At 57.5% G+C, this 114464-nt stretch carries 108 protein-coding genes, 4 tRNA genes, 3 rRNA genes, 1 other RNA gene and 1 pseudogene (1 of these 117 running past the window's edge); 50 read left to right on the top strand and 67 right to left on the bottom strand.

Going from position 1 to position 114464, the window contains the following annotated elements; translation table 11 throughout:
- Together FJW00_RS15880 and uxaC are read right to left on the bottom strand one after the other, a co-directional pair.
- Positions 1-792: the 5' portion of a tagaturonate reductase gene (locus FJW00_RS15880; RefSeq protein ID WP_140925021.1), read on the bottom strand. It extends 678 nt beyond the left edge of the window; 792 of the gene's 1470 nt are visible here — the first part of the coding sequence; its start codon is at positions 790-792; its stop codon lies off the left edge, out of view.
- Between the two features lie 2 nt (positions 793-794).
- Positions 795-2210: a glucuronate isomerase gene (gene uxaC, locus FJW00_RS15875; protein ID WP_009087351.1), complete on the bottom strand. Its 1416-nt coding sequence runs from the start codon at positions 2208-2210 to the stop codon at positions 795-797.
- A gap of 398 nt (positions 2211-2608) precedes the next feature.
- Between uxaC and FJW00_RS15870 the strand changes: the two genes are divergently transcribed.
- The 10 genes from FJW00_RS15870 (at position 2609) to FJW00_RS15825 (ending at position 9373) form a co-directional block, all read left to right on the top strand.
- Entirely contained in the window at positions 2609-3913 is a 1305-nt protein-coding gene (locus FJW00_RS15870) for an MFS transporter (protein WP_111208115.1), read from the top strand.
- 87 nt (positions 3914-4000) lie between these two features.
- Positions 4001-4777: a transcriptional regulator ExuR gene (exuR, locus tag FJW00_RS15865; protein WP_009087356.1), complete on the top strand. Its 777-nt coding sequence runs from the start codon at positions 4001-4003 to the stop codon at positions 4775-4777.
- 321 nt (positions 4778-5098) lie between these two features.
- Entirely contained in the window at positions 5099-5773 is a 675-nt protein-coding gene (locus FJW00_RS15860) for a DedA family protein (protein ID WP_009087358.1), read from the top strand.
- Positions 5773-6120 (top strand): EnvZ/OmpR regulon moderator MzrA, encoded by a 348-nt coding sequence (mzrA, locus tag FJW00_RS15855; protein ID WP_009087359.1) that lies wholly within the window; start codon positions 5773-5775, stop codon positions 6118-6120. Before FJW00_RS15860 ends, mzrA begins: the two co-directional genes overlap by 1 nt.
- 191 nt (positions 6121-6311) lie before the next feature.
- Entirely contained in the window at positions 6312-6686 is a 375-nt protein-coding gene (locus FJW00_RS15850) for a DUF1090 domain-containing protein (RefSeq protein WP_009087362.1), read from the top strand.
- Positions 6687-6721: 35 nt separating this feature from the next.
- Positions 6722-7027 (top strand): ElaB/YgaM/YqjD family protein, encoded by a 306-nt coding sequence (locus tag FJW00_RS15845; RefSeq protein WP_009087364.1) that lies wholly within the window; start codon positions 6722-6724, stop codon positions 7025-7027.
- A 2-nt stretch (positions 7028-7029) separates the two neighbouring features.
- A complete protein-coding gene (locus FJW00_RS15840; protein WP_009087366.1) occupies positions 7030-7425 on the top strand; it encodes a phage holin family protein in 396 nt (131 codons plus the stop codon).
- Positions 7425-7709: a YqjK-like family protein gene (locus FJW00_RS15835; protein WP_009087368.1), complete on the top strand. Its 285-nt coding sequence runs from the start codon at positions 7425-7427 to the stop codon at positions 7707-7709. Before FJW00_RS15840 ends, FJW00_RS15835 begins: the two co-directional genes overlap by 1 nt.
- 202 nt (positions 7710-7911) lie before the next feature.
- Entirely contained in the window at positions 7912-8322 is a 411-nt protein-coding gene (locus FJW00_RS15830) for a DoxX family protein (RefSeq protein ID WP_009087370.1), read from the top strand.
- Between the two features lie 76 nt (positions 8323-8398).
- Positions 8399-9373, top strand: a complete 975-nt coding sequence (locus FJW00_RS15825; protein ID WP_140924887.1) for a glutathione S-transferase family protein — start codon at positions 8399-8401, stop codon at positions 9371-9373.
- Positions 9374-9434: 61 nt separating this feature from the next.
- Here the strand turns inward: FJW00_RS15825 and FJW00_RS15820 are convergent, their stop codons facing one another.
- The 3 genes from FJW00_RS15820 to rsmI all read right to left on the bottom strand — a co-directional run bounded on the left by FJW00_RS15820 (position 9435) and on the right by rsmI (position 11247).
- Positions 9435-9662 (bottom strand): flagellar biosynthetic protein FliR, encoded by a 228-nt coding sequence (locus FJW00_RS15820; RefSeq protein WP_050544646.1) that lies wholly within the window; start codon positions 9660-9662, stop codon positions 9435-9437.
- Between the two features lie 306 nt (positions 9663-9968).
- Positions 9969-10347, bottom strand: an RNA gene (gene rnpB / locus FJW00_RS15815) — RNase P RNA component class A.
- A gap of 33 nt (positions 10348-10380) precedes the next feature.
- Positions 10381-11247 (bottom strand): 16S rRNA (cytidine(1402)-2'-O)-methyltransferase, encoded by an 867-nt coding sequence (gene rsmI, locus FJW00_RS15810; protein ID WP_009087377.1) that lies wholly within the window; start codon positions 11245-11247, stop codon positions 10381-10383.
- A 62-nt stretch (positions 11248-11309) separates the two neighbouring features.
- On the opposite strand from rsmI, the gene FJW00_RS15805 reads away from it, so the two are divergent.
- The 4 genes from FJW00_RS15805 to dolP are packed head-to-tail and all read left to right on the top strand — an operon-like array spanning position 11310 to position 14885.
- A complete protein-coding gene (locus FJW00_RS15805; RefSeq protein ID WP_058956502.1) occupies positions 11310-13343 on the top strand; it encodes a penicillin-binding protein activator in 2034 nt (677 codons plus the stop codon).
- Positions 13301-13696 carry a YraN family protein gene (locus FJW00_RS15800; protein WP_009087381.1) on the top strand — a complete coding sequence of 132 codons (396 nt, stop codon included), beginning with the start codon at positions 13301-13303 and terminating at the stop codon, positions 13694-13696. The genes FJW00_RS15805 and FJW00_RS15800 overlap by 43 nt, the downstream gene beginning before the upstream one ends.
- 14 nt (positions 13697-13710) lie before the next feature.
- Entirely contained in the window at positions 13711-14298 is a 588-nt protein-coding gene (gene diaA / locus FJW00_RS15795; RefSeq protein WP_140924885.1) for a DnaA initiator-associating protein DiaA, read from the top strand.
- Between the two features lie 14 nt (positions 14299-14312).
- Positions 14313-14885: a division/outer membrane stress-associated lipid-binding lipoprotein gene (dolP, locus tag FJW00_RS15790; RefSeq protein WP_009087383.1), complete on the top strand. Its 573-nt coding sequence runs from the start codon at positions 14313-14315 to the stop codon at positions 14883-14885.
- A 52-nt stretch (positions 14886-14937) separates the two neighbouring features.
- On the opposite strand, the gene FJW00_RS15785 is transcribed toward dolP, so the two are convergent.
- Positions 14938-15642: a pirin family protein gene (locus FJW00_RS15785; protein WP_140029557.1), complete on the bottom strand. Its 705-nt coding sequence runs from the start codon at positions 15640-15642 to the stop codon at positions 14938-14940.
- A 129-nt stretch (positions 15643-15771) separates the two neighbouring features.
- Between FJW00_RS15785 and FJW00_RS15780 the strand changes: the two genes are divergently transcribed.
- A complete protein-coding gene (locus FJW00_RS15780) occupies positions 15772-16671 on the top strand; it encodes a LysR family transcriptional regulator (protein WP_009087386.1) in 900 nt (299 codons plus the stop codon).
- A gap of 18 nt (positions 16672-16689) precedes the next feature.
- Here the strand turns inward: FJW00_RS15780 and FJW00_RS15775 are convergent, their stop codons facing one another.
- The 11 genes from FJW00_RS15775 to pmbA form a co-directional block, all read right to left on the bottom strand.
- Positions 16690-18600: a BglG family transcription antiterminator gene (locus FJW00_RS15775; RefSeq protein ID WP_009087389.1), complete on the bottom strand. Its 1911-nt coding sequence runs from the start codon at positions 18598-18600 to the stop codon at positions 16690-16692.
- Between the two features lie 122 nt (positions 18601-18722).
- Positions 18723-19463: a 2-dehydro-3-deoxy-phosphogluconate aldolase gene (gene dagF / locus FJW00_RS15770; RefSeq protein ID WP_009087391.1), complete on the bottom strand. Its 741-nt coding sequence runs from the start codon at positions 19461-19463 to the stop codon at positions 18723-18725.
- Positions 19460-20581 carry a DgaE family pyridoxal phosphate-dependent ammonia lyase gene (locus FJW00_RS15765; RefSeq protein ID WP_140924883.1) on the bottom strand — a complete coding sequence of 374 codons (1122 nt, stop codon included), beginning with the start codon at positions 20579-20581 and terminating at the stop codon, positions 19460-19462. The genes dagF and FJW00_RS15765 overlap by 4 nt, the downstream gene beginning before the upstream one ends.
- Positions 20565-21695 (bottom strand): amidohydrolase/deacetylase family metallohydrolase, encoded by a 1131-nt coding sequence (locus tag FJW00_RS15760; RefSeq protein ID WP_140924881.1) that lies wholly within the window; start codon positions 21693-21695, stop codon positions 20565-20567. The genes FJW00_RS15765 and FJW00_RS15760 overlap by 17 nt, the downstream gene beginning before the upstream one ends.
- 43 nt (positions 21696-21738) lie before the next feature.
- Entirely contained in the window at positions 21739-22380 is a 642-nt protein-coding gene (locus FJW00_RS15755; RefSeq protein WP_009087397.1) for a DUF4310 family protein, read from the bottom strand.
- Between the two features lie 11 nt (positions 22381-22391).
- The gene (locus tag FJW00_RS15750) at positions 22392-23168 is read right to left on the bottom strand and encodes a DUF4311 domain-containing protein (RefSeq protein ID WP_009087399.1); all 777 of its coding nucleotides are present in this window, start codon (positions 23166-23168) and stop codon (positions 22392-22394) included.
- A gap of 134 nt (positions 23169-23302) precedes the next feature.
- Complete coding sequence (locus FJW00_RS15745; RefSeq protein ID WP_009087401.1) at positions 23303-23602, bottom strand: DUF4312 family protein; 300 nt, start codon at positions 23600-23602, stop codon at positions 23303-23305.
- Positions 23603-23604: 2 nt separating this feature from the next.
- Positions 23605-23961 (bottom strand): SFCGS family glycine-rich protein, encoded by a 357-nt coding sequence (locus FJW00_RS15740; protein ID WP_009087404.1) that lies wholly within the window; start codon positions 23959-23961, stop codon positions 23605-23607.
- A 13-nt stretch (positions 23962-23974) separates the two neighbouring features.
- Positions 23975-24310, bottom strand: coding sequence for a glycine dehydrogenase (locus FJW00_RS15735; protein ID WP_009087405.1), 336 nt, complete (start codon positions 24308-24310; stop codon positions 23975-23977).
- A gap of 294 nt (positions 24311-24604) precedes the next feature.
- Positions 24605-24991, bottom strand: coding sequence for a cytochrome b562 (gene cybC / locus FJW00_RS15730; protein ID WP_009087408.1), 387 nt, complete (start codon positions 24989-24991; stop codon positions 24605-24607).
- Between the two features lie 63 nt (positions 24992-25054).
- Positions 25055-26395 carry a metalloprotease PmbA gene (gene pmbA, locus FJW00_RS15725; RefSeq protein ID WP_140924879.1) on the bottom strand — a complete coding sequence of 447 codons (1341 nt, stop codon included), beginning with the start codon at positions 26393-26395 and terminating at the stop codon, positions 25055-25057.
- Positions 26396-26510: 115 nt separating this feature from the next.
- On the opposite strand from pmbA, the gene yjgA reads away from it, so the two are divergent.
- Positions 26511-27053, top strand: a complete 543-nt coding sequence (yjgA, locus tag FJW00_RS15720; protein WP_009087413.1) for a ribosome biogenesis factor YjgA — start codon at positions 26511-26513, stop codon at positions 27051-27053.
- 91 nt (positions 27054-27144) lie between these two features.
- Here the strand turns inward: yjgA and mpl are convergent, their stop codons facing one another.
- On the bottom strand, positions 27145-28497 hold the full coding sequence (gene mpl, locus FJW00_RS15715) for a UDP-N-acetylmuramate:L-alanyl-gamma-D-glutamyl-meso-diaminopimelate ligase (protein WP_009087414.1): 1353 nt from the start codon (positions 28495-28497) through the stop codon (positions 27145-27147).
- 168 nt (positions 28498-28665) lie between these two features.
- Here mpl and fbp point away from each other — a divergent pair, with 168 nt between their 5' ends.
- The gene (gene fbp / locus FJW00_RS15710; RefSeq protein ID WP_009087416.1) at positions 28666-29673 is read left to right on the top strand and encodes a class 1 fructose-bisphosphatase; all 1008 of its coding nucleotides are present in this window, start codon (positions 28666-28668) and stop codon (positions 29671-29673) included.
- Positions 29674-29719: 46 nt separating this feature from the next.
- Here fbp and FJW00_RS15705 read toward each other — a convergent pair whose 3' ends face one another.
- Positions 29720-31279: a methyl-accepting chemotaxis protein gene (locus tag FJW00_RS15705; protein ID WP_140924876.1), complete on the bottom strand. Its 1560-nt coding sequence runs from the start codon at positions 31277-31279 to the stop codon at positions 29720-29722.
- 171 nt (positions 31280-31450) lie between these two features.
- Here FJW00_RS15705 and FJW00_RS15700 point away from each other — a divergent pair, with 171 nt between their 5' ends.
- The 3 genes from FJW00_RS15700 to ppa all read left to right on the top strand — a co-directional run bounded on the left by FJW00_RS15700 (position 31451) and on the right by ppa (position 33001).
- Entirely contained in the window at positions 31451-31861 is a 411-nt protein-coding gene (locus tag FJW00_RS15700; RefSeq protein WP_140924874.1) for a lysozyme inhibitor LprI family protein, read from the top strand.
- A 59-nt stretch (positions 31862-31920) separates the two neighbouring features.
- Positions 31921-32370: a DUF441 domain-containing protein gene (locus FJW00_RS15695; protein WP_009087425.1), complete on the top strand. Its 450-nt coding sequence runs from the start codon at positions 31921-31923 to the stop codon at positions 32368-32370.
- Positions 32371-32470: 100 nt separating this feature from the next.
- Positions 32471-33001 (top strand): inorganic diphosphatase, encoded by a 531-nt coding sequence (ppa, locus tag FJW00_RS15690; RefSeq protein WP_009087427.1) that lies wholly within the window; start codon positions 32471-32473, stop codon positions 32999-33001.
- A gap of 60 nt (positions 33002-33061) precedes the next feature.
- Here the strand turns inward: ppa and FJW00_RS15685 are convergent, their stop codons facing one another.
- Genes FJW00_RS15685 through tamA form a run of 3 tightly spaced genes read right to left on the bottom strand, consistent with a single transcriptional unit; the run spans position 33062 to position 38921 of the window.
- Positions 33062-33415 (bottom strand): gamma-glutamylcyclotransferase family protein, encoded by a 354-nt coding sequence (locus FJW00_RS15685; protein WP_009087429.1) that lies wholly within the window; start codon positions 33413-33415, stop codon positions 33062-33064.
- Between the two features lie 2 nt (positions 33416-33417).
- Positions 33418-37185 (bottom strand): autotransporter assembly complex protein TamB, encoded by a 3768-nt coding sequence (tamB, locus tag FJW00_RS15680; protein WP_140924872.1) that lies wholly within the window; start codon positions 37183-37185, stop codon positions 33418-33420.
- Complete coding sequence (gene tamA / locus FJW00_RS15675; protein ID WP_046102599.1) at positions 37182-38921, bottom strand: autotransporter assembly complex protein TamA; 1740 nt, start codon at positions 38919-38921, stop codon at positions 37182-37184. Before tamA ends, tamB begins: the two co-directional genes overlap by 4 nt.
- Before the next feature lie 492 nt (positions 38922-39413).
- On the opposite strand from tamA, the gene paeA reads away from it, so the two are divergent.
- Positions 39414-40742, top strand: a complete 1329-nt coding sequence (gene paeA / locus FJW00_RS15670; RefSeq protein ID WP_009087434.1) for a polyamine export protein PaeA — start codon at positions 39414-39416, stop codon at positions 40740-40742.
- Between the two features lie 50 nt (positions 40743-40792).
- Here paeA and FJW00_RS15665 read toward each other — a convergent pair whose 3' ends face one another.
- On the bottom strand, positions 40793-40999 hold the full coding sequence (locus tag FJW00_RS15665) for a DUF1107 domain-containing protein (protein WP_003855513.1): 207 nt from the start codon (positions 40997-40999) through the stop codon (positions 40793-40795).
- Positions 41000-41314: 315 nt separating this feature from the next.
- Between FJW00_RS15665 and FJW00_RS15660 the strand changes: the two genes are divergently transcribed.
- Positions 41315-41875 carry a YtfJ family protein gene (locus tag FJW00_RS15660; RefSeq protein ID WP_046102600.1) on the top strand — a complete coding sequence of 187 codons (561 nt, stop codon included), beginning with the start codon at positions 41315-41317 and terminating at the stop codon, positions 41873-41875.
- Positions 41876-41935: 60 nt separating this feature from the next.
- On the opposite strand, the gene cysQ is transcribed toward FJW00_RS15660, so the two are convergent.
- On the bottom strand, positions 41936-42679 hold the full coding sequence (gene cysQ / locus FJW00_RS15655; RefSeq protein WP_009087438.1) for a 3'(2'),5'-bisphosphate nucleotidase CysQ: 744 nt from the start codon (positions 42677-42679) through the stop codon (positions 41936-41938).
- Positions 42680-42971: 292 nt separating this feature from the next.
- On the opposite strand from cysQ, the gene FJW00_RS15650 reads away from it, so the two are divergent.
- Positions 42972-44915 (top strand): bifunctional 2',3'-cyclic-nucleotide 2'-phosphodiesterase/3'-nucleotidase, encoded by a 1944-nt coding sequence (locus FJW00_RS15650; RefSeq protein ID WP_140924870.1) that lies wholly within the window; start codon positions 42972-42974, stop codon positions 44913-44915.
- A 44-nt stretch (positions 44916-44959) separates the two neighbouring features.
- Here the strand turns inward: FJW00_RS15650 and bamJ are convergent, their stop codons facing one another.
- Positions 44960-45580, bottom strand: a complete 621-nt coding sequence (gene bamJ, locus FJW00_RS15645) for a BamJ family beta-barrel-assembly machinery protein (RefSeq protein WP_009087442.1) — start codon at positions 45578-45580, stop codon at positions 44960-44962.
- Positions 45581-45800: 220 nt separating this feature from the next.
- On the opposite strand from bamJ, the gene FJW00_RS15640 reads away from it, so the two are divergent.
- On the top strand, positions 45801-46472 hold the full coding sequence (locus FJW00_RS15640; protein WP_158526768.1) for a LysM-like peptidoglycan-binding domain-containing protein: 672 nt from the start codon (positions 45801-45803) through the stop codon (positions 46470-46472).
- Between the two features lie 68 nt (positions 46473-46540).
- Here the strand turns inward: FJW00_RS15640 and rplI are convergent, their stop codons facing one another.
- The 4 genes from rplI to rpsF are packed head-to-tail and all read right to left on the bottom strand — an operon-like array spanning position 46541 to position 47981.
- Positions 46541-46990, bottom strand: a complete 450-nt coding sequence (gene rplI / locus FJW00_RS15635; RefSeq protein ID WP_058956512.1) for a 50S ribosomal protein L9 — start codon at positions 46988-46990, stop codon at positions 46541-46543.
- 39 nt (positions 46991-47029) lie between these two features.
- Positions 47030-47257, bottom strand: coding sequence for a 30S ribosomal protein S18 (gene rpsR / locus FJW00_RS15630; RefSeq protein ID WP_002210155.1), 228 nt, complete (start codon positions 47255-47257; stop codon positions 47030-47032).
- A 4-nt stretch (positions 47258-47261) separates the two neighbouring features.
- Positions 47262-47579 (bottom strand): primosomal replication protein N, encoded by a 318-nt coding sequence (priB, locus tag FJW00_RS15625; protein ID WP_140924868.1) that lies wholly within the window; start codon positions 47577-47579, stop codon positions 47262-47264.
- Between the two features lie 6 nt (positions 47580-47585).
- Positions 47586-47981 (bottom strand): 30S ribosomal protein S6, encoded by a 396-nt coding sequence (gene rpsF / locus FJW00_RS15620; protein ID WP_009087450.1) that lies wholly within the window; start codon positions 47979-47981, stop codon positions 47586-47588.
- Positions 47982-48385: 404 nt separating this feature from the next.
- Here rpsF and FJW00_RS15615 point away from each other — a divergent pair, with 404 nt between their 5' ends.
- Complete coding sequence (locus FJW00_RS15615; RefSeq protein ID WP_009087452.1) at positions 48386-48592, top strand: hypothetical protein; 207 nt, start codon at positions 48386-48388, stop codon at positions 48590-48592.
- A 49-nt stretch (positions 48593-48641) separates the two neighbouring features.
- Here the strand turns inward: FJW00_RS15615 and yjfP are convergent, their stop codons facing one another.
- On the bottom strand, positions 48642-49391 hold the full coding sequence (gene yjfP, locus FJW00_RS15610) for an esterase (RefSeq protein WP_140924866.1): 750 nt from the start codon (positions 49389-49391) through the stop codon (positions 48642-48644).
- 158 nt (positions 49392-49549) lie between these two features.
- Between yjfP and FJW00_RS15605 the strand changes: the two genes are divergently transcribed.
- Together FJW00_RS15605 and bsmA are read left to right on the top strand one after the other, a co-directional pair.
- Positions 49550-51481, top strand: coding sequence for a methyl-accepting chemotaxis protein (locus tag FJW00_RS15605; RefSeq protein WP_140924863.1), 1932 nt, complete (start codon positions 49550-49552; stop codon positions 51479-51481).
- 56 nt (positions 51482-51537) lie between these two features.
- On the top strand, positions 51538-51864 hold the full coding sequence (gene bsmA / locus FJW00_RS15600) for a biofilm peroxide resistance protein BsmA (RefSeq protein ID WP_009087458.1): 327 nt from the start codon (positions 51538-51540) through the stop codon (positions 51862-51864).
- Here the strand turns inward: bsmA and FJW00_RS15595 are convergent.
- From FJW00_RS15595 to nnr, 15 genes are all read right to left on the bottom strand, one after another.
- Positions 51838-53466, bottom strand: coding sequence for an isovaleryl-CoA dehydrogenase (locus FJW00_RS15595; protein WP_140924861.1), 1629 nt, complete (start codon positions 53464-53466; stop codon positions 51838-51840). The genes bsmA and FJW00_RS15595 overlap by 27 nt on opposite strands.
- Positions 53467-53561: 95 nt before the next feature.
- Positions 53562-54296 (bottom strand): 23S rRNA (guanosine(2251)-2'-O)-methyltransferase RlmB, encoded by a 735-nt coding sequence (rlmB, locus tag FJW00_RS15590; protein WP_009087460.1) that lies wholly within the window; start codon positions 54294-54296, stop codon positions 53562-53564.
- 71 nt (positions 54297-54367) lie between these two features.
- Positions 54368-56860 (bottom strand): ribonuclease R, encoded by a 2493-nt coding sequence (rnr, locus tag FJW00_RS15585; RefSeq protein ID WP_046102608.1) that lies wholly within the window; start codon positions 56858-56860, stop codon positions 54368-54370.
- A 16-nt stretch (positions 56861-56876) separates the two neighbouring features.
- On the bottom strand, positions 56877-57320 hold the full coding sequence (gene nsrR / locus FJW00_RS15580; protein ID WP_046102609.1) for a nitric oxide-sensing transcriptional repressor NsrR: 444 nt from the start codon (positions 57318-57320) through the stop codon (positions 56877-56879).
- Between the two features lie 218 nt (positions 57321-57538).
- The gene (locus tag FJW00_RS15575; protein WP_009087463.1) at positions 57539-58837 is read right to left on the bottom strand and encodes an adenylosuccinate synthase; all 1299 of its coding nucleotides are present in this window, start codon (positions 58835-58837) and stop codon (positions 57539-57541) included.
- A gap of 166 nt (positions 58838-59003) precedes the next feature.
- On the bottom strand, positions 59004-59204 hold the full coding sequence (locus tag FJW00_RS15570; RefSeq protein ID WP_009087464.1) for a DUF2065 domain-containing protein: 201 nt from the start codon (positions 59202-59204) through the stop codon (positions 59004-59006).
- A 56-nt stretch (positions 59205-59260) separates the two neighbouring features.
- Entirely contained in the window at positions 59261-60265 is a 1005-nt protein-coding gene (gene hflC, locus FJW00_RS15565; RefSeq protein WP_009087465.1) for a protease modulator HflC, read from the bottom strand.
- A gap of 3 nt (positions 60266-60268) precedes the next feature.
- On the bottom strand, positions 60269-61507 hold the full coding sequence (gene hflK, locus FJW00_RS15560; RefSeq protein ID WP_009087466.1) for an FtsH protease activity modulator HflK: 1239 nt from the start codon (positions 61505-61507) through the stop codon (positions 60269-60271).
- A gap of 92 nt (positions 61508-61599) precedes the next feature.
- Positions 61600-62880: a ribosome rescue GTPase HflX gene (gene hflX, locus FJW00_RS15555; protein WP_009087467.1), complete on the bottom strand. Its 1281-nt coding sequence runs from the start codon at positions 62878-62880 to the stop codon at positions 61600-61602.
- A 73-nt stretch (positions 62881-62953) separates the two neighbouring features.
- Positions 62954-63265, bottom strand: coding sequence for an RNA chaperone Hfq (gene hfq / locus FJW00_RS15550; protein ID WP_009087468.1), 312 nt, complete (start codon positions 63263-63265; stop codon positions 62954-62956).
- A gap of 104 nt (positions 63266-63369) precedes the next feature.
- Positions 63370-64320, bottom strand: a complete 951-nt coding sequence (gene miaA / locus FJW00_RS15545; protein WP_046102612.1) for a tRNA (adenosine(37)-N6)-dimethylallyltransferase MiaA — start codon at positions 64318-64320, stop codon at positions 63370-63372.
- Complete coding sequence (gene mutL, locus FJW00_RS15540; protein ID WP_140924859.1) at positions 64313-66169, bottom strand: DNA mismatch repair endonuclease MutL; 1857 nt, start codon at positions 66167-66169, stop codon at positions 64313-64315. Before mutL ends, miaA begins: the two co-directional genes overlap by 8 nt.
- 48 nt (positions 66170-66217) lie before the next feature.
- Positions 66218-67879 (bottom strand): N-acetylmuramoyl-L-alanine amidase AmiB, encoded by a 1662-nt coding sequence (amiB, locus tag FJW00_RS15535; protein WP_046102614.1) that lies wholly within the window; start codon positions 67877-67879, stop codon positions 66218-66220.
- Positions 67876-68352: a tRNA (adenosine(37)-N6)-threonylcarbamoyltransferase complex ATPase subunit type 1 TsaE gene (tsaE, locus tag FJW00_RS15530; RefSeq protein ID WP_009087471.1), complete on the bottom strand. Its 477-nt coding sequence runs from the start codon at positions 68350-68352 to the stop codon at positions 67876-67878. The genes amiB and tsaE overlap by 4 nt, the downstream gene beginning before the upstream one ends.
- Positions 68349-69869: a bifunctional ADP-dependent NAD(P)H-hydrate dehydratase/NAD(P)H-hydrate epimerase gene (gene nnr, locus FJW00_RS15525; protein ID WP_140924857.1), complete on the bottom strand. Its 1521-nt coding sequence runs from the start codon at positions 69867-69869 to the stop codon at positions 68349-68351. The genes tsaE and nnr overlap by 4 nt, the downstream gene beginning before the upstream one ends.
- Between nnr and queG the strand changes: the two are divergent.
- A pseudogene (gene queG / locus FJW00_RS15520) lies at positions 69868-71006 on the top strand (tRNA epoxyqueuosine(34) reductase QueG). The gene nnr and the pseudogene queG sit on opposite strands and share 2 nt — an antisense overlap.
- Before the next feature lie 350 nt (positions 71007-71356).
- On the opposite strand, the gene FJW00_RS15515 reads toward queG, so the two are convergent.
- From FJW00_RS15515 to orn, 4 genes are all read right to left on the bottom strand, one after another.
- Positions 71357-71432, bottom strand: a tRNA-Gly gene (locus tag FJW00_RS15515).
- Positions 71433-71457: 25 nt separating this feature from the next.
- Positions 71458-71533, bottom strand: a tRNA-Gly gene (locus tag FJW00_RS15510).
- Positions 71534-71557: 24 nt separating this feature from the next.
- Positions 71558-71633 (bottom strand) — tRNA-Gly (locus FJW00_RS15505).
- Positions 71634-71787: 154 nt separating this feature from the next.
- A complete protein-coding gene (gene orn / locus FJW00_RS15500) occupies positions 71788-72336 on the bottom strand; it encodes an oligoribonuclease (protein WP_009087476.1) in 549 nt (182 codons plus the stop codon).
- Between the two features lie 101 nt (positions 72337-72437).
- On the opposite strand from orn, the gene rsgA reads away from it, so the two are divergent.
- The 3 genes from rsgA (at position 72438) to mscM (ending at position 77904) form a co-directional block, all read left to right on the top strand.
- Positions 72438-73487, top strand: a complete 1050-nt coding sequence (gene rsgA, locus FJW00_RS15495; protein WP_009087478.1) for a small ribosomal subunit biogenesis GTPase RsgA — start codon at positions 72438-72440, stop codon at positions 73485-73487.
- A 170-nt stretch (positions 73488-73657) separates the two neighbouring features.
- Complete coding sequence (gene asd, locus FJW00_RS15490) at positions 73658-74557, top strand: archaetidylserine decarboxylase (protein ID WP_009087480.1); 900 nt, start codon at positions 73658-73660, stop codon at positions 74555-74557.
- Positions 74558-74571: 14 nt separating this feature from the next.
- Positions 74572-77904 carry a miniconductance mechanosensitive channel MscM gene (gene mscM / locus FJW00_RS15485; protein WP_046102617.1) on the top strand — a complete coding sequence of 1111 codons (3333 nt, stop codon included), beginning with the start codon at positions 74572-74574 and terminating at the stop codon, positions 77902-77904.
- Between the two features lie 271 nt (positions 77905-78175).
- On the opposite strand, the gene mdh is transcribed toward mscM, so the two are convergent.
- On the bottom strand, positions 78176-79114 hold the full coding sequence (gene mdh, locus FJW00_RS15480) for a malate dehydrogenase (RefSeq protein ID WP_009087483.1): 939 nt from the start codon (positions 79112-79114) through the stop codon (positions 78176-78178).
- A 428-nt stretch (positions 79115-79542) separates the two neighbouring features.
- On the opposite strand from mdh, the gene argR reads away from it, so the two are divergent.
- From argR to yhcN (FJW00_RS15460), 4 genes are all read left to right on the top strand, one after another.
- Positions 79543-80013, top strand: a complete 471-nt coding sequence (gene argR, locus FJW00_RS15475; RefSeq protein ID WP_009087485.1) for a transcriptional regulator ArgR — start codon at positions 79543-79545, stop codon at positions 80011-80013.
- A 508-nt stretch (positions 80014-80521) separates the two neighbouring features.
- Entirely contained in the window at positions 80522-80785 is a 264-nt protein-coding gene (yhcN, locus tag FJW00_RS15470; RefSeq protein ID WP_009087487.1) for a peroxide/acid stress response protein YhcN, read from the top strand.
- Positions 80786-80859: 74 nt separating this feature from the next.
- Entirely contained in the window at positions 80860-81123 is a 264-nt protein-coding gene (locus FJW00_RS15465; RefSeq protein ID WP_009087488.1) for a YdgH/BhsA/McbA-like domain containing protein, read from the top strand.
- A gap of 91 nt (positions 81124-81214) precedes the next feature.
- Positions 81215-81478: a peroxide/acid stress response protein YhcN gene (gene yhcN / locus FJW00_RS15460; RefSeq protein ID WP_009087490.1), complete on the top strand. Its 264-nt coding sequence runs from the start codon at positions 81215-81217 to the stop codon at positions 81476-81478.
- 53 nt (positions 81479-81531) lie between these two features.
- Here the strand turns inward: yhcN (FJW00_RS15460) and FJW00_RS15455 are convergent, their stop codons facing one another.
- The 5 genes from FJW00_RS15455 to aaeX form a co-directional block, all read right to left on the bottom strand.
- A complete protein-coding gene (locus FJW00_RS15455) occupies positions 81532-81801 on the bottom strand; it encodes a barstar family protein (protein WP_009087492.1) in 270 nt (89 codons plus the stop codon).
- A gap of 55 nt (positions 81802-81856) precedes the next feature.
- Entirely contained in the window at positions 81857-83308 is a 1452-nt protein-coding gene (locus FJW00_RS15450) for an NAD-dependent succinate-semialdehyde dehydrogenase (RefSeq protein ID WP_140924854.1), read from the bottom strand.
- A gap of 113 nt (positions 83309-83421) precedes the next feature.
- The gene (gene aaeB, locus FJW00_RS15445; protein WP_140924852.1) at positions 83422-85374 is read right to left on the bottom strand and encodes a p-hydroxybenzoic acid efflux pump subunit AaeB; all 1953 of its coding nucleotides are present in this window, start codon (positions 85372-85374) and stop codon (positions 83422-83424) included.
- Positions 85375-85383: 9 nt separating this feature from the next.
- The gene (aaeA, locus tag FJW00_RS15440) at positions 85384-86316 is read right to left on the bottom strand and encodes a p-hydroxybenzoic acid efflux pump subunit AaeA (protein ID WP_009087499.1); all 933 of its coding nucleotides are present in this window, start codon (positions 86314-86316) and stop codon (positions 85384-85386) included.
- A gap of 7 nt (positions 86317-86323) precedes the next feature.
- Positions 86324-86527: a p-hydroxybenzoic acid efflux pump operon protein AaeX gene (gene aaeX / locus FJW00_RS15435; protein WP_009087501.1), complete on the bottom strand. Its 204-nt coding sequence runs from the start codon at positions 86525-86527 to the stop codon at positions 86324-86326.
- 232 nt (positions 86528-86759) lie between these two features.
- Between aaeX and aaeR the strand changes: the two genes are divergently transcribed.
- Positions 86760-87677: an HTH-type transcriptional activator AaeR gene (aaeR, locus tag FJW00_RS15430; RefSeq protein ID WP_009087503.1), complete on the top strand. Its 918-nt coding sequence runs from the start codon at positions 86760-86762 to the stop codon at positions 87675-87677.
- Positions 87678-87710: 33 nt separating this feature from the next.
- Here the strand turns inward: aaeR and tldD are convergent, their stop codons facing one another.
- From tldD to csrD, 8 genes are all read right to left on the bottom strand, one after another.
- Complete coding sequence (tldD, locus tag FJW00_RS15425) at positions 87711-89156, bottom strand: metalloprotease TldD (RefSeq protein ID WP_009087505.1); 1446 nt, start codon at positions 89154-89156, stop codon at positions 87711-87713.
- A 64-nt stretch (positions 89157-89220) separates the two neighbouring features.
- Complete coding sequence (yhdP, locus tag FJW00_RS15420) at positions 89221-93051, bottom strand: AsmA2 domain-containing protein YhdP (protein ID WP_140924849.1); 3831 nt, start codon at positions 93049-93051, stop codon at positions 89221-89223.
- A gap of 148 nt (positions 93052-93199) precedes the next feature.
- Entirely contained in the window at positions 93200-94669 is a 1470-nt protein-coding gene (gene rng / locus FJW00_RS15415; RefSeq protein WP_009087509.1) for a ribonuclease G, read from the bottom strand.
- Positions 94659-95252 (bottom strand): Maf family protein, encoded by a 594-nt coding sequence (locus FJW00_RS15410; RefSeq protein WP_140924847.1) that lies wholly within the window; start codon positions 95250-95252, stop codon positions 94659-94661. The genes rng and FJW00_RS15410 overlap by 11 nt, the downstream gene beginning before the upstream one ends.
- Positions 95253-95260: 8 nt before the next feature.
- The gene (gene mreD, locus FJW00_RS15405) at positions 95261-95749 is read right to left on the bottom strand and encodes a rod shape-determining protein MreD (protein WP_009087513.1); all 489 of its coding nucleotides are present in this window, start codon (positions 95747-95749) and stop codon (positions 95261-95263) included.
- Positions 95746-96768, bottom strand: coding sequence for a rod shape-determining protein MreC (gene mreC / locus FJW00_RS15400; protein WP_009087515.1), 1023 nt, complete (start codon positions 96766-96768; stop codon positions 95746-95748). The genes mreD and mreC overlap by 4 nt, the downstream gene beginning before the upstream one ends.
- Positions 96769-96915: 147 nt before the next feature.
- Positions 96916-97959, bottom strand: coding sequence for a rod shape-determining protein MreB (gene mreB / locus FJW00_RS15395; RefSeq protein WP_003855260.1), 1044 nt, complete (start codon positions 97957-97959; stop codon positions 96916-96918).
- A gap of 311 nt (positions 97960-98270) precedes the next feature.
- A complete protein-coding gene (gene csrD / locus FJW00_RS15390) occupies positions 98271-100220 on the bottom strand; it encodes an RNase E specificity factor CsrD (RefSeq protein WP_058956523.1) in 1950 nt (649 codons plus the stop codon).
- Positions 100221-100504: 284 nt separating this feature from the next.
- On the opposite strand from csrD, the gene msrP reads away from it, so the two are divergent.
- The 14 genes from msrP to FJW00_RS15320 all read left to right on the top strand — a co-directional run bounded on the left by msrP (position 100505) and on the right by FJW00_RS15320 (position 113653).
- The gene (gene msrP, locus FJW00_RS15385; RefSeq protein ID WP_140029577.1) at positions 100505-101509 is read left to right on the top strand and encodes a protein-methionine-sulfoxide reductase catalytic subunit MsrP; all 1005 of its coding nucleotides are present in this window, start codon (positions 100505-100507) and stop codon (positions 101507-101509) included.
- Positions 101510-101512: 3 nt separating this feature from the next.
- Positions 101513-102115 carry a protein-methionine-sulfoxide reductase heme-binding subunit MsrQ gene (msrQ, locus tag FJW00_RS15380; RefSeq protein ID WP_140924845.1) on the top strand — a complete coding sequence of 201 codons (603 nt, stop codon included), beginning with the start codon at positions 101513-101515 and terminating at the stop codon, positions 102113-102115.
- A gap of 232 nt (positions 102116-102347) precedes the next feature.
- Positions 102348-102800, top strand: a complete 453-nt coding sequence (aroQ, locus tag FJW00_RS15375) for a type II 3-dehydroquinate dehydratase (protein WP_009087521.1) — start codon at positions 102348-102350, stop codon at positions 102798-102800.
- A gap of 25 nt (positions 102801-102825) precedes the next feature.
- On the top strand, positions 102826-103287 hold the full coding sequence (gene accB / locus FJW00_RS15370) for an acetyl-CoA carboxylase biotin carboxyl carrier protein (RefSeq protein WP_009087523.1): 462 nt from the start codon (positions 102826-102828) through the stop codon (positions 103285-103287).
- An 11-nt stretch (positions 103288-103298) separates the two neighbouring features.
- Positions 103299-104648, top strand: a complete 1350-nt coding sequence (gene accC, locus FJW00_RS15365) for an acetyl-CoA carboxylase biotin carboxylase subunit (protein WP_009087525.1) — start codon at positions 103299-103301, stop codon at positions 104646-104648.
- A 73-nt stretch (positions 104649-104721) separates the two neighbouring features.
- The gene (locus FJW00_RS15360) at positions 104722-104964 is read left to right on the top strand and encodes a YhdT family protein (protein ID WP_009087527.1); all 243 of its coding nucleotides are present in this window, start codon (positions 104722-104724) and stop codon (positions 104962-104964) included.
- Complete coding sequence (panF, locus tag FJW00_RS15355) at positions 104954-106399, top strand: sodium/pantothenate symporter (RefSeq protein ID WP_046102624.1); 1446 nt, start codon at positions 104954-104956, stop codon at positions 106397-106399. Before FJW00_RS15360 ends, panF begins: the two co-directional genes overlap by 11 nt.
- A 16-nt stretch (positions 106400-106415) precedes the next feature.
- A complete protein-coding gene (prmA, locus tag FJW00_RS15350; protein ID WP_111209016.1) occupies positions 106416-107297 on the top strand; it encodes a 50S ribosomal protein L11 methyltransferase in 882 nt (293 codons plus the stop codon).
- A gap of 367 nt (positions 107298-107664) precedes the next feature.
- The gene (gene dusB, locus FJW00_RS15345; RefSeq protein ID WP_009087532.1) at positions 107665-108630 is read left to right on the top strand and encodes a tRNA dihydrouridine synthase DusB; all 966 of its coding nucleotides are present in this window, start codon (positions 107665-107667) and stop codon (positions 108628-108630) included.
- A gap of 23 nt (positions 108631-108653) precedes the next feature.
- The gene (gene fis, locus FJW00_RS15340) at positions 108654-108950 is read left to right on the top strand and encodes a DNA-binding transcriptional regulator Fis (protein WP_003855228.1); all 297 of its coding nucleotides are present in this window, start codon (positions 108654-108656) and stop codon (positions 108948-108950) included.
- Positions 108951-109494: 544 nt separating this feature from the next.
- Positions 109495-110520: an amino acid ABC transporter substrate-binding protein gene (locus FJW00_RS15335; protein WP_140924842.1), complete on the top strand. Its 1026-nt coding sequence runs from the start codon at positions 109495-109497 to the stop codon at positions 110518-110520.
- 68 nt (positions 110521-110588) lie between these two features.
- Positions 110589-111767, top strand: a complete 1179-nt coding sequence (locus FJW00_RS15330) for an amino acid ABC transporter permease (RefSeq protein ID WP_140924840.1) — start codon at positions 110589-110591, stop codon at positions 111765-111767.
- A gap of 15 nt (positions 111768-111782) precedes the next feature.
- Positions 111783-112883, top strand: coding sequence for an amino acid ABC transporter permease (locus FJW00_RS15325; RefSeq protein WP_009087540.1), 1101 nt, complete (start codon positions 111783-111785; stop codon positions 112881-112883).
- A gap of 8 nt (positions 112884-112891) precedes the next feature.
- Positions 112892-113653 (top strand): amino acid ABC transporter ATP-binding protein, encoded by a 762-nt coding sequence (locus FJW00_RS15320; RefSeq protein ID WP_009087542.1) that lies wholly within the window; start codon positions 112892-112894, stop codon positions 113651-113653.
- 266 nt (positions 113654-113919) lie between these two features.
- Here FJW00_RS15320 and rrf (FJW00_RS15315) read toward each other — a convergent pair.
- The 4 genes from rrf (FJW00_RS15315) to FJW00_RS15300 form a co-directional block, all read right to left on the bottom strand.
- A 5S ribosomal RNA gene (gene rrf / locus FJW00_RS15315) occupies positions 113920-114035 on the bottom strand.
- 34 nt (positions 114036-114069) lie between these two features.
- A tRNA-Thr gene (locus FJW00_RS15310) sits at positions 114070-114145 on the bottom strand.
- Positions 114146-114159: 14 nt separating this feature from the next.
- Positions 114160-114275, bottom strand: a 5S ribosomal RNA gene (gene rrf / locus FJW00_RS15305).
- A gap of 92 nt (positions 114276-114367) precedes the next feature.
- A 23S ribosomal RNA gene (locus tag FJW00_RS15300) occupies positions 114368-114464 on the bottom strand; the annotation flags it as partial.

Below are 114464 nucleotides of genomic sequence, written 5' to 3'. Positions count from 1 at the left end.
CGACAGCGCCTCCAGCTTCAGTTCACTGAACAGCGCCGACGGCCCCTGAATCACAAACTGGTAGTAGACTTCGCCCGCCACCAGATAGCGATCTTCATAGCCCAGCTCGCTTTGCAGCTGCTCACTCTCCGCCGGGAACCCGGTGACGATGCGGTCGACGAGGGTGTTATAGAAAGCGCAGTGCTGATGCACCCAGCTTTTAAATTCGGTCGGCAGATGCCAGTGATCGGCGTAGCGCAGCACCTGCTCACGCAGCGTGTCGCCGTTGTGGTCAATCAGCTCGCACGGCACCACCAGCCAGCCACGGTCGCTGGCCCCATTAAAGTGGGAGTAGCGCGCCCACAGCAGCTGCGTCAGTTTTCCCGGGAAGCTGCTGGCGGGCTGGTCGGTGAGCTGGTCCGCCTCCGCAAAGGCGATACCCGCCTCGGTGGTGTTCGAGAAAACCATGCGCAGGTCAGGATTTTGCGCCAGCGCCATAAAGTCGCCGAACTGCTGATAAGGGTGGATCTCACGGTTCAGACTGCGGATGAGGCGGGTTTCGCTGACCGGCTCACCCTGCGCGTTCAGCCCGCGAATCAGCGTGGTGTAGAGTCCCTCCTGCTGATTCAGCGTATCGCTGACGTCCCGGTTGCGAGGCCGCACCACCACGATCCCGGCATCAGTGCCCTGATGCTCGTTCAGCCAGTCGATCTGCCAGTCGATAAAGGCGCGCAGGAAATTGCCTTCGCCAAACTGGATCACCCGGTCACGATAGCGCGCGCCCGGAAAGTCGCGGCGGTTCAGCCTCTGCATCATCAGGCTCCCAGCTCAATGCCGAAGTAATCGCGGGCGTTGTTAAAGCAGATGTTCTGCACCATCTGCCCTAACAGGGCTTCATCGCCCGGCGCCTCACCCTGCTCTACCCAGCGACCGATCATCTGACACAGCAGGCGGCGGAAATATTCGTGGCGGGTGTAGGAGAGGAAGCTGCGGCTGTCGGTCAGCATTCCGACAAAGCGACTCAGCAGTCCGATCTGCGACAGCTGGGTCAGCTGGCGCTGCATGCCATCCAGCTGGTCGTTGAACCACCAGGCGGAGCCGAACTGCATTTTGCCCGCCTCTCCTTCGCCCTGGAAGTTGCCCGCCATCGTAGCCAGCACTTCGTTGTCGCGCGGGTTCAGGCAGTAAAGAATGGTTTTCGGCAGCGCGTTATTGAGGTTCTGTGCGCCCAGCAGGCGTGCCAGCGGTTCGGCCAGCGGCTGATCGTTGATCGAGTCAAAACCGACGTCCGGCCCCAGCAGCTGATACTGACGCGGGTTCGTGTTGCGCAGCGCGCCAATGTGATACTGCTGCACCCAGCCGCGACGGGCATATTCGCTGCCCAGCCAGACCAGCACTGCGGTTTTGAACTGAGCCGTCTCGTGTGGCGTAGGCGTGGTGCCGCTGCGGCGGCGCGCCAGAATGTTATCCAGCGTGACGTCATCGGCGTCGGCATAACAGACTACATCCAGTGCGTGATCGGACACCTTACAGCCGTGCGCCGCAAAGTGATCCAGCCGCTGATGCAGCGCCCGGCGCAGGTCATCAAAACGCTGCACGCTGATGTCGGTCAGCTGCTCCAGCGCACCGATCCACGGCAGGAAGGTTTCGGCTTCAATGTTAAAGGCTTTATCCGGCCGCCAGCTCGGCAGCACCTTCACGCTGAAGCTGGCATCTTCTGCCAGGGCGCGATGATGGCGCAGGTCATCCAGGGGATCGTCCGTAGTGCCGACCATTTTCACCTTCATCTGCTGCATGATGCCACGCGCGGTAAAGGCGTCCTGCGCCAGCAGCTCGTTGCAGCGATGCCAGATGCTGTCGGCGGTTTTTTCAGACAGCAGGGTATCGGTGATGCCGAAAGGACGACGTAGCTCCAGGTGCGTCCAGTGATAGAGCGGATTGCCGATGGTGTGCGGTACGGTCCGTGCCCACGCATCAAACTTCTCGCGATCGCTGGCGTTCCCGGTACAGAACGCCTCAGCCACACCGTTGGCGCGCATCGCCCGCCACTTGTAGTGATCGCCCTTCAGCCAGATGTCATAAAGGTTGGCAAAGCGATAATTTTCGGCAATCTGCTGCGGCGGTAAGTGGCAGTGATAGTCGAAAATCGGCTGATCCTTCGCATAGTCGTGGTAGAGACGACGGGCGAATTCACTATCCAGTAAAAAATCCTCGGTCATAAAACGCGACATAGAGACATCCTCATCAGCTGAACCACGTATGGCTCAAAGTTATCATACCAATTCTGGTCCGTGACGGAATTATTTGCGATCCTGCTCACATAAACCGCGGCCACTCACCACCTTCATGGACATTTCTGTCGCCCACAGCGCGCTAAATGGCTGTCATCTGTCAGGTTTCCAGTATCCCACAGCGCAGAAAGGGTTTTTGTGATGGCTCTCAACTTTTAAAGTTGTATAACAAGTTAGGCTCTGGCCCCATCGTGAGGTCGCAGGCGACCCACACATGGCAGGGTAAAACGGGGTTGCTGACACAGAACCTGCGGGCGTGAGCCGAGCAGTATCACGTGCTGTCCCGCTCCAGATAACAACAGCGGCATGACCGCATACAGAACTGGAAGAGGTAGAGGATGCGTAAGATCAAAGGGTTACGCTGGTACATGATTGGGCTGGTGACGCTCGGCACGGTACTGGGCTATCTGACCCGCAACACGATTGCGGTGGCGGCACCGACACTACAGACCGAGCTGCATATCACCACGCAACAGTACTCCTATATCGTGGCGGCCTATTCAGCCTGCTACACACTGATGCAGCCGGTGGCAGGCTATGTGCTCGATCTGCTCGGCACCAAAATTGGCTATGCGGTGTTTGCCGTATTGTGGGCGATCTTCTGCGCGGCCACGGCGATGGCGGGCAGCTGGGGCGGCTTTGCTCTGGCGCGCGGTGCCGTCGGGGCGGCTGAGGCCGCGATGATCCCGGCGGGCCTGAAGGCGAGCAGCGAATGGTTTCCGGCCAAAGAGCGTTCGGTGGCGGTCGGCTACTTCAACGTCGGCTCCTCCATCGGCGCGATGCTGGCTCCGCCGCTGGTGGTCTGGGCCATCATGGCGCACAGCTGGCAGATGGCCTTTATCATCACCGGCGTGCTGAGCATGGTCTGGGCGCTGTGCTGGCTGCTGTTTTATAAACACCCGAAACAGCAGAAGAAACTGAGTGAGGAGGAGCGCCATTACATTATCTCCGGTCAGGAGGCGCAGCATCAGACCGGCAACACCCGCAAAATGTCGGCGCTGGAGATTATCCGCAACCGCCAGTTCTGGGGGATTGCTCTGCCACGTTTTCTGGCCGAACCGGCGTGGGGCACCTTTAACGCCTGGATCCCGCTGTTTATGTTCAAGGTTTACGGTTTTAACCTCAAAGAGATTGCGATGTTTGCCTGGATGCCGATGCTGTTTGCGGACTTCGGCTGCATTCTGGGTGGCTACCTGCCGCCGCTGTTCCAGCGCTGGTTTGGCGTCAACCTGATCGTCTCCCGCAAGCTGGTGGTGACGATGGGCGCGGTCCTGATGATTGCGCCTGGCACCATCGGCCTGTTCACCAGCCCCTATGTCGCCATCGCGCTGCTCTGTGTGGGCGGGTTTGCTCATCAGGCGCTTTCCGGTGCGCTGATCACCCTCTCCTCTGACGTTTTTGGCCGCAATGAGGTTGCCACGGCCAATGGCCTGACCGGCATGGCAGCCTGGACCGCCAGTACGATGTTTGCGCTGGTGGTCGGCGCACTGGCTGATACGCTGGGCTTCAGCCCGCTGTTTGCCGCGCTGGCGGTGTTCGACCTGCTGGGTGCGGTGGTGATCTGGACCGTACTGAAAAACAAACCGGTTGCCGAACTGAGCGCTGAGGCCGCCCTGCCGCCTGCGAATGCCGTTCGCAGCTAACCCACCGGGCTGGCATACGCCAGCCCATTTCCTCCCGCCGCCTGAAGTGGTATAACAACTTATCTGTTTTGCTATCAGGACTGTGCCATGGACCTCACCGAATCCCGTCGACTCTACCAGAAGCTGGCCAGCGAGCTGAAAAGCCGTATTGAAACCGGGATCTACCCGGTCGGTGACAAGCTGCCCGCTGAACGTCTGATTGCCGAAGAGATGGAAGTGAGCCGCACCGTGGTGCGCGAAGCGATCATCATGCTGGAAGTGGAAGGCTATGTGGAGGTCCGTAAAGGGTCGGGCATCCACGTCATTGCCAGCCAGCAGCAGAATCGCATCGCGCCGACCAGCAGCCAGCTGGAGTTCGCGACGTTCGGTCCGTTTGAACTGCTGCAGGCACGTCAGCTGATTGAGAGTAACGTGGCGGAGTTTGCCGCCACGCAGGTGACGCGACAGGACATCATCGACCTGATGGCGATTCAGGAGAATGCCCGTAAGGAAGATCACTTCCGCGATTCAGAGTGGGATATGCAGTTTCATGTCCGCATCGCCCAGTCCACGCAGAACAGCGCGTTAGCCGCCATCGTTGAAAAAATGTGGCTGCATCGTCAGCACAATCCCTACTGGCTGAAACTTCACGAACACATCGACCAGCGCAGCATTCTCAGCTGGTGCGACGACCACGATCAGATCCTCAAAGCCCTGATGCGTAAAGATCCCGCCGCCAGCAAACTGGCGATGTGGCAACATCTGGAAAATACTAAACAGATGCTGTTTAACGCGACGGCGGATGATTTTGAATTTAATGTCGACCGATACATGTTCGGTGAGAATCCGGTCATCCTTCCTGACGGCTCCAGCCACGCCCGCTAAACAGCCTGAACGCGCCGGTGAGGGTCAGTTAATCTGCAATAGTGTCAGGTCATGTAAAGCTCCTTTTTACACGCCGTTTCACAAGGTAAAACTCCTGTTCGTCAGCGAGTTTTCCTGTCTCAGACAGGTGATTTTTGTTACAGTTATCGCCCTTTTATTACCCTTTGAGACAGGGGGTTATAAAATCGCTGATTTAACAATCAATTCTGGAAGGATCCGGAAAATCCCGCCCAGGCTGCGCTCCTAAAATTTATAACGACATGCCGGTCTGCGTTTAAGTCCCTGTGGGACATGTTTAACAATGATGTTCAGGAATGATTGATGGATATTCTGCAAGCGTTGCTGCATGCCCTGTGGCAACAGGATTACGAGACCCTTTCCGACCCCACGCTGGTATGGGCCATTTACGGCGTGCTGTTCATGATTCTGTTTCTGGAAAATGGCCTGCTTCCTGCCGCGTTTCTGCCGGGTGACAGTCTGCTGATTCTGGTCGGCGTGCTGATTGCCAAAGGCACCATGAGTTTCCCCTTAACGATTCTGGTTTTAACCACCGGGGCCAGTCTGGGCTGCTGGGTGAGCTATATCCAGGGTCGCTGGCTCGGCAATACCCCCACGGTACAGAAATGGCTCTCCCATCTGCCCGCCCAGTACCACCTGCGCGCGCACAGCCTGTTTCACCGCCACGGCCTCTCTGCCCTGCTGATTGGCCGCTTTATCGCCTTTGTGCGCACCCTGCTGCCTACCATCGCCGGCCTGTCCGGTCTGAGCAACGCCCGCTTTCAGTTTTTCAACTGGGTCAGCGCGCTGCTCTGGGTGGTGATTCTGACCGTTATCGGCTTTGCTCTGGGTAAAACACCGATTTTCCGGCGCTATGAAGATGAGATGATGTTCTTCCTGATGATGCTGCCGCTGGCGCTGCTGGTCTTCGGGCTGGTAGGTTCGCTGGTCGTTTTATGGCGTAAACGTCAGGCGAATCAGAACGGGAAAGCCGAGTGATGAAAGCGTTGCAGGCGATTCCAAAACGGTGGATGCCGTGGTTGATGGCGGGCGCGCTGGCGCTGATCGCGCTTTGCGTGGTTCCCGCCCTGATGCAGCACGAGACGGTGGTGCAGATCCGGGTTTCCCATGCGGGCGCGACTCTGCCCGATGGCTTTTATCTCTATCAGCAGCTCAGCGCGCAGGGTATCCGTATTAAAAGCATTACCCCGGCGGGCGATGCACTGATTATTCACTTTGACAGCGAAGAACAGAGTCTGGCGGCACAAAAGGTGTTACGCCGCCTGCTGCCACAGGGCTTTATCGTGGCGCAGCACGATCACGCTCAGCATCTTTCCCTGGCCTGATACGCCCCGTCCCTGCTTTTCAGGCCGTCGCGGCATCGCGTGGCGGCCTGACAGCCTCTCTATCTCCCGGTCTTCTTTGAACTTTTTACGTTGCGTGTCTATGCTTAACGGAGAGTCGATTCTCAGCATCCGCGATCCACATCTGATCCCGCTGCTGAACAATCAGGTCGCAAAGGAAGGTACCCAAACGGATGAAATATCACCTATTACTGGGCGTCGCCCTCTTTTCGCTGTCTGGCTCACTGCTGGCCGCCGAATCGCTGTGCGAGCAGAAAGAGCAGGACATTAAGCACGAAATTGAGATGGCGCAGAAGCATAACAATCTGCGCCGGGTCAACGGCCTTGAGCGGGCGCTGACCGAAGTCCAGGCGGACTGCAGCGACAAAAAGCTGGAAGCCGCCCATCTGGAAAGAATTAACGCGCAGAAGCAGAAAGTGGCTGAGCGCGAGCACGAACTCAGGGAAGAGCGTGATGAGGGCCACGACAGGGAGAAGATTGCGAAGCGACAACAAAAACTGGATGAAGCGCGCCGGGAGCTGAAAAAGTTACAGGCGGAGCCCTATTAATCGGAATTAATCTACTGATGTTAAAGGAGTATTTTATGTCTAAAGACACATCATCGGAACATCTGCGTGCTGAACTGAAAAATCTGGCTGATACCCTGGAAGAGGTGCTGAGCAGCAGCACTGAAAAATCGAAAGGGGAGCTGGATAAGCTTCGCAATAAAGCGCGTGTGGCGCTGGACAGCTCACGTGAGCGCCTGGGTGAATCAGGCGAACGCCTTGCGGCGACAACCCGTGAAGCGGCGCAGAAGGCGGAAGGCTACGTGCGTGAAAATCCCTGGCATGGTGTGGGTATCGGTGCAGCGATTGGCGTCGCACTGGGCATGCTCATTTCGCGTCGCTGATTATGGCTGATTCACAGCAGAACCACGGCCCGGCTAAAGGGGTCATTAACATCGGCCAGCGTATTGTCACCACGCTGGTTGGCATGGTCGAGACGCGCGTTCGTCTGGCAGTGGTGGAACTGGAGCATGAGAAAGCCAACCTGATACAGCTGCTGTTGATGGTGGGCCTGACGATGCTGTTCACGGCCTTTGGTCTGATGAGCCTGATGGTGCTGATTATCTGGGCAGTGGATGCGCAGTATCGCCTGATGGCCATCGGGATCACCACCGGCACTCTGTTCCTGCTGGCGGTTATCTTCGGACTCTGGACCCTTCACAAATCCCGTCAGTCCACGCTGTTACGCCACACGCGTAAAGAGCTGGAGACTGACCGTAATTTGCTTGAGGAGCAGCGCTGATGAGCCGCCGCGAGCGTGAAGAACGCATCCATGAACTGCTTAAGCACGTGCAGCAGCAGCGGCTGGATTTAAGCGCGGCGCGGCGCGACTGGCTGGAAAGTACCGCCCAGTACGATCGTGGCTGGTTCACGTTCCTGAGCTTACGTCGCTATCTGGCGATTGGCAGCAGTGCGCTGGCCGTCTACTCGATTCGCAGTCCCAACCGGCTGCTGCGCTGGGCCAAGCGAGGATTTGGTGCCTGGAGTACCTGGCGCATGATTAAGTCCGCCCTGCCCCCGCGTTAACTCTCTGAAAAGCCGGTCCTGAAAAGACCGGCTTTCTTCATCAGTTTTTCTGAAAAACACTGACAGTTTTTCCTGCTTACAACCTTTTCACGCCGCGATTATCATCTCCAGCTATCAACCCAATGAAAAGCATCACTGCTTTCAGCGGGCACAAACCCTGCGGGCAGCCTGCCCTGCACTACTGATAACGCTGGAGTAAATGATGAAAAAATTCGAAGATACTGGTCTGTTGCTGGCTCGCATCCTGATGCCAATCCTGTTCATTACCGCGGGCTGGGGCAAAATCACCGGTTATGCAGGCACCCAGCAATATATGGAAGCGATGGGCGTGCCCGGCTTTATGCTGCCGCTGGTTATCCTGCTGGAGTTTGGCGGCGGTCTGGCTATCCTGTTTGGTTTCCTGACCCGTTTTACCGCGCTGTTCACTGCCGGCTTCACCATCCTGACCGCGTTCCTGTTTCACAGTAACTTTGCCGAAGGCGTGAACCAGCTGATGTTCATGAAGAATCTCTCTATCGCCGGGGGTTTCCTGGTGCTGGGTCTGGTGGGTCCGGGCGCATACAGCATTGATCGCCTGATCAGCAAAAGAAAACCGCAGGCGATTGCGCACTAATCTCACATAACGTGTAATGCCACATATACTTAGCAGGGCGGGGACATTTCCCCGCCCTGTTTGCTTTGGAGCCATTATGGGACAGTTAATTGACGGTGTCTGGCATGACACCTGGTACGACACCAAATCGACCGGCGGACGCTTTAAGCGCTCAGAGTCCGCCTTCCGTAACTGGGTGACCGCCGATGGCAGCGCAGGCCCGACAGGCAAGACGGGGTTTACCGCCGAACGCGACCGCTATCATCTCTATGTCTCGCTGGCCTGCCCCTGGGCGCACCGCACGCTGCTGATGCGTCAGCTGAAGGGACTGGATAACCTGATCGACGTCTCGGTGGTGCATCCACTGATGCTGGAGAATGGCTGGACGTTTGACGATACGTTTCCGGAGGCAACCGGCGACAAACTCTATCAGAATGACTTCCTCTATCAGCTCTATCTGCACGCCGATCCGCACTACAGCGGTCGCGTCACAGTGCCGGTGCTGTGGGACAAGCAGCAGAACACCATCGTCAGCAACGAGTCTGCCGATATCATTCGCATGTTCAACAGTGCGTTTGATGCGGTGGGTGCGCGCGCCGGGGATTACTACCCGGTTGCCCTGCGTGAGAAGATTGATGAGCTGAACGGCTGGATCTACGATACGGTGAACAACGGCGTCTACAAAGCGGGGTTTGCGACCTCACAGAGCGCCTATGACGAGGCCGTCACCGCCCTGTTCCACTCGCTGTCGCGCCTGGAGCAGATTCTGGGCCAGCACCGCTATCTGACCGGCGATCAGCTGACCGAAGCGGATCTGCGGTTGTGGACCACGCTGGTGCGTTTTGATCCGGTTTACGTCACGCATTTCAAATGCGATCGTCACCGGATTGGTGATTTCCGGAATCTCAGCGGTTTCCTGCGCGACATCTATCAGATGCCGGGCATCGCGGAGACGGTCAGTCTGCCGCATATTCGTCATCACTACTACTGCAGCCATAAAACCATTAACCCGCACGGCGTTATCTCTCTCGGCCCGGCGTTTGACTGGAATGAGCCGCACGGTCGCGATTAAGCGGCATCAGCCCCACGCCGTGGCGCGGGGCTGAGTCTCACCCCGGCGGCGTCCCGCGCCCTCAGCGAAACCCCACCAGAATGTTGTTCACCGCGCTGAAGATCTCATTCATCTGATCCTGAAACAGGGTCGGAAGGTTATACATCAGCAGCAGCGCCCCCAATCCCAGGGTGATGGAGATGGGGAAGCCAATAACAAAGATAGAGAGTTGCGGTGTCAGGCGGTTAAGTAAGCCCAGCGTCAGGTTCAGCGCCAGCAGCAACGTCACCACCGGCATCCCAATCTGCAATCCACTGCTGAAGATCAGGCCCGCAGCCTCGGGTAACCGATAAATCGCGCTGGTCTATCGCCCGCTGACTGAACAGGCCCCGCTCAGTCAGTCCGGTGAAGCGGGTATGGAGGGCGAGCGCTAGCCGGGGCTGACCGACAGCGCCAGAAAGCAAAAACCCCGCCGGAGCGGGGTTTTGTAGTAAGACGTCGAAGCTGACCGTTAAGCCGCGCTCCTTTCATGAAAAGCGTCGTGGACAGTCATTCATCACCGAATGCACGTCGCCAGAAAGCAAAAACCCCGCCGGAGCGGGGTTTTTTAGTAAGAAGTCGAAGCTGACCGTTAAGCCGGGTTCTGTCGTGGACAGTCATTCATCTAGGCCAGCAATCGCTCACTGGCTCAAGCAGCCTACCCGGGTTCAGTACGGGCCGTACCTTGTGAACCCCTATTTGGCCTTGCTCCGGGTGGAGTTTACCGTGCCACGAACTGTTGCCAGTCGCGCGGTGCGCTCTTACCGCACCCTTTCACCCTTACCTGATCCCATTTCTGGGCCATCGGCGGTTTGCTCTCTGTTGCACTGGTCGTAGGCTTGCGCCTCCCAGGCGTTACCTGGCACCCTGCCCTATGGAGCCCGGACTTTCCTCCCCTCTGCCCGTCTCCCCACAAGTGAGGACGACGACAAAGCGGCGACTGTCTGGTCAGCTTCGGCGCGGGATAATAGGGCATTCGCCCGCGTTTGTCACGCCTCTTGCTGCTCCAGCGCATACTTATAAAGCGCATTTTTCTTTACGCCGTGGATCTCAGCCGCCAGCGCAGCCGCCCGCTTTAACGGCAGCTCTTTCTGCAGCAGCGCCAGCGTTCGCAGCGCATCCGCCGGAAGCGCGTCCTCGTCATCGGCCTTATGGCCTTCAACGATCAGCACCATCTCGCCTTTGCGACGATTCTCATCTTCTTTTACCCACGCCAGCAGGTCGGCCACCGGCGCGCCGTGGATCGACTCCCAGGTTTTGGTCAGCTCACGCGCCAGCACCACATAGCGATCCCCGCCCAGCTCACTCACCATATCCTGCAGGCTGTCGATCAGGCGGTGGGTGGACTCATAGAAAATCAGCGTGCGCGGCTCCTGCACCAGCGCGCGCAGAGCGTCACAACGCCCCTTGGTTTTGGCTGGCAGAAACCCTTCGTAACAGAAACGATCGGACGGCAGCCCGGCGGCACTCAACGCCGCAATGGCGGCACAGGCGCCTGGCAGCGGCACCACCCGGATGCCCGCTTCGCGGCAGCGGCGCACCAGATGGTAGCCCGGATCGTTGATCAGCGGCGTGCCAGCATCCGAAACTAAGGCTATGCTTTGACCCTCCTCCAGCTTCGCAATCAGCAGTTCAGCCTTGTGCTGTTCGTTGTGATCGTGAAGTGCGAAGAGTCGCGCATTGATGGCGAAATGTTGTAGCAACAGCCCGGTATGACGTGTATCTTCCGCAGCGACCAGATCGACGCTCGAAAGCACCGTCAGCGCCCGCTGGGTGATATCACCCAAATTACCAATCGGGGTTGGAACGATGTAGAGCGTGCTGGCAGAAATCTCTGCCCGATCGAGTTGTTTCATTGTTTCATCCGAATTGCCGATTTAATATTGAGCATCTTGAAAAAAACATCACTGGATACAGTATGCTTCCTTCAAAAGTCGTTCGTCATAAAGCAGGACGCTTTCTGCCTGTCATTCTTGCTGGGCTGATTTTAGCCGCGTGTAGCGGTCAGGGGCCGCAAACCTCAACCGTCAATATTCAGGGGCCTGCCACAGCCAGCTCCGCTTACTATCTGCAGCAGGCGCAGCAAAGCAGCGATGATAGCAAGACCGACTGGCAATTACTCGCAATCCGCGCCCTGTTGAAGGAAGGAAAGTATCCTGAAGCGACCCAGCAACTGAGTCAGCTGCCGCAGCAGCTCTCTGAGACGCAGCAGCAGGAATCGCTGCTGCTGAAAGCGCAGCTGCTGATTGCCCAGCAGAAGATCAAAGAGGCTGAGCCCCTGCTGGCTGACGTGAAAACCGGTGCACTGTCGAAGGATCAGCTGGCGCGTTTTTACAGCCTGCAGATCGCCAGTGCACAGGGGCGCCCTTCTCTCTCCCTGTTGCGCACCTACATTGCGCAGGAGCCGCTGCTGACCGGCAGCGACCATCAGGCCAACATCGATGCTACCTGGCAGGCGCTGACGCAGATGTCGCCGCAGGAGGCCAGCAACCTGGTCATTAACGCCGATGAAAACGTGCTGCAGGGCTGGCTCGACCTGCTTGCCGTCTGGCGGGCTAACACCCAGGATGCCGGGATGCTCAAGTCGGGCATCAAAGACTGGCAGACCCGCTATCCGCAGAATCCGGCGGCCAAAACGCTGCCGACGCAGCTGAGCCAGATGCAGAACTACACCAAAGCCTCAACCAGCATTATCGCGCTGCTGCTGCCCATGAATGGTCAGGCGCAGGTCTTCGCGAATGCGATTCAGAAAGGCTTTACTGACGCGAAGAATGGCGTCTCCGCCCCTGCCGCCCAACCGGCGGCCGCACAGCCCGCCGCGACGGATGGCACGGCCAGCACGCAACCGGCAGCTGTCGCCGGCTCGGCTTCCGACCCGATCAGCGCGCCGCAACAGCAGGCGGCAGAGGCTACCCCGCAGGCGCAGCCTCAGTCTCAGCCTGCCGCCACCGCCGAACCGGCCAGCAACGCTCAGATTAAGGTCTATGACACCAGCAGCCAGCCGATTGAGCAGGTGATGCAGCAGGCCCAGCAGGATGGCGCCACCCTCGTGGTGGGGCCACTGCTGAAGAGCAACGTGGAGAAAGTGGCTAACAGTCAGACGCCACTCAATGTTCTGGCGCTTAACGAGCCGGAAACGATCCAGAACCATCCGAATATTTGCTACTTTGCGCTTTCTCCTGAAGACGAAGCGCGCGATGCCGCGCACCATATCTGGGATCAGGGCAAACGCGAGCCGCTGTTGCTGGTTCCGCGCAGCGGTCTGGGCGATCGCGTCACCAATGCTTTCGCGCAAGAGTGGCAGACGCTGGGTGGCGGTACCGTGATGCAGCAGCGCTTTGGCTCGACCGCTGAGCTGAAGCAGGGCATCAACAGTGGCGCGGGCATCAGCCTGTCAGGCACGCCGGTGAATGCGGCCCCTGCCCAGCAGCAGCAGGGTGTGTCCATTGCCGGCCTGACCATTCCGGCACCGCAGCAGAGCACGCCAGAGGCCGTCAGCACCAGCAGCGGCGGAGGCGTCGATGCGGTCTATATCGTTTCCACCCAGGATGAGCTGCAGCTGATTAAGCCGATGATCGCCATGCGCACCGGCAGCCGCAGCAACATTTCGCTTTATGCCAGCTCGCGCAGCGCGCAGGCGGGTGCCGGTCCCGATTTCCGTCTGGAGATGGATGGCCTGCAGTTCAGCGATATTCCTCTGCTCTCCGGCAGCAATCCGGGCCTGATGCAGCAGACCTCGAAGTCATTCAACAATGACTACTCGCTGGTGCGCCTCTATGCCATGGGGATGGATGCCTGGACGCTGGCCAATCACTTTAACCAGATGCGTCAGTCACCGGGTTATACGCTGGATGGCAACACCGGTAAGCTCAGCGCCAACACGGATTGTGTGATCAACAGGAAGTTGACATGGAACCAGTATCGTCGGGGCGAAATCGCACCGGCCAACTGACCCGCCGTCAGACTGGCGCCCGGTATGAAGAAGATGCCCGGCGCTATCTGGAGCAGGCGGGCCTGAAATGGGTCGCCAGCAATGTTCACTTTCGCGGGGGTGAACTTGACCTGATAATGCGTGACGGGCACTGTTGGGTGTTTGTCGAAGTTCGCTACCGCCGCGATGCGCGCTACGGTGGCGCACTCGCCAGCATCACCCGCAGCAAACAGCAGAAGCTGCTGCGCGCTGCCGCTCTCTGGCTGGCGCAACGCGGCGGCAGTTTTGCAACGGTGAATTGCCGTTTCGACATCATCGCCATTACCGGCACGGCGCTCGAGTGGCTGCCGGATGCCTTTAATGCAGACGTTTAGAACCAGGTGGTTGTGTGCAGGAAAGAATTAAAGCGTGTTTTACTGAAAGTATTCAGACCCAGATTGCTGCCGCTGAGGCGCTGCCCGATGCCATCTCCCGTGCGGCCCTGACGCTGGTGCAATCTCTGCTGAACGGCAATAAGATCCTGAGCTGCGGCAACGGCGCCTCATCCGCCAATGCCCAGCACTTCGCCGCCAGCATGATCAACCGTTTCGAAACCGAGCGCCCCAGCCTGCCGGCGCTGGCGTTAAGTGCAGACAACGTGATGCTGACCGCGATTGGTAACGATCGCCTGCACGATGAAATTTATGCCAAGCAGGTGCGCGCGCTGGGCCATGCAGGTGATGTGCTGCTGGCCATCTCAACCCGTGGCAACACCCGCGACATTGTGAAGGCCGTTGAAGCCGCGGTAACACGCGATATGACGATCGTTGCGCTTACCGGGTATGATGGCGGTGAGCTTGCCGGACTGCTGGGCCCGCAGGATGTGGAAATCCGCATTCCCTCACACCGCAGTGCCCGGATTCAGGAGATGCATATGCTCACCGTTAACTGCTTATGCGATCTGATCGATAACACCCTCTTTCCCCATCAGGAATGACCGAAGGAGCACGAATGAAAGCATTGAACGCTATCGCTATTCTGTTAACCGCCATGCTGCTGCAGGGCTGTGTCGCCGTGGTTGCCGGTGGCGCAGCGGTTGCCACTAAAACCGCCACCGACCCCCGTACGGTCGGCACGCAGGTGGATGACGGCACGCTGGAGCTGCGCGTCACCAATGCGCTGGCGAAAGATCAGCAGATCAAAACCGATGCCCGCGTCATCGCCACCGCCTATCAGGGCAAAGTGCTGCTGACCGGTCAGGCGCCGTCGCAGGAGATCGCCAATCGTGCCAAACAGATCACCATGGGCGTGGATGGCGCCACCGAAGTCTATAACGAGATCCGCATTGGTCAGAAAGTGACGCTCGGCACCACCTCGTCAGACACCTGGATCACCACCAAGATCCGCTCGCAGCTGCTGGGCAGCGATCAGGTGAAATCCTCCAACGTGAAGGTGACCACCGAGAATGGCGAAGTGTTCCTGCTGGGTCTGGTGACGCAACAGGAAGGGCAGGCGGCGGCCGATATCGCCAGCCGCGTCAGTGGCGTGAAGCACGTCACCACCGCCTTTACCCTGCTGAAGTAACGCGTAAGACGCAAAAAAGGCGGCCATGGCCGCCTTTTTTATTGCCTGAGGATCAGACCGGGATGTCGATGACCAGTGCCCGGGTCGCCGTTTTCGCCGTCAGCGTCAGCAGCGACTCTTCCTGCAGAAAGGCACCGTCGCCGCACCCGAGCGCTTCCCGATGCGCCGCACCCGATCGGGCTTCCAGCGAACCGTGAATCGACTGCAGATAGGCGCGCGGCCCCTGCAGATGCAGCGCATGCTGCTCGCCAGGCGCCAGTTCGACCTGATGGATCCACACCTGCTGACGCAGTTGCAGGCTCTCATCCACGCCATCCGGCGAGGCGATCAGCTGAGAGGTAAGGCCCGCCGTCAGGGCCAGTTTCTGCATCCGCGGATTCTCACGCTCCGGGCAGGCGGCCAGCCACAGCTGCATACGGGTCAGCGGGCGCTCTTTGCTCAGGTTGATTTCGGTGTAACTGACCCCCGGCTGGGCTGAGAGCAGCAGCGCCTCCCCTTCCTGCACGCTGATCGTGTTGCCTTCGCTGTCGCGATACTCCGCTTCGCCCTGCAGCACGATGTTAAGCACATCGACCTGCGGATAGGTGCGCGGCTGAAAGGCGGCCCCTGGTGCCAGCACTTCCTGATTCAGTACGCGCAGTGACGCGTAGCCCATCAGTTTTGGATCAAAATAGTGGCCAAAAGAGAAACTGTAGCGGGCCTGCAACCAGCCAAAGTCGGCCTGGCCACATGCGGACGCACTGCGTGTCGTTATCATTATTTACCTCCGGCATCCGGTGACGAGGATCGGTCACGGACTCTATGCACACATGGTAAAAGTCTGGACGCCGGATTGTTAGCCAGTTAATCTGCCGGGCATGTTCAAATTTCCTGACAGAGAAACGGGATGGCTAAAGAGCGTGCGTTAACCCTTGAATCGTTACGCGTAATGGATGCGATTGATCGACGTGGTAGTTTTGCGGCGGCGGCCGATGAGCTGGGCCGCGTGCCCTCTGCACTCAGCTATACCATGCAGAAGCTGGAAGAGGAGCTGGATGTGGTGCTGTTTGACCGCTCCGGCCACCGCACCAAATTTACCAACGTGGGACGCATGCTGCTGGAGCGTGGCCGGGTGCTGCTGGAAGCGGCCGACAAGCTCACCACCGATGCCGAAGCGCTGGCGCGTGGCTGGGAAACCCATCTGACCATCGTGACCGAAGCGCTGGTGCCCATCGACGCCCTCTTTCCGCTGGTGACGCGCCTGGCCGACAAAGCCAATACCCAGTTTTCGCTGGTCACCGAAGTGCTGGCGGGGGCATGGGAGCGGCTGGAACAGGGACGGGCCGATATCGTCATCGCCCCCGATATGCACTTCCGCGCCTCAACCGAGATCAACACCCGCAAGCTCTACACCATGATGAGCGTCTATGTCGCCAGTGCCGACCATCCGATCCATAACGAGCCGGAACCGCAGTCTGAAGTAACGCGGGTGAAATACCGCGGCATTGCGGTGGCGGATACCGCGCGTGAGCGCCCGGTGCTGACCGTACAGCTGCTGGATAAGCAGCAGCGCCTGACCGTCAGCAGCATGGACGACAAGCGCCGTGCGCTGCTGGCGGGTCTGGGCGTGGGAACCATGCCCTATCCGCTGGTGGAGCAGGATATTGCGGAAGGCCGCCTGCGGGTCGTGAGTCCGGAATATACCCGCGAGGTCGACATTATTATGGCGTGGCGGCGGGACAGCATGGGCGAGGCCAAAGCCTGGTGCCTGCGTGAGATCCCGCGCCTGCTGGCGAAGAAAAACTGACGGCGGCAGAGCCTCGTGTTAAGAGCGGCTCAGGCAATCCATCGCCACCGCTCTGAAACTGCTGAAGTCAGTGCTCTCCCGCAGGCGGATCATCGCCCTTTCCCGCAGAAATGTGACAAACAGATCGTAGATCGCCATCGCCTCTTCATATTCGCTTTTGCTGATCGCCAGCAGGAAAATCACATAGGCGGTGTCGTCGCCCCAGGCGATGCCCTGCGGGGCCAGCACGGTGTAGACCACGGTTTTCTTCGCCAGCAGCCCCAGCGAGTGCGGCAGCGCAATGCCTTCGCCGAGCATGGTGCTGACAATCGCTTCGCGCTCCTCCACCGACGGATAGAAAGCAGCGTCCACAAACCCCTCCGCCTCCAGCTGATCGCACAACTGCCGGAACAGTTCAGACTGGGTCATTGGCCTGTCGACGATATGAAAGTGCTGAGCATCAAAATATTTCGTCAGCATATAGGGACGGGTACGATCCACCAGCACCAGCTTGCCGATCTGCTCCAGCTGAAACCCGGTGGGAAACGGTGACATCACCACCACCGGTTTCTCTTTTTCGCTGAGCCGGATGGTCGAGATCACAAAGTCCTCATCGATGCGGCTGCGCGCCTCATATTCACGCTGAGAGAGGCGTGCCGTCACCTTCAGCTGCGGGTATTTGCGCAGCAGCATCGCCTCAATCATCCGCAGCGTCGAGTTACCGCTGTCGCAGACCAGCAGCACCTGGGGATGACGCTGATAGCCCACGTCATAGTGGCGCTCCAGCCCGACACCGATGTGCAGCACCAGAAAGCCAATCTCATTCTCGCTGATGACGTAAGGGGTATATTTCCCCCAACTGGTCACCGCCGCTAAGGTGACATCATAGGCCATGGGGTAGTGCTGCTTGATATTGCTGAGCAGCGGGTTAGGAATATGGATCTGGTAGCGCACCCGGGTGATCATGGTCTTGATATGGGTAAGCAGATCGGCACGCAGTTGCTGATCGTTCTGCAGATTAAAGTTGTAGTAGGTGTTGATGAAGCTGAGCAGGTAATCCACCAGCGCATCGGCGTCATCCGCATTGATGGCGCTGGGGGCGATAGCCTGAATACGCCGTGCCGCAATGTTGACCCGCAGCCAGTTCTCTTCAGCCGGTGAGATCGGTTTACTGACCAGCGGGCGCATCAGCGTAATCAGCTGGTGCGCCGCTTCGCGCACGTCATCCCCAATCTCCTCAGCGCCCGGATCGTTAAGCGGATAGCCTTCGCTGATACGGCGCACCGCCACCGCACAGTAGATCCGCAGATAACGTTCTCCCTCATCGCTGAGGCGGATATTGTGTTCAGCAAAGCAGCGTTGCAGCAGCGGCTGGAGGGTTTCCAGCATACCGCTGTTGAGCGCTTCAATGGTCAGCAGCGGACTCTCCGGCTGTGACTGATCGATTTGCCACAGCAGATCGGTCAGGCAGGTTCGGATCGCCACTTCGCTGCCGAACAGCTTCATGCCGTAGTGGGGCTTGCTTTCAATCGTCAGGTGATAGCGTCCCAGCCACTCGCGCACTTCCGCCATATCGTTCTGCAGGGTGGCGCGGCTGACAAACCACTCCTCGGCCAGCTCTTCAAGTTTCAGCGAATAGGCCGCGGTGAGAAACCGGGTCAGCAGATAACGGATGCGGTCAGGCGACGTGCGCGGGATGCGCAGCGGTGAGGCGCTGTGTTGCTGCAGATGCTGAAAGCGCTGAGCATCCTCAATCTTCAGCTGATAGCCCGCGCCACGGCTCAGGACGAACTGCGCACCATGTTCAGCCAGCAGCGCATTCAGCGCCGTAATGTCGGTGCGTACGGTGCGGGTCGAGACGGCAAAACGCCGCGCCAGTTCATCCTGAGGCAGCGTTTCGTTTTGCAGGGCATCAAACAGTTGCGCAAGGCGCTGATTGGGAAATCTCACGACAGTTACCTGTTTACAGAGAAAATCAGGGAAACGGAAACTCAGCCTACGGGGATCGTGACGCAACGTCCATGTTGCGTGCGCGGCCTGCCACCCGATCGGCCTGCCGCGCGGCGCGATCCTCAGGGCAGCAGCGTTTTACAGATCGCCAGCAACCGCTGCACATCCTCGATCCGGGTTTCACCACTCGCTTTGTCGATGATCGAACTGTAGACGTGCGGGATCACTTTGCTGACGCCCGCTTCCAGCGCAATGCGCACGATCTCGCCGACGTTCTCCAGATCGATGCCGCCGGTGGGCTCCAGCCAGAAATCCATTTTTGCGCAGGCGTCTGCCACGGCGCGATACTCATCCACCGCCTGCAAACCGCCCATCGGAAAATATTTCACCGAGCTGCCGCCCATATCCTGCAGCATGGCAATCGCGGTTTCGATCGGAACGATCCCGTCAGGCTGTGTTGCGCTGCGCGGGCCGGTCGAGATTTTTACCTTACCCGGCGTGCCGGTGGGTGAGATCAGACCGTTGACGACGGTCTGCGACTGGCCCAGCAGCGCCCGGCTGGTGGCCACGCCGGTGAAGACCTGATTGACATGCTGGGGTTGCAGCACCTCCGCCAGCTCACTCACCATCTGTGACTGCCGGGGATCGCCCGCGCCCAGACCAATTGAGAGTGCGTTGTCGATCAGCGCAGCGTACTCGCTCATGTCGGCGATAGCAGCGTCATTGCTGGCGTAGTTTTTTGACAGCACGCCGACCAGCACATGCCCTTCGGCCGCCTGCCAGATGGCGCGCGCATTCTCTTTTGATCCCGCCAGTACGTTAAGGCAGAGACGATCCTGATAAAAGTTGGGGGTCAGCGTCATGCGGTTTTCTCTCCGGTTAACAGCGTCTGAATACGGGTGAAAATGGTGTGCAGTTGATCGGCGCTGACGCTGCGTACGTCCGCCTCAATGATCCCTTCATTGGCTTTGTAGCCACGGAAATAGATCGCGATGTCGCCGTTTTTCAGTGCCTGCACCAGATCGCCGGTGCGCTGCCCGATCGCCGCTTCGTCAAATTTGATCTCTGCACGGGCGATGTCACGTCCGGCGGCATCCCACACCACGCGGGCCGTGACGCCATTCAGATGGTTCAGCTGTTCGATGAACGGTGTCATTTTTTCCACCATCTGCGCGCCGCTGATTTTTGGCTGAGTCAGATAGTTTTCAATCGCGTGGGTCAGGCCGAGAATGCCCTCTTTGCCGACTTTCATCGCACGGCCAATCCCGTTGGTCTGGCGTTTGACCCACTCAACGTAGTGGTGGCGGCCAATTACCAGGCCGCTGGTCGGGCCTTCCAGCGCTTTTGCACCGCTGTAGATCACCAGGTCGGCGCCCGCCTCGTAGTAGCACTGCAGATCCTCTTCCGCGGCCGCATCGACAATCAGCGGAACGCCATGCTGGCGCGCAACGGCGGCAGCCTGCGCCACATCAAGGTGACTCTTCTGCACGCAGTGATGCGATTTCACATAGAGGATCGCCGCGGTCTGTGGGGTGATCGCCGCCGCCAGCTGCGCGGGCGAGCACTCATTGCTGTAACCCGCCTCCACCAGCTGGCCGCCTCCCAGCGCCACCATGCTGCCGACCGGTGCGCCGTAGTTCACGTTATGCCCTTTCGGCACCACAATCTGATGCGGGACGCTGAGCGGCGCGGCATGCAGGTTATCCAGCAGCCAGTCGTCATCTTTTACGATGACCGCCGCCACGCTCTGGGCGATGCCTGCCGAGGCACAGGAGACCACCACCGCGTTCTCCACCTTCAGCAGACCGGCGATGTAAGCCCCGGTTTTATCGACCAGGTCTTTCATTTCGAAGTAGTGATCGAGGCCATATTTCACCGTGTCGATCACGTCGCTCGACGGCGTGGAGACGCCGAGAATCGTCATACGGCCAGAGGCGTTAATCACCGGCTTCAGGCCATACTTTTCATAAACCGAGGTCATGTGCTGCTCCTTCTTCTGTCGCGATCCACTGACCCGCGACGACTGCCGCCAGCGGGACCAGATGCTTCTCACCGGTTACCGTTTCACCTTCTGAATCGATGAAGGGCCGGTTTTCCTCTTTGACGCTAAAAATGGTCAGGTCGGCGTCATAGCCGACTTTCAGCTGCCCCTTGCGCGGCAGCCGCAGCCCTGCCGCCGCGTTGACCGTCACGCAGTCAATCACCTGCGGCAGCGTCATGCCGACGCTGAAGAATTTCGACATGACATGGGCCAGGCTGTGAACCGGGCCAGCCAGACGGTTGCGGCAGTAAATGTCAGAGCTGATGGTATCGGGCAGAATGCCCTGCGCTATCGCCACCCGGGCGACCTCAAAACTGAAACTGGCACCGCCGTGGCCGACATCGAGCTTCACGCCGCGCGCGATAGCCTGTTTAACAGCGGCCTTGAGTTCGCCCTGCGGCGTCAGAATGCGGTTGGGTTTGCCGTTAAAGCAGTGGGTGATGATGTCGCCCGTGGTGAGCAGATCCGCAATCTGGTCAAGATTGGGCGGATTGTTGCCAATGTGGACCATCAGCGGCAGCCCGCCGCTCTGCTGCTGAATCGCCTTCGCGCGGATCAGCGGCTCGATACCGTTTTCACCCACCACGCTGCTGCTGATGCGCGCCTTCAGGCCCACGATAAAATCGGGCAGCCGGGCCACCGCCTGCTGCACCGCCTCGCCATCGATCTGCCTCATGTCGGCCAGTTCGTTCTGAGTGACGATACCGGTGCGGGCGATGTTGATCAGGGCATACACCTGGGTCTGCGCCACGCGGGTCAGCTGGTAAAAGTCATCAATATGATCGGCACCGGTGCTGCCCGCATCGACCACCGTCGTCACGCCGTGGGCCACGCCTATCGCATCGGCTTCATCATGGTAGATGGGGGATTTGGGATAGCAGTGAACGTGGGAGTCGATCCAGCCTGCGCTGAGGTAGTAGCGACCCGCCAGATCGCGTTCCTGGCGTGCGCTGCCCTGCACCCGGCCAACGGCGGCGATGCGGCCATCCTTCACCGCGATGTCGACCACCTGCTCATCGCTGAGTCGTGCAGCGCGGATAATCAAGTCGTACATGGTTTCTCCTTAACGGCAGCCCGCTACCGGGCTGCCGGTGAGATCAGAGCGCGATCGGGAAAATCGCACCGAGGATCATGGCGCCGAGGATCGCGCCACCGGTGATCGGCTTGTTCCAGAGATAGAACAGCAGCGCCCCCAGCAGTGAACCCAGACCAATCGGAATCGACGCCGTCATGGCTGACAGGATAATCAGCGGGCCGAGGAAGCGTCCGGAGGCATTACCCGCGCCCATCATGACGTCTGCGCCGTAGGTGGAGTCGCTCTGATTGATGGTGAATTTACGCGCCAGGATAATGACGTAGCCAATCGCCACCCCAATCACCAGACCCGTCGCCAGCGAGGCGGCAAAGTTCGCCACCGGGAAGACGATACCCGCGCCCAGCAGCAGGGCCGGAACGCCCAGGCCGACACCGGTCTGAATCGCGCCGCCGATATCCAGAATCCCCACCAGCGACCCTTCTATAATGCGGGCGAACAGGAAGCTGGCGCCAAAGGCGGCGACCGCGCCGTAGACGCCGGTCTCCATGCCAGAGCGCAGCATCGACACAAACGCCACTTCGTTGAACGCGCCGATGCCATAGAGGTAGTACATGTGGGTTCCGGCAAACACGCCGGCGGAGAGCAGGCCAACAAAGATCGGGAAAGACCAGTCGGCGTACCAGAAGCCTTTATTTTCGTTCATTGCATCGCCTCCTATTTGCCGCTGACGGAGTTATGGATCATGTCGAGCCAGCCGGGAATGCCGAGCTGGAAGGACTGCAGCAGTTTCATATCGAAACCGCGGAAGAAGCCGCTCAGCACAAACAGCAGGACGATGGCGGTCATCATCACTTTGGTGACCCGGTTCCAGCCGCTCTCTTCGACCCCTTTGCCGATCAGAATACCCAGCACCAGGCCCGGCACGGCATTGCCCATGATCAGCTGTGCCAGACCGCCGAAAATGGTGGCCCAGAAGCCTGACTTTTTGCCCGCGTCAATGGCCGCCAGCCAGAAGATGACCGGCATGACGGTGTTAACCAGCAGGTTAGCCGCCGGCACCAGCACTTTAACGGCCGTGACCTGAAGCGCCGCCGGAACGGCCGAGGCGGTGGAGTTGAGGAAGGCGACCACGACCATGCCGATAATGCCGCAGGCGATGGCCATTTTTTTCGGATTGTGCAGCGTTTCCGCCACGTTGCGGTTTTTGACCATCAGTGCCGCCGCACCCCAGTTTGGAATGATGCGGTGATCCACATCCTGGGTGAATGAACCGGCTGCAACAGAGGATGCCCAGGCGTTGAAAAAGAAGCCGAGACCAAAGGAGAAGTGGGAAGCGGGATCGCCTTCGCATGAGTTCAGCTCGCCCAGCGTACGAAAGGCGCCCATCCCCTGGGTGGTTGGCGCATGAAACATGCGTGCGGCACCCGCACCGACGCCGACGCCCACCAGCCCGCCAATGATCAACGACTTAAACAAAATGATTAAAAACATGTTGTTGTACCTTGTTGTCGTTTTTTTAATCCCGTCAGACTTCAGCCGCCGCCGCCTCACTCCGGCCTGCCCGCCGCGCGTGCGCGACAGCAGAGGAGCGGGCTACAGACAGGCTGACGTTAACAGGCGCTGTTTTATGATGCCGCCGTAAACGTCACCTGTTCGGTGTCGAAAACGGTGACGCTGACGGTGATCTCCAGCGTGACGCTGTAGTTCCGCCGCTGGCGCGCCAGAAAGAAGAAGAGAAACTTCTCGGTCCTGACGCTCTCCTGCGCGCGCAGCACCCGGACATCCTGAGGTTCAATGCGCAGCAGAATTTTTTGCGTCGCGCGCAGAACCTGGTTCTGCACACGACTCAGGGCATCGGCGAAGGCTTTCGCTTTGGTGTCGCCTTTGCCCTCGACCGTCACCTGGGTAACGTAGTGTTCTTTCATAATCAGCTGCCGTGCTTCTTGTTCCAGGCCTGCACCAGCCGCTCACCCAGCTCTTCTTTGTCCATAAAGCCGAAGCCCAGTACGGTAGCCCCTTCGTTGATGGCGGTCACCCCTTCATCAATAGAGCGCATGCCATGCTTCGCTTTGTAGCCATATTTGTTCTGCGCGGTGATGGCGCCTGCGCCGCCGCTGCCGCAGAACGAGATGCCGAAGTCGGCGTTTTCTGCCTTCATGACGTCACCCAGTTTCATGTCCGCCGCCACACCCGGCACCACCACCGCACGGCCACCCGCTTTTTCGATACCTGCGGCCACTTTCTGCCCTTTCCCTAAACGATCGCCAATCACGACTGTCACCATGTTCTTTTCCTCTTCAGTTGTTGGATCGTGCGACTTCAATGTGAACCGACAGCAGCCAGGCCTCTTCACGCGGCAGATTGCCAAACAGATCCACCACCTGCTGCGCCAGCGCGACGGTTTCCGGCGGAATATCCTCAAACAGCTCCGCTTCCACTTCCGGCAGCGGCTCGCCACTCAGAGAGCGTGATGCCATGGCCCGGACGTGGGATTCCAGCATCTGCTGCTGAACCGCGTTGGGCTGGATACCATGCTGCTGATAGATCGCCGCAATTTGCGTCATGACACGTTCTGCCAGTTGCTGCACTTTCTCCGGTGGCGCTTCATACACCGGGATGCCGTTATTGCTCACCTTGTTACTCCTGTTGAACCGGATAATTCGCGTTGAAAATAAATTAACCGTCCCGGCTCCCGCTGTGGAGAGGCAACATTTCCAGCAGCAAGCGGAAATTGAGGTGAAGGCTGTGCGTCAGATCGCAGAGTGCACACTTCGTGCGAAAAATGACTCTTTGTGCGCAAAATAATGAATTTAACCGTGCCGGATCTTGATGTTGTGCAACATCACGGCAGGTCCGATACGTTTTAAGGCGCGGTGATAAGCAGAAGTGATGGAAAAAACCGCCGGTCGGGCTGACCGGCGGTCTGATTAGCGGAATTTCTTATGGTTGGTATTGCGGATCTCATCAAACTTCGCGGCTTCGCGCTTTGCGCCCTCCACGTTGTTCGCTTTCGCCAGCGTGCTGACCACGTCGATCTGCGCAATCAGCGAGTCGAGACCGGCGTGATAATCTTTGATCTGCGTGCTGTCAGCAGGCTGACCTTCCAGCTTTTCGGGCGTGGACTGCTTCGCATCCTGCGCTGCCGCACGCATCCGGGTTAATGCCTGCTGCATCTCCCGGGCATCGTCCGTTTTTTTGACGATTTTCAGGTTCGCATTCAGCGTGTCCATATCCTGCTCCAGATCCGCCGCACAGAGGCTGACGCTGGAGAACATCAGAGAAGCCGACAACATTGCAATTAGCTGCTTACGCATCATTACTTCCTTTTTATTGTGACGAAAAAAAAGCAGCCAACAGGCTGCTTCAGGAATGCGTCGTTATTGTCCCGCTATCTTCATTTCAGGCAGTAAGACTGAACCGCACTGAATATTGCTGCGGGTTTCGATATCGTCGCCGATGGTCACCATATTGCGCCACATCTCTTTGAGATTTCCGGCGATGGTGATTTCACTGACCGGATACTGAATCACGCCATTTTCGACCCAGAAACCGGCCGCACCGCGCGAGTAGTCACCGGTGATGGCGCTGACACCCTGTCCCATCAGTTCGGTGACCACCAGACCGGTGCCCATCTGCTTCAGCAGATCGTCAAAGCTGTGGCCCTGACCGGCAATGCGCCAGTTGTGAATGCCACCCGCGTGACCGGTGCTGGTCAGGCCCAGTTTACGGGCGGAGTAGCTGGTTAGCAGCCAGGTCTGCAGGACGCCCGCCTGGATAATGTCGCGCGCCTGGGTGCGCACCCCTTCGCTGTCAAATGGCGTCGAGGCGAGACCTTTCAGCAGGTGCGGCTGCTCACTGATGGTGAGCCACTCCGGCAGGATCTGCTGACCCATCGCATCCAGCAGGAAGGTTGATTTCCGGTAAACGCTGCTGCCGCTGATCGCCCCGACCAGATGACCAAACAGGCCGGTCGCCACTTCAGAGGCGAAAATCACCGGCGCTTTCATGGTCGGAAGTTTGCGTGGGGCAAGACGGGAGAGCGTGCGACGCGCGCACTCTGCGCCGACCCACTCCGGGCTTTTCAGATCCTCAAACGCGCGGCCGATGGTGTAGGCGTAGTCGCGCTCCATGTTGCCATCCTGCTCGGCGATCACGCAGCTGGAGAGCGAATGACGGCTTGAGCAGTAGCTCTGCAGCATGCCATGGCTGTTACCGAACACCTTAATGCCGACATGACTGTTAAAGCTGCCGCCTTCGGTGTTGGTGATACGCTTGTCTGCGCGCAGTGAAGCCTCTTCAGCCTGCGCGGCCAGCTCAATGGCGCGGTCAGCATCGATCTCCCACGGGTGGTAGAGATCCAGGTCTGGCGCATCATAGGCCAGCAGCGCCGCATCCGCCGGGCCGGCAAAGGGATCGGGCGAGGTGTAGCGCGCAATATCGATCGCCGCCTGCACGGTACGTTTGATCGCGTCCGGGCTGAGGTCGGTCGATGAGGCGCTGCCTTTACGGTTCTGATGATAGATGGTGATGCCCAGCGCACCGTCGCTGTTGAATTCGACGTTTTCCACTTCGCCATAGCGGGTGCTGACCCCGATGCCGGTGGTTTTACTGACCGCTACTTCCGCGCTGTCAGTGCTTGCTTTAGCCAGTTCAAGTGCCTGCGCAATCGCCTGCTCCAGTACTTTTCGCTGTTCTGCAACCTGAGTAGATACGTTCATCGACCTGCCGTCTAATCTTATGTGTGAATGATTTGAGTCTATCAGAGTCAGAGAACAATTTCGCAGTCACCCGATAAACTGGTAGGATTAGCCTCTTTTTTTTGGGAGCCCGGAAATGACCAGACAGCCCGATGAGTGGCTCGACGATGTGCCAGATAATGACGAACAGGAAGATGAAGAGATTATCTGGGTCAGTAAGAGTGAAATTAAACGCGATGCCGAAGAGTTAAAACGCCTGGGCGCCGAACTGGTAGAACTGGGTAAAAACTCGCTGGATAAGATCCCGCTGGATGAGCGCCTGCGCACCGAGATCGAACTGGCGCAGCGTATTAAGAAAGAGGGCCGTCGCCGTCAGCTGCAGCTGATCGGTAAACTGCTGCGCAGTATTGATGTCGAGCCGATCCGCGTTGCGCTGGACAAGCTCAAGAACCGCCACAACCAGCAGGTTGCGCTGTTCCATAAACTGGAAATGCTGCGCGATCGTCTGATTGAACAGGGCGATGAGGCGATCAGCGACGTGATTGCACTCTATCCTGACGCCGACCGTCAGCAGCTGCGCAGTATGATCCGCAACGCGCAGAAAGAGAAAGCGGGCAACAAGCCGCCGAAGTCAGCCCGTCAGATTTTCCAGTACCTGCGCGAACTGGCCGAAGCCTGATAGCCCGGATAGCCGGTCTGTCGTGGCCGGTAGCAGGAAGCACGTCAGAACGTCACCGGAAAATGAGCGCCCGTTACGGGCGCCCGTCATCTCAGGCCAGTCTGTCCAGCAGCTTCTGGTGAATGCCGCCAAACCCGCCGTTGCTCATCACCAGAATCGAGTCGCCTGGCTGTGCGGCTTTCGCCACCATCTCGACCAGCGTATCGATATCTGCGCTCCAGTGCGCAGGCGGAATGCACGCTTCGGCGACGTCAGAAACCTGCCACGGAATGTGGTGCGGCTGGAACAGAAAGACCTCATCCGCCCGCGCCAGTGACGGCGCCAGATCGTTTTTGCTGACGCCCATCTTCATGGTATTCGAGCGCGGCTCCAGAACGGCCAGAATGCGCGCTCTGCCGCCAACCTTGCTGCGCAGGGCCGCCAGCGTTGCCAGAATCGCGGTCGGATGGTGCGCAAAGTCATCATACACTTTGATGCTGTTCACTTCGCCACGCAACTCCAGCCGGCGACGCGCATTGATAAAGCTGTTCAGCGCCTGGCCTGCATCTTCCGGTTTCACACCCACATGACGCGCGGCGGCGATCGCCATCAACCCGTTATGCATATTGTGTTCGCCGACCAGCGCCCAGTTCACCTCGCCGACCTTCTCGCCGTCGAGCCAGATTTCCCAGTGCGAGGCATCGGGCGTCAGCTTCTTCGCCTGCCAGCGCCCGTGGTCGCCCACGCTCTCCTGCTCGCTCCAGCAGCCCATCGCCATCACCTGCCTGATGTTGGCGTCATGCTCCGGCAGCAGGATCTTGCCCTGGCCCGGCACGATCCGGACCAGATGGTGGAACTGCTTCTGGATCGCCCGCAGGTCGTCAAAGATATCGGCGTGATCGAACTCAAGGTTGTTGAGGATCAGGGTTCGCGGGCAGTAATGGACAAACTTGGAACGCTTGTCGAAAAAGGCGCAGTCATACTCATCCGCCTCAATGACGAAGAATGGACTTTTTCCTAATTTTGCCGAGACATCGAAGTTTCCTGGCACCCCACCAATAATGAAGCCGGGTTCCAGGCCGCAGGCCTCGAGAATCCACGCTGCCATGCCGGCTGTGGTGGTTTTCCCGTGGGTTCCCGCCACCGCCAGCACCCAGCGGTCGCGTAACACGAAATCGTGCAGCCACTGCGGGCCGGAGAGGTAAGGAATGTTGCGTTCCAGCACCGCTTCCACACAGGGATTACCGCGCGTCATCGCATTACCGATAATCACCAGGTCAGGGGCCGGGTCGAGCTGACTCGCATCGTAACCTTCTGTTAATTCAATGCCTTGCTGTTCGAGCAATGTGCTCATTGGCGGGTAAACGTTGGCGTCTGAACCGGTCACCTGATGACCAAGTGAACGGGCCAGCACGGCCAGACCGCCCATAAAAGTGCCACAAATCCCGAGGATGTGAATGCGCATAACGTGATCCATTACTCTAAAGTTCGGCGCACAGTGTAACCCTGCTCGCAGACGGAAGAAACGGATTAGGACTATGGTTTTTGAAGTTCAATCGGCTAAACTGCGTACGCATCCGTTGGCAGACTGTTACGCGTGCTGCCACTCCATCGCAGATTCAGGGAATGTGTTATGAAAACGTTGGGCGAATTTATCGTCGAGAAGCAGCACGACTTTCCGCACGCCACAGGGGAACTGACGGCGCTGATCTCAGCTATCAAGCTGGGTGCCAAAATTATCCACCGCGACATCAATAAAGCCGGTCTGGTGGATATCCTCGGTGCCAGTGGTGTGGAAAATGTTCAGGGTGAACAGCAGATGAAGCTCGATCTGTTTGCCAACGAAAAACTGAAGGCCGCACTGAAAGCGCGTGGCATCGTCGCCGGTATCGCGTCTGAGGAAGAAGACGAGTTCGTCATCTTCGAAGGTGAGGAGAACGGCAAGTATGTGGTGTTAATGGACCCGCTGGATGGGTCATCTAACATCGACGTTAACGTCTCTGTCGGCACCATTTTCTCTATCTATCATCGCGTCAGCGAACCGGGCACCCCGGTGGTTGAAGCGGATTTCATGCAGCCCGGCAACAAACAGGTCGCGGCCGGTTACGTGGTTTACGGCTCCTCCACCATGATGGTTTACACCACCGGTGCAGGCGTGCATGCCTTTACCTACGATCCGTCGCTGGGTGTCTTCTGCCTCAGCCATGAACGTATGACCTACCCGGAGACCGGTTACACCTACTCCATCAACGAAGGTAACTACATTCGTTTCCCGCAGGGCGTGAAGAAATATCTGAAGTTCTGTCAGGAAGAGGATCTGCCTACGCACCGTCCTTACACCTCACGTTACATCGGATCGCTGGTCGCGGATTTCCATCGCAACCTGCTGAAAGGTGGCATCTACCTCTATCCAAGCACCGCCAGCCATCCTCAGGGCAAGCTGCGTCTGCTCTATGAGTGCAACCCGATGGCGTTCCTGGCGGAGCAGGCAGGCGGTAAAGCCAGCGACGGTCAGAGACGTATTCTGGACATTCCACCGGTCACGCTGCATCAGCGCTGCCCGTTCTACTGCGGCAACGAGGCGATGGTCAACGATGTTGAGCGTTTCCTGGCTGAGTTCCCGGATTGCCGTCAGGGCTAATGCGGCAGAGATAAAAAAGGGCGCGATCATCGCGCCCTTTTTTTTATCACGCTGGCTGCAATCTGAACTGCGCCATGGTCGCCTGAAGCTGATCGGACTGCGCTTCCAGCGACTCGGTCGCGGCCTTCGCCTGCTCCACCAGCGCCGCGTTCTGCTGCGCCGCCACATCCATCTGCGTGACCGCCAGATTCACCTGCTCAATGCCACGACTCTGCTCGTCAGACGCCATGGAGATCTCCTTCATCAGTGAGGTCACGCGCATCACCTCACCGGAAATCTCATCCATGGTTTCCCCGGCGCGCGTCGCCATCTCACTGCCCTCTTTGACCCGCGACTGTGAATCGCTGATCAGCGTGCGGATCTCTTTGGCTGCATTAGCACTGCGCTGCGCCAGCGTACGCACTTCATTCGCCACCACCGCAAAGCCACGGCCCTGCTCGCCCGCACGTGCCGCTTCAACGGCAGCGTTGAGTGCCAGGATGTTGGTCTGGAACGCGATGCCGTCGATCACGCTGAGAATATCGCCGATGCGATTGGCGCTGTCGGTAATCTCATGCATTTTTTCCATCACATAGCAGACCACCTCCGCGCCGCGGTCGGCGGTATCGGAGACCGCATTTGCCAGCTGATGGGCCTGCTGAGCGTTGCTGGCGTTAAGCCGCACCGTTGCCGTCAGCTGCTCCATGCTGGCCGCCGTCTGCTCAAGCGAAGCGGCAGACTCTTCCGTACGCTGTGACAGGTTGACGTTGCCGGCGGCCAGTTCACGGCTGCCGAGGTCAATCTGCATACTCGCCTCACGCACCTGACTGACGGAGTGACGCAGCGACTGCTGCATCCCGGTCAGTGCATGGTTAAGGCGTCCCAGCTCGTTGTTGCTGGACGGCGGCAGCACCTGAGAGAGATCGCCCGATGCGATCTGCTCAAGATGCACAATCGCGCTATCCAGCGGCTGCAGCAGCATCCGGCGCAGCAGTTGCCAGGCGAGCACCAGCAGCAGCAGGGTTAAGGCCACCGCCACGGCGATCAGGATTTTCATTTTGGTTTCGTTATGGGCCGCCTGCACCAGCTGCGCCGCCGTGACCTGATCGGCGAACTGACTGAAGTCCGTGACCGCCTTGTTGTAGCTGGCCGCCAGCGTCGCCAGGTTGCCTTCCAGCAGCTGGTAATACTCGTCGGTGTATTGCTTGTCCAGGGCGCTCATCATCGGCTTGATGCCCTGGTCGAGATAGGCCTTGTAGCTGGCTGAAATCGCATCCGCCAGCATTTTACCGTGTGCCGTCACCGTTCCGGCATCGATAAAGCGCTTGAGCTGTTGCTGGGAGGAGTCGACATCCGCCTGCGACAGTCGGGTGACGGCGGCGCCCTCTTCCAGCATGCCGATTTCAATTTTTCGTACCGCCAGCGCCGCGTTAGCGCGGGCCCGCATTAAATCTGCATTGCTCTGATAAAGACTGTTCAGCTCGATCCCCTGAATGCGGTTGATCACATCCAGCGAGCGGTTCCCTTTGTTAATTGCCACAATACCCATAAAACTCACCGCCAACAGCAGCAGTGTCATAAATGCCAGCAGTGCCAGCAACCCCGTGCGAAGTGATAACTGTTTCATCTTGATCGTTTCCGTTTATGAGAATAGGCGAAATGTCCAGCGGCCCTAAAACGGAACAGATATCGGCAGTAACGGACCGAAACTTTAACCCTGATTGAGTGTTAACAGCTTGATCATCACGGAAACATCAATCAAGCTAATCGCCGCTTATCCCCGACCCGGAGAAACACGATGAAAGCAGGCCTGTTTCTGATGCTGCTGCTGACCAGCACGATAACGATAGCGGGGGATCTGCTGTCAGATGCCTCGCTCGACCGCTGCCTGAATAACGCCCGGACCACGCTGGACATGAACCAGTGTTACGCTGCCGCCACTCAGGCCTGGGATCAGGCGATGAATAAGGAGTACGGCAGGTTGATGAAAACCCTCAACGGCGACCCCCGGGATAAACTGCGTGCCGCTCAGCGCGCCTGGCTGAGCTATCGGGACAGCTGGCTTGAGGCGGGCTACAGCCAGCTCAGTTCACAGGGCTCTCTGGGCAGCGTGGCGCTGAGCGCCCAGCGTCTGAGCCTGGTGCGCAATCAGGCGCAGATGCTGCAGGCGATGGCAAGGGGCAGCTGCGCTAACCCCGACGACTGCTGATCTGACCCGATTTTGCGCTGGCTGAGGCTGGCGCGTTTACTGACCTTCAGGGAGAAACCATGGCCGCTTACGCTTCAACGCTTATTCTGATTGGCCTCGCCGTGCTGAGTTATTTCGTGCACAACAACGCGGTCACCCTGTCGATTCTGGTGCTGCTGGCAATCAAAGTAACCCCGCTGGCACAGTTCTTTCCCTACGTGGAAAAACAGGGCATTACCTTAGGCATCATTATCCTGACGGTGGCCGTGATGGCCCCGCTGGCCAGCGGCTCTCTGCCGGCCGCTGCGCTGATCAAATCCTTTGCCAGCTGGAAGTCGATTGTGGCTATCCTGGTGGGCATTTTTGTGGCCTGGCTCGGCGGTCGTGGCGTCAGTTTTATGAGCGTTCAGCCGTCGGTTATCGGGGGCCTGCTGATTGGTACGGTGATTGGCGTGGCGTTCTTCCGTGGCGTGCCGGTAGGGCCACTGATAGCCGCAGGAATCGTTTCGCTGTTGGTGTCGGCGAAGTAGCCTTAGGGCGCATTCCGAAACGCCAAAAAGAGGGCATACTTTCAGAGTCAGTTGGCTATAATAGCCGACACTCAACATACGACTACTGAAGGAATACCCGATGAGTTTGAACCAGGTGCCAGCAGGTAAAGACCTGCCAGAAGATATCTACGTTGTCATTGAGATCCCAGCGAATGCTGATCCGATCAAATATGAAGTTGATAAAGAGTCTGGTGCCCTGTTTGTAGACCGTTTCATGTCTACCGCGATGTTCTATCCGTGCAACTACGGCTATATCAACCACACCCTCTCTCTGGATGGTGACCCGGTTGACGTACTGGTTCCGACCCCGTACCCACTGGTACCGGGCTCCGTGATCCGCTGCCGTCCGGTTGGCGTACTGAAAATGACCGACGAGTCTGGCGAAGATGCCAAACTGGTTGCCGTGCCGCACACCAAACTCTCTAAAGAGTACGATCACATCAAAGATGTGAACGACCTGCCAGAGCTGCTGCGTGCGCAGATCACCCACTTCTTTGAGCACTACAAAGATCTGGAAAAAGGCAAATGGGTGAAAGTGGATGGCTGGGACAACGCCGAAGCCGCGAAAGCCGAAATCATCTCCTCTTTCGAGCGCGCACAGAAGAAATAAGCCTGCTGCCCGTTTGTGAGTCGAAAAAAAAAACACCGTCCATCAGGACGGTGTTTTTGTTCAGGCCTCTGGCTCCGCATCGCGCTTCAGCCAGTCGCCGCTCGTAATGCGCTGGCGTCCTGCCACTGAGCGTTGATAGACATAAAGCCATGCACTGCCAAACGGCGTCTGAGTCAGAAAACGTTTGTACTCTCCCCCTTTGGTGCGAAGCGCATCCAGCTCCGCAAGGGTTGAGGCATCAATGCGGTACACTTCACACTGTACCGCGCCGTTGCCCTCAATAACGCCGGGATAATGGCCCAGACTGTAAAGCTCAAAGCCTTCAATCTGGTGATCACCCAGCCACTGCGCATTCGTCATCCAGTGACTGTTTCCCTGTTTGCGCCGTAAACTGCCGTAGACAATTATTCGCATTGCTAAAACTCAAACTGATAGAGCAAATCGAGAGCCTGATCCACACCGGACACGGCTTCCAGATAGAGTTTGGGCATCAGGCGGTAACGCAAGGTTAACGTCGCCAGTGAATCAAATATGCCAACACCGTATTTTACCTGCAGACCCGGCAGTACATAGCCGCTGACCTGCACCTGCTGGCTGTCGCCAACACCCGCAGTATCAAGAGCCAGATTACTGACACCGAAAGTCTCCCCGATTTTACCCACAACCTGCCCACTTTGTGCAACCCCTAAGCCCACAAGCGCAGAAGTGAGGGCATTACTGTCGCCATCTTTGCCGAGTCCCTGACCGCGCAGCAGGTAAGAAAGCGCCTCCTGCTGCGACATCGCCGGATCGGAGAAGACCTCCGCTTTCGGCTCATCCGCCAGGCCGGTGACGCGCAGACCCGCGGTGACGCCATCTTCGGTGGCATCCGGGTTACGGATCGCCTCCAGGTTGATGTAGGGCTGATCCGGCGGGCCGGCGAACTGCAGTTCACCTTTACGCACGATCAGATCCTGACCGTAAGCGTGGAAGCGGCCGGACGGGATGTTGATCTGACCGTTCAAGCCGAGGCCCGACCGATCCTGCACCAGCTTCAGGTCGCCATTCAGTCGCGCTTTCAGACCAAAGGCGGAGAGGCGCACATCGTTGCCGACATGGATCACCAGATTACTGTTGATCGGAATCGCCGCGGTCTGTGGCGCAATCGGCTTCAGCTGTTTATCCAGCATCACCTCATCCGACGAAACGCCCGTGGCGCTCTCCGGTACTTCCTGCACCGTGATGCGCGCCCACGGAATATCGACCCGTCCATCGAGGTTAAAGGCGGCAGGCGTCGCTTCAAAGACCAGATCCGGCGAGACATCCATGCGCACCATCGGCGGCACCGTGACGCGAACCCGGCTGCCCTGCGCGGCGACGCGGGCGCGCCAGTTGTCGAGCTGGCTCCAGTCCGCATTACCGCTGAGGTTGATGTTGCCCTGGCTGGTCTGCACCAGCCCGTTCAGGGTGGAGCTCATGCCATTGAACACCAGGTTGAGGCTGGCGGCCGTGAGGTCAACCGGCATAAAGTTGCCATCCACATCCACCCCGGTCAGGCCAAGCTGGCCATAGACCTGCGGCTGCTGCACGCTGCCGCCAAGACGCAGGCTGCTGTTGAGGCTGCCTTTGATCTTCTCGCCCTGCATCAGCGCCGGGTTGAGCATCGCCAGTGAGACGTTGCGGATGTTGACGTTACCGCCCAGCGTGCGGCGGCTTTGCGGATCGTCGATCTGCACGTTGCCATCCAGCTGCCCGTTACCGGCAATGCGGATCAGCCAGTCGAGCTGCGCGCGACCGTTTCGCAGTGCGGCATTGAGGTTCAGCGTATCAAAGGCGACTGGCAGGTTATTGCCCTGCACATCCTGCACCACCTTGACGCCGTTACCCTTCAGCGCGACCGTTCCGGTCGGCAGCGCCCCGTCAGCCGTCCAGTTGACGCGCACGTCGCCGCTGAACAGGCCGCTGAGCTGGGTGGCATCCGGCATAAAGGGTTTCACCATCGCCAGGTCAAAGCGGTTCAGCACCACATGGGCATGCCCCTCCGGGCCCGCTTCAACCGGTTCCGGTACGCAGAGGCGGGCATTGGGGTTCTGCCAGCAGTGCGGTCCGATGGTCGCCGTCTGACGGCTGTTGAGATAGTCGATGGCCATCGCACGGGTCAGTCGCCATTCGCCCACCGGCGTATCGAAGTGGGTGTCGTTCAGCGACCCTCGCCAGCGCTGCGTCTGGCGATCAAAGCTGCCGTTGAGCGCCAGCTGGCCGGAGACCGGTTTGCCCTGCACGTTGAGTTTCAGCTGATGCTGCTGCTCATTGCCGTCGGCATTCAGGGTCAGCAGGCTGATGTTCAGCGCATCCTGCTGCAGCTGTTCGACGCGCAGCTGCAGTTTGCCCGCCACCTGTTCGTCAGAGCGCACGTCGCCCTTGAGCGTAACGTGATTAATCCGCATCTGCTGCCAGCGCAGGCCCCGGCCATTGAGATCGGCCAGCAGCTGCGGTGCCTTCAGGGTGCCGCGCGCTTTGATGGCCCCGTTGACGACGCCGCCCAGACCGGGAAGCGCATTGTCGAGCTGCGGCGCATTGATGCTGGCATCCAGATCCAGACGGTCGCCCAGCGACCCTTTGACATCCAGCTGGTTGCGCCCCAGTGCCAGCTTAATGCCCGGCACCGTCCACTGGTTGTAGCTGTTGCCGGTCAGGGAGCCATCTGCGGTGACGGCGTTCTGTTTCACATTCCCTTTCAGCTGCAGCTGCGGCACGCTCAGCTGCCAGCTGCCGCCATAGAGACTGCCGCGGGTGGTGATTTTGCCATCCAGCCGCGCCGGCCAGTCGGGATACTGTTTAGCCGTATTGATCCCCGCCAGCGTCAGTTCGCTGCGCCAGCTGATCGCCTTGCTCCAGTCCACCAGCGCAGTAAGGTCGATGTTGCCCTGCAGCGCAGCCACGCGCAGGCGATCGAGACTGAACTGCTCAACGTTGCCTTTACCGGTCAGTGAAACGGTCGCCGGTGGCACCGACTCCCCCTTCACGGCGGTCTGCAGTGACATCACATAGTCGGTGGCTTTGCCTTTGAACTGATAGTCCAGATTATCGGCCTGATAGGCGACCGGGCCTGTCAGCGGCCAGCGCAGTTTCGGGCTGGTCAGCTGCAGCGACAGCGGCAGCCCCGCCACCGCCAGCTGGGTCGCGGCGCTGAGCTGTGCATCCACCGGGCCGGAGAGGTTCAGCGCCAGCTTCAGCTCGTCGCGCATCGCGCCGTTAAGTTTCAGCGCAATCTTTTCGCCTTTGACCGGATCGGTGTTGACCGTGCCGTTCAGGGCAAAATCGACCGGCCAGTTATCGGCCAGCGTCGCCTGCCCGCTGCCTCTGAGATTGCCGAGGTCAGAGTCAACCTCCAGCGTGGTCAGCTGCATCTGCCGGTCGGCAGTTTTCGCTTTCATCAGCAGGCGGCTGACCGAAATATCGGTGTCGCCGGTGATGCGCAGCTGTTCTCCCAGGATCTGCTGAATGTCGATATCCAGCGGCAGACGGAAATCGGGCAGCGCAGGCAGCAGCGGTTGTGCAAACATCGCCCGCAGCGTTTCACCCAGCGGTTTCTCAGCCGGATGCGGCTGCTGAACTTTCGGCTCCACCACCTGTTCGTTCACGACTTTGGCTGCTTTCGGCAGCGCAATCAGCAGGCTTTGAATATGAGTAGGATTGAGCGTCAGCGCACGATCCTGCCACTGCAGACCGGTGGTAAAGTCGAGCAGCGAAATCGCGGTGTCATCCACTTTGACATTGATATTGTGCAGGCCAAGATGGCGCAGCGTAATCGGATAGGGCGTGCTGAGGTTGGTCGAGCCGCTCTCCTCTTCCGGCGCTGGCGCGGCAGGCGTCATCTTTTTACTGTCGACCACCACGCTGATATCACGCAGGGAGATATCATTCACGCAGACCGACGAATGCAGCAGGCAGTTAAGGTTCACCGCCAGATGGATCTGCCCGGCATCCACACTGACGCCAGGCATTTCGTAACGCAGACCGCTCAGGGTCAGGTTACGCCAGCCGCCCTCGACCTGTTTGATTGACAGGCCCGGTACCCAGCGCGACGCGCCATTCAGCACCAGATGCAGCCCCGGCGTGGTGCCGATTAAAAATGCCACCCCACCCAGCAGCAGCACCAGAAAGATCAGGATGCCGATGAGGACCTTTTTCCACAGCTTCATAGTTCTGGCCCCAGTCCTATATAAAATTGCAGTCCATGTGCATCGTCATCCCCAATAGGTCTGGCGATGTCTAATTTGATGGGACCCACCGGTGACGACCAGCGCACGCCGACGCCCGCACCGGTTTTCACGTTACTCTGTTTGATGTCGTTGACCGCTTCACCGGAGTCGACAAATACCGCTCCCCACCATTTGCCGCTGACGTTGTACTGATACTCCAGCGAGCCGGTGGCCAGTTTTGACGCACCGGTGAGTTTGCCATCCTCATCACGCGGTGAGATGTTCTTATATTTGTAGCCACGAATACTGCGGTCACCACCGGCAAAGAAGCGCAGATCCGGCGGGACTTTTTCAAAGTCGTTGGTTTCAATCCAGCCAAGATTGCCGCGCGCCACAAAGCGGTGGCTGTCGCCGAGGGTACGGATCCAGACGTTCTGCGCCTGCAAAATCAGGAAGTCAACGTCTGAACCCCAGGTGGTATCGGAGACGTCCGCTGAGTAGCGCTGAGAGTCGCCCCAGGTCGGCATCAGGCCGCCACGCGAGCGGGTGCGGTTTACGCTGACGCCGGGATAGAGCAGCATGGTGGTATTGGTCACGCTGCCCTGAGTAAAGTGATCCAGGCTCCAGCGCAGGTTGACCGCTTTCTGCCAGCCGCTGCTGCTGTCCCAGTTGCGCGACATCGCCAGCGTCGTGGTGTCGGCTTTGGTGTCATTGAGGTCGGTGCGCTTCAGGCCGCCGGAGAAGGTGTAGTACTGCTCCAGCGGGCTTTTCAGCAGGGGCACTTTGTAGCTGAGATCGACCTGCTGTTCCGGCGCGGAAATGTAGGCGCTGGCCGCCAGGCTGTGGCCTCTGTCGTTAACCCACGGCTTTTTCCAGGTGCCTTTCAGGCGCGGGCCGACGTCGGTGGAGTAGCCGACCCCGGTTTCGATGGTGTTTTCGGTGCGCGGCGACATCACGGCATTCAGCGGCAGCACTTTTGTTTTCCGGCCTTTGCTGAACTCTGGTGCAACGACCACGGAGTTAAACCAGCCGGTGGCGGAGAGGCGACGGTTCAGTTCAGCCAGATCGCGCGAGCTGTAGTAGTCGCCCTTTTCAAACGGCACCAGGTTCTGCAGGTACGCTTCGCGAATCTGCGAGCCCTGAAACGTCACGTCGCCAAAACGGTAACGCTCACCACTGTCGTAGTCGATATCCCAGAACGCTTCATGCCGCTCGACCGACACCCCCAGCTGGCTTTTTTTAAAGGTGCCATCGAAGTAGCCGTTGCGCAGCGCGAGATTCGAGAAGCCGCTTTTAAAGCGATCGTACTGCCCGTGGTTAAGCTGCGTGCCGACTTTGGGACGCCCCTGGGCTATCCACTCTTTGTAGTCGGCATCATTGCGGGCATCCCCTTCCAGCACGATGGTGCTGCCGCCGATTTTAACCGGCGGACCCGGTTTCACGTGCGCAATCAGCACCGGCCGTCCCCCCTGCGCGGGGGCAGGACGGGATTCAAAGTCGATCTCAGGTTCGTAATAACCCAGCGCGCGCAGGCCTTCTTTTATCGCGACAGAGACGCGGGCACGAAAGCGACCATCATTGGAGACTTCATCGCTGCCGATGGTGGAGAGGCGTGCTCTGACATTTCGCTGCAGATCCCCGGTTAAGCCGTCTACCTGTAATCGCACAGTCGCCGCCTCAAGGGCAGGCGCAGCAAGCAGCAGGCCAGCCATGCAATAAATATGAAATCGTGGCACCTGTACTCCTGTTAATCATGCCGGCCCCTTTTCCGCGGGGCGCTTATTAATCATCTTTGCCCGCACTACCGCAACGGCAACACCCCTATCATAGCCGCACTTTATGCCAAATGGCGGCGTAGCAGTAACATCTAAGTCAAATATCCGGGCTATTGTCGGTAAATGAGGAGATCGATACAACTCCTGCGACGGGGAATGATCCCGCCTGATAGAGTCACTCAGAGAAATCTGAGCGGGCTACTGACCGCCCTGACCGTGAATGCCGCCCGAACCGGCGGTTTGCCCTCTGGCGGCCAGATAAGCGCTCCTGCTATAATCTGCAGCCACAGGCATCCCGCCTGTTTTCATTTCTGCCCCGGCAGCGTTCAGCCTGTCGAACTGGCGCAGACATTTTTGGCACGGATAGCCCTGTTTAACGAGTAACCGCCCCGTTCGCGCTTGCTCACGCTGCCCAGGCCAAAAATGACAAGTGGATAACCCTTTGGATCACTTATGTTAGATAGCTTACTTGTCATTCTTTTACTGATTGTCGTCAGTGCTTTTTTCTCTCTGTCGGAGATCTCGCTGGCAGCCGCCCGCAAGATCAAACTGAAACTGCTCGCCGATGAAGGCAATGTTAACGCGCAGCGCGTCCTGAAAATGCAGGAAACGCCGGGTATGTTTTTTACCGTCGTCCAGATTGGCCTTAACGCCGTCGCCATCCTCGGCGGTATCGTCGGTGACGCTGCCTTTTCACCGGTCTTCAGCGGCCTCTTCAGCCGCTTCGTCCCGCCGGAACTGGCTGAGCAGCTCAGCTTTATCTGCTCCTTCACCATCGTGACCAGCCTGTTTATCCTGTTCGCCGACTTAACCCCAAAGCGGGTTGGAATGGTCGCCCCCGAAACCATCGCGCTGCGCATCATCAATCCGATGCGTTTCTGCCTGCTGGTGATGCGTCCGCTGGTCTGGCTGTTTAACGGTCTGGCTAACGTCTTCTTCCGCCTCTTCAAGCTGCCAATGGTGCGTAAAGATGACATCACCTCCGATGATATTTACGCGGTGGTGGAAGCCGGTGCGCTGGCGGGCGTGCTGCGTAAGCAGGAGCATGAGCTGATTGAAAACGTGTTTGAGCTGGAGTCGCGAACCGTTCCCTCCTCCATGACCTCGCGTGAGAACATCGTCTGGTTTGATCTGCATGAAGATGAGGCCAGCCTCAAGAGCAAAATCGCCGAACATCCGCACTCCAAGTTTTTAGTCTGCAGCGGGGATATCGACCATATCGTCGGCTATGTCGACTCCAAAGAGCTGCTGCTGCGCGTGCTGGGCAACCAGAGTATGGCGCTGAACAGCGGCCTGCAGATTCGTTCTGCGCTGATTGTGCCGGATACGCTGACCCTCTCCGAAGCGCTGGAAAGTTTCAAAACCGCCGGTGAAGATTTTGCGGTAATCATGAACGAATATGCGCTGGTGGTGGGCATCATTACTCTGAACGACGTGATGACCACGCTGATGGGGGATCTGGTCGGTCAGGGCATGGAAGAGCAGATCGTCGCGCGTGATGAGAACTCGTGGCTGGTCGAAGGCGGCACGCCGATTGATGACGTGATGCGCGTGCTGGATATCGACGATTTCCCGCAGTCAGGCAACTACGAAACCATCGGCGGCTTTATGATGTATATGCTGCGTAAGATCCCGAAGCGAACCGACTTTGTGAAGTTTGCCGGCTACAAGTTCGAGGTGGTGGATATTGATAGCTACCGGATCGATCAGCTGCTGGTCACCCGCATCGATGAACGACCGCCGGTGCTGAGCATGACAAAAAGCGAAGACGAGCAGGGATAGCGAAGGGTCTGGCTTACAAAACACTCAGGGCGCCATCGGCGCCCTTTTGATTAGTTGAACTCAAGCTTGAGACGAACGACCTGGCGGTTAATTTCTGACATCACGCTCAGGTGCTGTTTGTCTTTGACGCGCGGGATTAACACCTTCCCTTTATCGAACTCGAACGCGCCAACGTCCTTGATATACAACCTTCCTTTGAACAGCGTTTTGACATATTTCGCTATTTGCAGCGGATTATAGCGCTGGAAGATTTTCATACTGACTGACTCCTGTACATTTTTAAAGCACGCTTCGCCGTTTCCAAAGTAGGTACCAGCCCATGAAGCGCGAATTCGCGATAACTATAGAACACCGAACACTACTGGTGTTCCGAAAAATGAATTTTTTTACTGAGTTGACACATCATTACAGAACAGTCTGTTATGACTCTCATATGACACAGTATAAACCTTCGTTGGTTAAGGAATTGTGGCGGGCATAACAAACCTGACACCTTTCCACGACAGGCGCATCATCCCTGCTTACTATTGCAGTAAAATGACTGACTGGTCTGATCACTTAAGGAAAGTGCGATGCGAAATATTCTGGCTGCCGTGGCGCTGTCATTACTCCTGCCGGCGGGCGTCATGGCCCACGACCTCAGGCTCGATTCCCGCGTGCCCGCCACGGGCGTCAACGACAAAGGCGAGCTGATACTGCAGCAGGAGAAGTTTAGCTATAAAAACTGGAATAGCGCGCAGCTGAGTGGAAAAGTTCGCGTGATTCAGCACATTGCCGGGCGCTCCTCCGCCAAAGAGATGAACGCCGCGCTGATAGAGGCGATTAAGGCCGCGAAGCTGCCGCATGACCGCTATCAGACCACTACCATAGTTAACACCGATGATGCGATCCCCGGCACCGGCATGTTTGTGCGCAGCAGCATTGAAACCAATAAGCAGCAGTATCCCTGGTCGCAGTTTATCGTCGACAGCAAGGGCAATGTGCAGCACGCCTGGCAGCTGCAGCCGGGCAGCTCCGCCATCGTCGTGCTGGATAGACAGGGTACGGTGAAATTTGTGAAGGATGGCCCGCTGACGCAGGATGAAGTGACAGACGTGATTGCTCTGGTCACCTCACTGCTGAAGGCGGAATAGCAGACGCCCCGGCGGGCGCGAAGCTCGCCGGGGCGTCAGAAGACAGACGCTCAGCCCGCGTTAAAACAGCGACACGCGGAAGCCGGGGTTCAGGAAAGATTCGCGCGGCGCGTAATCCAGGGTTTTACCCTGCCAGTCATGTACATGCGCGCCTGCGGCCATCGCCACCGCATGACCTGCACCGGTGTCCCAGATATTGGTGGGTCCGAAACGGGGATAGAGCTGAGCTTTCCCTTCCGCTACCAGGCAGAATTTCAGCGAGGAGCCGGTTGCAACGGTCTGATGCTCGCCCAGCTGCTTCAGGTACTCTTTCATCTCCTCATCGTCGCCATGGGAACGGCTTACCACCACCAGCGGAGGTCGTGCGTCACGCACATGAATCTGTTCACGATGACCACCCTCCTCTTTCCACGCCTTTCCCTCCGCCGCAGAGTACATCACACCCAGCGCGGGGGCATAAACCACGCCCATAATCGGCTTGCCCGCCTCAATCAGCGCAATGTTGACCGTAAATTCGCCGTTGCGTTTGATGAACTCTTTGGTGCCATCCAGGGGATCGACCAGCCAGTAGCGCTGCCAGTGCTGACGCTCTGTCCAGGCGGGCGGATCTTCTTCTGACAGCACCGGCAGATCGGGGGTTAACTGCTTCAGGCCAGAGAGGATGACCTCGTGCGCAGCGATATCCGCGGCGGTCACCGGCGAATCATCCGATTTGTGAGAAACGTCAAGCGGCGCGGCACCGTTATAGACCTGCATAATCGCGTCGCCTGCTTCGCGTGCCAGTTGGCAGATTTGCTCTAACATTTTTCACCTCGTTGTGTCTTTCTGCTGCAGGATCAGCTTTCCGTCAGACAGTGACATTTTAGCAGTTTCGCCTGACCTGCCCATTTACAGGCTGACCAGCGCGCCAATTTATAGATATATCAATATCATAGTTACCCGTTTATCGCCACGCCTGCGCCACTTTGCGCGCCCGCCGGAATCCGGTGCCGCCTCCGATGCGCCAAAACGTTATATCCATCACGATTTAAAATGACCCACCGGCAGGCTTTTACATTATTTTGAGATCCCCAATTATTTTGCAGCAGGAGCAGGCATGTTTAAGCCCGGCATAGTCTTACTGGCACTTGGCGTTTCCGCCGCCGCACAGGCCGCAACGGTCGATCTACGCATACTGGAAACCACCGATCTTCATAGCAACATGATGGATTTCGACTACTACAAAGACACCCCAACCGAAAAGTTTGGCCTGGTGCGCACCGCCACGCTGATCCACGCCGCGCGTCAGGAGGTGAAAAACAGCCTGCTGGTCGACAACGGCGATATCATTCAGGGCAGTCCGCTGGGCGACTACATGGCGGCAAAGGGGTTGCGTGAGGGGGAGATCCACCCGGTCTACAAGGCGCTCAACACCCTGGATTACAGCGTCGGCAACCTCGGCAATCATGAATTTAATTATGGCCTGCCCTACCTGAAGAAAGCGCTGGCCGGTGCCCGCTTTCCCTACGTCAATGCCAACGTCATCGACGTGAAGAGTGGCAAGCCGCTGTTTACGCCTTACCTCATCAAATCCACCACGCTGGTTGATCGTGAAGGCAAAACCCGGACCCTGAAGATTGGCTATATCGGCTTTGTGCCGCCGCAGATCATGGTGTGGGATAAAGCCAATCTGCAGGGCAAGGTGCGGGTCGATGACATCACGGAAACGGCGCGCCGCTATGTGCCGGAGATGCGTGCGCAGGGCGCGGATCTGGTCATCGCGATTCCGCACTCCGGCCTGAGCAGCGAGCCGTATCACACCCTGGCGGAGAACTCGGTTTACTATCTCAGTCAGGTTGAAGGCATCAACGCCATCCTGTTTGGCCATGCCCACGCCGTCTTCCCCGGTAAAGATTTTGCCGCGATTAAAGGCGCAGACATTAAGAACGGCACTCTGAACGGTGTGCCTGCGGTGATGCCCGGCATGTGGGGCGATCACCTGGGTGTGGTCGACCTGGTGCTGAATAATGACAACGGCAGGTGGCAGGTCACGAGCGGCAAAGCTGAGGCGCGCCCGATCTATGACATCGCAGCGAAAAAGTCTCTCGCCGCAGAAGATCCCGCGCTGGTGAAGGTCCTGGCTGAGGATCACCGCGCCACGCGCGACTTTGTGGCGAAACCCATCGGCAAGTCCGCCGACGTGATGTACAGCTACCTGTCGCTGGTGCAGGATGATCCCACCGTGCAGATCGTCAACAACGCTCAGCGCGCCTATGTCGAGCACTTCATTCAGGGCGATCCCGATCTGGGCCGTCTGCCGGTACTCTCAGCGGCGGCGCCTTTCAAGGCGGGCGGGCGTAAAAACGATCCGGCCAGTTATGTCGAAGTGGAGAAAGGGCCGCTGACCTTCCGCAACGCCGCCGATCTTTATCTCTACCCCAACACGCTGGTGGTCATGAAGGTCAGCGGGGCGCAGGTTAAAGAGTGGCTGGAGTGCTCTGCAGGCCAGTTTAACCAGATCGATCCGCACAGTACGAAAACACAGTCGCTGATTAACTGGGATTTCCGCACCTATAACTTCGATGTGATCGATGGGGTCACCTATCAGATCGATGTCACCCAGCCAGCGCGCTACGACAGCGAGTGCCAGCTGATCCATCCTGATGCCTCCCGTATCCGTCAGCTGAGCTGGCAGGGTAAGCCGATCGACCCGCAGGCGACCTTCCTGGTGGCAACGAACAACTATCGTGCTTATGGCGGCAAATTTGCCGGCACCGGCGATAAGTATGTCGCCTTTGCCTCGCCGGATGAGAACCGTTCGGTGGTGGCAGCCTATATCAGTGCAGAGACTAAGGCGCACGGGGAAGTCCAGCCAAAAGCGGACAATAACTGGCGGCTGGCCCCGATTAACGCATCCACGCCGCTGGATATCCGGTTTGAGACGGCACCGGGGGAGAAAGCGACCGGGTTTATTAAGCAGCATGCGCAATATCCGCTTCAGCCCAAAGGGACCGATGCGACTGGCTTCGCGTTGTGGCAGGTGAATTTACAGCAGAAGTAAGGCAGGAGAAAACGCTGCAACCGGGCGGTTGCAGCGTCCGGCAATTACAGAATTTCCAGCAGTTCCACTTCGAAAATCAGGGTGCTGAACGGTGGGATGGAGGCACCCGCACCGCGCTCGCCATACGCGAGGTTCTGTGGGATCACCAGTTCCCATTTTGAGCCAACCGGCATCAGGGTCAGGGCTTCGATCCAGCCTGGGATCACACCGCTCACCGGGAACTCTGCCGGTTCGCCACGCGCCACCGAGCTGTCGAACACGCTGCCGTCGATCAGTTTGCCGGTGTAGTGCACGCGTACGCGATCCTGACGCGATGGGATAGGACCTTCGCCCTGAGTAATCACGCTGAACTGCAGACCGGATTCGGTGCTGTTCACGCCTTCACGCTGCGCATGTTCCTGCAGGAACGCCTGACCTTCTGCTGCCATGGCTTCGGTGCGCTCACGACGCACGCCTTCAGCGCGTTCATGAACTTCACGCAGTGCGCGATGAACGACATCAACCGGTACGGCAGGCGAGTTCCCTTCCAGCGCGTCGCGCAGGCCCGCGAGCAGTGCTTCTGGCTGCAGCCCCTGCAGACCAGATTCCAGCAACTGCTGGCCAACCTGTAAACCAATACCGTAACTTGCTTGTGCTTCGACGCTGTCGAAAGAAGGGGTAGTCATCTTCGTTCCTTTCACTCTCGGATAAATTCGAACCGGCAGCATAGCAGCGCAGGCCGCTGGCGTAAAATGCCCTGCATCGCAGATGACTTTTCCCGGCGAAAGAGAAACAATAGAGCCGTCAGATTTATCAATGCTGGCAGGCACTTCGCGCCAGTATTGCCCATACTATAACTATCGACGGAATACCCCCCGTCTGTGGCACACGAAGAAGAGAGCAACTATGGGCCAGATCGCCCCACGACGCCGCCGGACGCGCGCAACACATATGATATCCCGGCTGCAGAACTGGCTGGCCGCACGCAGGCCAGCGCAGCCTGCCGGAGAGGAGGAACCCCGCATGGCTTCTGAGACGTCATCCCGCCTGCCGACATGGCTTCAGCGAATCTGGCATTTTACCGACGACATCCGTTGGATGGCACCGCTGCCCGCACCGCACCGTCGCGGCATTGTGGCGGCGCTGCTGGTTATGCTGGTGGCGTTTCTCTGGCCTGCCACGACGCCGCGTTATCCGGTCGAGCAGCCGGTTACGCCTTCCGCAGAGAAAGAGGTGCCGATGCAGGCCGATATCTACGATAACACCCGCTCCGGGCAGGCCTCCTCATCACAGCAGACGCCAAAAGCAGACTCTCAGGGCGCGTGGCGCAGTCTGACCATCGCGTCCGGCCAGACGCTGGCGCAGCTGTTTCGTGACAACAGCCTGCCGGTCAATGATGTGTTTGCGATGGCGCGGGTGGAAGGCAACGATCAGCCCCTCAGCTCACTGAAAAGTGGTCAGCAGGTCAAAATCCGACAGGATGCACAGGGTGTGGTAACGGGACTGACGGTGGAGGGCGCAGAGGGCCCGGTGCTGTTTACCCGTCAGACAGACGGCAGCTTTATCCGCGCGCAGTAGCTGAGCAAGGCATAAAAACAAAAACGCCGGCACAGGGCCGGCGATTTTGTTGTGCTCAGTTAATAAAATTAACCAGCAACAACCTTCACGGTCAGTTTAGCGAATACATCGCTGTGGACCTGGAAGTCTACTTCATGCTCACCGGTAGTACGCAGAACGCCGTTCGGCAGACGAACTTCGCTCTTCGCTACGTCAACGCCAGCTGCAGTAACTGCATCAGCGATGTCGCGGGTACCGATTGAACCGAACAGCTTACCTTCATCGCCTGCTTTAGACGTGATGGTCACGGTGCCCAGTGCATTGATTTTCTCAGCGCGTGCAGTCGCTGCAGACTGAACGTCAGCCAGTTTGGCTTCCAGTTCAGCACGGCGTGCTTCGAAATACTCAACGTTTTTCTTGGTAGCAGGAACAGCTTTGCCCTGTGGAACCAGGAAGTTACGAGCGTAGCCCGCTTTAACGTTAACCTGATCACCCAGGCTGCCCAGGTTTGCTACTTTATCAAGCAGAATAACTTGCATTACCTTATCCTCTTAAAGTCGTTAATGGACAGTTGCCGATTACTGATGACGATCAGTGTACGGCAGCAGAGACAGATAACGCGCGCGCTTGATGCAGCGAGCCAACTGACGCTGGTATTTTGCACGAGTACCGGTGATACGGCTCGGGACAATTTTACCGCTTTCGGTAATGTAGTTTTTCAACGTTGCGATGTCTTTGTAATCGATCTCAACAACGCCTTCCGCGGTGAAACGGCAGAACTTGCGACGACGGAAATAACGTGCCATTAGGCTAGTCTCCAGAATCTATCAATTCAATCTGCTCGGCATGGAACACCACTTTGCTCTGGCCATTGCGTGCCTGATGGCAACTAATGAAACCGTCCAGTGTGAGTTGCGTGCCGACCGTTATATGTTGAGTAATCACCTGATGGGTGCTGCCGCTGATAATCACCGGCATACGACACCAGGCTTGCCGGTAAAACCCGGCCTCCTCCTGCACTGAGCGGTGCTCTAGCACAAACTGACAGTGAGGAATTCCTGACGGGCTAATTTTTCGAACCGGCGTCCTGCACACAGTGCCGGACAAGCGCAGTCGATTAACCGTCACGATGGATTACTCTTCAGAATCCCCAGCATCTGACTCATCAGCGGATTCGTTAGCAAAATCTTCGCGACGATCACGACGCTCATCTTTCGCTTTAACCATCGGTGATGCTTCAGTTACCGCGTGTTTAACGCGCATAACCATGCTACGGATAACGGCGTCGTTGAAGCGGAAGTTCGTTTCCAGCTCATCGATCGCTTCCTGCGGCGCTTCAACGTTCATCAGAACGTAGTGAGCTTTGTGCAGTTTGTTGATCGGGTAAGCCAGCTGACGGCGGCCCCAGTCTTCCAGACGGTGAATCGTGCCCTGTGCACCAGTGATAGCACCAGTGTAACGCTCGATCATGCCAGGAACCTGTTCGCTCTGGTCAGGATGAACCATAAATACGATTTCGTAATGACGCATCGAAATTGCTCCTTACGGATTATTCAGCCTCCTGTCGGGGTCAGCCGCGGCCCATGGAAGCAAGGAACGTTATAGGCTGTGTCCCACAACCGTTCGCCGTAACGAGCCTTTGTGGGACACAGCCTGAGAATGCGGCTGAAAAATTGACGCGTAATCATACTGGCGACCGTGGCTAAACTCAAGCGCACATTTCAATAAAATGCGGCTGGGGACGCAGAGTCGGTGGGTCAGGAAGGGAACAGTGTAAAAACAGCGGGTTAATGCGGGATCGTTCAAAAACGCTGACAGAGAGGTTCAGCGGGACGATCTGGCGTTCGCAGGGGCAGTGGCTAAAATTAAAGCAGACGTCACGACAGGGTCGCTGGCGTCACACAGAGTGTCTTCCCTGAAGTGAGGAGTCGGGCATGAAAACGTTCGTCATCGCCACTTTCCTGGGTCTCTTCCTGTCTCCACCCGCCCTTGCCAGCCATGCTGACTGTGCGCAGCAGATAAGAAGTCACAGCAGTGAAGCGGCATCCGGTTATGTCTACGTTAACCGGCTGGACAGGCCGGAACGAAACCCGGTCAGCGCGCCTGTCAGTCCAGCTGAGAAATCGGCTGCGCGCTGGTAAGTACCGGTCGCGTCACGGGCGGCGGCATCCTGCTCCGCCCGTTCATCGTTTACAGCTGATGACGAAAGAAGCTGACCAGCGCCGTCAGGGCGGAGGGGGTGATCTTATGCCCAATCCCCTTTTCCGACAGCGACGTCAGATGCTGATCCAGGCCATTGTCACGCAGGGCCCTCTCCAGCCGCTCGGTTTCCGCCCAGGGCACCACCTCATCCGCCTCACCATGCCACAGCAGCAGCGGCCGGTCTGCCAGTGCCGTGAGCCGGTTGCAGGGGTCATACTCCGCCAGAGGCGCCATACGGGCAGCAAATTTCGCCTGCCGGTCGGGCGAATCGGGGAGCCGCGGCGGAAACAGTGAGTGACTGAGCTGCATAAAATAGCCCGATCCCATCATGCAGGCGACGCTGTGAATCTGTGGGTAGCGCGCCATGGCCCCCAGGGCGGTCATGCCGCCCATCGAGGCCCCCGCCACCGCAAAACGCGAACCGGCGATCAGATTTTCATCTCGCAGCGCCGTTTCCAGCTGCGGCAGCTCATCAATGTTCTGCTTCAGGATCTCCCAGAAGCGGTCCAGGCGTGTCCCGGCATCACCGTCATAGCGCGCGCCGTGTCGCGCCGCATCGGGCATCACCGCGCGAAAACCTGCCTGCGCCAGCGCCACCGCAAAGTAGGCGTAGACCTCTTTCGACGAGGTAAAGCCGTGATAAAACAGCACCGTGGGCAGCGGAGCCTGGCCCTGTCCGGCAGGCGTGGCGTGCAGGCATTCAATACCGGCCAGCGTTTCTGTCGTGAGTTCGATCATCGTCTCTCCTGATAGGGTGAAAGCGTGCCGCTTCAGTGTACGTGCTGTGGATGATTTAACGAAACGTGCCGCTGCGCTTAGCGGCCGGATTTCGCCCTAAACTTTTCCCCCTCCCTGCCGTTGATGGTGTACCCCCATAACTTGTTCAAAGGTAATTTATGAAGCGTCTCTCTCTCAGCGGCCTGAGTCTTGGAGTTAAGCTGTCTGTACTGACGTCTCTCAGCGTTGCGCTGCTGTTGCTGGTACTCACCCTGACTCAAAGCCACAACGCCTCACGCCAGCTGGAAAATCTCGCCATCGATGACATGCACAATCAGGTGCAGGGCATTAATGAAATGGCCTCCATGTTCAACGCCACCCTCACCGAAGAGGTGAGCCACTATACCAATCTGTTTATCAGCTTTTTACCCAGGCGTTTCAGCCTTGATGACAGCGCCAGAATTCAGGTGGGCGCATTTTCAACGCCCGTGCTGCGCGCCGGATTAAAAACGCTGAACCTCGATCAGGTCGCCGTCGACGATTTCACTGACCGCACCGCGGCGGTGGCGACGATTTTTGTGCGCGATGGCGATGATTTTATCCGCATCTCCACCTCGCTGAAAAAGGAGGATGGCAGTCGGGCTATCGGTACTCAGCTTGATCGCACCGGCGCCGCCTGGAAAAGCGTTCACGAAGGCAGGGCATATCAGGGCCTGGCCACGCTGTTCGGCCACCGCTATATCACGCAGTACCAGCCGGTAAAGGATGAGAGTGGCAGGGTCGTTGCCATCCTCTTCGTCGGCGTTGGCATTGACAAGCAGTATGCGCTGATGCGCGAAAAAATCCTGGCTCGCCGGCTGGGTGACAGCGGTCATTTCTTTGTGCTCAACGGCACGCCCGGTAAGACGCAGGGCAACTATCTGTTTGACCAGCACAACGAAGGAAAACAACCCGGCTGGGATAGCGCCATCCTGCAGCCGCTATTGACGCAGCCACAGGGCATGCAGCAGGTGGAAATTGACGGTGAGCAGAAAATCCTGGCCTGGCAGCAGCTGCCGGGCTGGAACTGGGTGATCACCGGCGAAGTTAACCGTGCCAGCCTGCTGGCTCCGATTACCCACAGCCGTAACCTGTTCCTGATGACCGGACTGATTCTGGTGGTGATCTTTGCGCTGGGGTTTGTCTGGTACAGCCGCCGGGCCATTACCCATCCGCTGCAGCAGGTGATCCATCTGGCGGAGCAGTATGCCGCCGGTAATCTGCAGGTCAACCTGAAGACCACCCGCTCTGATGAGGTAGGCCAGCTGATCGTGGCAATTAACGGTATTGGAAACGGTCTGGAAAAAATCGTCAGCCAGGTGCGCGTTGCCGCACAGGAGATCAGTGACGGTACGGATACCATCGCCGTCAGCAGCCATAACATCAGCGAGCAGATTGGACGTCAGGCCAGCAGCGTCGAGCAGACCTCCGCCAGCATGGAGCAGTTTGGCGCAACGGTGGAACACACCGCCGACAGCCTGCGTCAGGCGATGTCCCTGGTGGCGGAAGCCAGCGGAATCGTCAGCCACGGCAGCCAGACGGTGGAGCGCTCGGTGAACACCATGTCAGCGATTAAAGTGTCGTCACAAAGCATTGCGGACATTACCCATGTGATTGAGTCGATTGCCTTCCAGACCAACATCCTGGCGCTGAATGCCGCCGTTGAAGCAGCGCGAGCCGGTGAGCAGGGCCGCGGTTTTGCCGTGGTCGCGGCAGAAGTGCGGGCACTGGCACAGCGGTCGGCGCAGGCGGCCAAAGAGATCGATGGGCTGATTGCCACCTCCATCGGCAACGTGGCACAGGGACATCAGCTCTCTGAACAGACGCGTGATGCGATGAGTGACATTGTGACGCACATCGAGCAGGTGCAGGCGCTGATGGGCGAGATCAACGTAGCGGCGCAGCAGCAGGCGGCGGGCATTGGTCAGGTTAATCTGGCGATGAATCAGATCAGTCAGGCGACCCATCAGAACAGCGAGCTGGTGGCGCAGGCGGAAAACAGTGCGCAGACGCTGAGTGATAAAGGTCATCATCTCACCCAGCTGGTCAGCGTATTCAGCCTTAAAGCCTGACCGCCTTCAGGACGATGACATACACTTACTGTCTCGTCCTGAAAAAGGGTTTTGCTATGCGTTCCGCTTACTTACTGATCCTGAGCCTGCTTCTGGCAGGCTGTTCCGCCCTTCAGACAACGCCAGAAGCGCCGCCTGCCCCAACGCAGCAGGCACAGGAGATTTCACGGTCACAGAGTGGCGGCTTACCGAAGCTGGGTAATATCACCGTGAATGTGCATGGCTCGCCGGATGACGCCCAGCGGGCGGTGGCCGCCCGGGCCAATCAGGCCGGAGCGGTTTACTATCAGATCGTGGCGCTGAGTGAAACGGTGATGCCTGGCTTGTGGTACGCCAGTGCGATTCTTTATGGTGCGTCACCGGCCACAGGCGCGGGCCAGTAAACGATCGGTCACTGCGGCTTCCAGCGGGCGTGAACCGCGCGGGTCGAGCCACTGCTGGCACCAGGCATCGGCCAGCGGCGGCTCGGCATATTTCAGCAGCTGAGCGCCTGTCGCCAGCAGCAGCAGCGTGCGGGTGACCTCGCGCGCCTGCTCTTCAGGGATGTGGCTGAGTCTCAGCCGCAGCTGACGCCAGCGCGCATCAAAATGCCGGTTACTTCCTTTTACCGCCTCAAACTCCTGATTCAGCATCTCAGTCACCTCCGCCTGGCGTGTGAGCACGCGCAGGACGTCCAGACACATTACGTTGCCCGACCCCTCCCAGATACTGTTGACCGGCATGTCACGATAGAGACGCGGCAGCTCACTCGCTTCGCAGTAGCCAATCCCGCCCAGCACCTCCATCGACTCCGCTACAAACGGCGCGCCCGCTTTGCAGATCTGATACTTAGCGGCCGGGGTAAATAAGCGGGCAAAGGTGACCTCATGCGGTTTCGCCGGCTGGGACCAGGCGCGCGCCAGGCGCATCAGCAGCGCAGTCTGCCCCTCCAGCTGCAGCGCCTGCTGAGCCAGCACCTGCCGCATCAGCGGCAGATCCACGAGGTTTTTCCCCTGCACCTGACGCTGGTGAGCATGCCAGAGTGCCACCGAGAAGGCCCGCCGCATCTGCCCGTGACTGCCGAGTGCGCAGTCGAAGCGCGTCATTCCGGCCATCTTCAGGATCAGCCGCACCCCTTCACCCTCTTCTCCCAGCAGCCAGCCCGTCGCCTCGCGAAACTCCACTTCGCAACTGGCGTTCGAGCGATTGCCCAGCTTCTCTTTGAGCCGTTCAAGCTGAATGGCATTGCGGGTGCCGTCGGGCAGCAGTCGCGGCAGGAAGAAGCAGCTTAATCCGGCGGGCGTCTGTGCCAGCACCAGATGCGCATCACTCTGCGGCACGGAGAAGAACCATTTATGGCCGGTCAGCCGCCAGGCTTCGCCGGGGCCGCGCGCCTCAAGCGGTTCAGCAAAGGTGGTGCTGGTAAGCAGATCGCTGCCCCCCTGCTTCTCTGTCATTCCCATGCCGATCAGCAGGCCGCGTTTCTGGTCGCCGGGCTGCGCATGGGTATCGTAGCGGTCGCTGAGCAGCGGATCGAGCCAGCCCTCAAATGCGGCGGGCAGCCAGGTCTGCAGCAGCGGAATGGCAGCGTGTGTCATGGTCATCGGGCAGAGCGTGCCCGCTTCAACCTGTGCATGCAGGATAAAGCGCGCGGCACGCGCCACGCTCGCCTGTTCCCGAACCGCAGGCTGCCAGCTGAGGTTGTGCAGGCGGCTGGCGCAGACGCCCTGCATCAGCAGGTGCCAGGCGGGGTGAAAACGGACCTCATCCAGCCGCACGCCACGGGCGTCATAGCGCTGCAGCTCAGGGGGTTCAGTATTGGCAAGCCGGCCAAGCTCCAGCGACTCGGCCCCGCCGAGCTGTGAGCCAACGGAGGTCAGCCATTCCCGATCCCACCCGGCCCCCTCACGGGAAAGGGCTTCGCTGAGCGGCGTATCAGAAAGAAACAGATTACTGTTGCTGAGAGGATGGGGCTGATTAAAAACGGTGTGTGTTGTCCAGGTCATAACCACTCCTCGCGGATGTCACTCCGTAAGTATGCGAAGGACGCGGGGTTATGCCTGGTACAGAAACTAATTTGTGGCGAGGATCACATCGGGGATCAGGCGTTGCGCTGGCGCACCGCTTCAAACAGGCAGACGCCGGTGGCCACCGAGACGTTGAGCGACGAAACGCTGCCCGCCATCGGAATGCTGATCAGCTCATCGCAATGTTCACGGGTCAGGCGACGCATGCCCTCACCCTCTGCGCCCATCACCAGCGCCATCGGGCCGGTCATTTTGCTCTGGAAGACGGTATGGTCAGCTTCACCTGCGGTGCCGACAACCCAGATGTTGTACTCCTGCAGCAGACGCAGCGTACGGGCCAGGTTGGTGACGCGGATCAACGGCACATTTTCAGCCGCGCCGCTGGCCACTTTTTTGGCGGTGGCGTTCAGAGGGGCAGAACGATCTTTCGGCACGATAATCGCGTGCACACCGGCCGCATCCGCGCTGCGCAGACAGGCGCCCAGATTGTGCGGGTCGGTGACGCCATCCAGCACCAGCAGGAACGGTTTGTCCAGGCTCTGCAGCAGATCCGGCAGATCGCCCTCCTGATACTGACGCCCGGGTTTTACCCGTGCCACGATGCCCTGATGCACCCCGCCTTCGACCTGACTGTCGAGCCATTTACGCTCCGCCAGCTGAATGACGATCCCCTGAGCTTCCAGCGCGGCGACCACGGGTTGCAGGCGACGATCGTCGCGGCCTTTGAGGATAAAGACTTCCTGAAAACGTTGTGGAGCACGTTCCAGCAGCGCCTGCACGGCATGGATACCAAAAATAATTTCGCTCATCAATCTGCTCAGTGGTTGGAAATGAAAAGAATGACCGCCCTTTCTCCGGAGAGAAAAGGCGGTGACGCGCCTCAGTCAGACTCAGTCTTTCTTCTGGCGCGCTTCGCCTTTGTGGCGGCGGCGATTTTACGGGTTTTTTCCGAGACGTTTTTACTTTTTTTCTCGCTATTTGCCCCGGCAGATTTGCCTTTGCCTCCCCGGAAGGCGGCGTCCGGCTCGAAGTTAGACTTACGGCTCGCATCGCGACGGCGCTTCGCTGGCGCTTTATCGTCGCGTTTTGCGCGGTCGCGCGCGGTTTTTCCTTCGCCACGCACCTGCCGCTGACTGGAGATCAGGGCAAAGTCGATTTTACGCTCGTCCATATGCACGGCTTCCACCCGCACTTCCACGGTGTCACCCAGGCGATAGGTGCGCCCGCCCGATTCACCAATCAGACGCTGACCCACCGGGTCAAAACGGTAGTAGTCATTGTCGAGTGAGGAGACATGCACCAGACCATCAATGAAGAGATCGTTTAAGCGCACAAAGAAGCCAAATCCGGTGACGCTGGAGATGACGCCGTTGAACACGTTACCGACCTGATCCTGCATGAAGTCACACTTGAGCCAGTCCGCCACGTCGCGCGTCGCTTCATCTGCGCGGCGCTCGGTCAGGGAGCAGTGCAGGCCCAGTTGCAGCATCTGCGGCATGTCATAGTGATAGCCACCGGTCGCGGTCGTCAGATCTTTGGCGACGCTGCGATCTTTCGGCATCAGGTACTTGATGGCGCGCTGAACCAGCCCTTTGCCTTCATCCTGCTCTTTTGCCAGCAGATATTTGATGGCGCGGTGCAGCGTCAGATCCGGGTAGCGACGGATCGGCGAGGTAAAGTGAGCATAGGAGGAGAGGGCCAGACCGAAGTGGCCGCGGTTCTCCGGATCGTACACCGCCTGCTTCATGGAACGCAGCAGCATGGTCTGCAGCATTTCCGCATCCGGACGATCGGCCACCTGCTTCAGCAGCGCCGCATAGTCAACAGGCTGCGGTTTGTTGCCGCCTGGCAGGCTCAGTCCCAGCTCATTGAGCACGGTACGGAAGCTCTTGATGCTCTCATCGGTCGGACGATCGTGATCGCGGAACAGCGCCGGTTCCTGATTTTTCTCCACAAAGCGTGCCGAGGCGATGTTCGCCAGGATCATACACTCTTCGATCAGCTTGTGGGCGTCATTACGGGAGACGCGTTCCACCCGCTCAATACGGCGCTCGGCGTTGAAAATAAACTTCGCCTCTTCCGTCTCGAACGAGATACCGCCGCGCTCTTCGCGTGCAGCATCCAGCGCCTGATAGAGGTTATGCAGCTCTTCAAGATCTTTAACCAGCGGCGCGTACTGCTGACGCAACTCTTTGTCGCCCTGCAGGATATTCCAGACCTTGTTATAGGTCAGACGCGCATGGGAGTTCATCACCGCTTCATAATGTTTGAAGCCGGTCAGTTTACCCTTGGTCGAAATGGTCATCTCGCACACCATACACAGGCGATCCACCTGCGGGTTAAGCGAACAGAGGCCATTCGACAGCACTTCCGGCAGCATCGGCACCACCTGTGACGGGAAGTAGACCGAGGTGCCGCGCTGATGCGCCTCATCATCCAGCGGCGTGCCCGGACGAACGTAGTAGCTCACATCGGCAATCGCGACCCACAGACGCCAGCCACCCCCGCGCTTTTTCTCACAGTAGACGGCATCATCGAAGTCACGGGCATCTTCACCATCAATGGTGACCAGCGGCAGTTTGCGCAGATCGACGCGGCCTTTTTTCGCCTCTTCCGGCACCTCTTCTTTCAGCTGGCTGATCTGGGCTTCTACCTGCGGCGGCCAGGTGTGCGGAATTTCATGGGTGCGCAGCGCCATGTCCACGGCCAGGCTGGTGCCCATATCTTCGCCGAGGATTTCAATCACTTTACCGATCGCTTTGCTGCGACGGTTCGGGCGCTGCACCAGCTCCACCACCACCACGGAACCCATACGGGCCTGCATCGTCTCTTCTGGCGGGATGAGAATATCGAAACTCAGGCGACTGTCATCCGGCACCACGAAGCCGGCACCGGCATCGGTAAAGTAGCGGCCAACGATCTGATTGTTGCGGGGTTCCTGCACCCGGACCACGCGCGCTTCGCGACGGCCTTTGCGATCGGCACCCAGCGGCTGCGCCAGGATCACGTCACCGTGCATGCAGAATTTCATCTGTTCAGCGGAAAGATAGAGGTCATCTTTCTGACCTTCCGCCCGCAGGAAGCCGTAGCCATCACGATGGCCGATAACTTTACCGCGCAGGAGATCGAGGCGTTCTGGCAGGGCATAACACTGACGGCGGGTGAAGACCAGCTGACCATCACGCTCCATGGCGCGAAGGCGGCGACGCAGCGCCTCAAGCTGCTCTTCATCGTGCAGATTCATCTCTTCAGCCAGCTCTTCACGGCTGGCCGGTTTTTCACGTTTTTCTAATAAAGCCAGGATAAATTCACGGCTTGGAATAGGGTTTTCGTATTTTTCAGCTTCTCTATCCTGAAAAGGATCTTTTGACATAACGGTTCCTCCGATGTCATTTAATATTTATATCCGCCGGCGATTTGGACAGTATGATTTCATAAAGTGGCGTATTGCCTTCGACCAAATCGGCCAGCGTATAGTTATCCAGCTCCTGCAAAAATCGCTGTACTGCATCATGCAGCGCCTGTTTAAGACGGCAGGCGGGCGAAATGGAGCAGGAGGGGCAATCGACTAATTGTAGCGGCTCCATCCTGCGGACCACTTCACCAATCACAATCTGACGCGGCGGCATACCCAGACGAATACCGCCATTTTTACCCCGTGTTGCAGCGACATAGCCCGCCCGGCTCAGCTGATTAATGATTTTGACCATATGGTTACGCGACAAACCGTACGTGTCGGTTACCGCAGTAATATTGGTCTGCTGGCCTTCGGGTAACGAGGCCAGATAAATCAGGGCCCGTAAGCCATAATCAGTAAAACTCGTGAGCTGCACAGTAACCTCAGTGAACCTTCAGGCGTGGCATGACATTGTTCGCCTTACAATGGGTGTCGGGATTAAATCGGATCGCCATTCGATTAACTACGATGATAAACCAGAGTGTGATTGGCCGTGCGTTTTTTTCAGTCAGCACCGGGTTTGACAAGCGAAGGGAAGATAAGTGGCATCAGAGAGTGGAAAAACAAGGGCCGGACAGCGTCCGGCCTCAATCATTATGCGTCGAACGGATCGCGCAGAATCATTGTTTCACTGCGATCGGGACCGGTTGAAATAATATCAATCGGCACACCCGTTACCTCTTCAACGCGCTTGATGTAATCACGCGCCGCCTGAGGTAAACCTTCCAGCGTCTTAACGCCAAACGTTGTCTCGCTCCAGCCTGGCAGCGTTTCGTAGATCGGCTCAATGCCTTCCCAGTTCTCTGCTGCCAGCGGCGTAGAGGTCACTTCGCGGCCATCCGGCATACGGTAAGCGACACAGATTTTCACCTCTTTCAGGCCATCCAGCACGTCCAGCTTGGTCATGCAGAAACCTGACAGGGAGTTGATCTGAACTGCACGGCGAACGGCTACCGCATCCAGCCAGCCGGTACGACGACGACGTCCGGTGGTCGCACCAAACTCGTTGCCCTGTGCACACAGGAACTCACCGGTTTCATCGAACAGCTCGGTCGGGAACGGGCCTGCACCTACGCGGGTGGAGTACGCTTTCACAATACCCAGCACGTAGTCGACATAACGCGGGCCGATACCTGAACCGGTCGCCACGCCACCTGCGGTGGTGTTGGACGAGGTCACGTAAGGATAGGTCCCGTGGTCGATATCCAGCAGGGTACCCTGCGCGCCTTCAAACATGATCAGATCGCCACGCTTACGCGCGCTATCCAGCAGTTCAGAGACGTCAACCACCATGCCGGTCAGGATGTCAGCGACTTCCATCACATCGCTCAGCACTTTGTCGAAATCGACGGCTGGCTCTTTGTAGTACTCCACCAGCTGGAAGTTGTAGAAATCGACCACTTCCTTCAGCTTGGCAGCAAAGGTTTCTTTGTTGAACAGGTCGCTGACGCGCAGTGCGCGACGCGCCACTTTATCTTCATAAGCCGGTCCGATGCCACGGCCGGTGGTCCCGATCGCTTTGGCACCGCGCGCACGTTCACGCGCCATGTCCATCGCAACATGATATTGCAGGATCAGCGGACAGGCTTCAGAAATCAGCAGACGTTCACGTACCGGAATCCCGCGCGCTTCCAGACCTTTCATCTCCTTCATTAAGGCTTCAGGAGAGAGCACAACACCGTTACCAATGATGCTGGTCACGTTATCGCGCAGAATGCCAGAAGGGATCAGGTGGAGGACGGTTTTTTCACCGTTGATGACAAGCGTGTGGCCCGCATTGTGGCCGCCTTGATAACGCACAACGTAATTCGCGCGTTCAGTCAGAAGGTCTACAATCTTACCTTTACCTTCGTCACCCCATTGGGTGCCCAGTACGACGACGTTCTTACCCATTTCTCAAAATCACCGATTGCTTAAAAAAGGATTCTACCATCTGATCCCGCTGTTTTCAGCACTTTTAGCATACGATTGCGCGCTTTTTTGCCTGAGTTTTGATCACTACAACATGTTGGGGATTCTGGCGCAAAAAGGCACAATTTAGCCGGTTTCAGCTACGGTTTCAGACGTTGCCGTGCAGACTCAGCATGCAGTAGATGACCATGCCTGCCACCACCAGTCCGCCGCCGAAACGGTGCAGCAGACGATCCGGTAAGCGGGTCATCGACAGGATCATGCGTCGCCAGAGGCGTGGCATAAACATCGGCCCCAACCCTTCGAGCACTAACACCAGCGCCAGTGCCATCCAGATGCTTGTTTTCATTCTGATACCCAAAAAAAAGGCCGACAACATTGTCGGCCTGTAGGTTATATCAGTTCTTAGCGTGTCGCGTTAGAGGGCGCCTTCATATATCGGAAGAAGTCGCTATCCGGGCTTAACACCATCACGTCCTGATTTTCGCTGAAGCTGTTTTCGTAAGCGCGCAGGCTACGAATAAAGGCGTAGAAGTCAGGATCTTTGCTGAACGCATCGGCAAACAACCGGGCCGTTTCCGCATCACCATCACCGCGGGTGATCAGCGCTTCACGCTGCGCTTCGGCCAGCGTACGCGTGACCTGATAGTCCGCCTGGGCGCGCAGTTTTTCCGCCTCTTCCTGACCCTGTGAACGCTGGCTGCGTGCAACCGCTTCACGCTCAGCGCGCATACGGTTGAAGATCGCATCAGACACTTCGGTCGGCAGGTTGATCTGCTTGATGCGCACATCAACGACCTGAATACCTAACGCGGCCATACTGTTCGGATTCGGAGCGGGCTCATTGCTGTTGGTTTCACGCTCAACACGGGCCGCTGCGCTGGCAATCGCGTCATCCGCCGCTGGCGTCGCCACTTCATCATCGCTGCCGACAGAACCGGTGTTCAGCGCGTCACGTACGTCCGTGGTCAGGCGACCGCGGGAATCCGTAACGATATCTTTCACATCCAGACGGCCCATTTCAGAACGCAGGCGGTCACTGAACTTACGTTTCAGCAGCACTTCCGCCTGAGAGACATCCCCGCCACCGGTGGCCAGGTAGTAGCGACTGAAGTCGCTGATACGCCACTTGATGTAGGAGTCCACGATCAGATCTTTCTTCTCTTTGGTGACGAAGCGATCGGCCTGATTGTCCATGGTCTGGATACGTGCATCCAGCGTCTTAACGGTTTCCAGGAATGGGATCTTGAAATGCAGACCCGGCTCAAACACCTGCGGCTTGTTTTCGCCGTCGCGCAGGACTTTACCGAAGCGCAGCACGATGCCGCGCTCGCCTTCCTGCACCACAAACAGCGACGCATAGAGCGCCACCAGCACGACGATAATTAAAAATATTATTGGCTTACGCATCGATTACTCTCTCCCTTCGCGCTGGCTGTCGCTGCGCTGAGCATTCGCCCGGCGCTGATCCATGATGTTGTCCGGACTGTATGACGACGTGTCATTGCGGCTGGCATTGCGATCGGAGAGCGCAGGCAGTGACGAGCTGGTTCCGCCCTTCTGACCGTGCTGGCCGGATGCAGCCTGACCGCCACGCATCAGCTGGTCCAGCGGCAGCATCATCAGATTATTACCGCGATCGTTAACCAGAACTTTGCGGGTATGGCTCAGTACGCGTTCCATGGTCTCAATATAGAGACGCTCCTTAGTGATCTCTGGCGCCGCTTTATACTCTGGTAGAATTTTGGCGAAACGCGCCACTTCACCCTGCGCTTCCAGAACGGTTCGCTCTTTGTAAGCGCGCGCCTCTTCCAGAATACGTTGCGCCTGGCCATTCGCACGAGGCTGAACTTCATTAGCGTAGGCTTCCGCTTCACGGACGTACTGCTCGCGGTTTTCACGCGCGGCGATAGCGTCATCAAACGCAGATTTCACCTCTTCTGGCGGACGGGCCGCCTGGAAGTTGACGTCCAGTACCGCGATGCCCATGTTGTACGGGCGAATCGTCTCGTCAATTTCACGCTGGGTATCGCTACGCACCACGGTACGGCCTTCGGTGAGAATGCGATCCATGGTGGAACGACCAATTACGCCACGCAGCGCGCTATCAGTCGCCTGACGCAGGCTGTCGTCGGCGCTGGTGACCGCATAAAGATAGCGTTCCGGATCGGTCACGCGGTACTGCACGTTCATCTCTACGCGCACCACGTTTTCGTCGGAGGTCAGCATGACGCCAGATGCCGCCAGTTCACGCACCGACTCGACGTTGACCGCACGAACCTGATCGATGAAGGTCGGCTTCCAGTTCAGACCCGGTTCGACCAGGTGACTGAACTTACCGAAACGCGTGACCACGCCCCGTTCCGCTTCTTTGATGGTGTAGAAACCGCTTGCAGCCCAGATGACGACCGCCGCTACCGCGACGATGCCAGCCAGTTTGCCACCGCTGCCGGAGCCGCGCTGACCGTTATCGCTCTGTTTGCCACCGCCCAGTCCGCCAAGCTTCTTGCTCAGTTTACGGAAGATATCATCCAGATCAGGAGGCCCGGATTCCCGTCCTCCCTTATTCCCCCCAGAGTTGCCGCCTTGATTATTGCTGCTTCCCCACGGGTCGCGGTCCTGTCCGTTATTTCCGGGCTGATTCCACGCCATGTTCTACTCCATTTATTGTAATTACGGTTTTTACCCTTCATTTTTCGGATGCGACAATCGTCTAATGTTAAGGTAAATGCGTTTTGGCAATATCAAACAATGTAACTGGTCAGCGACGGTTCCTGCTTACATAAACGCATCCATTCAATAATGGGCATACGTATCTGCAATCCTACACTGCCGTCTTCTTCATTCCACTCTTTCTCAATCGCCTGCAACTGATAGAAGCGACTGCGAAGTCGCCCCGCTTCCGGTGGCAGACGTAATGCATGCTGAGCAATCTCTCCGGACAGCCGCTCAGAGAGCGCCTGCCAGAGCAACGGAAGGCCTGCACCGGTCTGGGCAGAGAGCCAGACACGAATCGGCAGATTCTCTTCGTTGCGATCGATACGCGGCTCAAATCCGTCGAGCATATCGATTTTATTCATCACCAGTAACGTCGGGATCTCATCCGCCTCAATCTCTTCGAGGACGGCATCGACGGCGGCCATATTATCGGTGACGCGAACATCGGCGCCATCAACCACGTGCAGCAGCAGCGTCGCCTGGCGTGTCTCCTGCAGCGTGGCTTTAAACGCGGCAACCAGGTCGTGAGGAAGATGGCGAATAAACCCGACCGTGTCCGCCAGCACGACTTCCCCGACATCAGCCACATTCAGACGGCGCAGCGTAGGGTCGAGCGTCGCAAACAGCTGGTCTGCGGCAAAGACGTTGGCCGAGGTCATGGCATTAAAGAGGGTCGATTTGCCGGCGTTGGTATACCCCACCAGCGAAACGGTCGGCACATCCGCTTTGGCACGTGACTGACGCCCCTGTTCGCGCTGCTTTTCAACCCGCTCAAGGCGAGACAGAATCTGGCTGATGCGTCCGCGTAACAGCCGGCGGTCTGTTTCTAACTGGGTTTCACCCGGACCCCGTAAACCAATTCCGCCCTTCTGGCGTTCAAGGTGGGTCCAGCCGCGCACCAGACGTGTGGCGAGATGGCGAAGCTGTGCCAGCTCGACCTGCAATTTACCTTCGTGGGTGCGTGCCCGTTGGGCAAAGATATCCAGAATTAAACCGGTGCGATCAATGACCCGGCATTCGCACAGGCGCTCGAGGTTTCTTTCCTGAGCGGGCGTAAGGGCATGATCGAATAAGACGACCGATGCTCCTGTTGTTTTTACCGCATCGGCAATTTCAACGGCTTTTCCTTCACCGACAAAATACTTGGGGTGTGGCGCTTTACGGCTGCCAGTTACCACTTGCAGCGCCTCAACGCCAGCAGAAGAGACCAGGGTTTCAAACTCCTGCAGATCTTCTACTTCTTTGTCTTGGGAGAACCAGATGTGTACCAGTACGGCCTGCTCACCGGCATCATAACGGTCAAACAAGCTATAACCTCGCTAAAATAAAAGACCAGGACGGAAAACCACTGTTCTCCGATCCTGGCTGTACGGCGACGCGTTATTCTGCGTTATCGCCGTCTTGTTGTGGCTGTGGCTGCGCAGATGTGTTGCTGCCACCATGATGGTAATTGTTGCTGCCGCCACCGGTATTATTGCTATGGTGAGAAACCGGGCGTGAAGGAACAACGGTAGAAATGGCGTGTTTATAAACCATCTGACTTACCGTGTTTTTCAACAAAATGACGAACTGATCAAATGACTCAATCTGACCCTGCAGCTTAATACCGTTAACCAGATAAATCGAAACCGGAACACGTTCACGACGCAGTGCGTTCAAAAACGGGTCTTGTAATGATTGCCCCTTAGCCATTCTATCTTTTCCTTATATGCTTGTTGTTTGTTGCTCGTAGAACCTATGGTTCTGAAAAAAACTGCGTAAAAATTTGCGCACGATAACTCATCAATTGTACACAATCACCCATGCTTCGCACTAAGAACCTGTAACACCGTATCACGCGCCAGCCGGGGCTCGTCACTGTCAAGCCAGTGAACGTTTTCCCAGCCACGTAACCAGGTCATCTGTCTCTTAGCGAGCTGCCGGGTTGCGCAAATTCCCCGATAAACCATCTCGCTGTAATCGATTTCGCCTGATAAATAAGACCACATCTGACGATAGCCAACACAACGAATGGAAGGCATGTCCGTATGCAAATCACCTCGTGCAAACAGGGCCCGAGCCTCCGCTTCAAATCCTGACGCCAACATCTGCTCAAAACGTAACGCGATGCGCTGGTGCAACAGTTCGCGGCTCGCGGGGGCGATGGCAAACTGATGCACGTCGTAGGGTAACGCTTCACCGGAGGTTTTTGTCAGTTCCGTTAAAGTTTTACCCGAAATAAAAAAAACTTCCAGTGCTCGCGAAAGTCTCTGCGGATCATTCGGATGAATACGACTACCAGCAACCGGGTCGATCTCACACAGCTGGCGGTGCAAAGCTTCCCAGCCTTTTTCACGCGCCGTTTGCTCTATCTGCTGACGAACGTCGGGATCGGCCGAGGGCAACGGCGACAATCCTTCAAGTAACGCCTTGAAGTAGAGCATGGTTCCACCAACAAGCAACGGAATTCGTCCAGCCTGAACGATATCCGCCATTTCTGCTAAAGCATCGCGCCGGAACTCCGCAGCCGAATAGGCTTCTGCGGGATCGCGGATGTCGAGCAGACGATGGGGGGCCACTGCTAACTCCTCAGCCGACGGTTTTGCCGTACCAATATCCATCTGACGATAGATTAAGGCAGAATCGACGCTGATTAGTTCCACCGGTAACTGCCTGCGCAGTTCAATGGCTAATGCGGTTTTACCCGATGCAGTGGGTCCCATCAAAAAAATCGCCTTTGGCCGGCCAGCCTGGTTCAGTTCACTCATGCTTCAACGCGTTAATCGCGCTCTCAATCTCTAAGGGCTGTAACAAGCCTGAAGGTGGCGATTTCAGTAGCTGTGGGCAAAGCCGTTCGAGCTCTGCCAGCAGGTTGATCGCCTGTGAGTGATTCCAGTCGGAGGACGCTGCATCCTGACGCCGTGCCAGCCACTGGGCCAGCTGCGTCGCAGAGTTCTCCTGCTGCCGGGCGAGATAGCCTAACAGTTCAGGAATCAAGATTTGTAAATTTTGTGTTCGTAACGGTAAAGGCACCGCACGCAGGGTCACGTGGTCACCGTCAGGCTGCAGATCGATACCCATCTGACTGAGCAGACTGCTGTTTTCTTTGGCGGCCTGACACTCCTCCCGCGCCATTTTCAGGCGCACCGGAATCAGAAGGGGCTGCGGTTTAAGCCCCTCTTCGCCCGGTTCGAGCTGCGCCTGCTTCAGCCAGCGCGCCGCGACCGGCAGCGCCATCAGGAACAGTTTCTGGTCCTGTTCCAGCAGCGCATAGTGGTTCTGCAGGACGGTCAGCACCCGGCCAAAACTCTGCGCATGGGCCGCCAGCGGCGTGGCTTTCTCCGGCTGACGCCGCGCAGCCGGTTCGCGGGCTTCAGGCGCCGCCGCACTGGCGGCAGGCGTTTTCAGCAGCTGCTGATAAACCGCGCCTTCACGCTGACGATAGACGTTCTCTTTGTTTTGCCATGCGGGGGCTGGCTCACGGGCGGGCGCGGCCGGTCGGTTCTCACTGGCGGAGGTCGCAGGCTGGGCAAAATGGTTGCCCCCGGCGGCCTGACGATTCTCCGGCTGCCAGCGTGGGGCCGGTTCTTCTGCTTTCAGCGCGGGCAGCGCTGGTGCGGCAACCGCCTGAAGCGCGCTGACCACGCCCTGATAAATAAAGTCATGCACCAGACGTGACTGATGAAACCGTACTTCGTGTTTGGCCGGATGGACGTTGACATCCACCTGATGCGGATCGATTTCCAGATAGAGCACATAAGCGGGTTGCTGCTCATCCTGCAGCTGGTCCTGAAAAGCCTGGCGGATAGCGTGGTTAATCAGCCTGTCACGCATCATACGGCCATTGACGTAGCAATATTGCAGCTCGCTGACCTGACGCGACCCGGCCGGATCGGCGACCCAGCCGCGCAGCGAAAGATCGTCATGTTGCCAGTCGATGCGCAGCGCATGCTGCATAAAGGTGGTGCCGCAGATGGCGGCCAGCCGCCGTTCGCGCTGACTCTCCTCGCTGACGGCCCGATACTGACGCATCATTTTGCCGTTGTGGCTGAGCGAAAAGGCGACATCAAACCGCGCCAGCGCAATACGACGAATCACCTCGTCAATGTGACCAAATTCGGTTTTCTCGGTGCGCATGAATCTGCGCCGCGCGGGGGTGTTATAAAACAGGTCCAGCACTTCCAGCGTGGTGCCGCAGGGGTGCGCAGCCGGCTTGACCGTCACCGCCATCTCACGCCCTTCGGCATAAGCCTGCCAGGCTTCGGTCTGATCGGCAGTACGCGAGGTTAAGGTCAGGCGGGAGACCGAACTGATACTGGCCAGCGCTTCGCCCCGGAACCCCAGACTCATGATCGCCTCCAGGTCATCCAGCGAGGCAATTTTACTGGTGGCGTGCCGGGCGAGCGCCATTGAGAGTTCGCTTTTCACGATGCCGCAGCCGTTGTCACGGATGCGGATAAGCTTTGCGCCCCCTTTTTCAATATCAACGTCAATGCGCGTTGCGCCAGCATCAAGGCTGTTTTCCACCAGCTCTTTTACAACCGATGCAGGACGCTCAACCACTTCCCCCGCCGCAATCTGGTTTGCCAGCTGAGGCGGTAAAATTTGTATCGGCATGGTGGATATCCTTTTGGCTGACAGCCCGGCGCGTGGCCGGGCGAACAATCAGGATGCAGGGATTTTCAGGTTCTGCCCCAACATTACGTTGGTCGACTTCAGATTGTTGGTCTGCATTATCGCTTTCGGACTGACGCCATAGTGTGCGGCGATACCGGTCAGGGAATCCCCGACGACTACTTTGTGCCGCACAACACCCCGGGCGCGGGTCGTGCGGCTGGCCGTGGCACTGGCGGGCACCTTCAGCCGCTGTCCGACCCAGACCACATCCCGCTTCAGCGTATTCAGCTCACGCAGCGTCGCCATGCTGACGCCATACTTCGCGGCAATACCGGAAAGCGTCTCACCGCGCGTCACCGTATGACGCTGCGTTGCCCCGGTATATTGCGTCACCCCGGTCGCCGGGTTGCTGGCGACGCTAACCGCCGGCGACGAGCCCAGCGGCCGGTTTTCCTCCTTTGGGATGGATTGCAGCGGGTGCGCCAGGAAATAAGTGCGCAGACCTTTGTAGATCGACTGCGCAATCTTATCCTGGTGTGCGCTACTGCCAAGCAGTCGCTCCTCCGAGGAATTACTGATGAAGCCGGTTTCCACCAGCAGAGAAGGAATGTCAGGTGAACGCAGCACGCCCAGGCTGGCATGTTCAGGCAGCCGTTTATGCAGCGAGGTGACGCCGCGCAGCTGCTGCAACACTTTCTGCGCGATGTCATACCCGACGCGCTGCGAGTGACCAAACTGCAGGTCCAGCACCGCCTGGCTGAGGTAGGGATCCGCCTGGCTGTTTGCCAGCAGGTCGCCTGCGCCGCCCAGCAGCTCAGACTGTTTCTCTTTCTGCTCCAGCCAGTTAGCCATCTCGTTATTGGCACGGCGGTTGGATAAGACCCAGACCGATGCACCGGTGGCTGCGTGGCTCGGCGCCGCATCCGCATGGATTGACACCAGCACGTTTGCATTAGCTTTACGCGCTACGTCAGAACGGCCCATCACCGAGATAAAATAGTCACCATCGCGGGTCAGAACGCCTTTAAACATCGGATCGTTGTTCAGCAGCACCCGCAGTTTACGCGCAATCGCGATAGTGACGTTCTTCTCCTGCAGCCCGCGCTGTCCGATGGCGCCCGGGTCCTGACCGCCATGCCCGGCGTCAATCGCCACAATCACCGTGTCATTGTGGCTGACCGTCGCGCCAGGGCGTACCGTGCTGGCGGAACTGCTCACTGAGGTAACCGGATTGGCGTTAAACGGATTGGCAGCGGCACTCTGGACGGGCGCTCGCGGCGGGGCTGTCACCGGAGCGGGTGCGCTGCGCGTCACCGCCGGCGCTTTACCGGTAATCGTGAAGACCACGCTGTAGCTGTTGCCATTGCGCTGGGTAACCGCACGGGTTTTCCCCGCCTGCGTCAGCTCAAACACCAGCCGCACGCTCTGTTTATCTTTCGGGGTACTGGTCCGAATCCGCTTTACGATATTTTCCCCGCTGAAGTTCAGCGGCAGTCCCTGAACCACGCCGCTCTGGCGCACATCAAGCACCACACGATCGGGATTGCGCAGCGGGAAGAAGCCGTAAACAGGCTGTCCGGCAAAGTTCAGGGTAATGGTGGCCTGGCTGTCGCCGTTAGCCACTTTAATATCGGACAACGTGGCAGCAAACAGCGGCGTACAGACCAGCAGCAGCAGTGTCACCAGCGCGATTTTCATCCGTGACATCATGCCTGATCCCTGCCCTGATCAACGTGTTCAATCCATTGCTGTCCGGCTGCGGATTGTGCCGTCAGCTCCGCTTCCCGCGCCTCACCCACATAGCGCAGCGTCAGTGTGACATCGGGCGACGGCAGAAAACCAGCGCCCTGCTGCGGCCATTCGACCAGACAGATTGCCTCGCCGCTGAAATAGTCGCGGATTCCCATGAACTCCAGCTCTTCGGGATCGGCCAGGCGGTAGAGGTCAAAATGATAAAGGGTGCGATCACCCAGCGCATAAGGCTCCACCAGCGTGTAAGTGGGGCTTTTAACGTTGCCCTGATGGCCAAGCGCCTGAAGAAAGCCGCGGCTGAAGGTAGTTTTACCCGCCCCCAGATCGCCATAGAGATAAATCACTGCCGCGCTGCCACAGGCGCGCGCCAGCTGAGCGCCCAAACTGAGCGTAGCCGCCTCATCGGGCAAAGAGATAACACAGGTCTTCATGCTTCTTTATTCATCTCAGGATTAACAAACTGCCACAGTAGATCCAGTAAATCTGTTGCCAGCATACCGCGCGTGCCGCGTTGTGCCGCCACCGCATCGGCTGCGGCACCATGCGCCACACAGCCAGCGCAGGCCGCCCCGAACAGCGGCAGTTGCTGACCCATCAGCGAGGCAATAATGCCACTCAACAGGTCGCCCATACCGCCGGAGGCCATACCGGCATTGCCCACATCAGCAAAGGCCATTTCGCCCTGCTCGCTGGCAATAATCGTACCGGCACCTTTCAGTACCACTACGCCACCATATTGCTGCGCCAGTCTCTGCGCTGCATGTAAGCGGTCACTCTCAATTTCACTGGTCTTGATATTAAGCAAACGTGCCGCTTCGCCAGGATGCGGCGTAATGATGCGATTCTGACGTTTCTCCGCACTGATTGCCAGCAGGTTAAGTGCATCTGCGTCCCAAAGCATCGGCTTTTCACTGCCTGCCACTGCTTTCAGCGCCTGCTTACCCCACTCGCGCTGTCCTAAACCAGGCCCGACCGCGATGACATCGGCCCACTCCAGCGCCTCTTTCAGGCGTTCATCGGTCAGTTCATCGACCATCACTTCGGGGCGGGCTGTCAGGATCGGGATAATGTTATCTTTGTGAGTGAGTACTCGCACCAATCCACTACCGGTGCGCAACGCGGCCTCAGCCGTCATGCGCACTGCCCCGGCCGTTCCGGCATCGCCTCCGACGACCAGCAGACGGCCATGGTTGCCTTTATGCGAGGTGGGTTTGCGCGGCTTGAGCCAGCGGGTCAGTGCGCTGGCATCATAACGCGCCATCGGCGCGGTTTCTCCCGCGGGAAACGTAGCCAGGCCAAGGTCGGCATAATAGAGCGTGCCGATAACGTCGCGGGCTTTGCCGGTAAGCTGGCCCGGCTTCAGCGCCACGACGCTCAGGGTATGTGTGGCGTTAATCACCTCACCGGGCGTCGTGCCGTTTCGCGCGGATAAGCCGGAGGGCATGTCGATGGCGAGGATCGGTGCCGCGTGGGCGTTTGCCTGCTGAATCAGCGTGGCATAGGGTTCCGCAGGCGCGCGCTGTGTGCCGGTGCCCAGCAGCGCATCGACAATCACATCCACCTGCTCTGGCCAGGCCGCACCAGCCGCATGGATCTCGCCGCCCGCATCCAGCCAGGCGTCCCGGGCGCGCTGCGCCTCTTCCGGTAACGCTTTTTCACTGTCACACGCCAGCAGCGTGATGGTTTTACCCGCGGCCTGTCCCAGTCGGGCCAGCACATAGCCATCCCCGCCATTGTTACCGTGGCCGCACAAAATCAGCCAGTGGCGGGCGTCAGGCCAGTGCCGGTTCAGATGCTCATAGGCGGCCTGCCCGGCGCGCAGCATCAGTTCATAGAGGGTAATGCCAAGGGCATCGGCTCCCTGCTGCTCAAGCTGCGCCACCGCCTGCGCAGGCCAGACAGAATATGGTAAACTGCGGTCGTTTCTCTTCGAATCCTGGTCACTCATGTCATACCCTCTCGATCTTCATCAGTTTGCACAACAGATTAAACAGTGGGGATTAGATCTCGGCTTTCAGCAGGTCGGCATCACCGATACCGATCTCAGTGCGGAAGAGCCGCGCCTGCAGGCGTGGCTGGAGAAGCAGTATCATGGCGAGATGGAGTGGATGGCGCGACATGGCATGATGCGGGCGCGTCCGCATGAACTGCTTCCCGGCACGCTGCGCGTCATCAGCGTTCGCATGAACTACCTTCCGGCCAAAGCCGCCTTTGCCAGCACGCTGAAAAATCCCCGACTGGGCTATGTCAGCCGTTATGCATTAGGCCGCGATTACCACAAAGTATTGCGCAATCGCCTGAAAAAGCTCGGAGAAATGATCCAGCAGCATTGCAGCGAGCTTAACTTCCGGCCCTTTGTGGACTCGGCCCCGCTGCTTGAGCGACCGCTGGCAGCTAAAGCAGGACTGGGGTGGACCGGCAAACATTCGCTGATTCTGAATCGTGAAGCTGGCTCGTGGTTTTTCCTCGGCGAGCTGCTGATCGATATACCCCTGCCGATTGATACGCCGCAGCAGGAGCAGTGTGGCCGCTGTGTCGCCTGCATGACCATCTGCCCGACCAGCGCTATCGTTGAGCCTTACGTCGTGGATGCCCGGCGCTGTATTTCCTATCTTACTATCGAGCTGGAAGGGGCGATCCCGGAAGCGTTTCGCCCGCTGATGGGCAACCGGATTATGGCTGTGATGACTGCCAGTTGATCTGTCCGTGGAATCGTTACGGGCAACTCAGCGATGAAAGTGACTTCTCTCCCCGCGCGGCCCTGCATGCACCGGAGCTTATCGATCTGTTTCAGTGGGATGAGGCGAAATTTTTGCGTATCACCGAAGGCTCGGCAATTCGACGGATTGGTCATTTGCGCTGGCTGCGTAATATTGCGGTGGCGCTGGGTAATGCGCCCTGGTCAGCGGATATTGTGCCAGTACTGGAACAGCGGCTCGGAGAGAGTGAACTGCTGGATGAACATATTCTGTGGGCGGTCGCCTGTCAGCAGCAGAAACGCCAGCAACTCGTCGTGGACGTGCAGCCTGCTCAGCAGAAACGTCTGGTGCGTGCCGTTGAAAAAGGTTTACCCCGTGATGCGTGATTAACCAGCCAGCCGGCAGTTTATCGTTTTCCACACGCTGTGAATAAAAATAAAAAGCTGTTGTCATTCAACTGCAATAACGGGCGTTTCACGCTGGAATAACAAATTGAAATATCCTAATAATCATAAATATCAACAACTTAAGAAAAAGTTGTGTTTATTTAATAATGAGTCTACCGCTTCGTTTTAACGATAAAGCTGTGGATAACTCTGTTCAGAAACATTTTACAGATCGCCGTAAAAGGCGCAGACGATGGGGTGCCGTGCTGTGGATAACCTTAGGCTGACAATCAAAATCAGACGACGATAAACCGTCGGATAACTGATCACAATGAGGTTGATGTTAAATCTGGAGCGGGAAACGAGACTCGAACTCGCGACCCCGACCTTGGCAAGGTCGTGCTCTACCAACTGAGCTATTCCCGCATAGAAGGGCACTGCTAAACAAAACTGGAGCGGGAAACGAGACTCGAACTCGCGACCCCGACCTTGGCAAGGTCGTGCTCTACCAACTGAGCTATTCCCGCAAAGAGGGTACTGCTGATTAAAACTGGAGCGGGAAACGAGACTCGAACTCGCGACCCCGACCTTGGCAAGGTCGTGCTCTACCAACTGAGCTATTCCCGCGCCTTGTACCGTCACTAAATTCTTCACCGGTACGGGGTGCGCATTATACGAGAAATCGTTGCTGCTGCAAGCGTCTGAAAGCAGAATTTTTCGTTTTCAGCGCGTTTGCCGATTAAATCGGCAACCTGGCGATTTCATGCGCACCCTTCGCGGATTAAAGCTGCAAAAAGTGTTCGCGGTAGTAAGCGAGCTCCGCCACTGACTCGCGGATATCATCCAGCGCCTGGTGTGTGCCGCCTTTTTTGAAGCCTGGCAGGATAGAGGGTTTCCAGCGGCGGGCCAGCTCTTTCAGGGTGCTGACATCCAGATAGCGATAGTGGAAGTACGCCTCCAGCTCAGGCATGTACTTAAACAGGAAGCGCCGATCCTGCCCGATGCTGTTGCCGCAGATAGGTGAGGTGTTCGCCGGCACCCACTGCTTCAGAAATTCCAGGGTGGCCAGCTCCGCCGCGCGATCGTCAATCGTGCTCGCCTTCACCCGCTCAACCAGACCGCTGTTGGTGTGGGTGCGGACATTCCACTCATCCATCAGCGCCAGCTGCGCGTCAGACTGATGAACCGCAATAACCGGCCCTTCCGCCAGAATATTCAGGTTGGCATCAGTCACCAGGGTCGCAATCTCAATAATACGGTCGTGAGCCGGATCAAGCCCGGTCATCTCAAGATCAATCCAGATCAGGTTCTGTTCATTTCCAGTAGCCATGCTGTTTCCTGCGGTTGCTATAGTCGTCATTCACGATGAATAAGGTGTATCATAGACGTTTTGCCCAGCCGGGCGAAATCTGGCTAATGCTGTGAGGGTGAGTGAGTAAAAATAAACTGTCGAAGGGCCAACAACGCCGCGTAAGCGCTAACCACGATCGCCGTCTCAATCAGCGTAAAGAGCGCCCGGAAGCGGACGACAACCTGTTTGGGGAAGCCGCAGATGGGGTTGTTGTCAGCCGTTTCGGCATGCACGCTGACGTTGAGGATAGCGCAGGCGTTGCCCACCGCTGCAATATCCGCCGCACGATCCGTTCGCTGGTGACCGGCGATCGGGTGCTGTGGCGTCCGGCAACCAGCGGCGGCAAAGGGATTGTGGAAGCGGTGCATGAACGCACCAGTGTGCTGACCCGTCCCGATTTTTATGACGGTGTGAAGCCGATGGCGGCCAACATCGATCAGATCATTATTGTCTCTGCGATCCTGCCGGAGCTGTCGCTTAACATCATCGATCGCTATCTGGTGGCCAGCGAGACCCTGGAGATCGAGCCGCTACTGGTCCTCAACAAAACCGATCTGCTGGATGAGCGCGCACGCGCCGTGGTCGATGAGCAGATGGATATCTACCGTGCGATTGGCTATCGCGTAGTGATGGTCTCCAGCCGGGCGAAAAATGGCCTGGACGATCTCGAAGCCGCCTTAACCGATCGCGTCAGTATCTTTGCCGGTCAGTCCGGCGTCGGCAAGTCGAGCCTGCTGAACGCCCTGCTCGGCTTCGACAAAGAAGAGCAGCTCGCGATTCTGACCAACGAGGTGTCAGACGGCTCCGGCTTAGGTCAGCACACCACCACCGCCTCACGGCTCTATCACTTCCCGCACGGCGGGGATGTTATCGACTCACCCGGCGTGCGCGAGTTCGGCTTATGGCACCTGGAGCCGGAACAGATTACCCGCGGATTTGTCGAATTTCGCGCCTTCCTGGGTGCATGCAAATTCCGCGACTGCAAACATGGCAGCGACCCGGGCTGTGCGATTCGCGAAGCGGTGGAAGCCGGTAAAATTCATCGCTCCCGTTTCGACAACTACCACCGTATCCTGGAGAGCATGGCGCAGGTAAAAACGCGTAAAAATTTCCCTGACGGTGAGAGTTAACCGGTATAACCGCGTGATCCGGTCTGACCAGAAGATTTTGCGAGGTGCCTTCCATTAGGCGACCCAGACCGTGCAGCATGCGCGGAATCAGGTATAGTCGCCATCAGAACGGGGCACTGCTACAATCCGCTTCCTTTTTTTCAACGTCATAAAATAGCCAGGAGGCTAAGGTGTTTGATCGTTTAAAACTCGGCTTGAATCATATTCTCCCGAAGAAATGGCTGACTGAACTCGCCGGTTGGGGCGCCAGTCGCCGCGGTGGTTGGTTGACCAAACTGGTCATTGACATCTTTGTCTGGTTTTACAAAGTCGACATGGCGGAAGCACGAAAGCCCGACACCGCCAGCTATCGGACGTTTAATGACTTTTTCGTGCGTCCGCTGAAAGAGGATGCGCGTCCGGTGGATGCTGACGCCAGCCTGATCGCCCTGCCCGCAGATGGCGCTATCAGCCAGCTCGGCCACATCGACGGTGACCAGATTTTCCAGGCCAAAGGTCATCACTACTCGCTTGAAGCACTGCTGGCGGGTGATGAGCGAATGGCGGCCCGGTTTGTGGAGGGCGAATTCGTCACGACCTATCTGGCCCCGCGTGATTATCACCGCGTTCATATGCCGTGCAACGGTATCCTGCGTGAGATGATCTATGTGCCTGGCGATCTCTACTCGGTCAATCCGCTGACCGCGCGTAACATCCCGAATCTGTTCGCCCGTAACGAACGCGTCATCTGCTACTTTGAAACCGATATCGGGCCGATGGTGCAGATCCTGGTGGGCGCCACCATTGTTGGCAGTATCGAAACCGTCTGGGCAGGCACGATTACGCCACCGCGTGAAGGCGTAATTAAGCGCTGGCACTATCCGGCAGCGGATGATGAAGGCGCCGTGGTCCTGCTGAAAGGTCAGGAGATGGGTCGCTTCAAACTCGGCTCTACCGTCATCAACCTGTTCGCACCGGGCCGCGTTAAACTGGCTGAAAGCCTGGAAGCGGAAAGTAAAACCCGTCTGGGACAACCGCTGGCCCTGGCGCTGCCGGTCGCGACAGACCTCTCCGACGTCATCGTCGACTAAATTGAGTGTCCTCCGTGCGTTCGATTCTCCTTCTGCTGCTGAGCCTCTGGCTCAGCAGCCCGGCCTTTGCGGCCAGCCTTCCTGACGCCAGCCAGCTCAAACAGCAGCTGGAAGAGATAAAATCGGCCAAAAGCTCGCCCGCGCAGGCAGAGCAGATCCAGTCGATTGAAGCCGCCCTGAATTTCCTCTCTGAACGTGATGACTCCCTGGAGCGCGCAGCGCAGTATCAGCAGGTCATTGATGATTTTCCGCGTCTGGCGCGGGAGTTGCGTCAGCAGATCGCCACGCTCAGCGACAGCGGAAAAACAGTGCGCAGTAATATGAGCAGCGCCGAACTGGATCAGGAGATCCTGCAGGTCAGCAGTCAGCTTCTGGAAGAGGGGCGGCAGGCGCGCCAGGAGCAGGATCGGGCGCGGGAAATCAGTGATTCGCTGTCGCAACTGCCGCAGCAGCAGACGGATGCCCGCCGGGCGATGACGGAGAGTGAGCGTCGTCTGCAGAGTGCCAGCAACAGCAGCTCACCGCAGGGGCAGCTTCAGCTGGCGGCTCGCCAGGCGGAAAATGCGGCGAATAAAGCACTCGTCGATGAGCTTGACCTGGCACAACTCTCTGCCAATAACCGTCAGGAACTGGCGCGGATGCGGGCGGAAGCCCATCAGCGTAAAGCAACGCAGCTGGATAACTACCTGCAGGCGCTGCGCAATCAACTCAATGACCAGCGGCAACGCGAAGCCGAAGTTGCGCTGGCCCGCACCGAGCAGCTGGCAGAAAACAGCGGTGATTTGCCGCAGGACATCAGCGATCAGTTCCGGGTTAACCGTGAACTCTCTGTCGCTCTGAATCAGCAGGCGCAGCGGATGGATCTGGTCGCGTCGCAACAGCGTCTCGCCACTAACCAGATCATTCAGGTTCGTCAGGCTCTCTCGACGCTGCGTGAGCAGTCGCAGTGGCTGGGTGCCTCTAACCTGCTGGGTGAAGCGCTGCGGGCACAGGTTGCGCGACTGCCCGAGATGCCAAAGTCCCAGCAGATTGACAGCGAGATGGCGCAACTTCGCGTGCAGCGTCTCTACTACGAAGATCTGATGGCGCAGCAGGAAACCCTGCGTAAGGGGCATCAGGCCAATGGTCAGCCCTTTACCGCCGAGCAGAAGCGTATCCTCGATGCGCAACTCCGCACCCAGCGTGAACTGCTCAATTCGCTGATCTCCGGCTGTGACACGCTGATTCTGGAGATCACCAAGCTGAAGGTCGGCAATACTCAGCTTCAGGATGCGCTCAGTGAAGTCAAAGATGCGACGCACCGCTATCTCTTCTGGACCGCCGACGTCAGCCCGATTGGGCTGAGCTATCCGCTGGACCTGGCGAGAGATCTTTCCCGACTGCTGTCGCTGGATACGCTGGGTCAGCTTGGGAAAGCGATAGCAATGATGTTTACCAGTCGCAACACGGTGCTGCCAATTATTGGTGCGCTGCTGCTGGTTGGCTTCAGTATCAGTTCGCGCCGCCACTTCAATGCTTTTCTGGATCGTTCTGCCAGCAAAGTCGGCAAAGTGACACAGGATCGCTTTCGTCTGACCATCCGCACCGTGTTCTGGTCGATTCTGGTGGCGCTGCCGCTGCCGGTGTTGTGGGGTACGCTGGGGTATGGCCTGCAGAACGCCTGGCCCTACCCTATCGCAGTGGCGATTGGTGATGGCATTACCGCCACGCTGCCGCTGCTGTGGGCATTCATGATCAGCGCCGCCTTTGCCCGCCCCAACGGACTGTTCATCGTCCATTTCCGCTGGCCGCAGAACCGGGTCGCGCGCGCCATGCGCTACTACTCGCTGAGTATCGGGCTGATTGTGCCGCTGATCATGTTGCTTATCGCCTTTGGTAATCTTGAAGACCGGAAGTTCTCAGCATCGCTGGGCCGCCTCTGTTTCATCCTGATCTGCGGGGCCATCAGCATCGTCACCGTCAGCCTGAAGCGTTCCGGCATCCCGCTCTATCTCGATAAAGAGGGAAACGGCGATAACATAGTGAACCGGATGCTCTGGAACATGATGATCGCCATGCCGCTGATGGCAGCCCTCGCCTCTGCCGTAGGGTATCTGGCGACTGCGCAGGCGCTGCTGGCCCGTCTGGAAACCTCAGTCGCTATCTGGTTCCTGCTGCTGGTCATCTATCACATCATTCGCCGCTGGATGCTGATTCAGCGGCGGCGTCTGGGCTTTGATCGCGCCCGTCAGCGCCGTGCCGATATGCTGGCGAACCGGGCGCGCAGTGAAGAAGAGAAAGAGCAAGGCACCCAGAACACCGACGCGATTGAAGTCGAGGAGCCGGTGATCGACCTGGATGCGATCAGTGCGCAGTCGCTGCGGCTGGTGCGATCCCTTCTGACATTGATCGCCCTGGTCTCGGTGATTGTCCTGTGGTCTGAAATTCACTCGGCCTTCGGCTTCCTGGAGAATATCCAGCTGTGGGATGTCAGTACCTCCGTGCAGGGCGTGGAGTCGATTCAGCCGATTACCCTGGGGTCGGTACTGATTGCCATTCTGGTGTTTATCATCACGACTCAGCTGGTGCGCAACATGCCAGCCCTGCTTGAGCTGGCGCTGTTACAGCATCTTAATCTGACGCCGGGCACCGGCTACGCCATCACCACACTGACCAAATATCTGCTGCTGCTGATTGGCGGACTCATTGGTTTCTCCATGATCGGCATCGAGTGGTCGAAGCTGCAGTGGCTGGTTGCCGCATTAGGTGTGGGACTGGGGTTTGGTTTGCAGGAGATTTTTGCCAACTTTATCTCAGGCCTGATCATCCTGTTTGAAAAACCGATTCGTATTGGCGACACCGTGACAATTCGCGACCTGACCGGCAGCATTACGCGGATCAACACTCGTGCTACCACCATTACCGACTGGGACCGCAAAGAGATTATCGTGCCGAATAAGGCCTTTATCACCGAACAGTTTATTAACTGGTCGCTCTCCGATTCCGTTACGCGTGTGGTGCTTACCATCCCGGCCCCGGCCAAAGTGAGCAGCGAACAGGTCACCACCATCCTGACGCAGGCGGCGGAACGCTGCAGTTATGTGCTGGATACACCGCAGCCGGAAGCCTTCCTCGTCGATTTGCAGCAGGGGATTCAGCTGTTTGAACTCCGGGTGCATGCCGCTGAGATGGGACATCGTATGCCCCTGCGTCACGAGCTGCATCAGCTCATCCTGCGTGGATTTGAGCAGCACGGTATTGAGATGCCGTTCCCGCCGTTCCAGATGCGCATGGAGACCCTGGGTAAGAAGCTGCCTGCCAGTAACGGGACACCGGCGGCCCGTGCCTATAAATCGGGTGGCCTGTAAGAGAGCATGCCTGGCAGAGTCGGGGACGTGAAGTACAGGGGGAGTCGCGGTGAGATCGAGCCTGCACAGGGAACACGGGCAGATCGGAAAGGCGCTAAAGCCAATCCCTGGCCGCTCGGCCCGCGCCGTCCATGGCGCGGGACGCTTTCCTCTTCTGCCCGTATTCCCTGTACTCTGAACGTCTCAGTGGCGGTCAGAGGCTTCTGATTTGATATTGTCATGAATGCAAAACGCCCGGCCAAAGCCGGGCGTTTTCAGTCAGTGACGTCTGCTACTGCTTAACGAACGCCTCTCCCTGTTCGATATCTTTCTTCAGGGTTTCCAGCATGCCTGACAGCGCCTGCTGCTCATACGCACTGAGTGTACCGATAGGCTTGCGTTCAGCAATCCCGTTTTTACCCAGCAGCAGCGGCTGTGAGAAGAAGCGCGCATGTTCGCCCTCACCTTCCACATAGGCACACTCCACCACGTTCGCTTCGCCATTCAGCGCGCGTACCAGTGACAGCCCGAAACGCGCAGCTGCCTGCCCCATCGACAGCGTGGCCGAACCGCCACCGGCTTTGGCTTCCACGACCTCGGTGCCGGCGTTCTGAATACGTTTGGTCAGATCCGCCACCTCCTGATCGCTGAAGCTCACTCCTTTGACCTGAGAGAGCAGCGGCAGAATGGTCACGCCAGAGTGGCCGCCAATCACCGGTACTTCAACCTGGTCAGGCTGCTTGCCTTTCAGCGCCGCGACAAAAGTATTGGCGCGAATGATATCCAGCGTGGTGACGCCAAACAGACGGTTCTTATCGTAGACACCATGCTTTTTCAGCACTTCCGCCGCGATAGCAACGGTGGTGTTGACGGGGTTAGTGATCACCCCGATCAGGGCTTTTGGCGCGGTTGCCGCCACCTGTTCTATCAGGTTACGGACGATACCGGCGTTAACATTAAACAGGTCCGCACGATCCATACCGGGTTTGCGTGCGACACCTGCTGAAATCAGGACCACGTCGGCACCTTTCAGGGCTGGCGTCGCGTCTTCTCCGCTGAACCCTTCAATAGTGACGGCAGTGGGAATATGGCTGAGATCAACGGCAACACCCGGTGTCACCGGGGCGATGTCATACAGTGAGAGTGCTGAACCTGCCGGAAGCTGGGTTTTGAGCAGAAGTGCGAGCGCCTGGCCTATGCCGCCAGCGGCACCGAGAACGGCAACTTTCATTCTTGACTCCTTATTAAGGTGGGGCAGAGATGGGCCGAAATTCTATCTGTGTCAGACCTTAATCAACTGCTCAGGCGATAATGATAATCCGCTGTTAATTCTACGTGTTTTCACACTTAATCGCCGGATTCAAAAGTTACTTATCATGTCGCCTGAATGACCGACAACCGTGCCGTCGTCAGACAGAGAACGGCTATGTTCGTTTTCTGTTACTACACCACCAATAGTATAACAACTTTGCAACCTTCGCCTTTCGGGGCTGTGACAGGGGTTTTGGTCTGAAGGGATTTATTTGCTATTATCGCCGCCCGCTAGCCGCCCGAACCCTGCTCATCAATCGACCGATTGCATAAAAATGCATTTAAATGCATAATCACCACTCTGCCGCGGGCGGATGCGCGGTTATTCTTTCTATTTATTGGTAACCTATGCGAAACCCATCGAAACAAGACGATCTGATCAAGGCTTTCAAGGCCTTATTAAAAGAAGAAAAATTCAGTTCCCAGGGCGAAATTGTTCAGGCGCTTCAGGATGAGGGCTTTGAAAATATCAATCAGTCCAAAGTCTCGCGGATGCTGACCAAGTTTGGCGCAGTGCGCACCCGTAATGCCAAAATGGAAATGGTCTATTGCCTGCCTGCCGAGCTGGGTGTGCCGACGACCACCAGCCCGTTAAAAAACCTGGTGCTGGATATCGACTACAACGATGCGCTGGTGGTCATTCACACCAGTCCGGGCGCAGCACAGCTGATTGCACGCCTGCTGGATTCATTAGGAAAGTCGGAAGGAATTCTTGGCACCATTGCCGGGGATGACACCATCTTTATTACCCGTGCGCGTGACTTCACGGTCAAGCAACTGCACAGCGCGATCCTCAACCTGTTTGAACAGGAACTCTGATCGCTGACTGGCGGCCGGCCATCCTGCGCCTGGTCGTCAGTTCATCTCTCTGCCCGCGCTTTCTCTGCGGTTTGCGCTTCTCCTCTTCCCGTTACGCGCTCCTCTCGTGACTGCCGTTCTGCGAGGCTTGCCCCCGTTTTCAGGCAGCAGGCTGGTGGTCAGATAGCGTCGTCTGCTTCACCTTTTGCGCTATTTTACACTGCTTTACATCACTAATCCGGCCGCATTGCCCGGATCCAGATCAAACACCAGCCCGATATACCACCTTCTTTCGCACGAAACGTTAAAGTCATTTATCCCCTTGTTTCTGCTGTTAAAACACGCTCAAAGCTCATTTTTCACCCTGTTTTTATAACGTCCGGTTATTAAAAGTAGCCATAAGGATAAAGAATCACAAAAAAACATTATTAGCGCGGTATTAATTTCTGACGTTATTAGTCCTATACTTCTTTTCGTGATGCAAATCACACTAACTAAAAAGATAAAAACAGACGACGAGGAAAATTTCATGAACGTAAAAACTACCATCGCTGCTCTTAGCGTGCTCTCTGCCCTGTCATTCGGTGCTGTGGCAGCAGAATCTATCACCGCCTCTCAGGCACAGGATCTGCAGGCTGTCGGCACCATCAGTGTCAGCGGTGTAGCGGGCTCACCGATGGATATCCGACAGAAACTGAGCGACAAAGCCGATCAGCAGGGCGCAAAAGCCTATCGCGTCATTGAGGCTTACAACAACGGCAATTATCACGCGACCGCCGCGCTCTATAACTAAGGCGTCGCCCCACTCCGGCTGATGCGATAAGCCGCGTGCCGGAGAGCGTAAGCAGAATTTCAGGAGAGCAGAAAATGAAAACCAAACTTGCCATCGCTGCACTGAGCATCGCCCTGTTTTCAGCAGGTGCCAGTGCCGCCAGCCTGGTTTCTAATGAACAGGCGCAGGGTTTGCAGTCAATGAACCAGACCATCAGCATTGCGGGCCGTAACGGCGACCAGACGCATATCCGTCAGGTTCTGTCGGAGAAAGCGGATGCGCAGGGCGCAAGCCACTATCGCATCATCGAAAACAACCAGGACAACACCTGGCATGTGACCGCTGAGCTGTATAAATAATTCACTGTGATGACGCCTTATGGCGTTGAAAATATCGACGACCCGCACCAATGATTAACCGCAGGTTGTTGAATGTAATGAGGAGACGAACATGAACATCAAAACAACCATTGCTACAGTCAGTCTGCTTTCCGTTATGGCTTTCGGAGCTTCCGCCGCGCAGCTGGTAACCGGCGATCAGACGCAGAACCTGCAGCCTGCGGGCACCGTAACCATCAGTGGTACCGCGGGCGCACCGATGGATTATCGCGCTGAACTGTCTCAGAAAGCCGATGAACAGGGTGCCAGCGCCTATAAAGTGATCGAGGCGCGTACCGGTGATAACTACCACATCACCGCACAGCTTTATAAGTAATTCCTCGTCACTATCATGACGAACCCTTTGGCCCCGCTCGCCGGGGCCTTTTTTCATCTGACGTTAAAGTGAAGCTGACCTTCCAGCTCCTCTTCAGCTTCATCAAAGAGTAAAATCAGGGCCCCATAACGCCGTCGCTGTCCTCTGCCCAGATTGATGAACTCAATCTCCAGCGGCATCGGGAGCAGATCCCCCGTCACCACATCCCATAACCCATCCAGATCGCAGATGCGACGCTCATCCAGCGCGAATCGCTCGCTAAACTGGCGGAAAAAATGGGCCTGGTCGACAATTTCATTAAAATCAAAACGCTCGGTTTTCATGCTGACGGCTCCCATGCTCCGTCTGCGGGCGACCTTCGCCGCCCGTGCCCTTCTGCTAGCCCAAACCGCCCAGATGCAGCGCTTTGACCTCCAGATACTCTTCCATGCCGAGTACCGAACCTTCACGGCCCAGACCCGACTCTTTGACGCCGCCAAAGGGTGCCAGCTCGGTTGAAACGGCACATTCGTTAATGCCGATCATGCCACTTTCCAGCGCCGCTGAAACGCGGAACACCCGCTGCAGATTCTGCGTGTAGAAGTAGGCGGCCAGGCCAAATGGCGTATCATTGGCGCGGCGGATCACCTCATCTTCATCATCGAAGCGGAAGCAGGCAGCAACCGGGCCAAAGGTCTCTTCCTGCGCGAGCTGCATCCCTTCGTGTGCTTCGGCGATCACGGTTGGCTGCCAGAAGTTGCCGCCCATCGCATGGCGCTCGCCGCCAGCAAGCAGTTTGCCGCCTTTTGCCAGCGCGTCATTGACGTGCTGTTCCACTTTCTCCACCGCCGACGCTTCAATCAATGGCCCGACAATCACGCCCTCATCGAGACCATTACCCACCTTAAGCCTGTTCACCTCTGCGGCCAGCTGCGTGGTGAAACGATCGTAAACACTGTTGTGGATGTAGAAACGGTTCACGCTGACGCACACCTGACCCGCATTGCGGAATTTGTTCGCAATTGCACCCTGTACGGCGGCATCGATGTCGGCATCGTCAAAGACGATGTAAGGCGCGTTACCGCCCAGCTCCATAGAAACTTTCTTCATGGTTTCGGCGGCATTGCGCATCAGCAGCTTGCCCACCTGGGTTGAACCGGTGAACGAGATCTTCCGCACCGCTTTGCTGGCCATAATGGCGTCGCTGATGGCATGGGTGTCACCCGCTACGGCGTTCAGCACGCCATCCGGGACGCCAGCCTGTTTCGCCAGGGCCAGCAGGGCAAAGGCGGAGAGTGGCGTGTTATTAGCGGGTTTAATGATCCCGGTACAGCCTGCGGCCAGTGCGGGCCCCAGCTTGCGGGTCAGCATCGCCATCGGGAAGTTCCACGGTGTGATGGCGGCCACAACGCCAATCGGTTCACGGGTGGCCAGGATGCGGGAACCCGCTTTGGCGGGCGGAATGATCTCGCCATTGGCTCGCTTCGCCTGTTCGGCAAACCACTGGATAAAACTGGCGGCATACTCCACTTCGCCCTCCGCCTCTTTCAGCGGCTTGCCCTGTTCCGTCGTCATCAGTTCGGCCAGCCAGCGTTTGTTCTCAATGATGAGCTGGTACCAGCGAGTGAGAATCTCAGCACGGGCTTTTGCCGTCTGCGCACGCCAGGCGGGAAAGGCGCGTTCTGCTGCGGCGATCGCCTGTTCCGTTTCAGCCTTGCCCGCTTTTGCGACCTGCGCAATGACCTCGCCGGTTGCCGGATTGGTTACGTCAAAGGTGGATGCCGCCGGTTGCCACTGGCCGTCTGCCAGATAGCCGGTCTGAAACAGCTCGCTCTGTTGCAGTGATGTCATTGATTCGCTCCTGTCAGTTTTACGCTTCCGTCTGAAGAGTATAGTTGGCAAAAGCGACAGGTTTTGTGACGGGCGGGGATTGCGCAGGCCGCTGCCGATCGCAGCGGCCAGATTCAGATTTGGATGAGCGTGTTCTGGTACTTATCCAGCATCAAGGCCAGGCGTTTTACCGGTTCCGTAACGCTGACAGGCGCCTGGTAATGGACCAGTTTCTCCTGATAGAGGTCCAGCTCTTTCAGCAGGCGTTCAAAATAGTAGCGCCGCTTGTCATCGCTGCTGGCAGAAATGACCCGGTCAGCGGTATAGCGCAGCTGCCGGTGATAAGCAGAGAGATCCGCGTTGATCGGAATGTCTGCGTCACGCAGCCGCTGATGACCGATGATCAGCGTCAGGGCAATACGGTATTTATTGATATCGCCCGGAAACAGGTTCAGCAGCAGAAACAGTTGCTGATAGAGGGCCGGCAGATGGTTTTCACGCCGACGCGCCTGATTAGTCGTCATGGCCGAAACCGCTGCGTACATGAAGCGGTTCAGCAGCTTACGGCCGGTGCGGGCCTTCGATTTATCTCGAATCAGCAGGATAACCATCATCGCCACAAAGCAGCCGATGACCTGGCCGAGCACATTGTCGAGAAAGACGTTGATGTGGAACTGCATCGGATTATCGAGAACCAGCACGTTAAGCGTGCCGATCAGCGCCCCCAGCGTGCCGAGCTGACGCCGCTGAATGAAGATGCCTCCGATAAAGCCCAGCAGGCCGATGGCGATGCAGAGCAGCAGTGCGCTCTGCTGGGTCGAGGGGAGCACATACATAAAGTAGAGCGCGCCCAGCGGCACCGCAACCGTCATGCCGTAGAGAAAATCTTTTGCCATCATCAGTGGATTAGGCATCCGCATCGCCAGCGCAGTGATAACCGCCAGCATGACCATACAGCCACTGCCTGACGTCCAGCCGGTGTAGAGCCAGAACAGAGAGCCCAGAGCGGTCGCCACAAAGGTGCGGATACCGTTGATCATCGCATGGTGTGTTTCGGCGGAGCGCGCCTGAATCACCACCTCGCGCTGCAGGATCTCCTCCTCCAGCGACGTGATCCGGCTGTTACTTCGGATGCCTTTCAGCAGCAGCAGATATTCCGTCGCGGCACCCACCCAGCTGCTCAGCGTCACCGGGGCCGTTTTATCTCTGGCCCCCATCACCCGCCGCATCACCTTCATCCGCTTGTGCACCTCATCAACCGTCGAGGCGGGCTTTTCAATCATCAGGCGATACTGAGGGGGGATGTAGTCCGGACGCGAATTCTGGATCAGAAAGGTTTCGGCTGCCTGCGTAATCAGGGTCAGCGACAGGGTATTAAGCATCTGCAGCCGGCGGTTACTGTTCTTCCAGCGTGACGACTCCATCATCAGCTGGCTGCGCATGCTGTTAAGGGCGGTGGTGCGCCGGACCAGCGCGCTCCAGGCTTTGTCGACCTCCTCTTTGTCACCGTGGGCGACGCAGAGCTGCAGCAGCTGATAGTGCGCCACCAGCAGCGAGTCGACCTCCGCATCGATCACTTTTTTGATCGAGCGTGGTGAGAAGATCATGTCGGCCAGAATGGCACACAGAATGCCGAGCACGATTTCACTGCAGCGCTCGACCGCATATTGCGGCACCAGGGTCAGACCACCGCTGGCGTCAGCGGTCACCACGATAATCAGCGCGGTGTAGCCCGCCAGTCCCAGTGCGTAAGAGTTTTCAACTTTGATCAGCGAAGAGAGCCAGACGCAGAGCCCTGCCCAGATGCAGCACAGCAGCAGCATCACAACCGGCGCACGAACGGTGGCGATCATGATGGTCAGCGCGGCGATACAGCCGATAAAGGTCCCGATAATACGCAAAACGCCACGGTAGCGAAGCGCCCCCGAATAGGGATCGCCCCCCGCTGCAAACGCGGTGCCGCCCGCCACAATACCGGCAGTCATCACCGCCCAGCGCGGCGTTTCGAGGTTGAAGTGAAAGCCGACCATCAGCGCTAACACCAGCGCAAAGGTCAGCTTTACCGGGAACCGCAGGAACTCAATCATATCGCCCTCTTAACCAAACTCACGCAGGCGATTAAACAGGCGAACCATCGGTGAAACCTGCTCAGGCTGACGATCGGCCTGACCGGTAATGACCACGGTCGCCGTTGTCCCGGCCGGGAAGCGGTTGCCGGGCTGCTGATCCAGACGGATGCGCACCGGAACACGCTGCGCCAGACGGACCCACTCCAGGTTGGAATCGACCGTTGCCATGCCTTTACTGTCGACCGAGCTGCTGCTGTTGGTGACACCTGCCGCCACACTGTCTACGGTACCCCGCAGCACAATGTTGCTGCCAAGTGGCGTCACTTCCGCACGGAAACCCTTCTCTACGCCATGCAGCTTGGTCTCTTCCAGATAGGCCAGCACATAGTAGGAGTGCTGCTGCACCAGGGCGACCGCCACAGAGCCGCGGGTAATGAACTCGCCCTGATAGACATTCAGGTTGGTGACCCAGCCATCGGAGGGCGCTTTCACGGTGGTGCGCTCCAGATCGATCTTCGCCAGATCGCGTGTCGCCACCGATTTCGCCAGCTGATGTTCGCTGGTCTGCAGATCGTTGTTGGACTGCTCAATCGCCTCGCGCGACATCGCCGAGGTGCCGAGCTGGTTACGGCGGCCGGCTTCGCGCCGCTTCTCACTCACCAGCGCCTGGTAATATTCCACGTCTGCCTGAGCCTGCTCGAGCGCCTTTTGATAGCGTGGGCGGTCAACCACAAACAGCGTATCGCCCTTCTTCACCAGCTGGTTGTCGTGCACCGGAACATCGGTGATCAGGCCGGTCACGTCAGGTGAGATCGCCACTACGTCTGCCGCGAAGCGCGCATCACGCGTCCAGGGGGATTCGGTATAGAACACCCAGGCACGGAAGATGATAACCACAGCAATGATAACCAGCAGGAGTGTAATCGCGTAACGCGCGATTTTTCTTATGAGTGCTTTCACTTAAACCTCAGACTAATAAACGGGAGACAAGGTAAAACACACAGCAGTAAAGCGCTGTATTAAAAAGTGCCGGATGCCAGACAAGATCGTAAATACCGCTCGGCGTCAGCACACGTTTCACTAACCAGAACAGCATCAGTGAGAGAATAAGTTCGATGAATACGGGCGGAAACGAGAGCCCAAACATGACAAATACCGGAAGCACACTCATCAGAAATCCTTAGTTCAACCTTGCCGGGAGTCTCCTTTGCCTTTTCAGCTGTCACAGCAAACCCAGCTGACAGCGCGATACAAACCGCAGCTGGCTTAATAATAGCGTATCATCACAGGGCATCAGGCAATGAAGAGTCACCGGGAGATACCCCGGCGCGCTTATAATAACGCGCCTGACTATAAGTTTTCTACAGAATGTGATCTAAATCACTTTTAAGCCAGAGTAAATAATGGAACGACTGAAGGGCATGTCTGTCTTCGCCAAAGTGGTCGAACTTGGTTCTTTTACCGCTGCGGCGCGTCAGCTTCATCTGAGTGTCTCCTCAATCAGCCAGATCGTCGCGAAGCTGGAAGATACGTTACAGGTTAAGCTGCTGAATCGCAGTACCCGCAGTATCGGGCTCACCGAAGCGGGCAAAATCTACTATCAGGGCTGCCGCCGTATGCTGGCGGAAGCGACGCAGGTGCATGAACAGCTTTATGCGTTTAACAACACGCCCATTGGGGTGCTGCGTATCGGCAGCTCCTCGACCATGGCACAGAACGTGTTAGCGGGCATGACCAGCGATATGCTGCGCGACTATCCGGGGCTGAGCGTAAACCTGGTGACCGGCGTCCCCGCTCCGGACCTGATCGCGGACGGTCTGGACCTGGTGATTCGGGTCGGGGCCTTAAAAGATTCCAGCCTGTTTTCACGTCGCCTTGGCGCGATGCCGATGGTGGTGTGCGCCGCCAGGAGCTATCTGGCGCAGCATGGCACGCCGGAGAAACCGGGGGATATCGATAACTTTTCCTGGCTGGAATACAGCGTACGGCCCGACAACAACTTCGAGCTGATTGCGCCAGAAGGCATCGTCACCCGGCTGGCCCCGCAGGGACGGTTTGTCACCAATGATTCGCTGACGCTGCTACGCTGGCTGAAGTCCGGTAACGGCATCGCCTATGTGCCGATGATGTGGGTGATTGATGAGATCACCGCAGGTGAGGTCGATATTCTCTTTCCGCAATATCAGTCCGATCCGCGACCGGTCTATGCGCTCTATACCGAGAAGGATAAGTTGCCGCTCAAGGTACAGGTCTGTATCGACTATCTGACCGGCTATTTTGAGCAGGTTGCGGAACAGTATCAGCTGCACCGCAAAAGCTGACAACCCGCCAGCGGGCGGGTTGTCGGGGTCACATCAGGCGGTGCCGCCGATGGTGAGTTTGTCCAGCTTCAGCGTTGGCTGACCCACACCGACCGGCAGGCTCTGCCCCTCTTTGCCGCAGACGCCCACGCCTTTATCCAGCGCCAGGTCATTACCGACCATCGAGATCTGCTGCATCGCTTCAATACCGGAGCCGATCAGGGTTGCACCTTTAACCGGTTTGGTGATCTTGCCCTTCTCAATCAGATAGGCCTCTGAGGTGGAGAAGACAAACTTGCCGGAGGTGATATCCACCTGGCCGCCACCAAAGTTGGGCGCATAGATGCCATATTCAACGCTTTCGATGATGTCCTGCGGCGTTGATTTGCCGGCCAGCATATAGGTGTTGGTCATACGCGGCATGGGCAGATGCGCATAGGATTCGCGGCGACCGTTACCGGTCGGGCTGACGCCCATCAGTCGCGCATTCAGCTTGTCCTGCATGTAGCCTTTCAGCACGCCATTCTCAATCAGCATGTTGTACTGACCCGGCACGCCTTCGTCATCGACCGCCAGTGAACCCCGCAGCCCTTCAAGGGTGCCGTCATCCACCACGGTGCAGAGTTCTGACGCGACCTGCTGACCGATTTTACCGCTGAACACGGAGGTGCCACGACGATTGAAGTCGCCTTCCAGACCGTGACCCACCGCTTCATGCAGCAGCACGCCAGGCCAGCCCGCGCCCAGCACCACCGGCAATGCGCCCGCCGGGGCCGCCACGGCAGAGAGATTAACCAGCGCCATGCGAACGGCTTCACGCGCCCAGGCGTCCGCACGCACTTCGCCATTCTCATCGGCCAGGAAAAACGCATAACCGGTGCGTGCACCGCCGCCGCTGGCGCCGCGCTCACGTTTACCCTGATCTTCCACCTGGACGCTGACAGAGAGACGCACCAGCGGACGGACATCCGCCGCCAGCGTGCCATCCGTCGCAGCCACCAGCACCTGCTCGTAAACGCCGGTCAGACTGGCATTGACCTCCTGCACGCGTGGGTCCGCCGCACGGGCGACCTGGTCAACGCGATGCAGCAGCGCAATTTTCTCTTCACGCGTCAGGCTGTTTAGCGGATCGACCGCCGGGTAAAGCGAACGGTTCATGACGGCAGAAAGTGTATGTGCCTTGCCGTTGCCCTGTTCACGGACAATGCTGCGAGCGGCGTCAGAGGAGAGACGCAGCGCATTCAGCGTAATCTGGTCTGCATAGGCGAAGCCGGTTTTTTCACCGCTGACCGCGCGAACGCCCACGCCCTGGTCGATATGGTAAGAGCCATCTTTAATGATTTTGTCTTCCAGCACCCAGGATTCGTGGAAGCTGGACTGAAAATAGAGATCGGCATAATCCAGACGACGTTCTGAAAGCTGCCCTAACAGGGAAAATAGGTCCTGCTGATTAATGCCGTTAGCAGTCAGTAACTGCTCACTTACCAGGTTCAGAGTCATCGTTTCTCACTCATTATGTGCTCAGATAATCATAGCCTGCGGTAATTCCGGTACGGCGTCAAATTCACTTGTTGTCTGTTTCACGCGGTTTACGCAGCACTTCATTGATTTCCGGTTTATCCAGCGGCCCGCTGATGTGATAACGCAGCAACGATATTCTGTTCCACAAGGGAGCCAGCACCTTACTGGCAGCGAAAACCGCCGCGCCCACCACCGGGTTAATCGCGAAGGCGGTCGCGACACCCACCGAGGCGGAGATCTCCGGCGCCACCACCGCTTCCATATCGATCTGACGCTTCACCAGGTCGAGATTGCCCTGCATAGCGATGTCAGCTTCCAGCCCGTCCACCAGCAGATTATCGGTGCGCATCACGCCATTCTCGATCCAGGCCGTGCCATTAATCGAATCGAAGTAGAACGCGTTGGTAAAGGTGTCGCTGAAATCGAAGCGCAGCTTCCGCAGCAATGCATCAAAGCTCACCAGTCGCAGGATCTTGCCAGCCGTGCCGGTGTCCACATCCGCAATCTGGCCTTTGCCAAAGTGTGTTTTCAGGGTGCCACTCAGCGTCTCTGCGGAGGGCTGCCACGGCGCCGACCGCCAGTGCAGGTCGTAGGCAATGTCGAATGGCGCATCACGCAGCGGCGTATTTACGCCAAACCAGTTGGTCGCATTATTGATATTAGGACCTTTCAGCGTACCTTTCAGCGAGGTGCGCGGGTCGTTCGGGCGATTCACCCACTCCCCGCTGATTTTCAGCTGTGAACTGCCGGTATCCACCTTGCCGTTAGTAAGCGCTAACGTATCCCCTTTGGGTTGCAGGATCGCAGAGACCTGACCATATTTCTGCCCCAGTACCCAGCACTCTTTACAGCGCAGTTGCAGAGCCGGCCACTGACTGAAATTAATATTACTGGCCTGCTGAGTGCTCGCTTTGCTGCCTCTGGCCGTCTCGCTGTTCCACTGCGGATTGTAATAAAGGTAATCCAGATTCACCTGCCACGGGGATTGTGGTGCCATTGACAGCTCACCACGCAGCTCCTGCGCCCTGACGCTGACGTTGCCACTGCCGGCTGAACGCTGTGCCAGCGTCGCCTCAACCTCATGCCACTGCTGCCCCGCCAGCGTGACCGCCGGACTGCGCAGCGTGATATTGCCGGGCAGCGTCACGCCGCCGGTCTGGAAATCGCTGCCGCCACCTGACGACCTGCCGCCCGTCGCGCCTCCGGCTGCCAGCATCCCGACCCAGGCTTCGCCATCCAGCGCAGGCAGATTCAGCACCATTCCGGCCTGGTCGGGCAGCCCGGGTTTCTTCTGGGCATCATTCAGCCAGATGCCGCGATCCACGCGCAGCGTCGGCTCCAGCAGCCAGCGGCTGTTAAAACGGTGGTTTGCGCTGACGCTGCCGCTGAGATCGAAGTGGTTCAGGTCACCGCTGGCCTCAATGGTAACCGGCATCGTCTCACCGGCTTTCTTGTCGAGCGGTGCAGGTAAGCGACTACTCACTTCTTTTGCATTGCCGTTCAGGGCAACTTCATAGCGCGCTCCGCCATGATGGGGTAGCGTGATATCGACGTTCCCCTGCCAGGGCAGATGTCCGCCCAGCTGCTTACTGACGGCGGCCGGAATCGGGCTGATTCTGGCCGGTTGCCAGTCGCCCTGCAATTTGACGTTAACGCCAAAATCATCCGGGTTCTCGGTGGTGATGAACCGGACGCCCAGGGGCTGACCAAACCAGTTCGCCTGCAAATCTTCACTGGCCAGATTGCCGTTATCGTAACGGAAGCGGCCAGAGAGGTTAGCGATAGTCGTTTTTAACGGTTTGATATACAGCGAGTTGTTATGCAGATCGACATTGCCGCGCGCGTGTACCTGCTTACCGTCCAGCGGAATATCGAGATTCAGATGCCCCCCTACGCCGCCCGTGATTTGCAGCTGCTCCAGTGCGGCACCCAGCGATGACTTCAGCGGAGTCTGCTGAAAATAGTCCGCAACCTGCGGGCCTTCGCCATGGATATCCCCATCGATGATCAGCTTCTCTTTCAGATAGTCAGGGATGACCGCGCTGACGTTGCGCGCTTCGACGTCACCCAGCCGGGCGACCGGGGCATGCATCCACAGTCCGTCATTCAGGAAGTTGAGGTCGATATCCAGATTGCTGATCGCCGGCCATTTGGGCTGAAACGCGTAGGTCGCCTGGCGCAGCGGCACCCAGACCTGGAACATGCCATCGTTGTGTTTAAACGGGAACAGCGCTGGGTTACCGGCAAACAGCAGCGTGGCGTTGTCGACTTTGCCCCCCTTCACGGCCCCGCTCAGATAGTGCGTGAGTCCCCTGCCCATCAGCGGCACCGGGAAATAGCGCCAGGCATCGCCTGCATCAGTGACCCGGATACCGGCCAGAATATCAAGACGCGGCTCCGCGCCACGGTTCTGCTGATAACTGAAGTCGCCCCGCGCCCGGAGTGAGCGCGCCTGCAGATCCAGATCCTCACCCGCCAGCGTCAGGCCATGTTCATCGCGCAGCCAGCGCAGCGCCCCGGTGACCCGTTTAATCTCCAGCGGTGCCTGGAACATGTCACCATAGGGGACGGTGGCGGTTCCCATCGCCACACTGACCTGACCATTACTCAGACTGCCGCGAGCCTCCCCGCTCAACCGACTGATGCCCGGCAGCAGCTTCCACTGCTGCCAGCTGAAATCGTGCCATTTCACCTGCAGGCGGGTCATTTCTGGCTGTTCTAACGGGATATCCAGCGCCAGTCCCTCGACGGTGCCCTGTGGCTGTAACTTCTGCCAGTTTTCAAACAGCGCCGGAGAGAGCGGTGCGAAAAGGGGAATAACAGGGGCAAGATGACGCAGCACCAGCTGTGTGGCGCGCACCCGGATCTCAGGCTGGCCGTCAGTGCCCGATATCTGCTTATCCTCAGGACGCCAGAGCAGGGAGAAGTGACCGGCGGGCCAGGTCTGGCCGTCGGTGCTGAGGCGGGTCTGCGGCACATTGACCACCCAGCCATTCCGGAAGCGCGACAGATGCGCGGTCAGCCCGTCAACCTCAATCCGGTGTGGTCCGCTCTCGCCCTGCCAGCTGGCACCGCCCTGACGCAACAGCAGATCGCCGGCATAGATGTCGCCATCGCGCAGGTTCACCCACGCCGCCAGACTGAAGCGGGCGCTGTCGAGCCGGGTATTGTCGCGCATCCAGCGACCCAGCCACGGACGCACATCGACATCGTCGGCCTGCATCCAGATACGCCCGTCATTCAGTAAACCGTTGCTGTCGTTGAGATCGAGCCGCACCTGAACCACACCGTGCTGGCCGGTAAAGCTCGACAGGCTCACTTCCCCTTCTGCCCGGTGGCGGGTTTTCTCATTCAGCCAGGTCAGGCGCGGAATGGCCAGCTCGGCATGCTGACCGGACGGCGTGCGGAAACCGATGGTGCTGTCGCGCAGGTCAAAGTGGTCAAACTGCCGCAGGAAAAGTTCGTTGATTTGCGCCGGACGGAAGCTGTTTTTCTCTTTATCGTTGTCGAGTAAGGGACGATTCGTGTCGAGATGCAGCTGCCAGAAAGTGAGGTCGCGGAACTGCCAGCGCCAGTGCAGCAGGGATTGCCAGACGTCGAGGGCAAGATTGATGCGTGAAATGGTGAGTTTGCCGTTCTCGTGGAGATCGACGCTGAGATCGCGAACCTGCAGGGTGGGACCGAAATTTTCCCATTTGCCCTGCAGCTGACTGGCGCTGACCGGAACGCCGCTGCGATCGGAGATAAATTGCAGAAGGTTGCTGCGATAGCTGTCGAGATGCGGCATCACCAGACGCAATCCGCTGACCAGCAGCGCGACAATCACGATGATTGCCGCGACCAGCAGTAACAAAATCCTCGGCAACTGCCTCACTCACGCCTCTCCTTGTGTTCCGCAAACGACGGATAGTTGGCTCTCGTACCCGACCGTCTTCAGACAAAAGCGGTAAAACACGCATTTTATCCCAAACAAGGGCGTTTTTTCAGCCCGGCAGCCGGAGAAACCAGTGCGCGGGCCGGCGTTACATCATGACAACGTCGAACTGCTCCTGAGTGTAGAGCGCTTCGACATGCACTTTAACCTGCTTGCCGACAAAGATTTCGACCTCCGCCAGGGCATGAGACTCATCGCTTTTCAGCGCCTCCCCCACCGTCGGCGAAACATAGACCAGGAAGCGATCGGAATCGTAGGCGTGATGAACGCGGACAATCTCACGCATAATCTCATAGCAGACCGTCTCAACCGTTTTCAGCGTGCCGCGTCCCTTACAGACCGGGCAGTCCTGACAGAGGATATGCTCGATGCTTTCACGGGTTCGCTTGCGCGTCATCTCTACCAGCCCCAGCGCCGAGAAACCATTAATCCCGGTTTTCACCCGATCCTTGCTGAGTGCGCTCTCCAGCGAATGCAGCACCCGGCGCCGATGATCTTCATTATTCATATCAATGAAGTCGATGATGATGATGCCACCCAGATTACGCAGTCGCAGCTGGCGGGCAATCGCCTGCGTCGCTTCCACATTGGTGTTAAAGATCGTCTCATCCAGATTGCGGTGGCCGACGAAGGCACCGGTGTTGATGTCGATGGTGGTCATCGCTTCGGTCTGATCGATGATCAGATAGCCACCCGACTTCAGTTCAACCTTACGATCCAGCGAACGCTGAATTTCATTTTCGACATCAAACAGGTCAAAGATAGGCTGTTTGCCATTGTAGAGCTCCAGCTTACCTGCCATCTCCGGAATATATTCCGCAGTAAACTCCACCAGCATTTCACAGGTCAGACGGGAGTCGACCCGGATGCGATCCAGGGCGGCCCCGGCAAAATCACGCAGAATACGCTGCGCCAGCGCCAGCTCACCGTAGAGCAGGCAGCGGGTCTGGTTACGCTTTTTGCGTTCGCTGACTTTGGTCCAGAGTCGCTTGAGAAACGCGGCGTCCTGCGCCAGCTCCTCTTCTCCAATCCCCTCTGCGGCGGTACGGATGATAAAGCCGCCCAGGTCGTCACAGTAGTCTGCCACCACCGCTTTGAGCCGCTCGCGCTCTTTTTCACTCTCAATGCGCTGAGAGACACCCACATGCGATGCCCCCGGCATAAAGACCAGATAACGTGACGGCAGCGTGATGTCGGTGGTCAGCCGGGCCCCTTTGGTACCCAGCGGATCTTTGACCACCTGCACCACCAGATCCTGCCCCTGGCGCACCAGCTCGGCGATGTCGCGAACAACAAAATTTTTCTTTTCGTCACCCGCGACACACTCGGTGTGCGGCATGATGTCTGAGGCGTGCAGAAAGGCGGCTTTTTCCAGGCCGATATCGACAAAGGCGGCCTGCATGCCGGGCAGTACACGGCTTACTCGTCCCTTGTAAATATTGCCCACAATGCCGCGCCGCGCCTCACGTTCAATGTGAATCTCCTGAAGGATGCCGCCGTCGATATAGGCAACCCGCGTTTCAGAAGGCGTGACGTTAACCAGTAATTCAGCCGTCATGGTGACCCCTTACGGCACGCAGTGACTGGAAATGGCTGAGTAACTCCGCTGTCTCAACCAAAGGTAATCCGACCACCGCGTGGTAGCTTCCATTAATTTTGCGGACAAAATTTCCGCCCCTGCCCTGGATTCCGTAGGCTCCCGCTTTATCCATCGGTTCGCCGGTCGCAATATAGTCGTCGATGTCGGTGGCGGTCAGGGTGCGGAAGGTCACATCCGTCGTCACCACGCAGTCCAGCGCCTGCTGACGATCGGCCAGCGCCACCGCCGTCATCACCTGGTGCGACTGTCCGGAAAGTTTGCGCAGCATCTCGCGGGCATCCTCAGCATCGCGCGGCTTCTCCAGCACGCTGCCATTCAGCACCACGATGGTATCGGCGCCCAGCACCGGCAGATCCTGCGCGGCCAGTCTGACGCCAGCCTGTGCTTTGTCATTGGCCAGACGGCGCACATAGGCCTCTGCCGCTTCATCCGGCTGACGCTGCTCTTCAACGTCCGTCACAAGGCGCTCGAAGGTCAGCCCAAGCTGAATTAACAGCTCACGCCGACGCGGTGAACCGGAAGCAAGATAAAGGGTTACCATAAATTTCCTTATTGAACAGCGAACTGACGACGAATTTTTCTCATTAACAAGAATAGCCAGGGCCAGAGAATACCGTCGACAACACTGCTCCAGAAAATTTCAGGTCGGAATGAAACGTTGATTACCAGGAATTCAGCCCAGAAGACGATGACATCCATCGCCAGTGACAGCACCATAACCATTAACGCTTGCTGCCACAACGCTAAGTTGCGGAATAACTGGAACTTAAAGGCGATAAGGTAGGCGATGATGCTGAGCGCCAGGGCACGCACGCCGAGTGTGGACCCGGCGATCAGATCCATGATGGCACCGAGCATAAATCCGGTGCCGACATTGACCCGGTGCGGCAGTGCCAGCACCCAGTAGATCAGAATCAGCAGCAGCCATGAGGGGCGGAACATGTAGATCTCATCCGGCCACGGCATGATCTGCAGGATCAGCGCAACCAGGAAAGAGAGCCAGATGACCCAACGTCCCTGGCTGCGATATCGACTCAAGGCTGGCCCCCGCGTGAACGCGTGGTGCTGCTGCTCTGTCCGCTGCTGCTACCGGAAGGGGCCGGCGGGCCCATCTGTGCAGAAGGCGCAGGCGGACCCATCTCCCCGGCAGGCGGTAACACCTGCGGCATCATCTGCATCAGACGCTCGTTCGCGACGCGATGCACTTCATCCTGCGGTAACGGCATATCGCCATTGCGATCCGCTCCCCACAGCAACAGCAGGTAGCGCAGACGCTGCAGACCGGCTGTCGGATGCGCCTGAATCACCGTGTAAGCGCGCTGGGTATCCACTTTAACAGAGGAGACCACGCCCACCGGATAACCTTCAGGGAAACGTCCCCCGATGCCGGAGGTGACCAGCACATCACCGACGCGAATGTCTGTGTTGCCCGGCAGATGCTCAAGCTGAAGATCTTCAGTGCAGCCGTTACCGGCGGCGATCACACGGATATCATTCCGCAGCACCTGAATCGGCAGCGCATGGGACGCATCACAGATCAGCAGAACGCGGCTGGTCAACTGCCCGACGGCGATGACCTGCCCCACCACGCCCTTATCACTGATGACCGGCTGACCTTCGTAGACACCGTTTACGCTGCCTTTGTCGATCACCACCTGGTCGGTGTAAGGGTCGGTGCCGGTAGAGATCACCTGCGTCACCATCTTTTGCTCATCCTGACGCAGCGGTGAACCCAGCAGTTCACGCAGGCGTGCGTTTTCCTGCTTATATTGCCCCAGCATTAGCAGGTTACTGTTTTTCAGGAAGAGCTCACGACGTAACGCTTTGTTTTCCTGCTCCAGTTGCTGACGGGATGCCAGCGACTCTGAGACGCCGTCCAGCAGCTGACGTGGCCCATTCGCCAGGAAGTAAAACGGACTGACCGACGTATCCAGATAGTTGCGTATTTGGGTAAAAGACCCCACACGACTGTCGGCGATAATGATGGCAATCGCCACGACAACCGCCAGGAAAAGACGCAACTGCAGGGAAGGCCCCCTGCTAAAAATCGGCTTCATATAATCTGCGTGATCCTCGACAACGGGTAAGGAAGCGGCGGCTGACCACCGCGCTTCCCTGGGCTGAACGCACTGTACCGGCCAGATTTCGCCGGTTCACATGCTACTCCCCTGCATGATCGTTGCGTTCTTAACCGGTTGAGGCAATTATTCTTCGCTGAACAAATCGCCGCCGTGCATGTCGATCATTTCCAGCGCCTTGCCGCCACCGCGTGCCACACAGGTCAGTGGATCTTCAGCAACCACAACCGGAATACCCGTCTCTTCCATCAGCAGGCGATCCAGGTTGCGCAGTAACGCACCACCACCGGTCAGCACCATGCCGCGCTCAGAGATATCCGAGGCCAGCTCAGGCGGACACTGTTCAAGGGCAACCATCACCGCGCTAACGATACCGGTTAACGGCTCCTGCAGCGCTTCAAGAATTTCGTTGGAGTTCAGCGTGAAGCCACGCGGTACACCTTCTGCCAGGTTACGGCCACGCACTTCAATTTCGCGGACTTCATCGCCCGGATAAGCTGAACCGATCTCATGCTTAATACGTTCTGCCGTCGCTTCACCAATCAGTGAACCGTAGTTACGACGCACATAATTAATAATAGCTTCATCGAAGCGATCGCCACCAATACGGACAGAGGAGGAGTAAACCACGCCGTTCAGTGAGATCACCGCCACTTCTGTGGTACCGCCACCAATATCGACTACCATTGAACCGGTCGCTTCGGAAACAGGCAGGCCTGCACCGATTGCGGCAGCCATAGGCTCTTCAATCAGGAAGACTTCACGCGCGCCTGCGCCCTGAGCGGATTCACGAATCGCACGACGTTCTACCTGGGTGGCACCGACGGGAACGCAGACCAGCACGCGTGGGCTGGGACGCATAAAGCTGTTGCTGTGAACCTGCTTGATGAAGTGCTGCAGCATCTTTTCGGTAACGAAAAAGTCAGCGATAACGCCATCTTTCATTGGGCGAATAGCAGCGATATTGCCTGGCGTACGGCCGAGCATCTGTTTGGCGTCATGACCTACGGCCGCGACACTTTTCGGCGAACCGGCACGATCCTGGCGAATAGCGACCACGGAAGGCTCGTTCAGCACGATGCCCTGTCCTTTTACGTAAATCAGGGTATTCGCGGTACCCAGGTCAATGGACAAGTCATTGGAAAACATGCCACGAAATTTTTTAAACATACTAAGGGATAATCCTGCAAGCTGGGGGCGGAAAATAAAATCCGCTTACTTTACCAACCACACGAAGCTGCCACAAGGCGCAAAAACGTTCTGCTTCGGTGAAAAAAGAGGCCTGATTGCGTTTAAGTCATCTGAACCCGTAACAGAAATCGGCAGAATGGCGACCAGACGCCATCACTCCTGCTTTTCTCCGCCTTTCGCCTTTCCATTCCCGACATAAAATTTAACATTTCCGGCAGTCGGGTTATGGGTGCAGACGAGACTTAACATGACAAAAAAGCGCTAATTGCCGTCATCAGGACGGCAATTCATCAAATACGGTAACGTTGGGAATACTTCTTCACGTTACTGTTAACCGGAAGCGAAGGGGCAAAAAAGTCACCCTGCCCGCCTGCTATACCCAGCGACACTAATGTTTGCCACTCCGATCGGGTGCGAACACCGGTGGCAAACACCTGAATGCCGGTGGATTTACAGACTTCCAGCAGACTCTGCACAAACAGCTGATTTTCAGTGCGCCGCTCAATGTTGCGCACCAGGCCGGCATCGAGCTTGATCAGCTCCAGCGGCAGCTGCCGGATATAGGCGCTGCTCACCACGGTTAAACCGGCCTGATTCACCGCCACCCGACAACCAAACGCCTTAAGCGCACGGAATACTGGTGTTAAGCGGTTGATGTGTTGACAGACATCTGCCTCGGCAAGTTCAAATAAAAATCGTTTTCTTTGTCCTTTCGGGCACTGCAGCAGCATGTTCTGCAGCCAGAGCACAAAGGGTCGTTGCAGGAGTGAGGACATCGTCAGCGGGATGACCAGGGTCTCTTCCGGCCAGAGTTCAGACAGGGCCGCAATGCGGGTCATCAGCTGGCGATCCCAGGCATCCGCCATACCCAGCTGCTGCACCAGCGGCATATATTCGGCAGCCAGCACCTCTTTGTCGCCATCGAAGATGCGGGTCAGCATCACCCGGTGCTGCACCTTGCCTTCAATATTGACGGCAGGTTTGTGATAGAGCCGCGGACCACCCCGGCTGAGCGTATTCTCCAGCAGGGTACGCCAGCGTACACTCCCCCGCCCGGCGTCCTGCGGATTGCCTGCACCGTTGGTCCAGTTGTTGCCGCCCAGTAACGCCGCGCGGCGGGTGGCCATTTCGGCATTCTCCATCACCTGCGGCACGGTCTGCCCGCTGTGCCACGCGCTGATGCCGATGTGAATCAAATCATCACGGTTCACCTGACGCATCGGCGGCAGTGAATCCACCGCATTGATCAGCTGGTCGGCAATGCTGTTCGCCTCTTTAAGGCTGCGATGCGGCAGCAGCACGGCAAAATCACTGCGGAAATAGCGCGCCAGCAGCGCCCCTGGGTAGCGCAGCACAAAGGTAGAGAGCATGTTGACGAAGTTAAAGAGGTACTCGTCGACCAGCGCGGGCTCCAGCGTTTCCTGCAGTGTATCCAGATCGGGCAGCCGCACCATCATCACCACGCCGTGGGTGCCCACATCTTCCTGATCTTCCAGCAGCGTCGCCAGCTGATTGTCGAAAAAGAGTCGGTTGTTGAGGCCGGTCCGGCCATCCTGGGCGGCAAAGGTGCGGATAAGCGTGTCGATACGCACACGCTGTTCGGCGGCTTCCTGCACATCCACCAGCAACAGATCCAGCGCGCGGCTCGCCCTGGGCGGCCACTCATCCACGCCGCGCTTCGGCATGACGCCGCGTTCGCCGTTGATAATCGCCTCGGCCCGCACTTCAAGATGCTCCATGCCACGCCACTGACGGCTGAGCCAGCGATGCATCATCAGCAGCATCAGACTCATGACCAGTATAATGGTAAACAGAATGCCCAGCGTCGAGGTGCCGGTGATGGAGCGTAGCCAGGTTTTGGCAGGATCGAGGGTGACAACCCGCAGCTGTAAGCCGGTCTGATGCATCAGCGGCACCTCGAACTGGATAAAGCGGTTGGGTTCATCTTCCAGCATCGGGTTTTCATGACGGGAGAGCGTCAGGAGCGTCTGTCTGCCGTTGTGCAGTAAAATCTGCTCCGCATTCATGATTGGCATGATCGACGTGAGCCAGGTATGCAGCTGATCCGGGGTCTGGGTGAGCATCGCCTGATCCACCTGGACCGCCAGGATCTGTGCCCGATGTTCCACGCGCTGATGACTGAACCAGAAAAAACTGAATGCGCAGCCAGCCAGCATCAGTGACATGGCCAGCAGGCTAAGAAAGGTAATAAACGCAGATAATTTTGTGGTTAATCGCATCCCTGTGCCTGTATTACTGCGGTGATAACCGGATCACCCAACCTTGTACCGTCAGCCTGACGAAAACGCGAGCAAAATAGCATAATTTACCGCTGACGGCAGTGCCCGGACGCCAGAAGCCGAAGTATATCGTCGGGATTGTCTTGCTGACGTGAACCCCGGCACTTTTCAGTGCATTCTCATCGCCCCGCCCAGCCAGGAAATTTCACATTTTCGCTGCGAAAGTGGCCGACATCAGCGATAGTCATCATGCTGGTCGATAAGAATCTGTCTGGAGAAGGCCCATGAAACGTACACCCTGCCTGACTGAAGCCGACGTTACGCCGGAAAGCATCTTTAATATGAAGCGCCGCCAGGTGCTGAAAACGCTGGGGCTGAGCGCCGCGGCCATCGGCGTGCCTGGCGTGGCAAACGCCGATATTCTCAGCTGGTTCAAGGGAAACGATCGCCCGCCAGCGCCGGCAGGCCGCCCGCTGGACTTTACTAAACCGGCGCAGTATCAGGCCGATCTGACCCTGACCCCGGCGGATAAGGTCTCCGGCTATAACAACTTCTATGAGTTTGGTCTGGATAAGGCCGATCCGGCCGCCAATGCCGGCACGCTGAAAACCGAGCCCTGGAAGCTGACCATCGATGGGGAAGTGGCGAAGCCCGTGACCCTGGATATGGATGACATCTTTAAACGGTTCGCCATGGAGCAGCGGATCTATCGCATGCGCTGCGTGGAGGCCTGGTCGATGGTGGTGCCCTGGATTGGCTTCGAACTGAACAAGCTGATTTCGCTGGCCGAACCCACCAGCAAAGCGCGTTTCGTCGCCTTTCAGACGCTTTACGATCCTGAGCAGATGCCGGGCCAGAAAGATCGCTTTATTGGCGGTGGTCTCAACTATCCCTATGTCGAGGGTTTGCGTCTGGATGAGGCGATGCATCCACTGACGATACTGACGACCGGCGTCTATGGCAAAGCGCTGCCCCCGCAGAATGGCGCACCGATTCGCCTGACGGTGCCGTGGAAATATGGCTTTAAAGGGATCAAATCGATCGTAAAAATCACGCTGACCAGCAATCAGCCGCCGACGACCTGGAACCAGATTGCCGCTGATGAGTATGGTTTTTACGCCAACGTGAATCCTCACGTTAATCATCCGCGCTGGTCGCAGGCCACCGAGCGTTTTATCGGCCCTGGCGGCAGCCTGAAGGTCGAGCGTCAGCCGACCCTGCTGTTTAATGGCTATGGCGAGCAGGTCGCCTCGCTCTATCGCGGTCTGGATTTACGGGAGAACTACTAGGTGGTGCGCCTGTCATTAAAACAGATAACCGGTTTAAAGGTGATCCTGCATCTGGCGGCTCTGCTGCCGCTGGTTTATCTGATTTTTGCCGCGATGCAGGGGGGGCTGAGTGCCGATCCGGCGAAAGATATTCAGCATTTTACCGGACGAATGGCGCTGAAACTGCTGCTGGGAACGCTGCTGGTCTCACCGCTGGCGCGTTACGGCAGGCAGCCGCTGTTAATCCGTACCCGCCGCCTGCTGGGCGTCTGGACATTTGTCTGGGCCTCTCTTCATCTGCTGAGCTATTACCTGCTGGAGCTGGGTGTGGACAATCTGCGTCTGCTGGGCAGCGAGCTGATCTCCCGTCCCTATCTCACGCTGGGCATCATCAGCTGGTTTATCCTGCTGGCCCTGGCGGTGACCTCGTTTCAGCGCGCGCAGCGCAGGCTGGGAAAACGCTGGCAAACCCTGCACAACGCGGTCTATCTTGTCGCGATCCTGGTGCCGGTTCACTATATCTGGTCGGTAAAAATCCTGTCACCCCAGCCACTTATCTACGCCCTGCTTGCTGCGATACTGTTAGCCTGGCGTTACAAAAAGTTTCTCAAATGGTGGCCCCGCTAGGCTCTCACCCGTTGTTTTCCGCTGCTGTTTTCTGATAAAAGATGTGGCCCGCAGGCCACATCCGATCATCTTCGCAGATAAGACCAGTATTTTGCTGCGAAATGACACGAAACGGATATAATGCCCGGCTTTATTGCTCGTCGGGTCTTCTTTTTCACCGTGAAAGGTGACAAATGGAGATTCGCAAGGTATTTTACGCGATGCCTCAATGATTGCGGGAGATGGCAGCAAGATGGCGCATAAATTACATATTCTGCTTTTAAACGGACCCAACCTGAACCTGTTGGGAACGCGTGAACCTGAGAAGTATGGTCATACCACGCTGCGTCAGATCGTTGACGATTTAACGCATCAGGCAGACCAGCTGAATGTGGAGTTGAGCCACCTGCAAACCAACGCTGAATTTCAGCTTATTGATCGCATTCATGAGGCCAAAGGCAATGTGGATTACATCATCATTAATCCTGCCGCGTTTACCCATACCAGTGTCGCACTGCGTGATGCCCTGTTAGCGGTAGAAATACCGTTTATCGAGGTTCATCTCTCCAATGTGCATGCACGCGAGCCCTTCCGTCATCACTCCTATCTTTCTGATGTCTCTGCTGGCGTGATTTGCGGGCTTGGCGCTGACGGCTACACATGGGCTTTACAAACGGCAGTAAAACGCCTGTCTCAAACTAATTAATCAAACTGAGTACGGAACCCCACTCATGGATATTCGTAAAATTAAAAAACTGATCGAACTGGTTGAAGAGTCTGGCATTTCTGAGCTGGAAATCTCTGAAGGTGAAGAGTCCGTTCGCATCAGCCGCGCACCTGCAAACGCAGGTTACCCGGTTATGCAGCAGGCTTACGCTGCACCGGTACAACAGCCTGCGCTGGCCACCGCTGTGGCCCCTGTTGCAGCCGTTGCCGAAGCCGCACCGGCTGAGATCAGCGGTCACATCGTGCGTTCACCGATGGTAGGCACCTTCTACCGCACGCCGAGCCCGGACGCGAAAGCCTTTGTGGAAGTCGGTCAGAAAGTGAACGCGGGCGATACGCTGTGCATCGTCGAAGCCATGAAAATGATGAACCAGATCGAAGCTGACAAATCCGGCGTGGTGAAAGCCATTCTGGTTGAAAGCGGTCAGCCGGTCGAATTTGACGAGCCACTGGTTATCATCGAGTAACGGGGCAGATCATGCTGGATAAAATTGTTATTGCTAACCGCGGTGAGATCGCGCTGCGCATTCTTCGTGCCTGTAAAGAACTGGGCATCAAGACTGTTGCGGTTCACTCAAGCGCGGACCGTGACCTGAAGCACGTGCTGCTGGCAGACGAAACCGTCTGCATCGGCCCGGCGCAGTCAGTCAAAAGTTACCTCAACATCCCGGCGCTGATCTCTGCTGCAGAGATCACCGGCGCAGTGGCGATTCACCCAGGCTACGGCTTCCTTTCTGAGAATGCCGATTTTGCCGAGCAGGTTGAACGCTCTGGCTTTATCTTTATCGGTCCGAAAGCGGACACCATTCGCCTGATGGGTGACAAGGTTTCTGCGATCAACGCGATGAAGAAAGCGGGCGTCCCGACCGTCCCAGGCTCTGACGGTTCGCTGACTGATGATATGGAAAAAAACCGTGCCTTTGCTCAGCGCATTGGTTATCCGGTCATCATCAAAGCGTCCGGCGGCGGCGGCGGTCGTGGTATGCGCGTTGTGCGCAGCGACAAAGATCTGGAACAGTCCATCAACATGACGAAAGCGGAAGCCAAAGCGGCTTTCAACAACGACATGGTTTACATGGAGAAGTATCTGGAGAATCCTCGCCACATCGAGATTCAGGTACTGGCCGATGGTCAGGGCAACGCCATCTATCTGGGCGAACGTGACTGCTCCATGCAGCGTCGTCACCAGAAAGTGGTCGAAGAGGCGCCAGCGCCAGGCATTACGCCGGAACTGCGCAGCTTTATCGGCAACCGCTGTGCCAAAGCCTGTATCGAAATTGGCTATCGCGGCGCAGGTACCTTCGAGTTCCTGTATGAAAACGGTGAATTCTACTTCATCGAGATGAACACCCGTATTCAGGTGGAACATCCGGTGACCGAGATGATCACCGGTGTCGATCTGATCAAAGAGCAGCTGCGCATTGCGGCTGGTCAGCCACTGTCGATCAAACAGGATGATGTGATCATTCGCGGACATGCGGTCGAGTGCCGTATCAACGCCGAAGATCCGGTAACCTTCCTGCCAAGCCCGGGTAAAATCACCCGCTTCCACGCGCCAGGCGGTTTTGGCGTGCGCTGGGAGTCGCACATTTACTCCGGTTACACCGTGCCGCCTTATTATGACTCCATGATTGGCAAGCTGATCACCTATGGCGAAACGCGTGACGTGGCGATTGCCCGCATGAAAAATGCCCTGGCGGAACTGATCATCGACGGTATCAAGACCAACGTCGACCTGCAGATGAAAATCATGTCCGACGAGAATTTCCAGCACGGTGGAACCAACATCCACTATCTGGAGAAAAAACTCGGCTTGCACGAGAAGTAATTGCAACGCTGAGTCAGTCAGAGGCCGGTTAATCCGGCCTTTTTCTTTTGCCGCTGGGCGTTAAGGTTGAATCATGGATGCTCGTTTTATACAGGCACATAAAGAGGCGCGCTGGTCGCTCTATCTCACCCTGCTCTGGCTCGCTGTCTGGGGGCTTTCCGCCTGGCTGGGTGGCAATGACACCGGCATCACCGGTCTGCCGCGCTGGTTTGAACTCTCCTGCCTGTTTGCCCCCCTGTTCTTCATTTTTTTGTGCTGGCTGATGGTGCGAGTGATTTTTCGCGACATGCCGCTGGAGGAGAAAAATGAACAGTGAAATTATCCTGCCGCTGCTGATTTATCTGGTGCTGATCGCCGCACTGTCGGTATTTGCCGTTCGCAAACGGCGTGAAGGCAGTTTCCTGACGGAATATTTCCTCGGCAGCCGCTCCATGGGCGGTTTTGTGCTGGCAATGACCATCACCACGACCTATATCAGCGCCAGCTCATTTATAGGCGGGCCCGGTGCCGCCTATAAATATGGGCTGGGCTGGGTGCTGCTGGCGATGGTGCAGGTGCCCGCTGTCTGGCTTTCGCTGGGGGTGCTGGGGAAAAAGTTCGCCATCCTGGCGCGTCAGCATAATGCGGTCACGCTGAATGACATGCTCTATGCGCGCTATCGGAGCCCGCTGCTGATCTGGCTGGCGAGTCTGAGCCTGCTGATCGCGTTTATCGGCGCCATGACGGTACAGTTTATTGGCGGTGCGCGGCTGCTCGAAACCGCTGCCGGTATCCCGTATGACACCGGCCTGCTGATTTTTGGCGGAACGATCGCCCTCTACACCGCGTTTGGCGGCTTTCGCGCCAGCGTGCTTAACGACGCCATGCAGGGCGTTGTGATGCTGATTGGCACCTTCCTGCTGCTGTTTGCGGTGATTCATCAGGCGGGCGGCCTGAGCACGGCGGTTCAGAAACTGCATGACATCGACCCCGCACTGCTCTCACCGCAGGGGCCGGGAGAGGTTATCACCCCAACCTTCCTCAGCTCATTTATTGTGCTGGTCTGCTTTGGCGTTATCGGGTTGCCGCACACGGCGGTGCGCTGTATCTCCTACAGGGACAGTAAGGCTGTCCATCGGGCGATCATTCTGGGCACCATTGTGGTGGTGGTGCTGATGCTGGGCATGCATCTGGCCGGTGCACTTGGCCGGGCGGTACTGCCAAATCTGACCGTGCCGGACAGCGTCATTCCGACCCTGATGATTACCGTGCTGCCGCCGTTAGCGGCCGGACTGTTTCTGGCCGCGCCCATGGCTGCCATTATGTCGACGATTAATGCCCAGCTGCTTCAGGCGTCGGCGACGCTAATCAAAGACCTCTATCTGCGGGTCGCCCCGCACCAGATGGAAAATGAGGCGCGGCTGCGACTGTTATCTGGCACCATTACTTTCGCCCTGGGTCTCCTGCTGCTGATCGCGGCATGGAATCCCCCCGATATGATTATCTGGCTTAACCTGCTGGCCTTTGGTGGTCTTGAAGCGGTCTTCCTCTGGCCGCTGGTTCTCGGTCTCTACTGGGAACGCGCCAATGCCGCAGGTGCCATCACCGGCATGGTGGTGGGTGGTGGCTGCTATGCGTTTCTGGCGAGCCTGAAACTGCAGATTCTGGGCTTTCACCCCATCGTGCCCTCCCTGCTTCTGAGCCTGCTGGCATTTTTAGTGGGCAACCTGTTTGGACGCGCGCCGCAACCGGTCGACGCGCCGCAACATTGACGGAAAGAGAAACGTTATGCCGTGGATTCAAATCAAAATTAACAGCTCAGGTGAACACGCGGAAACGCTGAGCGATGCCCTGATGGATATCGGTGCGGTTTCAGTGACCTTCCAGGATACGCACGATACCCCGGTTTATGAGCCGCTGCCGGGTGAGACCCGCCTGTGGGGTGACACCGATGTTATCGGCCTGTTCGATGCTGAAACCGATATGAGCCTGATTACTGCCGAACTGGCGCAGCATCCGCTGTTAGGCGCCGATTTTCGTCACCGGATCGAGCAGATCGAAGACAAAGACTGGGAGCGCGAGTGGATGGAAAACTTCCATCCGATGCGCTTCGGTGAACGCCTCTGGATCTGTCCGAGCTGGCGCGATGTGCCGGATCCGGACGCGGTCAACGTCATGCTCGATCCAGGCCTGGCGTTTGGCACCGGCACGCATCCGACAACCTCCCTCTGCCTTACCTGGCTTGACGGGCTGGATCTGACGGGCAAAACGGTGATCGATTTTGGCTGTGGTTCGGGGATCCTGGCGATCGCGGCGCTTAAGCTTGGCGCGGCTCAGGCAATCGGTATTGATATCGATCCGCAGGCGATTCAGGCCAGCCGCGATAACGCTGAGCGCAACGGCGTGTCCGATCGTCTGTCACTCTATCTTCCCCACCAGCAGCCTGAAAACCTGCAGGCGGATGTGGTGGTCGCCAACATCCTGGCCGGTCCGCTGCGTGAGCTGGCACCGCTGATCAGCGTGCTGCCTAAGTCTGGCGGTCACCTCGGCCTGTCAGGCGTGCTGGAGAGTCAGGCGGAAGGTGTCTGCGAAGCCTATGAAAGTCAGTTCACGCTTGACCCGGTTGCGGTGAAAGAGGAGTGGTGCCGGATTACCGGCATCAAATCCTGAAGTCAGCCTCCGCCGTAGCTCACGGCGATGCCGCTAGCCGGCACAACGCGGCTAAACAGCACAATCAGCCAGCCCGCAGCGTAAGTTGCGGGCTTTTCCAGGCAGGCATGGAGAGTTGTACCGTTAATCACGGCATGTGACGTTTTTTATCTGGCGAATTGCCGTACTTTTCTGGAAAAACTTTTGTTCACAATTTCAGCATAAATCAGTAAGTCATTGATATTAAGGTGTAATTAAAAAGACACCCGATCATCACCCGGATTTCATTGATCTTTCTTGCTGATTGTTCAAAGTTTGGCCTTTCATCTTCCTGCAAAAATGCGTAATATACGCCGCCTTGCAGACACAGTATGGCCATTCTGACTTCATGCGTATTGGAAACCTCCAGCTGAGAAATCGACTGATTGCGGCGCCTATGGCCGGTATTACCGACAGGCCATTCAGGACGCTGTGTCACGAAATGGGCGCAGGTATGGCAGTTTCTGAGATGTTGTCTTCGAACCCCGAAGTCTGGGCCAGTGACAAATCTCGTTTGCGCATGGTTCACAGTGATGAGCCAGGCATTCGCGCCGTGCAGATTGCCGGTTGCGATCCCAGCGAAATGGCGCAAGCTGCACGCATTAATGTCGAGGCTGGTGCACAGGTTATCGACATTAATATGGGATGCCCTGCCAAGAAGGTTAACCGCAAAATGGCGGGGTCAGCCTTACTGCAATATCCCGCCGTGGTGGAGTCCATTCTCTCCGCAGTGGTTAATGCAGTGAACGTGCCGGTTACGCTGAAAATTCGTACTGGCTGGGATCCTGAAAACAGGAACTGTGTCGCGATTGCCCAATTGGCTGAACGCTGCGGTATACAGGCTCTGACGATACATGGCCGCACTCGTGCCTGCCTGTTCAACGGAGAAGCTGAATATGACAGCATTCGGACAGTTAAGCAGAGTGTTTCCATTCCGATTATCGCGAATGGAGACATAACTGACCCGCATAAAGCCAGAGCGGTGCTCGACTATACAGGGGCCGATGCTCTGATGATAGGACGCGCTGCTCAGGGAAGACCGTGGATCTTCCGGGAAATCCAGCATTATCTGGACACTGGGGAGCTGCTTGCTCCGCTGCCACTGGCAGAGGTCAAGCGCTTGCTTGTTTCGCATATACGTGAGCTGCACGACTTTTACGGTTCAGGCAAGGGATACCGTATAGCGCGAAAGCACGTCTCCTGGTATCTGCAGGAGCACGCCCCGAATGACCAGTTTCGGCGCACATTCAACGCCATTGAGGATGCCAGCGAACAGCTGGAGGCGTTGGAGGCATACTTCGAAAATCTTGCGTAACGAAATAAAGAGCTGAAAGAACTATGTTCGAACAACGCGTAAATTCTGACGTACTGACCGTTTCTACCGTTAACTCACAGGATCAGGTAACTCAAAAACCTTTGCGTGATTCGGTTAAACAGGCACTGAAGAACTATTTTGCTCAACTGAATGGTCAGGATGTGAGCGACCTGTATGAGCTGGTTTTGGCTGAAGTCGAGCAGCCTCTGTTGGACATGGTGATGCAGTATACCCGTGGCAACCAGACCCGCGCTGCCCTGATGATGGGTATCAACCGCGGTACGCTGCGTAAGAAATTGAAAAAATACGGCATGAACTGATTCTGAGTTCTGTCTGTTAATCACGCCAGCCTTCGGGCTGGCGTTTTTATTTGTGCGGTATGGCACAAAGCGGTGACCTCAGGGATGAAACAGTTGCCTCTCATATGGTAACTATAGTTGCAATCGCAGACGTGATATTTCGCCCTCTCTTCTTCCTCCTGCCAGCCGGAATTACAGGCTGATCTGAATGCCCTGCCCCCTGACAGCGCCCTTCCGCTCCGGGTGTGTGACTTTACGCGCATTAAAAAAGTAACGTGTCTCCTTCATACATGCCTGCCTGCGCGAAGGCTCACATTGCTTCCATATAGTGAAACTATTTGCACTAAATGTGATCGGGTCGACTCGCTTTGCTTCCTTTTGGTGCGCCATATTGGCGGAACTTTCTAAGTGCTTCCGATTATTAACCGTTCTTTCATACAAATTCAGGCTCCTGCAAACCTGGCATCAGCTTTGCAGTGTCGTGAATGGCTGACCGCCACAGACAGGAAAACGCACACTAAAGTGCGCAAACATAACAATACGATCCCGCCACACAGGATGCTTTATGAAAAAGATGATGCTCTCTACGCTGATCGCTGCCGCCTCGCTGGTTGCCGTTACTCAGCAAGCACACGCCGGCGCCACACTGGATGCAATTAAGAAAAAAGGTTTTATTCAATGTGGGATCAGTGACGGCTTGCCGGGCTTCTCCTATGCGGATGCCAGCGGCAAGTTCACCGGTATCGATGTGGATGTGTGTCGGGCAACGGCTGCTGCTGTGTTTGGCGATGCAACCAAAGTGAAATACACCCCACTGACCGCGAAAGAGCGTTTCACCGCGCTGCAGTCAGGCGAAGTGGATGTGCTTTCTCGTAATACCACCTGGACCTCCTCGCGTGATGGCGGCATGGGCTTCCTGTTTGCGGGCGTGAACTACTACGACGGCATCGGCTTCCTGACTCACCAGAAAGCGGGCCTGAAAAGTGCGAAAGAGCTGGATGGCGCGACCGTCTGTATTCAGGCAGGCACCGATACCGAGCTGAACGTCGCGGACTTCTTTAAAGCCAACAAAATGCAGTACACGCCGGTCACCTTCGACCGTTCAGATGAATCAGCCAAAGCACTGGACAGCGGCCGCTGTGATACCCTGGCTTCTGACCAGTCTCAGCTTTACGCACTGCGCATTAAGCTGGGCAAACCAGATGAATTTATTGTGCTGCCAGAAGTGATCTCCAAAGAACCCCTGGGGCCACTGGTGCGTCGTGGTGATGATGACTGGTTCACCATCGTGAAATGGTCGCTCTTCGCTATGCTGAATGCGGAAGAGATGGGTATCAACTCGAAGAATGTTGATCAGATGACAGCCAAGCCGACCACGCCAGATATGGCGCATCTGCTGGGTGCTGAGGGTGACTTTGGTAAAGATCTGAAGCTGGATAATAAGTGGGCCTACAACATCATCAAGCAGGTGGGCAACTATCAGGAAAGCTTTGATCGTAACGTCGGTAAAGACAGTGCTCTGAAGATCGCACGCGGTCAGAACGCGCTGTGGAACCAGGGCGGTATTCAGTACGCTCCGCCGGTACGTTAACAGACCTCGCCAATCGGGCACCGCCTTCTGCGGTGCCCTGCCACAGCTTTCGTTACTGAGGTTTCAACATGTCACAACGCCCAACCGTGAAAAGGGATTTTTCATTTGGTAATCCCACGGTTCGCGCCTGGATTTATCAGTTCATTGCCGTTATCGCAGTGCTTGGTGTGGTGGGTTATCTGGTGCATAACACCATTATCAACCTTGCCAACCGCGGCATTACATCAGGATTTGGCTTTCTCGAGCGCACTGCCGGTTTCGGTATCGTTCAGCATCTGATTGAGTACACCGAGGACGATACCTACGCGCGCGTGTTTCTGGTTGGCTTAACCAACACACTGCTGGTCTCGGCACTCTGTATCGTTTTCGCCTCCATTCTCGGATTCGCGGTGGGATTATCCCGCCTTTCTGACAACTGGCTGCTGCGGAAACTCTCGACCATCTATATCGAAACCTTCCGTAATATCCCGCCACTGCTGCAGATCTTCTTCTGGTACTTTGCGGTATTGCGCAATCTGCCTGGCCCACGGCAGGCGCTGAATGCGTTTGACCTGGCCTATGTCAGTAATCGCGGGCTCTATGTGCCGTGGCCGACCTATGCTCTAGGGAGCTGGCCGTTTGTTATCGCGCTGCTTCTGGCCGTAGCCATCAGCTATGGTCTCTACCGCTTCAACCGTCAGCATCAGCTGAAAACCGGCGAGTTACGTCGCACCTGGCCTGCCGCCGTTGCGATGCTGATTCTTTTTCCGGTTCTGGCGCATCTTGGGTTTGGCGCCGCAACGCACTGGGATGTGCCGCAGCTGCGCGGATTCAATTTCCGTGGTGGCTCGGTAATGATCCCGGAGCTGGCGGCACTGACGCTGGCCCTGTCGATCTATACCTCGTCGTTTATTGCGGAAGTGATTCGCTCCGGCATCCAGTCGGTACCGCACGGTCAGCACGAAGCCGCACGTTCGCTGGGTCTGCCGAATCCGGTGACGCTGCGCCAGGTGATCATTCCTCAGGCCATGCGCGTGATTATTCCCCCGCTGACCAGTCAGTACCTGAACATCGTGAAGAACTCCTCACTGGCCGCGGCTATCGGATATCCCGATATGGTGTCGCTGTTTGCCGGCTCGGTCCTGAACCAGACCGGCCAGGCCATCGAAACGATTGCTATTACGATGGGCGTGTACCTGATCATCAGCCTGCTGATATCACTGCTTATGAACGTCTACAACCGCAAAATTGCGCTGGTTGAGCGTTAAGAGAACGGGATGACTATGTCTGTAACTACGCATGAAACGACCCCCGTCCCGACGACGCCGGTCAGTCGCGCCTGGCTTTGGGCGCGTAAAAATCTCTTTTCCAGCTGGTTTAACACGTTACTGACGCTGTTGTGCATCTGGATAATCTGGCATGTGATCCCGCCTGCGCTGAACTGGCTGGTCTTTCAGGCTAACTGGATCGGCTCTACCCGCGCCGATTGTACGAAAGAGGGCGCCTGCTGGGTCTTTATCCATGCCCGTTTCGGTCAGTTCATGTATGGCCTCTATCCGCATGAGTTGCGCTGGCGTATCAATCTGGCGCTGATCATTGGCCTGGTGTCGATTGTGCCGATGTTCCTGAAGAGCCTGCCCTTCCGCGGGCGCTATATTGCTGCCTGGGCCGTCATCTATCCGGTGATTGTCTGGTTTCTGCTGTATGGCGGCTATCTGGGCCTGGAGCGCGTTGAGACACGTCAGTGGGGTGGATTAACGCTGACGCTGATTATTGCATCGGTTGGGATTGCGGGCGCACTGCCGCTGGGGATTCTGCTGGCTCTTGGCCGTCGCTCCCGTATGCCTGTGGTGCGCACGCTGTCGGTTATCTTTATTGAGTTCTGGCGCGGCGTGCCGCTGATTACCGTACTGTTTATGTCGTCGGTGATGCTGCCGCTGTTTATGTCTGAAGGCACCACCATCGATAAGCTGGTGCGCGCCCTGGTTGGCGTCATTCTGTTTCAGTCCGCCTATGTAGCGGAAGTGGTACGCGGGGGATTGCAGGCGTTGCCGAAAGGTCAGTATGAAGCGGCTGAGTCTCTGGCGCTGGGTTACTGGAAAACCCAGATGCTGGTGATCCTGCCACAGGCACTGAAGCTCACCATCCCCGGGCTGGTAAATACCATCATCGCTCTGTTTAAAGATACCAGCCTGGTCATCATCATCGGTCTTTTCGATCTGTTCAGCAGCGTTCAGCAGGCCACGGTGGACCCCACCTGGCTGGGCATGTCGACCGAAGGCTACGTCTTCGCTGCACTGGTCTATTGGATCTTCTGTTTTAGCATGTCGCGCTACAGCCAGTATCTGGAAAAGCGCTTTCACACCGGGCGTACATCGCACTGAGGTTTTACATGACTGACTCTATGACACACTCTTCCGACGCGTTGATGATTTCGCTTGAGAACGTGAATAAATGGTACGGGCAATTCCATGTACTGAAAGACATTAACCTGCAGGTTAAGCCGCGTGAACGCATTGTGCTTTGCGGACCTTCTGGTTCCGGCAAATCGACCACGATCCGCTGTATTAACCATCTGGAAGAGCATCAGCAGGGACGTATTGTTGTTGACGGTATTCACCTTAACGATGACATCCGTAACATTGAACGCGTGCGCACTGAAGTAGGAATGGTCTTTCAGCACTTTAATCTGTTTCCGCATCTGACGGTCCTGCAAAACTGCACACTGGCCCCGACGTGGGTGAGAAAGATACCTAAAAAAGAAGCCGATGAGCTGGCCATGCACTATCTGCAACGCGTGCGCATTGCGGAACATGCCCATAAATTCCCCGGTCAGCTTTCGGGTGGTCAGCAGCAGCGCGTTGCTATTGCCCGTTCACTCTGTATGAAGCCAAAAATTATGCTGTTTGATGAGCCAACCTCGGCGCTTGATCCGGAGATGGTAAAAGAGGTACTGGATACCATGATTGGTCTGGCAGAGGATGGGATGACCATGCTGTGCGTGACGCATGAGATGGGCTTTGCCCGCACCGTTGCGGACCGGGTGATCTTTATGGATCGCGGTGAGATCGTTGAAATGGCTCCGCCACAGGAGTTCTTTGCGAATCCTAAATCGGAGCGGACCCGGGCGTTCTTGTCTCAGGTTATTCACTGACCGGCACTACTGCTCGTTGTTTCCAACCCGGCCTGGTGCCGGGTTTTTTATGGCCCGTATAAAGGTCAACAAAGGGGTACGGACTGGGACTGGGGCTGGGGCTGGGGCTGGGGCTGGGGCTGGGTAGCACAGGAGCACAGGAGCACAGGCTGAGGCGACTACGCTTTTTCTATCACTATTGATAACCGGAAAAGGCGCTGCTCCATTTTCTGCAGCCACAACGAAAAAAGCCCTTCGCATACGCGAAGGGCTCTCTCTTATTTGATGCCTGGCAGTTCCCTACTCTCGCATGGGGAGACCCCACACTACCATCGGCGCTACGGCGTTTCACTTCTGAGTTCGGCATGGGGTCAGGTGGGACCACCGCGCTACAGCCGCCAGGCAAATTCTTTTCTTTACCGAACTCGTGTCTTAACTGGTGCTGATACCCAGAGTCGAACTGGGGACCTCACCCTTACCAAGGGTGCGCTCTACCAACTGAGCCATATCAGCACACTAAATTTGATGCCTGGCAGTTCCCTACTCTCGCATGGGGAGGCCCCACACTACCATCGGCGCTACGGCGTTTCACTTCTGAGTTCGGCATGGGGTCAGGTGGGACCACCGCGCTAAAGCCGCCAGGCAGATTCTGTTTTCCGCGCCGCCACAGGGGCCGCGCAGACGTATCCGTCACAAACTGAAAATCGCGTCTCTCAAAAACGCCTCTGGCGTTGTAAGGTTAAGCCTCACGGGTCATTAGTACCGGTTAGCTCAACGCATCGCTGCGCTTACACACCCGGCCTATCAACGTCGTCGTCTTCAACGTCCCTTC

This window comes from Pantoea anthophila (assembly GCF_006494375.1).
Classification (GTDB): domain Bacteria; phylum Pseudomonadota; class Gammaproteobacteria; order Enterobacterales; family Enterobacteriaceae; genus Pantoea; species Pantoea anthophila.
Note: the sequence above shows the minus strand (reverse complement) of the source record. Positions and strands in the feature narration are given on the sequence as shown.

Bases quoted from the DNA above. Each gene is read 5' to 3' on its own strand.
- csrD (WP_058956523.1), bottom strand. From the start codon at position 100,220: ATGCGATTAACCACAAAATTATCTGCGTTTATTACCTTTCTTAGCCTG.
- FJW00_RS15830 (WP_009087370.1), top strand. From the start codon at position 7,912: ATGAAAAAATTCGAAGATACTGGTCTGTTGCTGGCTCGCATCCTGATG.
- FJW00_RS15465 (WP_009087488.1), top strand. From the start codon at position 80,860: ATGAAAACCAAACTTGCCATCGCTGCACTGAGCATCGCCCTGTTTTCA.
- FJW00_RS15860 (WP_009087358.1), top strand. From the start codon at position 5,099: ATGGATATTCTGCAAGCGTTGCTGCATGCCCTGTGGCAACAGGATTAC.
- rsmI (WP_009087377.1), bottom strand. From the start codon at position 11,247: ATGAAACAACTCGATCGGGCAGAGATTTCTGCCAGCACGCTCTACATC.
- mzrA (WP_009087359.1), top strand. From the start codon at position 5,773: ATGAAAGCGTTGCAGGCGATTCCAAAACGGTGGATGCCGTGGTTGATG.
- dusB (WP_009087532.1), top strand. From the start codon at position 107,665: ATGCGTATTGGAAACCTCCAGCTGAGAAATCGACTGATTGCGGCGCCT.
- FJW00_RS15615 (WP_009087452.1), top strand. From the start codon at position 48,386: ATGAAAACGTTCGTCATCGCCACTTTCCTGGGTCTCTTCCTGTCTCCA.
- FJW00_RS15595 (WP_140924861.1), bottom strand. From the start codon at position 53,466: ATGACCTGGACAACACACACCGTTTTTAATCAGCCCCATCCTCTCAGC.
- FJW00_RS15835 (WP_009087368.1), top strand. From the start codon at position 7,425: ATGAGCCGCCGCGAGCGTGAAGAACGCATCCATGAACTGCTTAAGCAC.
- mutL (WP_140924859.1), bottom strand. From the start codon at position 66,169: ATGCCGATACAAATTTTACCGCCTCAGCTGGCAAACCAGATTGCGGCG.
- FJW00_RS15665 (WP_003855513.1), bottom strand. From the start codon at position 40,999: ATGAAAATCTTCCAGCGCTATAATCCGCTGCAAATAGCGAAATATGTC.
- rplI (WP_058956512.1), bottom strand. From the start codon at position 46,990: ATGCAAGTTATTCTGCTTGATAAAGTAGCAAACCTGGGCAGCCTGGGT.
- pmbA (WP_140924879.1), bottom strand. From the start codon at position 26,395: ATGAACGTATCTACTCAGGTTGCAGAACAGCGAAAAGTACTGGAGCAG.
- accB (WP_009087523.1), top strand. From the start codon at position 102,826: ATGGATATTCGTAAAATTAAAAAACTGATCGAACTGGTTGAAGAGTCT.
- fbp (WP_009087416.1), top strand. From the start codon at position 28,666: ATGAAAACGTTGGGCGAATTTATCGTCGAGAAGCAGCACGACTTTCCG.
- FJW00_RS15850 (WP_009087362.1), top strand. From the start codon at position 6,312: ATGAAATATCACCTATTACTGGGCGTCGCCCTCTTTTCGCTGTCTGGC.
- FJW00_RS15840 (WP_009087366.1), top strand. From the start codon at position 7,030: ATGGCTGATTCACAGCAGAACCACGGCCCGGCTAAAGGGGTCATTAAC.
- mreB (WP_003855260.1), bottom strand. From the start codon at position 97,959: ATGTTTAAAAAATTTCGTGGCATGTTTTCCAATGACTTGTCCATTGAC.
- mreC (WP_009087515.1), bottom strand. From the start codon at position 96,768: ATGAAGCCGATTTTTAGCAGGGGGCCTTCCCTGCAGTTGCGTCTTTTC.
- accC (WP_009087525.1), top strand. From the start codon at position 103,299: ATGCTGGATAAAATTGTTATTGCTAACCGCGGTGAGATCGCGCTGCGC.
- FJW00_RS15695 (WP_009087425.1), top strand. From the start codon at position 31,921: ATGGCCGCTTACGCTTCAACGCTTATTCTGATTGGCCTCGCCGTGCTG.
- aroQ (WP_009087521.1), top strand. From the start codon at position 102,348: ATGGCGCATAAATTACATATTCTGCTTTTAAACGGACCCAACCTGAAC.
- FJW00_RS15335 (WP_140924842.1), top strand. From the start codon at position 109,495: ATGAAAAAGATGATGCTCTCTACGCTGATCGCTGCCGCCTCGCTGGTT.
- prmA (WP_111209016.1), top strand. From the start codon at position 106,416: ATGCCGTGGATTCAAATCAAAATTAACAGCTCAGGTGAACACGCGGAA.
- rpsR (WP_002210155.1), bottom strand. From the start codon at position 47,257: ATGGCACGTTATTTCCGTCGTCGCAAGTTCTGCCGTTTCACCGCGGAA.
- FJW00_RS15785 (WP_140029557.1), bottom strand. From the start codon at position 15,642: ATGATAACGACACGCAGTGCGTCCGCATGTGGCCAGGCCGACTTTGGC.
- FJW00_RS15750 (WP_009087399.1), bottom strand. From the start codon at position 23,168: ATGTTTTTAATCATTTTGTTTAAGTCGTTGATCATTGGCGGGCTGGTG.
- cybC (WP_009087408.1), bottom strand. From the start codon at position 24,991: ATGCGTAAGCAGCTAATTGCAATGTTGTCGGCTTCTCTGATGTTCTCC.
- FJW00_RS15845 (WP_009087364.1), top strand. From the start codon at position 6,722: ATGTCTAAAGACACATCATCGGAACATCTGCGTGCTGAACTGAAAAAT.
- mdh (WP_009087483.1), bottom strand. From the start codon at position 79,114: ATGAAAGTTGCCGTTCTCGGTGCCGCTGGCGGCATAGGCCAGGCGCTC.
- yjfP (WP_140924866.1), bottom strand. From the start codon at position 49,391: ATGATCGAACTCACGACAGAAACGCTGGCCGGTATTGAATGCCTGCAC.
- FJW00_RS15640 (WP_158526768.1), top strand. From the start codon at position 45,801: ATGGGCCAGATCGCCCCACGACGCCGCCGGACGCGCGCAACACATATG.
- FJW00_RS15450 (WP_140924854.1), bottom strand. From the start codon at position 83,308: ATGACATCACTGCAACAGAGCGAGCTGTTTCAGACCGGCTATCTGGCA.
- FJW00_RS15605 (WP_140924863.1), top strand. From the start codon at position 49,550: ATGAAGCGTCTCTCTCTCAGCGGCCTGAGTCTTGGAGTTAAGCTGTCT.
- msrP (WP_140029577.1), top strand. From the start codon at position 100,505: ATGAAACGTACACCCTGCCTGACTGAAGCCGACGTTACGCCGGAAAGC.
- FJW00_RS15740 (WP_009087404.1), bottom strand. From the start codon at position 23,961: ATGGTGACAGTCGTGATTGGCGATCGTTTAGGGAAAGGGCAGAAAGTG.
- tldD (WP_009087505.1), bottom strand. From the start codon at position 89,156: ATGACTCTGAACCTGGTAAGTGAGCAGTTACTGACTGCTAACGGCATT.
- FJW00_RS15805 (WP_058956502.1), top strand. From the start codon at position 11,310: ATGCTTCCTTCAAAAGTCGTTCGTCATAAAGCAGGACGCTTTCTGCCT.
- ppa (WP_009087427.1), top strand. From the start codon at position 32,471: ATGAGTTTGAACCAGGTGCCAGCAGGTAAAGACCTGCCAGAAGATATC.
- FJW00_RS15780 (WP_009087386.1), top strand. From the start codon at position 15,772: ATGGCTAAAGAGCGTGCGTTAACCCTTGAATCGTTACGCGTAATGGAT.
- uxaC (WP_009087351.1), bottom strand. From the start codon at position 2,210: ATGTCGCGTTTTATGACCGAGGATTTTTTACTGGATAGTGAATTCGCC.
- FJW00_RS15660 (WP_046102600.1), top strand. From the start codon at position 41,315: ATGCGAAATATTCTGGCTGCCGTGGCGCTGTCATTACTCCTGCCGGCG.
- hflK (WP_009087466.1), bottom strand. From the start codon at position 61,507: ATGGCGTGGAATCAGCCCGGAAATAACGGACAGGACCGCGACCCGTGG.
- yjgA (WP_009087413.1), top strand. From the start codon at position 26,511: ATGACCAGACAGCCCGATGAGTGGCTCGACGATGTGCCAGATAATGAC.
- FJW00_RS15700 (WP_140924874.1), top strand. From the start codon at position 31,451: ATGAAAGCAGGCCTGTTTCTGATGCTGCTGCTGACCAGCACGATAACG.
- FJW00_RS15575 (WP_009087463.1), bottom strand. From the start codon at position 58,837: ATGGGTAAGAACGTCGTCGTACTGGGCACCCAATGGGGTGACGAAGGT.
- FJW00_RS15825 (WP_140924887.1), top strand. From the start codon at position 8,399: ATGGGACAGTTAATTGACGGTGTCTGGCATGACACCTGGTACGACACC.
- nnr (WP_140924857.1), bottom strand. From the start codon at position 69,869: ATGAGTGACCAGGATTCGAAGAGAAACGACCGCAGTTTACCATATTCT.
- bamJ (WP_009087442.1), bottom strand. From the start codon at position 45,580: ATGACTACCCCTTCTTTCGACAGCGTCGAAGCACAAGCAAGTTACGGT.
- FJW00_RS15325 (WP_009087540.1), top strand. From the start codon at position 111,783: ATGTCTGTAACTACGCATGAAACGACCCCCGTCCCGACGACGCCGGTC.
- yhcN (WP_009087487.1), top strand. From the start codon at position 80,522: ATGAACGTAAAAACTACCATCGCTGCTCTTAGCGTGCTCTCTGCCCTG.
- aaeR (WP_009087503.1), top strand. From the start codon at position 86,760: ATGGAACGACTGAAGGGCATGTCTGTCTTCGCCAAAGTGGTCGAACTT.
- dolP (WP_009087383.1), top strand. From the start codon at position 14,313: ATGAAAGCATTGAACGCTATCGCTATTCTGTTAACCGCCATGCTGCTG.
- FJW00_RS15360 (WP_009087527.1), top strand. From the start codon at position 104,722: ATGGATGCTCGTTTTATACAGGCACATAAAGAGGCGCGCTGGTCGCTC.
- FJW00_RS15800 (WP_009087381.1), top strand. From the start codon at position 13,301: ATGGAACCAGTATCGTCGGGGCGAAATCGCACCGGCCAACTGACCCGC.
- dagF (WP_009087391.1), bottom strand. From the start codon at position 19,463: ATGACGCTGACCCCCAACTTTTATCAGGATCGTCTCTGCCTTAACGTA.
- FJW00_RS15705 (WP_140924876.1), bottom strand. From the start codon at position 31,279: ATGAAACAGTTATCACTTCGCACGGGGTTGCTGGCACTGCTGGCATTT.
- paeA (WP_009087434.1), top strand. From the start codon at position 39,414: ATGTTAGATAGCTTACTTGTCATTCTTTTACTGATTGTCGTCAGTGCT.
- FJW00_RS15455 (WP_009087492.1), bottom strand. From the start codon at position 81,801: ATGAAAACCGAGCGTTTTGATTTTAATGAAATTGTCGACCAGGCCCAT.
- FJW00_RS15755 (WP_009087397.1), bottom strand. From the start codon at position 22,380: ATGAACGAAAATAAAGGCTTCTGGTACGCCGACTGGTCTTTCCCGATC.
- rpsF (WP_009087450.1), bottom strand. From the start codon at position 47,981: ATGCGTCATTACGAAATCGTATTTATGGTTCATCCTGACCAGAGCGAA.
- FJW00_RS15570 (WP_009087464.1), bottom strand. From the start codon at position 59,204: ATGAAAACAAGCATCTGGATGGCACTGGCGCTGGTGTTAGTGCTCGAA.
- hflC (WP_009087465.1), bottom strand. From the start codon at position 60,265: ATGCGTAAGCCAATAATATTTTTAATTATCGTCGTGCTGGTGGCGCTC.
- fis (WP_003855228.1), top strand. From the start codon at position 108,654: ATGTTCGAACAACGCGTAAATTCTGACGTACTGACCGTTTCTACCGTT.
- FJW00_RS15330 (WP_140924840.1), top strand. From the start codon at position 110,589: ATGTCACAACGCCCAACCGTGAAAAGGGATTTTTCATTTGGTAATCCC.
- FJW00_RS15685 (WP_009087429.1), bottom strand. From the start codon at position 33,415: ATGCGAATAATTGTCTACGGCAGTTTACGGCGCAAACAGGGAAACAGT.
- rng (WP_009087509.1), bottom strand. From the start codon at position 94,669: ATGACGGCTGAATTACTGGTTAACGTCACGCCTTCTGAAACGCGGGTT.
- argR (WP_009087485.1), top strand. From the start codon at position 79,543: ATGCGAAACCCATCGAAACAAGACGATCTGATCAAGGCTTTCAAGGCC.
- mpl (WP_009087414.1), bottom strand. From the start codon at position 28,497: ATGCGCATTCACATCCTCGGGATTTGTGGCACTTTTATGGGCGGTCTG.
- panF (WP_046102624.1), top strand. From the start codon at position 104,954: ATGAACAGTGAAATTATCCTGCCGCTGCTGATTTATCTGGTGCTGATC.
- exuR (WP_009087356.1), top strand. From the start codon at position 4,001: ATGGACCTCACCGAATCCCGTCGACTCTACCAGAAGCTGGCCAGCGAG.
- FJW00_RS15870 (WP_111208115.1), top strand. From the start codon at position 2,609: ATGCGTAAGATCAAAGGGTTACGCTGGTACATGATTGGGCTGGTGACG.
- tsaE (WP_009087471.1), bottom strand. From the start codon at position 68,352: ATGAAGACCTGTGTTATCTCTTTGCCCGATGAGGCGGCTACGCTCAGT.
- miaA (WP_046102612.1), bottom strand. From the start codon at position 64,320: ATGAGTGAACTGAACCAGGCTGGCCGGCCAAAGGCGATTTTTTTGATG.
- FJW00_RS15760 (WP_140924881.1), bottom strand. From the start codon at position 21,695: ATGTACGACTTGATTATCCGCGCTGCACGACTCAGCGATGAGCAGGTG.
- aaeB (WP_140924852.1), bottom strand. From the start codon at position 85,374: ATGATTGAGTTCCTGCGGTTCCCGGTAAAGCTGACCTTTGCGCTGGTG.
- FJW00_RS15320 (WP_009087542.1), top strand. From the start codon at position 112,892: ATGACTGACTCTATGACACACTCTTCCGACGCGTTGATGATTTCGCTT.
- FJW00_RS15745 (WP_009087401.1), bottom strand. From the start codon at position 23,602: ATGAAAGAACACTACGTTACCCAGGTGACGGTCGAGGGCAAAGGCGAC.
- amiB (WP_046102614.1), bottom strand. From the start codon at position 67,879: ATGATGTCACGGATGAAAATCGCGCTGGTGACACTGCTGCTGCTGGTC.
- FJW00_RS15650 (WP_140924870.1), top strand. From the start codon at position 42,972: ATGTTTAAGCCCGGCATAGTCTTACTGGCACTTGGCGTTTCCGCCGCC.
- bsmA (WP_009087458.1), top strand. From the start codon at position 51,538: ATGCGTTCCGCTTACTTACTGATCCTGAGCCTGCTTCTGGCAGGCTGT.
- FJW00_RS15765 (WP_140924883.1), bottom strand. From the start codon at position 20,581: ATGACCTCGGTTTATGAAAAGTATGGCCTGAAGCCGGTGATTAACGCC.
- yhcN (WP_009087490.1), top strand. From the start codon at position 81,215: ATGAACATCAAAACAACCATTGCTACAGTCAGTCTGCTTTCCGTTATG.
- aaeX (WP_009087501.1), bottom strand. From the start codon at position 86,527: ATGAGTGTGCTTCCGGTATTTGTCATGTTTGGGCTCTCGTTTCCGCCC.
- rlmB (WP_009087460.1), bottom strand. From the start codon at position 54,296: ATGAGCGAAATTATTTTTGGTATCCATGCCGTGCAGGCGCTGCTGGAA.
- cysQ (WP_009087438.1), bottom strand. From the start codon at position 42,679: ATGTTAGAGCAAATCTGCCAACTGGCACGCGAAGCAGGCGACGCGATT.
- hfq (WP_009087468.1), bottom strand. From the start codon at position 63,265: ATGGCTAAGGGGCAATCATTACAAGACCCGTTTTTGAACGCACTGCGT.
- FJW00_RS15410 (WP_140924847.1), bottom strand. From the start codon at position 95,252: ATGGTAACCCTTTATCTTGCTTCCGGTTCACCGCGTCGGCGTGAGCTG.
- rnr (WP_046102608.1), bottom strand. From the start codon at position 56,860: ATGTCAAAAGATCCTTTTCAGGATAGAGAAGCTGAAAAATACGAAAAC.
- orn (WP_009087476.1), bottom strand. From the start codon at position 72,336: ATGGCTACTGGAAATGAACAGAACCTGATCTGGATTGATCTTGAGATG.
- tamB (WP_140924872.1), bottom strand. From the start codon at position 37,185: ATGAAGCTGTGGAAAAAGGTCCTCATCGGCATCCTGATCTTTCTGGTG.